Raw genomic sequence first — 113,236 nt, forward strand, 5'->3', positions numbered from 1 at the left:
GAGCAATGAGCTGCGCTTCGTGTTGATCACTTCCACTGCGAGCCTGGCACCGTTTGCCCAGGCACCGGCGGATGCCGTAGCCACCGAAGTGCCGGGCCTCAAGCTCAAGGTGGTCAAGTCGGCCTTCCCTAAGTGCGCCCGTTGCTGGCACTGCCGTGAAGACGTCGGGGTGAACCCTGAGCATCCGGAAATCTGCGGTCGTTGCGTCGACAACATCTCGGGTGAAGGCGAGGTTCGCCACTATGCCTAATGCAGCCAGTCGTTTCGGACGCCTGGGCTGGCTCGTACTGAGCGTGCTGGTCCTGGTCATTGACCAGGTCAGCAAGGCTCATTTCGAGGGCTCCCTGGAAATGTTCCAGCAAATCGTGGTGATCCCGGATTACTTCAGCTGGACCCTGGCCTACAACACCGGCGCCGCCTTCAGCTTCCTGGCTGACGGCGGCGGCTGGCAGCGCTGGCTGTTCGCCCTGATCGCAGTGGTGGTCAGTGCGGTGCTCGTGGTCTGGCTCAAGCGCCTGGGCCGCGATGACACCTGGCTGGCCATCGCCTTGGCCCTGGTGTTGGGCGGTGCCCTGGGCAACCTGTACGACCGTATTGCCCTGGGCCATGTGATCGACTTTATCCTGGTGCATTGGCAGAACCGCCATTACTTCCCGGCGTTCAATTTTGCCGACAGCGCCATCACCGTCGGTGCAATCATGCTGGCGCTGGACATGTTCAAAAGTAAGAAAACCGGAGAGACCGTCAATGACTGATCAGGTATTGGCTGAGCAACGCATCGGCCAGAACACGGAGGTCACCTTGCATTTCGCACTGCGCCTGGAGAATGGCGACACGGTCGACAGCACGTTCGACAAAGCCCCGGCGACTTTCAAGGTCGGCGACGGCAACCTGTTGCCAGGTTTTGAAGCGGCCCTGTTCGGTTTCAAGGCCGGCGACAAGCGCACCCTGCAGATCCTGCCGGAAAACGCCTTTGGCCAGCCCAACCCGCAAAACGTGCAGATCATCCCGCGTTCGCAGTTCCAGGACATGGACCTGTCGGAAGGCCTGCTGGTGATCTTCAATGATGCGGCGAATACCGAACTGCCCGGTGTGGTCAAAGCCTTCGATGACGCGCAGGTAACCATCGACTTCAACCACCCGTTGGCCGGTAAAACCTTGACGTTCGACGTTGAAATCATCGACGTTAAAGCTCTTTGATCAACGCCCCGATCTAAAGTGTGGGAGGGGGCAAGCTCGCTCCCGCCCTTGGTCGCCATTGTCAGTTCAGCAGCATCAACTCTGGCCCAAGCGCCAGACACGAGGCACAGCATGCAAATCAAACTCGCCAACCCCCGTGGCTTCTGCGCCGGCGTGGACCGGGCGATCGAAATCGTCAACCGCGCCCTGGAAGTCTTCGGGCCGCCGATCTATGTGCGCCATGAGGTCGTCCATAACAAGTTCGTGGTCGAAGACCTGCGCGCACGTGGCGCCATCTTTGTCGAAGAACTGGAGCAGGTGCCGGACGACGTTATTGTTATCTTCAGCGCCCACGGTGTTTCCCAGGCCGTACGTACCGAAGCGGCTGGCCGTGGCCTGAAAGTATTCGACGCCACCTGTCCGCTGGTCACCAAGGTACATATCGAAGTCGCGCGCTACAGCCGTGATGGTCGCGAATGCATCCTGATTGGCCATGCCGGTCACCCGGAAGTCGAAGGCACCATGGGCCAATACGACGGCAGCAATGGTGGCGCCATCTACCTTGTGGAAGACGAAAAAGACGTCGCCAGCTTGCAGGTTCACAACCCGGAGCGGTTGGCGTTCGTGACCCAGACCACCTTGTCCATGGACGACACCAGCCGCGTCATCGACGCGCTGCGCAGCCGCTTCCCGGCCATTGGTGGGCCACGCAAGGACGACATCTGCTACGCCACCCAAAACCGCCAGGATGCAGTCAAACAGTTGGCCGATGAATGCGATGTAGTGCTGGTGGTCGGCAGCCCTAACAGCTCCAATTCCAACCGCCTGCGCGAATTGGCCGAACGCATGGCGACACCGGCGTACCTGATCGACGGTGCTGAAGATATGCAGCGCAGCTGGTTCGATGGTGTCGAGCGTATTGGCATCACGGCTGGCGCTTCGGCCCCGGAAGTCCTGGTGCGCGGCGTCATCCAGCAGTTGCATGCCTGGGGGGCTACGGGCGCCGATGAGTTGGCCGGTCGTGAAGAGAACATCACTTTCTCCATGCCCAAGGAGCTGCGGGTTCGCTCCCTCCTCTGAATGCCAGGGTGCCGGAGTAACTTCGGCACAACGCCTGTTCGGCTCTATCGCTGCGCAGGCTGATGCGCCCACTGGGCGCCAGCACCACCTGGTACAGGCTCTGTACCGAGTCCGTGGCGCATATATGTACAGTGCCGGCACGAAAACCTCCCCCAGCAAATACCGGCTCGCCCAATCCGCTGAAGCGTACCTGGCTTTTGACCGGTCCATTCCCGACGATCGGCACCCGTCCGCTGCCCTGGCGCTCCAGTAACACCGGGTTGTCGTCGTCCAGATGGCCACGCCCGCTTACATCCAGCACGACCCGCCAACCCCGGCTCCAGTCATCATCCAGTGCGTGGATGACCACCGCGCGGTTACGCGTGATGGCTTCAGTGCGTGCGAAGCGAAATCCGTTTGTCAGTGATTGCGCCGCGCTTTGTCGCTGCTGTGATTCCAGCAGGCCGGTGAAACTGGGCGTAGCCAGATGCGCCAGGATGCCGCTCACGATCAGTCCGAGCAGCAGTTCGATCAGGGTGAAACCTCGTTGCTCCATAGGCCGTCCCTCCGTGGGCGTGTGTACATACAGGGTTGAAACATAGGTATAGCGTCCGGCTCGGAGTGTCGAATGATGGCCTTTATGTCCAAAGTATTTCCCTTTGTTCCGTAACCGGCGCCGGCGAAAAACCGACGCTAGTCTTGGGTCTCACAGCAGGGTTTTCCTGCTTTTTTCGGCCCTCGACACGGATGACGACGGTAATGCCTGCCTGCCTGAAAACCTGTTTCTTCCCGACTTTTCCTCGGTACCAAATCGGCATGACATTGATTGAAGTGCTGGTGGCGGTGCTGATTCTCGCCGTCGGGCTGTTAGGTGCAGTGATGCTCCAGCTCAACGCCCTCAAGTACACCGACAGTTCGAGGATGACCAGCCAGGCCAGTTTCATCGCCTACGATATGCTCGACCGAATCCGTGCCAATTCCGGTGCCGACTACTCGTTGCGTCGTGGCGCTCGAGCGCCGGCCAGTACCGTGACCACCAGCGTGCGTGACGTGGACCTGCATGATTTTGAAGCCAATATTCGCGGTTTTGCCGGGGAGAGCGGCAAAGGCTCTGTGGCGGTCAGTGCAGATGAAGTGACTGTCAGTATCAGTTGGGATGACAGCCGGGGTGCAAACACGCCTGGCGCGCGGGAAACCTTCACCCTGACCAGTCGCATCGATAATGAGCCGGGGGTGATGCAATGAGGCATCGGGTTAGAGGTTTCAGCCTGGTGGAATTGTTGCTGGCCCTGGCCGTCGGTTTGGTGCTGGTGCTTGGCGGGAGCCAGGTGCTGATCAATTCCCGAGCGACCCACGCCAGCCAGCAGGCAGCCATGTTGCTGCAGGATGATGCGCGGTTTGTGCTGGGCAAGATGATCCGGGATATTCGCCAGGCGGGTATGTTTGGCTGTTTGGCCCCGGCCTTTATCGAGAATGCCCCGCCAGCCTTTGAAAGGCCGGTCAGCTGGAATGCCGGGGGCAGTTCAAAGTCGCTGACGCTGGTCACTGCCGATGTCGGCGGCGGCAGGCCTGACTGGACGGTGCTCTCCGACTGCACTGCTGGCGCCCAAGCCTATTCAGGCAGCTCACCTGCACCTGCTCCCGGGCAGATTCGATTTGCGATTCGGCAACTGACCTACATCTTCGAGGCGGGCCAGTTGAAGGTCAGCACGCTTGCGTCGCCGGCCAGGGCTGTGTTGGTGGATAACGTACGGGCTTTCGATGTCAGTTTCGGCGTGGCTGCCAGCCCGGTATCCGTTCGGGTTGTGCGTTATGACGCTATCCCGACCGATGAGTCCTTGATCCGCAGTGTGCGCATCCGCATGACGTTGCAAGACCCGACGGGGCGGGTAAAAGATCAAACCTACAGCGTCGTGGCGGCGCTGCGAAACCGCTTGGGCTAGGGCGACCATGGTGCTTGCTGGGGGTGTTTCTTCGCGGCAGGGGGGATGGTCCTGCTGATAAGCCTGGTGTTTTTGCTGCTGTTGTCGTTGATCGGCCTGTCTTCGATACAGGGGGCGGTCACCCAGCAAAAGATCACCGGTAGCCTGTGGCACCGCAACCAGTCGCTGCAAGCCGCAGAAAGTGGCTTGAGGCTGGGAGAGCAAGGTGTGAGGCGAAAGGGCGCGGCCTTGCCGCAGTGCCAGTCGATCGCTGCCTGCGGGCCACCGGATGAAGCGTTTTCGGTGGTGGGTGCCGGGCCCCATCCTGTGTCATCGGTTAACTGGGTTGCCATCAAGGGTGGTCTCTACGGTATTCAGTCCCTGGGGCCTGGCGCAGGGCTGCCGCATGTGCCGCCGCAAGCCCTGGCGACGTTGTACCGGGTAACAGCGGTCGGGCTCAGTGGTCAATCGCGCACGGTATTGGAGAGCGTATATGCGCGGGTGGAGGAGGAGAGTGGCTCGCGGTTTCGGCGGGTTTCGTGGCGGCAACTTCAATAAGGAGCAATGGAATGGGCATGGACAGCCAGGGTTTTACCCTGATCGAGCTATTGATCACCGTGGCGATCATCGCGTTTCTGGCCGGAATCGCTTACCCCGGGTACACCGGCCATGTGAAAAAGGTCTATCGCACGGAAATCGTCGCGCTGTTGACCGAGCAGGCTCAGCGCCTGGAGCGGTTTCATATGAGGAACGGCACTTTTATTGACGCAAGCGGCGTCAGTACGGGCAATGATCGCTATAGAATCACCGCAGCGTTGAACCCTCAGGATTTCTACCTGGTTGCTACACCGGGCGCCGATTCGTTGATGGCCGGCGACCCTTGCGGTGACTTCAGCCTGGACAGCAGCGGTGCGCGTGGCAATCCAGGTGCGGCACCTGAAATGTCGCGCCAGACATGCTGGGGGCAATGATGAGGGTGCTGGATGATTGGGCGCCGGGGGCGTTTATTCCTATTTATCGACTGGATCAAATGATGGCTAAGCAACAGCAAGTGGTGATTGTCGGTGGCGGAGTCATCGGCTTGTTGACGGCGTTCAATCTGGCAACCCAGGGGCAGGCTGTGATCCTGCTGGAGCGTGCCGGTGTGGGGCAGGAGTCGTCATGGGCGGGCGGAGGCATTGTTTCGCCACTGTATCCGTGGCGCTATAGCCCGGCGGTCACAGCGTTGGCCCATTGGTCCCAGGATTTTTATCCGCAACTGGCTGAGCGGCTGTTTGCCGCTACCGGTGTCGACCCGGAGGTCCATACCACGGGGTTGTACTGGCTGGACCTGGACGATGAAACCGAGGCGCTGGACTGGGCTGCTCGTGAAGGTCGGCCTCTGAGCAAGGTCGATGTGTCTGCCGCCCATGACGCGGTTCCTGTCTTGGGTGGCGGGTATGCCCAGGCGATCTATATGGCCAACGTGGCCAACGTGCGCAACCCGCGCCTGGTCAAATCCCTGAAGGCCGCGCTATTGGCCCTGCCTGCCGTGACCGTTCACGAACAGTGCACAGTGACCGGTTTTGTTCTGGATGGCGGCAACGTAGTGGGCGTGGATACGGCAGAGGGGCCGATTCTAGGGGATCAGGTGGTGCTTGCAGCGGGGGCGTGGAGCGGCGAGTTGCTCGGCACACTGGGCTTGGCGCTGCCGGTAGAGCCGGTCAAGGGGCAGATGATTTTGTACAAATGCGCGTCGGACTTCCTGTCGAGCATGGTCCTGGCCAAAGGGCGTTATGCGATCCCTCGGCGTGATGGGCACATCCTCATCGGCAGCACTCTGGAATATGAGGGGTTCGACAAGACGCCAACCGACACCGCGCTGGAAAGCCTCAAGGCTTCGGCTGTGGAACTGATTCCCGCCCTGGCCGACGCCGAAGTGGTGGGGCATTGGGCCGGCTTGCGGCCCGGCTCGCCGGAGGGCATCCCCTATATCGGTCGGGTACCCGGCTTCAGCGGGCTGTGGCTCAACTGCGGGCATTACCGCAACGGGTTGGTTCTGGCGCCGGCATCGTGCCAGTTATTTGTCGATTTGCTGCTGGAGCGTGCGCCGATCATCGATCCGGCACCCTATGCCCCCGAAGGTCGGATCAACGCTGGATAGACTTCGGTCCTTGCTCCAGATGCGCCTGGGTGCAATACCACTCCTGGCGCGAACTCAGGGCGCGATCCTGCGGCAAGTGCACACCGCAATGTGCGCAGCGCACCATCAACGCAGCGCCGGGCTCGCTGGTGCGTTGCTGCCTGGCGGTCGGGCTTTTGAATTTGCGCCAGAACCATACCGCGGCAGCAATAACGGCAATCCAGAACAGAAGACGAAGCATGATGGGCGGTTTCTCGATAAGGAATGCGCCAGTTTAGCCAAGGACGTGGCAGGCGCACAGCGCAATAATCCTTGCCCATAAAAAAGGAGCCCCGAAAGGCTCCTTTTTGCGTTGCGTCGACGGGCTCAGTCGAACACACCGAAGGTCATGTAGCTGAACCACGAGCGGTCCTGGTTGTTGCCCAGGGCCTGCGGCTCTTCTTCTTCGATCACGTCGCCGTTCTCGTCGTGCGGCTTGAGGTCCGAAGGAATGGCTTCCTTGGCATCCTGGAACTGCTTGATCACGTCCTGGTTGGCGCGAGTTTCGCCCGGCGGCAACGGCGGCCGCGACTCGATCAAGCCCAGGGTGTACTTGCTCAGCCACGAGCGGTTGTCTGCTTCGGCAACCTGAGGCACGAACTGGCCGTCTTTCAGGCTCGGGTGATCAGGGTAGTTGAGCTTCAGGGTTTCCAGGCTGGTGCTGGCCAAGTCGTCCAGGTGCAGACGTTGGTAAGCCTCGGTCATCACCGCCAGGCCGTCACCCACGGAAGGGGTTTCCTGGAAGTTTTCCACCACATAACGACCACGGTTGGCGGCAGCTACATACGCCTGGCGGGTCAGGTAGTAGTGGGCCACGTGGATTTCGTAGGAAGCCAGCAGGTTACGCAGGTAGATCATGCGCTGCTTGGCGTCCGGCGCGTAGCGGCTGTTTGGGTAGCGGCTGGTCAACTGGGCGAACTCGTTGTAGGAGTCGCGAGCGGCGCCTGGGTCTCGCTTGGTCATGTCCAGCGGCAGGAAGCGCGCCAGCAGGCCAACATCCTGGTCGAACGAGGTCAGGCCCTTCATGTAGTAGGCGTAGTCCACGTTCGGGTGTTGCGGGTGCAGGCGGATGAAGCGCTCGGCGGCGGACTTGGCAGCCTCCGGCTCGGCGTTCTTGTAGTTGGCGTAGATCAGCTCAAGCTGGGCCTGGTCGGCGTAGCGCCCGAACGGATAGCGCGACTCCAGGGCCTTCAGCTTCGCTGTGGCGCTGGTGTAGCTATTATTGTCCAAGTCTTTCTGTGCCAGTTGGTACAGCTCGACTTCGCTCAGGTTTTCGTCGACGACTTCCTTTGTTGACGAGCAAGCAGCAGTCATGGCGAGGATGGCGATCAGCAGCAGGTGTTTCACTTGCATGGCGGCTTGCGTCCCTATGACGGCCGCTGTCTTGGGCGGGGCCGTCCTGTTATGATGAGCGCCCCGTTGAAAGCCTCGGGGCAAAAGACGCCGTATTTAACCACAAGCGCGCAGCCGAAACCAAAGGCTGTGCCACGCCTAGTCTGAGCATGTCCGATAAAATTGAACTTCGCGCAGAGGTGCCGTCCGAATTGGGCGGCCAACGCCTCGATCAAGTCGCCGCACAATTATTCGCTGAGCACTCGCGCTCGCGCCTTTCCGCCTGGATCAAAGACGGCCGCCTGACTGTGGATGGAGCGGTTATCCGCCCGCGAGACATAGTCCATGGCGGTGCGATTCTTGAGCTGACTGCCGAGCAGGAAGCCCAGGGAGAATGGGTCGCCCAGGACATCGAGCTGGACATCGTCTATGAAGACGACGACATCCTGGTCATCAACAAACCCGCAGGCCTGGTGGTTCACCCGGCGGCCGGGCACGCTGATGGCACCTTGCTCAATGCCCTGTTGCACCACATCCCCGACATCGTCAACGTGCCGCGTTGCGGCATCGTGCACCGTCTGGACAAGGACACCACCGGCTTGATGGTGGTGGCCAAGACCATTCAGGCGCAGACGCAACTGGTTACGCAATTGCAGAGCCGTAGCGTCAGCCGTATCTACGAGTGCATCGTGATCGGTGTGGTCGTGGCTGGCGGCAAGATCAATGCCCCAATCGGTCGCCACGGCCAGCAGCGCCAGCGTATGGCGGTGATGGAAGGCGGCAAGCAGGCGGTGAGCCACTACCGCGTGCTCGAGCGTTTCCGTTCCCACACCCATGTGCGGGTCAAGCTGGAAACCGGTCGTACCCACCAGATTCGCGTGCATATGGCCCACATCAACTTCCCGTTGGTGGGCGATCCGGCCTATGGCGGCCGCTTCCGCATTCCGCCTGCGGCGAGCCAGACCATGGTCGAATCGCTCAAGACGTTCCCGCGCCAGGCCTTGCATGCACGTTTCCTGGAGCTGGACCATCCGACGAGCGGTAAGCGCATGAGCTGGGAATCGCCACTTCCAGACGATTTTGTCTGGTTGCTGTCGCTGCTCAAGCAGGATCGCGAGGCGTTTGTCGGATGAATGACTGGCTGATTCCTGACTGGCCCGCGCCTGTCGGGGTGAAAGCCTGTGTGACTACCCGTACGGGCGGCGTCAGCCAGGCGCCGTTCGACAGCCTTAACCTGGGCGATCACGTTGAGGACAGCCTTGAGGCCGTCCTTGAGAATCGTCGTCGCCTTACCGAAGCCTTTGATATTCAGCCGGCCTGGCTGCGCCAGGTTCATGGCGTGGATGTGGTCGAGGCCGACCCTGGCCGCACCGCCGAAGCCGACGGTAGCTGGAGCAGCACCCCCGGCATCGCCTGCACCGCGATGACCGCCGATTGCCTGCCTGCGTTGTTCTGCAACCGTGCCGGCACTCGTGTGGCTGCGGCCCATGCCGGTTGGCGTGGGCTGGCGGCGGGCGTGCTGGAGGCGGCCTTCGAAAGCCTCGACGCAGAGCCTTCGGACGTCTTGGTATGGCTGGGCCCGGCGATTGGCCCACAAGCTTTTGAGGTTGGCCCTGAAGTGCGTGAAGCCTTCATGCAGCACCTGCCGACAACTGCCGAAGCCTTTGTACCAAGCCTCAATCCCGGCAAATTCATGGCCGACATCTATCAGTTGGCCCGCCTGCGCCTTGCTGCGCGGGGCATCACCGCTGTTTATGGTGGTGGCTTCTGCACCGTGACCGACCCGCGCTTCTTTTCGTACCGGCGCAGCCCCCGCACCGGACGTTTTGCCTCCCTTATCTGGCTTGAACGCTAGACTCTGCTGATCTGGGTCAACGCTGATCCATATCAACCGCCGCTCGCTTGAATCTTCCAGAATCCACCCCATCTATAAGGGTATCTGGCAGGTTTCTTCATTCAGGATGTTTTATAGCTCCGGCCTGCTCAAAAGGAAGGTGACTAATGCGTATTGATCGTTTAACCAGCAAATTGCAGTTGGCCTTATCGGACTCCCAATCCTTGGCGGTGGGGCTTGACCACCCGGCCATTGAGCCTGCGCACTTGATGCAGGCACTCCTGGAACAGCAAGGTGGTTCTATCAAGCCCTTGCTGATGCAGGTGGGCTTTGATGTCAATAGCCTGCGCAAGGAGTTGAGCAAAGAGCTCGACCAACTGCCGAAAATCCAAAACCCTACCGGCGACGTGAATATGTCGCAGGATCTGGCGCGCCTGCTTAACCAGGCCGACCGCCTGGCCCAGCAGAAGGGGGACCAGTTCATCTCCAGCGAACTGGTGCTGCTCGCCGCCATGGACGAGAACAGCAAGCTTGGCAAGTTGTTGCTCGGCCAAGGCGTGAGCAAGAAGGCCCTGGAAAACGCCATCAACAACCTGCGGGGCGGTGATGCGGTTAACGACCCTAACCACGAGGAGTCGCGCCAGGCCCTGGACAAGTACACCGTCGACCTGACCAAGCGTGCCGAAGAGGGCAAGCTTGACCCGGTGATCGGCCGTGACGATGAAATTCGTCGCACCATCCAGGTTCTGCAGCGTCGCACCAAGAACAACCCGGTGTTGATCGGTGAACCTGGCGTGGGTAAAACCGCGATTGCCGAAGGCCTGGCCCAGCGCATCATCAATGGTGAAGTACCGGACGGCCTTAAAGGCAAACGCCTGCTGTCCCTGGATATGGGGTCGTTGATCGCCGGTGCAAAGTTCCGCGGTGAATTCGAAGAGCGCCTGAAATCCCTGCTTAATGAACTGTCGAAGCAGGAAGGGCAGATCATTCTGTTTATCGACGAGCTGCACACCATGGTCGGCGCCGGCAAAGGCGAGGGCTCAATGGATGCTGGCAACATGCTTAAGCCCGCCTTGGCGCGAGGTGAGCTGCATTGTGTCGGTGCTACCACGCTTAACGAATATCGCCAGTACATTGAGAAAGATGCGGCCCTTGAGCGTCGTTTCCAGAAAGTCCTGGTGGAAGAACCGAGCGAAGAGGACACCATCGCGATCCTGCGGGGCCTGAAAGAGCGCTACGAGGTCCACCATAAAGTGGCGATCACCGACGGCGCGATCATTGCGGCGGCCAAATTGAGCCATCGCTACATTACCGACCGTCAATTGCCGGACAAGGCCATCGACTTGATCGACGAAGCGGCCAGCCGCATTCGCATGGAGATCGACTCCAAGCCGGAAGTGCTCGACCGCCTGGATCGTCGCCTGATTCAGCTGAAAGTCGAATCCCAGGCCCTCAAGAAAGAAGAGGACGACGCGGCCAAGAAACGCCTGGAAAAACTCCAGGAGGAAATCGTCCGCCTGGAGCGCGAGTATTCGGATCTCGAAGAAATCTGGACCTCGGAAAAAGCCGAAGTACAGGGCTCTGCGCAGATCCAGCAAAAGATCGAGCAGTCGCGCCAGGAGCTGGAAGCCGCACGTCGTAAAGGTGACCTGAACCGCATGGCCGAGTTGCAGTACGGGGTGATCCCGGACCTGGAACGCAGCCTGCAAATGGTCGACCAGCACGGTAAGGCTGAAAATCAGCTGTTGCGCAGCAAGGTGACCGAGGAAGAAATCGCCGAAGTCGTTTCCAAGTGGACCGGCATCCCGGTGTCGAAAATGCTCGAAGGCGAGCGTGACAAGCTGCTGAAGATGGAGCACCTGTTGCACCAGCGCGTGATCGGCCAGGAAGAGGCGGTCGTGGCGGTGTCCAACGCGGTACGGCGTTCCCGCGCCGGCTTGTCCGACCCGAACCGTCCGAGCGGCTCGTTCATGTTCCTCGGCCCGACCGGTGTGGGTAAGACTGAGCTGTGCAAGGCCCTGGCCGAGTTCCTCTTTGATACTGAAGAGGCCATGGTACGGATCGACATGTCCGAGTTCATGGAGAAACATTCGGTGGCTCGCCTGATCGGGGCTCCACCAGGCTATGTGGGCTACGAGGAGGGCGGTTACCTGACCGAGGCCGTGCGGCGTAAGCCTTACTCGGTGATCCTGCTGGATGAGGTCGAGAAGGCTCACCCGGACGTGTTCAACATCTTGCTGCAAGTGCTGGAAGATGGACGACTCACGGACAGCCACGGGCGCACTGTGGACTTCCGCAACACGGTGATCGTCATGACCTCCAACCTGGGCTCGGCGCAGATCCAGGAACTGGTAGGTGATCGTGAGGCCCAGCGCGCTGCTGTAATGGATGCATTGACCACGCACTTCCGTCCGGAATTCATCAACCGGGTCGACGAAGTGGTGATCTTCGAGCCATTGGCGCGGGATCAGATCGCGGGCATCACCGAGATCCAGCTGGGGCGTCTGCGCGGTCGCCTGGCGGAACGCGAGTTGTCGCTGGAGCTGAGCCGCGAGGCGTTGGACAAGCTGATCGCGGTCGGTTACGACCCGGTGTATGGCGCACGGCCTTTGAAACGAGCGATCCAGCGCTGGATCGAGAACCCGCTGGCGCAGTTGATCCTGTCGGGCAGTTTTATGCCGGGCACCAGCGTCGAGGCGACTGTGGAGAACGACGAAATCGTCTTCCACTGAGCTCGGATTGCACTGCAATAAGAGAAGGCCCTGCATCCCAGGGCCTTTTTTTTCGATAGGGCGTTGAACTGTAAGGCAAAGGCTTGTAAAGTGCGCCCCGCAGCAACGTCAGCCCACGGGTTTCTTCTCCCCAAGAAGAAATCAGAAAGAAGCGCAAATCATTGTCTTAAAAGCAATTTAAAGGGTTGACAGGGGTTTTTAAGATTGTAGAATAGCGCGCCTCAGAGACGCTAACGTAGCGATACGGACAGGGTCGAAGAGAAAGTTACACAGCAGTAAAAGTTGTACTTTGAAATATGTAGTTCCGTGATAGCTCAGTCGGTAGAGCAAATGACTGTTAATCATTGGGTCCCAGGTTCGAGTCCTGGTCACGGAGCCAATTTCAAACCGGGGTATAGCGCAGTCCGGTAGCGCGCCTGCTTTGGGAGCAGGATGTCGGGAGTTCGAATCCCCCTACCCCGACCATATTTGGGTCGTTAGCTCAGTTGGTAGAGCAGTTGGCTTTTAACCAATTGGTCGTAGGTTCGAATCCCACACGACCCACCATTTTTGAGACCAGTTAACGCTGGAATCAAATCTTAGAATCAGAGGTTCTAGCTCTGATTAGAGGCGGTTTTACGGTTTTGGAAAGTGTTAGCGCACTTAGAAATTGCCGTAGACATGCAGCCGTCTGAGGCGAACAGTAGTTTCGGTTCGTCATGATGTCAATGTGCATCGTTTTTGCGATGCGCATTCCGGGGTATAGCGCAGTCCGGTAGCGCGCCTGCTTTGGGAGCAGGATGTCAGGAGTTCGAATCCCCTTACCCCGACCATTATTCAAGAAAAAAGGCGCCTTTATGGCGCCTTTTTTCGTTTGTGGATCAGATAGATACCTCGAATCTGCTATCCCGGTTGATTTTGTCCGATAATTATTTGACAGGCACGCGAAAGCCTCTGGTTATCCAGAGCTCGCTACTGCAGTGCGGTTTGACCTAGGAGTCTTGCTATGGAGACGCCCGGGAGAACGATGTGCTTCCCATCGATCGCTCAGATTGGGTGCGTTTCCGGAATGTGCCGACGCCTAGCCCGCTTGCCATTAGCGTTAACAACAGATTCTGATCTATCTGATCTGATGGTGAATCTTTGGCAGATTCCATTGAGCCGCTATGTAGTTGTGCTGATGCGAACTCAAGAGCCTTCCTAAGCGCACTTGGGCCATTCGATCTGCTAGGTCTATCAATTATGACCTCTTCGATAGCTGCCTGTTGATGTGGAGGCTGCAACGTTGTGGGCTTTGGATGGGCATTTTTTTGCGAAGGCAATCTTATTTGAGCGTAAGGGGCTGTAATGGCTGAAGTCGGTGGTGTACCGCTTGAATCAACCCTTCTAACTCGGCTTAAAGCACCCTGAGCCAGACTTCTCTCGTGCAGAACAGCACGCATGTGGCCGTAGTCGACTTCGATGTAGTTCATCGTCGTTGCAATATTTGAGTGGTTCAGCAGACTTTTGGTGAGATGAATGTTCCGCTCTGGTTGTTTCATCAAGTCCGTGGCGAGGGTGTGCCTAAAGCGGTGAGGGGTCATCCGCACGCCGATTTTATCGGTGAGCTTGCGGTAGATCGACTCAACCTGATCGATGTTCATTTCCTTACCGTGATAGTGCCTCGAAAATCGGTTGACGTTAAACAGCTGATCGTCCGGTGAAAAACCTATCTTCTCCGCTTCTCCCAGGATTCTGCAAAGGTGTGGAGCAAGTCCCTCCATGATGGGTAGGAAAAACTCGCGGTGGGTTTTCTCTGTTTCACCGCGAACTAGGATCATCTTGTTGTCCCAGTCGATATCCTTGTAGCGAAGGCATAGCAGGGCATTTAATCGAATACCGGTGTAATAAAACATCTCGAAAACGGCGAGCCAGAACCAAGCTGGTGTTATCTGGGTACGCTCTTGAGTACAGCGCTCTTGGCCAACAAGGGATGTGAGCCAGTTGCGAGCTCTTTGTATGGCTTCTCCATTGATTGTCTTACTGGCTCGCTTGGGTGGAATAACGCTTGTTTTTCTGAATGGATTGATCGTGGTGTGGGTCATCAGGCCGTGCTCAATTGCATAGCCCCAAACAGTACGCAGATGATTCGAATAGGTGTTCCAGCTTCGTTTGGATAATCCATTCTCAAGAATCTTCTTTCTCCATGCCAGTATCGCGCGATGATCAATCTCCTCAATCGGAGTTGTTCGGAAATGTTTAAGTAATGCTTTGGTCGATGCACGATAGATCTTCGCGCTAGCATCGCGAAGGTCGTGAGCAAATATGTACTCCTCCGTTAACTTTATAGGCGTGGTCATTCTGGCGATTCCAGCATTTCTGATTTCAGAGACAGGCTTAAGTTGTCGAAGGGGACTTCAGAGAAAATCGTAAGCGGGTCAATAAGTAAGTACCCCTTGAGCTGCTTAGATTTTCGAGGCCCAACAACATTGCATGTCCAGATATTCAGGTGTTTTTCAGTTTTTTTATGGAGCTTCAGCTTCTCGAAACTCCGCTGAACCATCTGCCAAGCATTTACCTGCTGTGCTTTCGCCTGCAGTTCAATTTGAGGGAACTCCAGGACATAGCGCTTGAATATTCCAGGCGTTACCAGCATGGCAGTCCCCGCCACCGTATGAACCTGTGCTTTGGCGTCATTTATGATGATGCTTCGGGATGCGATGCCTTTTTTAAGCCATTCAACAAATCCCTTACCGAAATCGGTGTTATTCCTTGGCATCGATGTTACTTCTATTGGAGTTGCGAGTGGCGAGACCCCTTCATTGGCGCGCATGCAAGGCTGAGAATCATCCAATTGAAGGGGGGCGGTTTGTGCCGCTGAGACATTATGGTTATCATTGCTTGCTAGTGGCTCTTTGATATTACCAAGGAGGGCCAGTAGTTCGTCAAATTCAGCAGGATCGCTGGAAGAAGGCTGCGGGAGGTCAAATGGTATTGTTTCTGCCGGTGCTAAATCTGTTTGCGCCCCGTTAGATTTAACGTCCAGGGGCAAGGTCTCTGGTCGCTTGGAGATGCTGCTTTCCGCCGAAGACTCTTCTGCCGAATTGCCCGCTTCTACCTCAAGGGTGCCAGCGTATGCAGTTGGTCGATCGGTGGGATCAATCCAGATCAGTGCCGGCGAAAGCTTCAACAGAGTGAAGGTGTTTCGCCAGCCGCGACCATTGTCGATCGTGGCCTTCCAGATTGCCTTGTCCTGGGCATTGGTCTGGATAACCCCCTGATCCTGCAGCATGTTGAAGAAGGGCGCATTCGAGCTGGGCACGCCCTCAACGCCCTGAGTCAGCAAGTAGGCCCGCAATTGATCTGCAATAGGTTTGCTAACCAGCCAAAGAGCATCCTGTGTCAGCCATCCATCTGACGGTCCATCGGGTTGATTCAATTTGAATGTATCCCGGACCAAGTAGCGCAACCCTTCTGCCAATTGCCGCTGCAAAGACTGCTTGGGCGCGGACAATGCGCGGGCTGGGTTTCCGCCCAGTTCCTGGGCTACGGACGCCTGGTCGGCCTTGACTACTATCTCTCCCAGAATTCCTGCGTGTTCGTATTGACCGGCCAAGACAAAGATTAACTGCGACCACACTTCTGGGAAGCCACTGAGCCAGTCCAAAATCTCCGGGGAGAGGATCTGGGCGTAGATCAGTGCAGCTGCGGCCCCATGTAGTTGGTAGCTGCGTCCTTTCACGTAACGAAAGCGGTAAGGACGGTTGATTGGGCCATGCCAGGGGTGCCAGGTTTTACCTCCCTCGAGTTCGATGTGCACGTCGACGGCGATCTTGCCGAGGTCGTGAATCAAAGCGCCATAAGCTGCTGCGGCAGTCCAGGCTTCAGCCTGTGCTGATTGAGATTCCGGTGGTGCGCCTATAGGGAGTAGGTAGGTCTGTCGAATCTTCAGGGCATAGGCGACGATTTCAAGCCCGTGATCCAGCATGCCGCCAGGGTGTGCATGGTGGTGGTTTTGCGAAGCAGGGAGCTGCTGGACCAACTCCGCGTAGCGCTCAAGTGGAAGTCGATAGAGTTCTGCAAACTGAGAGCGGGATAACGATGCGCGTTGCCAAATGTTCTCCAATAGTTTCTGACGGCGTGGCGATGCCAGTAGTACTTGGCTGGAGGCCGGCTGTATAAAACCGTTAGGGGAGGGGCCTTGGGCGGGTAGCGCTTTTTTGCGACGGAAAATAGAGAACATCGCTTGCTCCATAAATGACTTATGGGGCGGGCTTTTCGCCTATCCGAGGTGCACTGAACAAGGTAAAAGTAACATTAGTGGTCTGAGGTATTTCTTTGGCTAATTGCCACCTTTTGCCGTTGCGTTGATATATGTTCTCCAGGAGTGCCGTATTCGTGCCGTGCAGCCTTTTGCTTTTCCCCGCTGACGGCGGCCCTTTCGGGTAGGGCTTTTACCCTTGTGAACCATTCCGTTAGCTTTAACAGAACCCTTTACCTTTTGGGCCATTTTTGGGTTGAAAAGCTGGGCGTATGGGCGGCTAGCCGAGGCAGTTGTGCATCAGAAAGGCTTGCGGCAGAGAAAAATCAGTACTATAAATAGTGTCAAAGCGCCTCTAGTTATTGAGGCATTCGAGGATGAGCATCATGACCACACAAACCACTCAGGGAGTCGCAAGCCGCTTGGGCTATGCCTTGGGTGTGATCGTGCGCGCCGTTTGGTACAGCCAGAACCGCACACTGCGTTGGGTGAAGCGTCTGGCTTTGATTGCAGTGGCGGTTTATTCCTGGGTTTGGTTGGCACATGCGTTCATGGCCGTCCTGACTGTTGGTCTTATCCTGCTCGCCTTGGCTGTAGGAGACTTTACCAGACTAAGTGGCCTTGGCAGTTCTGATGATCGAGATGCGCCATATGGGCGAAACGTATTTGGCCAAGAGTTGGACTTCTGGGGCAATGTCGAAGGCCAAATGGCGGATGATGATTGATTTTTAAAGCCCGCCCCAAAAGTCTATGGTGAACGCACAAGGGTTTTAAAAATTACTTGCTGGTTTTTCAGTCAGATAATTTTTTTGGTAACTGTCTGACCTCCTTTCTCTCCTGCTTTCGCTACTTCTTTTGTGCCAGTCGCAAGCCCCTCTAATGCCTTGCCTGCACTGATTCCCGCCCATCCCAGTGCACCTACCCAAAACACTGGCAGGATAATAAACATTGAACCCATGACGAAGTTTAAGATTGCATCCTGAGCTGTAGCGTTCAGTCCCATCACCGGGTCAAATGATAAGTGTGGAGAGCCTGAGCCATATAAGGCGTCCAAGATCGTGGTATCGATCCATCTTGCTAGCTGGAACCAGAAGTCCACAAAGATCAGTGCAAAAAACACGACCGTCAGTGTCATGGCCACCTGCAGTTGATATGCCCCAACAATCAGGACCAGCGGGATGCAAATCACCATGGCCATCTTCAAGAACGCCATGACCATTGGTAACGCCTGACGAACCATGTCCATGGCTGGAAAATACGCGAGTGAGCCCAGTGCTACCCCAAGGGTGCCGGTGACTCGGGCCGCACCATTCCAGACGGTTCCGTTGATTTGCCCACCGTAGTCCGTATACACGTCTCCTTTCACTTGATTAGACGGTGAGACCAGTTGCCGAACAAGCGAGTCGGTTACGTCTTCAGGTGACAACCACTTGGCCCAGCCGAGCATCCTGGTCATCAGGTCTGGCGACACTTGAGCCTTGATACGATCTCGCAGCCCCACTCCGCTATCGGACCACCATTGCTTGCAGGTTGGGTATCCGCCGCCGCCGCTCACTTGCGGTAAGGCCACATCGCGTGTTGAGTTGTACGGCCAAGAGGCTCTTGGTGTCTTAGAGTAGTCGGTGTCGTAGTAACCCGAGGTGTTAAGCAAGAAGTGCGAGCCGATCCAACTTAGATCTTCCAAGAACTTTGGATCATCGGCTTTCGAGCCCAGATCAGGTTGACGCATGAAGAGTCGTGCGCGGGAGGGGCCATAGCAGTCATGGGTAAAGTCACCGATTTCCTGAGCCAGTAATGGGTTATTGATTTTGGTGTTGTTCACATCCATACGAACTTGCCGCAAATCGGTTCCGCAAGGAATTGCGGCTACCGCGCCGCTGGTTAATCCTTTCGATAACGCATGCATAAAGGCCCACCACATGGGCATTTGTGCGCTCTTTCCTGCCAATGAACTGAATGTTGTGTTCCAGCCTGTATCGGATGGTTTAGGTAAGCTGTATTGACACTGCTGAGCTCTGCTTTGATCAAATGCCAGGGTATCAAAGCTCACATTGACGGCTGGTACAGCGAAGAATGCGACGACGATGTAACCCACATAAATCTGAGTCTCGATCCGGGCCAGTGAGAGCACACCCTTGTTGCCCTCATCAGCCCCTTCTCCACGCACCTTCAGCCATTCTCGAATAACGATGATGCAGAAGGGCAGTGCGAACAAGCCGGTGTCAGAAATCATGTCCCAGATGCCGTTGTTGATGATCCAGCCCACCAGCGTGAGGTAGTACTCCAGATAGTCGTTGGTGTAGAGCGTCATTGGATGCCTCCAATGGGGAGAAACACTTTGCTCAGTTCGATCATGACAAACAGCAGCACAATCATGAGCTCTAACCTCCTGAACTCCTTTCTGGCCTCAGTCCGATTAGATTTGGATAATCGCGCTTTGAGCTTGAGCCAGCTCGCGACAAGGAATGCGTAGACCACCAGGCGCCAGGTGGCGAGGGTCCAGTAATGGTCGGTACGCCAGGCTTGCCATTGCTCTGCACTTTCGAACACGCTCATCAAGATGGCACTGAGTAGAACCATGAGAGCGGTAGCTGAGAGCAATGTGCCCAGAACCAACATAATGCACCGCACGACTCGTCGAGTCTGTGAACGGCCGTGTATGGCGACAGGATCCTGAGAATCGGTCATGGCCTATTTCTCACTGATTGTTCTTCGCGGGTGACTGCAACTGGTTCAGGCGATCCGTTTCAGGGGCCCCCGGAGACACACCACGCGAGTCTTCTGCCCGCGCTTTACCGCGCTCGATGATGGTGAGAGGCGAGTTCTTAGCGAGCTGCTGACGCATATCCAGCTCCATCTTTAGGTTGCCTATTTCCTGCTGCAGTGAGGAGCTCTGCTGACCGACTGCCTGGACGGCGAGATCATTAGCCGCGACGTTCGGCTCGCGACTGCCCGCCATCAGCGTGCGCTGCAGGGTCAAGGCTTTCTCCAAGACATCAGAAAGCGCGACTTCGGAGGCAAGCCTGCGAGCAAGCACGTCCTGATCACGCTCGTCCTTGAGCGCCGCCACCACCCCTCGGGTAATGGGCAGGGAGTTACTGCTTGCCGCTTCCAGGTTGTCGACCGACAAGGTTTTGCTTCCGCTCAGCAGCTCCTGCAGAGCCTTCAGCTTGGTGTCGTACGTTTCCTGAATCAGCGGCGTGAGACCGACGCCTGCGGCTGTAACCGTTTTAGGGCAACTGTCACAGGTCTGCTGTTGCTGTTCCCCCAGCACACGAGTGGCGAAGGTCGTGGCCTCTTGTGGTGATGACCAAACGTTGCACACCATGCCATTGTTGCAGTTGTCCTTGCTGATCGAGGATGTGTCGCCGGCGGCACGCTTGTTCAGCAGGTTGTAGCCCGCCTTGGTGACGTCCCCCACGATCCGAATAGGCTTCTGACCGGAACCTCCAGCTCGATCCCCCCCAACCCAAGTGACGCCATCGTTGCCACCTTTCTTTTCGACTTGCTCCACAGCAGATACCGCGTCCGTATTGGATGTTAGCGCCTGGCTCATGGCCTGACCCTCAGCGAGCTTGCCCCAACCCATTTGGTTGCCGGCGATATCGGCCATTTTTTCTCCAATCGCGCGGCAAGTACCTTTGGAACGGTCAAAGTCCAATCGAGCCTGTAAGATGCCGTTGGTGATGAGGTTGTACAGAGCCGGGTTTGCACGTTGAAGAATTAAAGCCGGCAGGGAAGCTACGGCGCTTGTTGCGTTCTGTACCACCGAACTCATGATGTTCTGGAATCCAGAGGTGGCTCCATTCAACTGGTTCTGCAGGGTGTTGCTCATACTCATATTTCCGCAGACCAGATTGTTGTTCCAACCGCCTCCAACTGAGATGCTGTCCATGTTTCCGGCGCTACCCATTGTTACGGCGTTACCCCCGCCGATGTTGTAAAGCACGTCATCTCCAAGGACGCTTCCAGAAGAGGAGACGTTGATTGGATCAGCAGAAAGCGCTAACGCACTGCTGAAGCAGCAGATCAGTCCGATCGCCAAGGTGGTGAGTTTCATGTTGTGCTCCGATAACTGAAATTCATTGGAAGTCCGTACTGCCGAGGAAGGTCTGGCCACGACGCTGGCAGCACGAATACGGGCGCCAGAGCGCCCAGGCGTAACCACCATCCTGCGCATCGATGTTCGGGCCGATGGTGGGAAAGGTTGCGCAAGTCGGGTTGAGGACTGGGGTCAGCTCTTGCCACTTGCCAGTGGAGGCGTCACCTTCGCGTAGCGGTCCTGCAGGCCAGTAGCCGGGGTAGGGAAGGGCGAGCATCGGCAAGTAGACATGTACCTGGCCTGGGCGGGTGACCACGTCGCCGGCACGCTGCGCAATCACTGCGCCGGTCTTGTAATCATCAGTCTGGTTGAGAAAACCGCTGCGTGGATAAACATTCCCCCAGCTATTTGCGGTGAGCAGGCTACCGACCTCGCGCATCCCTGGAATGAGTGCCTCTGGATATACGGACTCGGGTACACCGTACCGCCAGGCAATGGGGTCAAGCGTACTTAGGAAGTAGGGCACAAGCGGCAATGTTGCACCCTTGCAAACGTAGCCCGAGGCGCTTGCGAACTGACTCAACGTCGCGCCCCCTGGATGGCCAATAACATCGGCTTCTTTGAACTTGATGATGTTGTTTTCTGCGACGTGGTTGGTGGTGCCGTCGTTGCCTGCCTGAGCCATCGCGTTCGGTGTGCCAAGGGGTGACATCTCTATCCACGGATTAGCCCCCGTATTTGAGTATGCAGACACCACCGCGTCTGGCACGTAGTGACGAACCTTGGTCGAGGTTCTGACTTTGCAGCCGAAAGGCGTACAGAGCAGCCAATAGCAAATGCCGACCACCTTGTACTCCAGGCACGTGGGCGAGAGGGTTGATGCAATGATCGCTGCCGAGTTGATTGCGGCTGATGCGCTGAAGGACAAACTGAAAGTGATAGCCAGCGACAATGGTCTGATGCGGAAGAGTGAGTGCCTCATCGCGACAGGCTCCTTGCTCGATCAATCAGAGTTACAGCCTTAGCCACGTCGGGCTCGCCATAGACGACGTAGCGACGGTCAACGACCACGGCCGGGAGCTTTTCGATCCCTAGACTCCACGCGTCAGTGACCCCTTGTTGCGCCTGGGCCAGGTCGCGCTGCAGACGTTGGCCTTTAGGGCTGGCCAAATAGCGTTGGATCGTTGCTTCAGCCTGGCGAGGATCAGCAGGGAGAACCTGGGACAGTTGCTCTTCAAGACGTTGCTGACCATCCAGGAGAATGATGCGAGTGCCGGAGGGCGCCGAAACCGGATGTGCCTGATTGGTAATTACCCAGGTTTCTGCTTGGGCAGCAGCGGGCAAGAGCAGTAGCAGTGGGATCAGCCAGTGCCGCGGTTTGCTTATGTGGGTAAGGATCTGGAGCATGGCACCGTACCTGATATGAGTTCAGGTACAGAAAACCGGATGGAGGTCTTGAGCGCAGTAAGAAATAGAAACTTGGTGGGAGTGGGTATTTGGGAATGCAGAATGTTGAAGATTAATGTTCGGGGAGCGCAGGCCTTAGGTAGGTCGCGCACCGTCAGGAAGGTAAGCGGGTGGTGAATACGCCTTGACGAGGCCCTAAACGCGTCTGTTTGGTTGTCGGTTAACATCGCGCTACGAAATCCATTAATACTTGCAGCGCGCTAGCTCCCAGACAAGCTTTCACGTGACAGCGCCCCAGAGCTAATGTAAGCATAAAGTCACGAAATAGTCGCAAGGACTCCAAAGGCGATGCTTGAAATTCTACAAGGTACCCCACTTTGGGTTTTCGGCGTTTTTCTACTGATCTGTTATTACGGATTCAAAGCTCTACGGCCTACCCGAGAGAGCCCGAGCTTTCTGCTTATTACACCCTGTATCTTTGTATTTTGGTCTCTTTTTTCACTTAACTACAGCGGTCACCTCACGATGACGTTAAGCGCGTGGTTAACAGGCATAGCTGTAGGGAGCGCCACTGCATTATTGTTGTTCCCTACGCGTTGCCTAACTCTTGACGATGCCGGAAGGCGAATTGTCGTGCCTGGGACTTGGAAAATTCTCGCGATATATCTGCTTTTCTTTGCTGTGAGATATTTTATTGGCTATCAAGCAGCCGTGCATCCCGAGCGCTCGAATGATGTCCAAATCGTCTTAATCACCTGCACTGTATCGGGATTTACCGTGGGTCTTTTTTGCGGTCGTGCTACAAGCTTTTACCGTAAATGGTTAAAGCTTCGTGTTACCTAATAGTAACCAGCATTCACCGGCCATCACGTCTTATAGATCTAAGCGAGTTGCCACTTATGCGGCAGCAGTCACTCGATCTCGCTGGCCCGCTGCGTTGGCAGTCGCATCAGCACATCTTTGAGATAAGCATACGGATCATGCCCGTTGATGCGCGCCGACTGGATCAGACTCATGATCGCCGCCGCCCGCTTGCCGTTGCGCAGCGACCCGGCAAATAACCAGTTCGACCTCCCAAGTGCCCACGGCCGGATTAGGTTCTCGATTTGGTTGTTGGTAAGCGTCTGCCGAAGGTAAGCGTCCCGCTAATACACGTTGATTTTAGATATGGCACGCGAAGCAATGCCCGCGTCTTGATAGATGCTTAGTTGAAGGGATTAGTAATTATCGTGCCGGCAAAGCCGGCTCGGCGGGACGTGTCGCATTCCGCACTACTGATCTCTCCATCTCTTTGTTTTCCAGCATGATCCCGAATCGGCCAGACAGCTCCTTTCGTCCCTTGGATGTCAATGCGAGTGCCCGACTATCAAGGTCTTGGATAACCCACTTGCGGCTTATGACCGTCTGTAGAAAAGCCGCTCCGAGTGCTCCGGCAAGATGAGGGCGCCGCATGCTCCAGTCCAGGCAGGAGCACGCGAAACGACGCCGTTGTGCCCTTACTTTTTCTATCTCGATACCGAGATCGGTCATGGCTTTTTCGCCGCTCATCGTGAGCTGATACATAGGCTCCCCAGAAACCGGCACGGTTAACCAGCCTGACTCCATGAAATGGTCATGCAGTTGTACAGCCAGTGTTCCTGCCATGTGGTCATAACAGGTACGCGCGAACTGCAATCGGGTTGGAGTCGTGGACACATATCGTGTATCTGCGTTTTGGCTGATCACCATGAGGGCCTCAATAGCCTGGGCCACTTGCGCGTCAGCCAGACTGTAGTAGCGATGCCTGCCCTGCGTGTGCAACCTTACCAATCCGTCCTCGTCTAGTCTTGCCAAATGCGCGCTCGCCGTGGATGCACTCACGTCGGCGATGACGGCCATTTCGGTACTGGTACGGGCGTGGCCGTCCATCAGCGAACAAAGCATTTTCGTCCTCGCAGGTTCGGCAATAGCGCCGGCTACCCGAGAAATCGCGGTGTCATTGCTTCCAGCATCCATATTTCGTTCCTGAGCGAATCGTCACCATGGAGGATGTTCGATAGTAGCCGTTCTTTGTGAACAGGACTTCCGGAATGACGCCTTTTGAAGCAGCTACCCATACTGATCCCTACGTTTATTACTCAGGTCTCAGGCGACAAAACGGCCTGCTATTCGATGCAGATCTTCGTTTATGGATTGCAAGTAGTGCCATAGCTGTCGAAGCCATTCTGGGGCATCCCGACTGTCGGGTGCGTCCGCTAAACGAGCCGATACCTCCTGCCATTGCGCAAGGCGTGGCAGGAATGATTTTCGGTCGTTTGATGCGCATGAACGAGGGCCCGCAGCACCTGTGCCCCAGGATGGCTATCGAACCTGCCTTGGCCTCTGTCGAGACAGATAGCATCGCGGACATCGTGTCTCGCGTGGTCGAGACTCGATAACCCGGTCGAAAACCTAGATGAGTTGATGTTCACGTTACCGGTTTCCGTCATTGCCGCCTTGATAGGCCTTCCATCCAGCCGGCTACAGGACGTAGCGAGGCTGACACGGAATTTTGTCGCCTGCCTGTCGCCGTTAAGCGACGAAACTCAACTCGATGAAGCTCATTCCGGGGCTACTCGGCTTAGTCAATTATTCTGCGCGCTGCTGAGTAACGACGATGAAAGTAGCCGCTTCTTGAGCCATATCTGGAGCGGATGCGAAGCCACCGGCTGGACAGATCATGATGCATTGATCGCTAACCTGATCGGCCTTTTGTCACAGACCTGCGAAGCCACCGCAGGCCTGATCGGCAATACCCTTGTAGCGTTGCATCGTAACCCTGATCTGATTAAAAACATGCAACCTACGCCGATGCTCGTTGCAGACTTGGTGGAAGAGGTAGCGCGCTACGACTCGCCCGTGCAAAACACCCGGCGATTCGTTGCGAAGCGATGCACTATCGGGAGCAGCGTCTTGGAGGCGGGTGATACCGTTCTAGTGTTGCTCGCTTCAGCCAATAGGGATCCCTACGCGAACCCAGACCCCGATAGCCTCTTGGTCAAACGAACGCAACGACGAATCTTTAGCTTCGGCTCAGGAAGACATGAATGTCCAGGCCAGCGACTTGCATTGACTATCGCCTCTGAGGCGATTTTGGCATGGCTGCAACGACAACCAGCATCATCTGCTCATCCTTATCGTTGGAGTTATTTGCCCTCCCTTAATGGTCGCATCCCTCAGTTTTATCGTGATCAGGAAACTCAGCAATGATCGCAGTTATCTTTGAAGCATGGCCTCATGAGGGGGCAATACCAGCGGTATCTTGAACTTGCCGCTGAACTGAAACCATTGCTAGCAGAGCTGGATGGTTTCATCTCAGTTGAGCGCTTCCAAAGTCTAAGTGAACCAGGAAAAGTTCTCTCACTGTCATTTTGGCGTGACGAGGAAGCTATTAAGCGGTGGCGCGGCCTTGAGCTACATCGTGCGGCCCAATTAGCTGGCCGGAGGCAGGTTTTCGATGACTATCACCTGCGTATAGCCCAAGTAGTTCGAGATTATAGTCTTGAGGATCGTGATCAAGCGCCGAGCGATAGCAAACAAGCTCAAGGCGTCATCTCGATTGCGCAGTGTTCCAGACCCTTCATCAAGCTCGAGATGCTGTAGGGCTGCCAGACTACGACTCAATCCGCTCTCCCTTCTTGGAGGGCCCAGAACTATACCCAGGCACTTTCTTCCGCAAGCAGACACATGTGCAACTCTGCATACGCCGTATGTCCTGCATCAAGGGCTATTTCCTTCCCAGAAACGCTGATGGCTCGCTTTTCCAGCTTTAGGCTTATATTCAGCGCCCATTTGTGAATCGGGCAATGAAGCAAAGGCTGCTTTATTCAAAGGTTGACTTTTCAGGAGAGCTATTGCTCCTTTTTTTGAGCTAACCAATCAATGGCCGAGAGCAAGGTCACACTATCAGCGGGACCTTCAAGTTTTATTGTTCTACCCGTCATGTTGTCTTTGATTATCAAAGTGGGGGTTGCGGTGATCCCAGTTCTGCTTGCTTCATTTGCTTGTTTGATAATGTCTGTGGCGATCTGTTTGTTATTTACCGCACAGGCCACCAGGTCTTGGTGATCAATTCCGTCGACATCCAGATGACCAGTGAAACCCTGACCGTTGCTGCGGGTGCGTTCAAAGGTCTGGTCGATGGCTTGCCAGAATGCCTGAGTGCCGCCCAACTTCCCTGCGCATTCAGCTAGCTGAGCTTCGTGTACTGCAACCGGGCCGTGAAGATCCAGAGGCAGGTGGTGCCACTTCAGGTTTATATCTTTATGCTGCTGAATCCAACTCTTCAGTGCCGGCGTATACGTCTTGCAGTAGGGGCACTCCAGATCCGCAAACTCTGTCACAGTCCAACGAGCATCGGGCGAGCCATACACCCAGGGACCTGTGTAATTTGGTGTTTTCATCTCATCTCGAATGATGGCAATGCAGGCCAACGTAAGGCCTAACAACAGGCACCCCAGAATTACTCCTCTCAAGCGAGGGCGAGTCATGCCCCAGCCTCAACTAACTTCGATGAAAGAAGTGCCTGTTTACGCAGGGCTTCAAGAAGCTCGGTTTCGGCACCCTCGGGTTGTGGATGCTGCCTGAGCCAGTTGGCCAACACCGTTTGAAGCTGGGACTCGACGTCGCGACGATCCACCGCCCGTACTACGACCTGCTGCAGTTGCTCTATCAATACTGGGGCGCACACTTCCAGGGTGTGAAGGGCATCCTCTCCGGGCTGTTCAAGTAGGTGAATCAGACTTTCAATCAGGTTCTGGGTCAGGGAATTTAATGCTCTCATGCTTGGCGCTCCAAGGCCGTAACTTGCTCTGGGAAAGTGATGATGTGTGGTTCGATACCGCGATGACGATCCAGGGTCGCAGCCACTTCAATGGCGGCATCGAGCTCGTTGCAGCCTCTGGCTTGCATGATATCGAAGCGTTGTTTTTTCTCCTCTGGCTCTGTCATGGCCAGGGCGAGGTACAAACTGGGGGGCACCGCCCGGAACAACATCTCCATGCTTTTGGACAGCACCACGCCTTCGGTGAATTTGCCGCTTTCTTTGCGCGCTGACAGCATCATCGACTTCTGCGCCGGGGTCAGTTCACGAAAACGTGCGATTTTCTCCACCTCGTCCGGGGGCATGTTCAAGCACATCCACCATTCGATCATGTTCAACAGAGCCGAGGCTTCCGGTGGAACGTCGTCGACGTTTTGGGTAGCCATCCAGAACCAGGCCCCTAGTTTTCGCCACATTTTCGTGATCTTGACGGAGTAGGGGGATAGCAGTGGCACCTTCAACTGGATATGGCCTTCATCGGTGAAGAAGACCAGGGGGCGACCTTTGAATTGGTCTCGTTCTGCGATGTTATTCACTGTGTTGAGCAGGGAAATATAGGAGATGGCCATCTGGGCGCTGTAGCCTTCTCGCGCATAAGTGGCCAGGTCAACAATGGTGATGTCTGCTTCTGGCCAGGGAGTACCAGGGCGGTTAAACATATCGCCCTCGGTGCCCATGCAGAACATGGATAAGGCTTCCGCCATCTCCAAGAAGCGTGCGCTTCGAGCGGCCGGGATACCCGGTTCTAGTCCCGTTTCTCGCAGGGCTTCACGAATGTCTTCGGGAAGAACGATTCGTTGTTCGACAACACACTTTTTCGCGGCGTTGAGAATGCATTGGCGGATAGCACTTCGATCGGCCCGTGTTAGACGTGCATCTTCTTTGTCTTCGCCGCCCGTGATCATGAGCCTGGCCGTGATTTCCATCTCGCCCAAAATATCCCGTTGTTCATCCTCGGTCTGGCTGGCCAGATGTAGATCGGAAGCTTCAAGATCATCAGCCTGAAGAACCTTCACGTTTTGGTCCGGCTCGATGAGTTTCACGGCATCAGCGAACGGCGCCAGGCTGACTCCAGATCCAGGGGCCAGACGAACTCGGTTAACTGTCAGTCCCAGCTTCTTGGCGAATTCACCGAGCAAGCCAAAGCTATTACCGGCCTCTACGATGAACAGGCGCGGTCGATAGATGGCAATGACTTGGGTGAGGATGTTCGTCGCGGTGGCGGACTTTCCTGACCCTGTGGGCCCGAAGATGAATAGGTGCGCATTCATCTGGCGGTCCAGCTTGTTCAGCGGATCGAAGGTGATGGGCGCTCCCCCCCGGTTAAACAGGGTGATCCCCGGATGCCCGGTTCCGGTCGACCTTCCCCAGACGGGGGCCAGATTCGCAATATGTTGAGCGAACATCAGTTGCGCATACCACTCCAGTGCCTTGCGTGCGTTGGGGTCGAAGTTGCCAGGCAGCCATCTGAGGTATGAATTGAGCGGTGCAACTTCATCCCGGGGTTCCACGGGTTCCATTCCAGCACCCAGTAATGCACTGCTGAGTTGCAAACTGCGTTCCTGTAATTGCGCGTCGTCTTTCCCGCGCAAGTAAAACGCTACGCTACCTCGGTACAGCTTGTGCTTACGGCCGAGCAAATGGCGGGCTGTGGCGACATCCTCGCGGGTCAAGGTCGACGCTTGGGTGTCGCCAACGGCCTTGCGAGAGAGCTGTTCCAGGTGCCCTTCGAGGATGTCCTGCGGTGTGATGACGAGGGTGATACAGAGAATGGTGTCCTCTGGCATTTTGTCGAACAGCGCGTTTAGCGCATCACCGCCCTTGCGGGTTTCGCCGGTGAGGTGGCCCGTCTTTGGGGCTTCGCGCAGACGATCGAGCATCACCACGCGGTGGGGGATACCGTCGAAGTACCACAGGCCTTTCTCGATGTCCGACAGAGGTTCGCGGTAACACAGGTTTTGCGAAAAGTCCGTACCGCTGGCCAGCGGTAAATCACCTTCCTCCGAGGAAGGGGCCTGTTTGCAAACCAGTTCATAGAAGCGCCGAATGTCAGCATCGGCAGGGCCAAGATGATCTGGGCGTGGGTTGAACCAATGAATTAACCAGTGCCGGATGGCGTGGCCATCCATACGATGGGTTTTTATGCCGGCGTTGGCCAATCCCCCGACCAAGCGGTCGCAGATGATTTTCAGGTAAGGGCCAGGGGCTTGACCGCGAACGTCCGCTTGCGCGCCCTGGGTGCGTCGGTACACCACCAGACGGACGCGCCGTTGCTGGCCCCTCCAAGGCAATTGGCTGACCTTAGTGTCTTCAAACAGCCCGCCAGGCTTGGAAATAGCTTCCAGGTGCTGCTTCATCAACTGCAAATAAAGCTCGGTGAAGGCGCTTCCTTGTGCGCGAGGCTGGATGTAGTCGTGCAATTGCTGCAGGTAGTCATCCCAGCTGGTTTCGTCCTGGGCGTACAACTGAATGACCCACGGGGAGGTTTCCAGCTCGTCAAACGAATCCTGCAGCGCGTTTTCCAGAGCATCCCGGGCTTTGCGCAACCATTCGGGATCTCGACCTTCAGTGCCAATTGGAATCAGCTCGAAAAAAGCAGCGCGAGAGACGCCGTCTTCCAGCAGCATCGCTTTTTCCCCCGGCAGGTAGTCTACCCAGGGCAGCAGGTCCACGAACGACGGGTTGACGTCATATAAACGATCGACGTCAGCAGTGGTGGCTGGCTTTTTCTTGGGGTTACGCCAATCACTCGGTGATGGGATGCCCATGGCTGCGAGGCGCTCGTAATAGCGCTCAGTCGCAGTCTCGTAAGTCTCGGCCGCTGATGATTGCGCGTCGATAGAATCGGTCCCACTGGATGAGAGGTCAGGCTCGACACGGTCGGATGCACTGCGTGCTTTGAAGAAACGTTCAAAGAGCCCCATCAATAGGCCTCCGTGCGTTCGCCAGGCATGGCGTATTGCACGCGCTGATACAGGGGGAACACCGTGGTGTAGCCTGGGATCGGTGCTGGATCAGAGCCCGCCAGGTGAGGAAACACATACATCACCAGATCCGGATTGGGCAGGCGTTTGAACTGGCTGTAGATCTCGTTTTGAGCAGTGCGCGTAAACCTTGCATTTTCGTCCACTTCCGAATGATTTGTTAGCAAGGGTCTACGCAGGTCTTGGCGGGCATCGAGCAATTGGCGGCTACTCGCGCTGCTTGAACCACTGGATCCCTGATTCCACACGTCCATCATAGTGTTGTCGCCGTGGGGGAGCAGTTCGTCTTTGCTGGTGGAGCAGCCAGCCCCGAGCAGTGTGATCACCAGGTAGGTGCCAATTTTCAAGGCATGGTTAGTCAAGCGCAGTCGAGGCATGACGGGCTCCTGAGCGATAGTCGACCTTGCGGCCATTGAGTTCGTAGTCGATGGTCAGCTGTTGGTCCAGGTGTACGGCGATCTTGGCGCCTGGCTGCACGTACACCGCAGCGAAGGCTTGCCCGTAGAGTTTGTTTACCCAACTGGAGACATCATTGACGCCCTGACCAATGATTTTGCCCATTGCCTCACTGCCTGAACCGCCAACAGAACCGATGGTTCCGGACTGCGGATTTATAAACGAGCTGCTGTTGCCATCCGATTTGATCAGGGAGGCCGCACCGGCGCCGGCCGCAGTTATGAGTACCTGGGAACCGATATATTGTGAGGCGTTACTTTTACGATCACCGCTGATGCAGGGAATGCCATAGGCATCGCTGATCCAGCCCAGGCCACCCTGAATAGTTGTCTGGTTGCCACTGTTCTGGTTATTGCTGTTTTGACTGCCATTTGTTTCTTCTGGCGGCTGTGGAAGCGTGCGAACAGTGCCGTCATTGAAGACAAAGGTCAGGCTTTTGATCTGCCCGCGCACGCAGGACAAAGTCCAATCTCCGGAGGCCGTACCACTGGCCACCGCGCCGGCGACGTCGGGCAGGTCGATACCGTTAGCCGTGAGATTGTCTGGGCCGATTAATACCTTGAACGGGTAGGGGTCGTTGACGGTGCCGTCGATGGGCACTCGGCCAATCAGCGCGGACATCGCGACAGAACCCATCAGTGTGGAGTTCTGTGGCAGGGTATAGACCTTGCGAACCTGTTTGCGGGCCTCCTGCGGCGAGATCTCATTCGCAACATTCTGGGCGCCCGTACGCAGAGCATTTTGCCCACGGTCTACTGACTCGCCGAAGGAAGTTGGGAAGTTGAATCCCGAGGCGGTTTGATTGGAACCGGCCGCAATGGGCTTCCCATTGATATCGACAGGGGTCGCGTCCTGCGGCTCGATCCATACAACATCCGGTCCAGGCGCTCCTTTGAAGTCTTGCCCATCACCTGGCTGTACGCCGAATCCGATCGGCAAATCCGATCCAGAGGGATTGCTGCTAGCTGATTTGCTGCTCAGGGTGTTGTACTGCTGCTGCAGCGTATCCAGGATGGTCTGGCTTTGTTGTTGTGACTCCTGTTTCATTGTTTGCTGGACGTTCTGAAGCTTGCTGTCGACGTTGTCATTGATCGACTGCAAACGTCTTTGCAGCTCAAGGTTTTGTTGCTTCAACTCATCATTGTTCTTGAGCGCATTGGAAACCTGGTCTTTGAGCTGTCTGCTTTCCACAACAATGGTGCGCAGGGTGTCGCCGGGCGTATCGCCGTCAACGCCAAGTTTTTTAGCTTCACCCGTACTGAGCACGAGCGTTTCTGGAGCCTGAGCCTGTTTCTCAGAACTACCCTTACTGAATAGTTTGACCACCACGAACAAAGCCAGGATGGCGAAAGGGATGACCAGGAATTTAACCAGGGGATTACTCTTCACGGCGACCTCCCTTTGGGTCGACTTGGCTGACGGCCGCGGGCAGCACCGATTCGGCCAAACCATGGCCACGTGTCACCAGATATACCGTTGTGGTGTCACTTGCATCACCCTTGGTGCCGAGGTAAGGGTGCTGAAACGTCGCCGTGATGAAGTCCCCCATCAGATCCCGAGGATCCAGTGCAAGGTGCTGAGTGCTCGTGTTGCGCAGCTTCACGGCCGTCACCCAGTAGTCGTCTAACCGCCATGCTCCTAAAGCAGAGGCATCGACCGGCAACGTTGGCAGCAAAGTGGTGAGGTTCAGGCCCCGCTTAAGATTGACCTGGGCGATACCGTCCACAGGCTCAACGGTGCGCAGAGGGGCATAGAGCATCTGTGCGGCATAGCGTGTAATGACCACAGGGAGAGGCGTCTCACGGCGCGGCGTCGGCGGATCCTCGTCTTGAACGGTGGGCTGCGATGTTGGGGCCGGAGCTCGACTGGTCGTCGGCTTAGAGCTGGCCTGCCCGTAACGAGGCGAGGGACCTTCACCGGCAACAATTTTTGCAGGCTCGGGGCGGCCTGATTTGGTTTGCCTTCTGTTGCAATGATGTCCACCAGCATGATTTCGCCACTGCTCATATTTTGGAGCTGCAGGCGAGTCGGAGGTATGGGTTCTTTGGCCAGCAGGTACAGTGCGCCACCAGTGCTCTGTACGCGCAGCTTATCGACCAAATTCCGGGGCAGACCCACTCGAACATTTTGGTCGACAAAAACAATGCGTTCCTGGCCGACGATCAAGGGCAGTGCCAGTGGAATTCGGTCCCAGCGTAAAATCTCAACGGCTTTGGCCATCCCGCAGAAGTTCAGCATGAGCAGTCCGATAATCAGCAGCCGGCGCATCATCATTTACCTCCTGACCGGACAGGTTCAGCTGAGACTTCGATGCGCTGAGGGTTACCGCTGTAGCAGTCCCAAGCCAAGCCAAAGGGGTTCTTTTCGGGGTCAACATCGGAACGAATGATGTGCAGGGGATAACGAGCCAGTGCCCGCTTCACGCGTTCCCCGCCGTAGTGCTCGTCAGCTGTGATATCCAGGTTGACGGTCCAGTCGTTGATGCTGTGCTGCTCAATATGTTGTTCTGACTTATCGTCAATGCCCCTGCCTGGAATCTCAAAGACACCTCGCTCGCGTTTGCGTAACTCACCGCTGTTGCGACGTAGCTCGAAATCTTTCTGCAAATAGGCTTTGCAACTGGGCGTCAGGTAGCCCCCCAGACGGGTGATGTTGTCCTCGTAGTCGGTTTCACCGTCAACGGGCCAGCGATTCATCTGCTGAAAAATGTACAGCCCGAAGGCATATACCGACTCGGGGGGAATATCCCACCACTGTCGTGTGCTACCTGAGCGCAGGTCTGGCGGTACATGAATTGTCAGATCACGCGGTGCGCTCTGCCAGCCATACGCCATGTACAGGCCCAGGGCAATCAGCAGGCCAATGACCAGGCGCAGGCTGTTGATATGTGCGAGCTGTGCATCTACTTTTTTACGGTACGTCATTGAGCCTCCGTTCTACGGCAGGTCCACGCACCCGTACGTGTGATCAGGTGGGCCTTGTTCCAGGTCGGAAGATATCGTGCGACGTTCAGTTGCATTTGCCGGTATAGCCAGGTATCAGGTCGACCACGTTTCCAACGCCTTAAAAAGCGGCTCGCAAGAGTCAGTCCGAGGACCGCGAAGAGCATGGCAGCGGCAATAATAAGCGCCCAGATATGGGTCAGGATCGCTGCCAGAACACCAACAACCAGCCCGGCGCCGGCACTGAGCGCTAAGGTGGCCCACATCTCATCGGCGGTGAGACCGCCCATGATGACTGGCTGATTGTTCAGCCGCACCGGTAGAAACATAAGCGTTCCGTCGTCAGAGAGTTCTGTCATGGCCAAGGCTCTTTAAAGAATGTTTGTTGCCTTAGTGACCAGGAAGATGGCGACGCCCAAGATGGCCACACCGACAGCGGCGGTAGCGCCTAAGTCCATCCATTTCTTTTTGCCGAGTTGGATCTCGTGGTAGACGCCGAAGGCGTGCCATGCAACTCCACTGAAAACAACGGCGCAGATGACGAGGCCAAGCAGAGAAAAACCGTCAAAGGCATAGTTCTGCATGGTTTGCATCAGATTGGAGCCTTCGCCGCGTGTGGGGGGCTGAGACTGGGGTAGCGCAGCCATGGTCAGTTGAGGGAGCGCAAGAATGCTGATCAGCAAGCTGCGTTTTTTTGAGAGCAAAGGCATGGTGAATCTCCGATAGAGTTAACTGAGAACAAACGTGGTGAGGATCATGCAAAGGAGCAGGATGCGAACAACCGACGTCGAAGCAATCGTCCGGTCAAGATTGCCGGTGGCCCACCCTCGGTAGCAGCTCCAGACGGCCCAGGCCCCCCACAGGAAAACGATGGCCACGGCCACGCCGACGAAAAATAGGTAGCTCGACGAGGCAGGGAATCCTCCCGCAGCCTGAAAGGCGGACGCCTGAGCACCACTCATGCTCATGGCTTGTGTCCTTCAGCCGTGTATTGGCCGGAAAGCTCCACAGGATCACGTGGCTGAGCTCGGCTAGGGGTCAGGTAACCCTCAAGACCGTGGCGAATTTGAGCGATATCGCCGGCCAGGCGCTGGTAATCGAAGAAGTAACGCTTGCCTGGCTCGTCGGCCACCTGAGCGCTACGACGTGCGGTGTCCTCCAAGGCATTTAACTGGCGGATCATCACTTCCAGGTTGGCCTGTTCGGAGGCCGAGGCAGCCGCTGCATAGGGGATAGGCAAACCCCATCCAAAAAGCGCAATGAGGCCTGTTAAGGCAAGTCGGCAAGTGAGTGCAGTGAGGCGTGGATACTGGATCACGGCTGGGCTCTGGTAATTCCTGATGCCGTCAGCTTGCCGTTTTCATCCCAGCCCACGCCGCAAGAAAAACATATTCAGGTCCTGATTGATTTCTTCAGATTGCCATCTGCCGGCTATACGCTTTGGATCTGTCGCTTGAAGAACAGTAAGTAACCGGTGGGCAATGCGAAGCCGTAGGCCCAGCTTTGGGCGTTGTGATTGCCAACCTTGATTTCGCCTCTGACCACGGGTTGGACGCTGACCAGGTCCCAGCCTTCGTGGCCTAACTGAGCGAGACGTTGCTTGCGGTCTGGATTTTGCAGGAAACCCTGAGTGTCGGGCTCAGCGGTGGGCTCTTCGGACTTGAACATCAAGAGTTTTTTGGTTTGAACGATGTACTCAAGCGGGGAAAACTCGGTGTGATACTCAAATGTCTGACGAATCATGGTGACCTCCTCAATGACGAAGGTGTCAGCTTTTCAACAACGAGAGCGTGACTTCAATTGGAAATAGTCGGCAGCTAGCTGATGGTTTTTAGTTTCCTGCCAGCTGACGATCTATTTTCATTGTTGTAGCATCGGATTGGCGTTGACCTCATTTCGAGGCTTTTATGACTGTATTTCAAAGAGACTTTCGACGTTTTCAGTTTCCCGGATTTGGAGAGACAGGCACGTGCTTCTTAAGGGGGCGGGTGAACCCGGATGGAACGTATATCTTTCTATGCTCTCAACTCAAAAACTACACAAGCACGCCCGTTACGAGCGTTGTTGAGGAAATTTTCGCTAAGGCAGTGAGAGAGTTTAAAATGGCCGGTCTTATAAATCGTGAACTGAGCTTCTCGCAAATCGTGGCTTGCAGCCGGTGGGTGGAGCATTACCCTAAAGGAACGGGCAGATCCTCCGATGACACTTACGCCCTGGTGAGTTTTGCTAGTGGGGCGAATCCTGCTTGGGACTACGTCTCACTCGAACAGGCCATCAAGGAATGTGGTGTTGAAGAGAGTTTTTTCTTCATTTCGCCTGAAGATCTCCGGTTTGATCAGTAATCGCACTTGCGAAGCTCGCATCAGCGGTCCGATCTACAAAAGTTTTGTAATGCTGTGTGCTGGGCGTATTTGTTCTAGTGTGATTGCCCTGTTAGAGATGACCTCGCATCAACATAGCGCTGCATTATGGACAACACCATCGAGTTCAGCGCCAAAATCTTCATGGCTCGTGTCACAGCTACGTAGAGCAAGTTCAATTCGTCATCTCGACGTCCCTGATCAATATCGGGCGACAGCGGATCAGCGCTAAAGTCGTCATACAGACTGACAAAGTCCCATTCCAGCCCTTTTGCTTTATGCCCCGTCGTCAGCGTGATTGTGGCATCCAATTCATTGGCCACAGAACGAACTCGCAGTGTATGTATCCGCTGAGGCAGATCTGGATAGGCTGCGATGATTTTGATCGAGCGCAGCATCTCGGTGTCTTGGCTGACCTCGGCAATTTCTACGTACTGTGCAAAGTCTCGATAATCCCGCAAAAGCTTGCGGTTCTGGACTTCTTGATTGCGGTTGTGGCTGAACATGTACAGGTCTTCCAGGTCGCGCAGCGAGTAGCTGTCGATACCACCAACCCAGAAGATCTTGGGGTTGATCGCGACCAAGAGCAAAGCGTTCTCGATAACGCCAGTAACGGTGCGATGGATAAACGTGCGATGCGGTAGATCTTCAGGCAACGTCCTTTTAACCAGGGTGTTGGAGCCTAACCCCTGCAGCTTTCGTGTCTCCCCCTTGTAGAAGAGGATGATGTTGGCCACGTGAGCGACCGCAGGGCCGAAACGAAAACTCTGGGTCAAGTAATGACGTTCGGCACCGGCCATCCAATCGCTATTGAGCGCATCCTCGGCACCGCGGAAGCGATAGATCTGCTGATGGGGATCGCCGACTGTCACCTTGCGGATCCGTTGTGTTTTTACCAAGTCGGCAATAACCGGGTTCACGTCTTGTCCCTCATCCAGAAGGATGGCGTGAAACCTTTTGCTCAGGTCGGGCTTACTCAGTTGATACAGCTTCAGGTAGCCGTCGTGTGTAATCGAAATGCCGGTGTCTTGCAGATCGATCATCCGTTTCCAGATGAACCTTGCCACGCTCAGAGCATTGTTCAGAAACCGCTCCTGTGCGCTGGTGAGCATTCGTTGTTCCTGGAACCTGGGGAAATGCCCACGGCATAGCTCGTCGTCGGCGCTGGCCATGAAGTTGTTCAGCGTACTGAGGACGTCCCGCACGAGCTCCCAGTCCTGAGTATTGATGGCCCTGGCAATATCAGTGAGCCGCATATTGTTGGTCTGTTTAGCGGCGTACTGACTGCCGTAGACCGCGTAGGCAAGCCCATGCGCTGTCTTGCAAACCACATTGCGAGGGAAGCGGCCCTTGGCCGCGAGCTCGACGGATTTGTTGTAGCAGAGGTACAGCATTTTCACCGAGGTGTGATGGGTGGCGTAACCAACCAGTGTTGTGGTTTTGCCTGTGCCGGCGAAGGCCTGGACCAGCAGCTTGTCAGCTGTTGAATGGATAATGGGCTGCTGTTCTTGAGTCCATTGCATGGACGGCTCCTAAAGGTATTTTTTGAAGCTGGATACAGTGATGTAGACGGACACGCCCAATAACACTGCGCATGGCAATAGAATCAAAAGAGGGCTGACGCTGATGGGAATGGCCAGGTAGACCGTCCAGGGCACTATGGTCAGGGGAATGATCGTCCCTCGGGCTTTGTGATACAGGTAGCTGGACTCACGGCCGGAGCCGAATTTGCGTAGATCCCGCCGCACCAGGCCGTCGATGAGTCCGGTGAACGCGGCCAGTGCAAACAGTGGGAGTGTCAGTGTCAGGATGACCATCCGTACACAGAAGGTCAGAACGGTGTACAGCGCAGCCAAGCCGTAGTCCTGAAATTTGATCATGAGGCGGCCGAGTTCGTAGCGGAGATTGAAGGTGCCTGCTTGTTGTTGCGATATGGATCGGGCGTACTGGGTCAGTGCATTGACGTTGTCCTGCAGGCCGGTTTTTACCATCAGCCAGTCATGCACGGTTTCTGCCAGCCAGGTGGCTGTGCGTCCCGGTTCTTTGATCACAACGCTCTGTAGCAGGTCCTGGGATAGCCAGCTCAATTCATGCTGGAACATCTGCTGGGCATGTTTCCAGCCAGCATCAGGCCAGAACACGTACATGCATAGCCATTCAACGATGACGGCGCCCAGCAGGGAGCCGAACATCACCCCCAGGAAGTGAAAGGGAGCCGAGAACAGCATGCCCAGGAAAGTTTTTTGACCTTCCTGCTGTTGCTGGGCTTTTTCCGCGATATCGGCCATGGCCTTGCTCCTTCAGGCTTATACGACTTTCTCGTCGGTGGCCAACTTGCGGAAATCATTGACCAGATCATCTGGAAGCGATTCGCCTAATGCTTCATAACCCGGCGCTTGCCACCAATCGCTGCTCGTTCCGGATCCTTTGCGCATACCTTCAACCAATGCCTGAAGATCCTTGGGCATGACTTCATCGGGATCGTTTGCCGGCAACGGCATACGAATCTTCCACAGGTTTCCGCCCTCGATCAGGGCAAAGCATTGCCCCTTGGGCAGCGCAACGACGTGCGCCGGTTCGATCATCGGCACGCTGACGCTTTGGATCTGGTCGTGGGTGTTGGATGTGAAAGCGGTCTTGCCATTGATCGCATCATTGGCACTGCTGGCCGGTGTACTGGTGAACACCTGGACCTTGGGCAACTGGTTGGTCAACAGCTCGGCGGTGGCGGTTTCACGAACACGCAACATGAACAGGTTGTTGAAGTTACCGATGACTTGGCCAGCTTTTGCGCGGTTACCGATTCTGGCCTCGATGTCGCTCATGGTCTGGGTGTAGGCCGTAACCTGCATGCCGGCGCCACCGCCTTTGTTGATCATCGGAATGAACTCATCGCCCATCAGTTCATTGAATTCGTCGGCGTGCACGTTAATCGCCACCTTGCCGCCGCTTGCCCCGGGCAAACCGTCATCGATGCCGAATTTGTAGATGTGGCCCGCGACTGACACCAGATCGCTGAACATGGAGTTGCCCACCGCCGCAGCCACCTCTGTATCGGACAAGGCATCCAGACCGACATATACCACCGCCCGTTTGCGGATGACCTGCATCCAGTCAAAGATTGGTCGTGGGTCCTCAAGGTCCATGTAGTCTGGAGACAGCAGCTCTGCAATGCGCCCCGTGGTCAGTTTTTCCAGCAGTGGTAGCAGGCTGGCCACAATCTTGTCGAAATAGGTTTTGTCATAACGTACCGCTGATCGCAGGCCCTCCATCACAGGATCGGAGATGCGTTGCTGAGTGAGGTACATGTCCAGGGCCACCACGCGCAGCGGTCGGTCCTTCATAGCAAAACTGAGGTTTTTACGATCGATCTTGCCTTCCAATTCAACGATGGTTTGCCAGGCCTTGGGATCATGCTCAGCAAAGTACTTCTGTGCGTACTCGATGAAGAGCGCATCGATGTTGGTCACATGCTTGAGGATCTGCTCATAGTCTGGCCTGCGTCCGAGGGCGACCAAGGCGCGTGCGATAATGTTGACGAAACGCCAGGCGAACTCACGGAATGCGGCCGAGTTGCCTTCTCCTGATAGTTGACCGGCAATCCGGGTCGCCACCTCTGAGATCCGACCAAATCGTCCAACGGCGTTGTAACGAGCGGAGTGGTCGGGCCAGCCCAAATGGAACACGTAAAACTCATCCAGTCGGCCGGCACGCTTGCACTCTATGTACATGCGTTTCAGGAGGTCGGCATCGCCTTTGGGGTCGAAGACAATCACCACCTCGCGATCAAGATTCATCTCATCAGTTTTATCGACGCTGCGCTGGCTCCGATGAACAGGCTGAACACGGCGACCCATCTGAACGCGCCGGCGGGGCCGTCTGCGGGTGCGCCTGATGTCTTGGGTGATAAACAGTTCGGCCAGGCGGGTTTTGCCCACTCGTGTAGTACCCAACACCAGGGAGTGCCCAACCCGTTCACCCAATGGCAAGCTGACGTCAGCCTCGTTCGGTTCTATGCCGTGTAAGCGCGGTAGGCCACCTACGGGTGGCAGCGGACGTGCTGGATTAAGCGCGACATCCCAAGAGGTGGCCTTGGCCAGAAGCTTGAGTGGGAAGGGGGCGAATTCCAATCGTTCCTCAAGCCGCCTTGCCCAGTTGTAGGTCGAGGTCGGCTCGACGTACTCGGCATATTTGGGGAGGTAAGTGTCCATCAAGCGCTGGGTATGTTTTTGAGTCCAGCGAAAGCCTTTGCCTATAAAAAGCCGCTCGTTGCTGACCGGAATTTCTTTGCTGGTCATGGTGTAGTGGGGGAGGCGCCGGATATTGCGTCGGTAGCGCAATACCATCAGGGCCTGCTTCAGGCGAACAAACCCAAGACCTAAAAAGCCAGTAGCGGCAACCACTCCAAATAAAGGCGTCAGTGCAAATGCCCAGGGCGCGAAAATACAAAGCAGCGCTGCAGCAGCACAAACCCAGACCGTGTAAAGCTCGACGGCAGGACGAAGCAATGACTCGATAGTAAAGGGGCTGGCCATGGTTGCGTGCCTTTAAAGCTTATTGAGTTTTAAGGGGAACTGCTCGTCCAGCTCCTGTTTCACCAGTGCTAGCTCATGTTCCGGTATTCGGTCGGCTAGCTTCTCGCGCATAGCGATGGCGTCACCCTGTTCTGTGGACGTCACGCGGCCGCCATAAAGCCAAACCACGTAGGTCACTTGCTCCAAAATCAGCTGGCAAGTTCGCGGATCTTCCGGTTGTCTGATCACCACGGTGAGTGACTGAGGCGGTGGCATCCCTGTCTCCTACTGCTGAAGGGCTGTTGCAGTAATGAGCAGTGGGTAGTGTTTGATTCCAAGGCGCTGCGCCAGGTCATTTGACGGCGCTGGGACCATCTGCAGGTCGCCTGCCCATCGTTGTACCTCTGCAAATCGCTCGGCACTGGCCACGTTCACTACCAGGCCTACCGCTTGCAACTGCTGCAGTTGCTCACGGCGTTGAGTCAGCCAGGCTCTGGACATTTCATCGTCACCCACCAGGAAAAGAGGTTGTAGGCCTGGCGCGTTTATAACCCGGCCCTGCTCTTGGCCGGGGACAAGCTGGTCTGAGTGCACGGGAAAAGACCCATGGCCACGTACCCCCATCGTTTCGATTGGTGCGGATTGCGCGGTAGGTTCAGGCGCTAAGTCTTGGTAGTAGGGCAGGGCTGAAACGCCGCCCCGGTCTTCAACTACAATCAACGAGCTTGCGTTCACCATAATTGGGGTGGCCAAGCACAGCAAAAGCACGAAACTCAACAGTCCATTCATGGGTTGTTCGCCATTAGGTTGATGCCGGTGACCCGGCTAAGATGTTTGGCAAATGCGCGGCGGTAGCGGGCAGCGGGTTCGCCGCCGGCCGGGCGGTGGTATCGGCCAGCGGCCGTGATCCAATCTCCGCCTTTGGCTTTTTGCTCGGCCAGGATCTGAGCCGTAACCGAAAGGTTTTTGTAAGGATCCAGTCCTTCGCAGGGGTAGCTGTAACGATGGCCATTGGCACCGATATTGGTTTGCCCTAGACCGACGTCGACCCGATTGGGGCCAGCGGTCTGAATCGCAAGCATCAGTGCCCTGCATGCATCGCTACGGGTCGCAAAGCGGTAGCCGGCACCGGCGACATTTAATGTCCATGGCCAGGGCACGATCTGGCCACGCAGTCGCGTACCGCTCTCCTGCAGTGCGACCGAATAGAGCACCTCGGATGGAACGCCGGCAGGCAACGCAATCAATTGATAGGCCGGTGGTGGGACCTCGGCACTGTTAGCCATTGCCGCGCCAATTAGAAGAAAGCCAGCCAGCGCTGCGCGTACTACTGACGCTGCCATTGCCCATTCACCTCGCGCACCACAGCTGGTAGCTCGCCGCCGAGTCCAAGGCCGAGCCAGCGGCCGGCGTCGTGATTCAGTGTGATTTGGCGGTTGCGCACGCTGGTTGGCTCGATGCCAGCCAGGATGGCCCAACGGCGAATGGTCTCGTCGTCACCTTGGCTACCCACGAAGTACAGATCAAAGGGTTGTTTCTGAGTCTGAAGGTCTTTCACTCGAGCGATACAGGCGGTGCAACTGTCTTGAACAAAAACAGCTAATCGCCCTGTGCCTTTCAGAGCAGTGGCGGGGCGAGAGCCCGCCGCAGATGTTGGGTCAGATGATATTTGAATGACTTTTTCATTGGGATAGAGGCGAGCAAAGGCTTGGTCATAAGCTCTTTGGTAGGCAAGCTCTTTATCGATACGCTGTCGCTCGGCCTGCACCTGCAGTTCTGCGTAGCGTCTACGCTCTTCAGCCGATTTGGCTTCGATGCCAAGTGCGGTCAACGGATCCAGTCCTGGTGAATAGATGCCGCGTGGTCCCTCCATAACCGTTCGATAACGGGTCCACTCTTGGGGGGTTAACCCCCACTCGCGGGCGATTTCTGTCTGGCTGGCACCTTGGGAAGGATTCTGGATGCCGAGCTCGTTGATTTGAGTGTTTGTAGTTGACGTAGCGTGTTCCGGAGCAGCATGGCAGCCATAGGCAAAGGCAAGGATAGCCAAGCCTGTAGTGAGCCGCGAGGTGCCCGTGGATCTCTGCTTTTTTGAGATGGCCGTTGGGAAATACATAAAAGAGGTCCTATTGCGCGACGGTTACAGTTTGCGGTGTTCCAGCCACGTCAAAGCGTGCTGACCTGCCGTCCAGTGTGTTGAGGCGCCACTCAGTACCCGCCACGGCGTCACCAGGACGAATTAGATAGATCTGGTTTAACTGTGTGCTGCCTGGCGGTGCTACGGACAAAAAGCGTTCCCCACCCCGGTACTCGATGCCGATAACGGTGAAGGGGGGCTTTTGCGATGTGACGATGCCGATAGCAACAGGTGTGGGCCGTTTTGGTTTGCGGGCAGTAGGCTTGGGCTTGGGGGGAACGGTAGTGACTTGTTTATCACGTGATTGGCTGAGTTCTTTAATACGGCTATCGAGTGTTTCGACGCTGGCTTTGAGAACCACCAGTTCACCCGTAGACGCAGCATTTAGGGAGGTTTCTTGCGCTGACTCCGTCGCTTGCTTTGCATACGCTTGTACGGCATCAATCCGATTCGACAATGCCTGCTGCCCCGCTCGGAAGTCATCATTGGTCACCAGATGTTTGCCGGCTACCGTATCCAGTCGCTCGTCGACGTTGCTCAATCGCGTCAGCAATGCATCGAGCGAATCTTTGTCGGCTGTCGCAGCCAAGCTGGTGCTGAGTAGGGAGAGTTGATGATGCTCATAGCCCAGCATGCCCGCCAGAACGACTAGGCAGGCACCGAGTATTGAAGTGGTTCGAGATGGGCGTGATAGGTTCATGGGTATCCTCGCGCGAAAACGAGAACACCCTCCCAGACCTTTCGGTTAAGCGCTGTAGGAAATACATTTTCCAATGTGCATGGTTTTTTGGACACTGCCAGCCCACACCGCCTCCTAGAGTAGACGCTGAACTGATCTAATTGATGCGCTGAAGAATTTCTCTGGAGCCACTGCGGAGATTACCAGTACATCTCCTTTTAGCGTGTCGGGCCGAACTTGACCAGGTTGGTGTTTTGGAGTTGCAGTACTAAGCAGGCCTAGGGAAATGACCTGCATTTGCGATTATTAATGGTTCGATGGTTTCTAAAGCGCGTTCAGACTTAACTATAAAGTATCATCAGGTGACAACTGAAATGACTGTCGCATGCGTTTGTTGGAGTCATGTGGGTGTTCAGAAAATCTTAATTTGTAATATTTACAAAATAGGTAATAGTTTGAGAAGCCACAAGCATAAGCAATTTGTTTGATTGAGAGAAGTAGATTGGCATCGAAAATCATTTTTCTAGCATTAAGAAGCCGGACCTCACGAATGTAACTATTAATTGTAGTTCCTTTGTATTTTTTAAACCCCTCCTGCAGACTTCGTATACTAATATTGGCCTGCGTGGAAAGATCAATACTTGTTAGCGCTTCTGAGTAGTGTGAATTTATATATTCAATAGTGCTCTTGATACTGTGTGGCGTAGGAGTCAGTACGGTATCAGGTGAACGCACTAACTGAGAGTAGTTGTTTTCTATGTTATATATAACAAAGCTAATCATGCTTTCTTTGAGATGGCGAAGGAATGGACCTTCCGCTATGGAATGATTTCCTGAGAGTGATAGTGCCGTATCAGCAAGATTAGCTAAAAAACGTCCAACCCAGGCATCAGTATTAGAATTCTTAAAGTGTATTTTTGCCTTAGGGGGTTGGTCAAGAAAAGTTCTCAAATATTGAAACATATCTTCGTGCTGTATGAAGATGCTAATGTAATTAGATAACGGGGAGAACTTCGATAGGATAAGTTGGCTTTGATCTATTACGAAAACAGAGCCTGAGATTGACTCGTATTTATTTTTTGATGTCCCCCAAGTTAGGAGGCCGGCCTCAGGAATAGTGATTAATAATCCGTCAAACTCCGGCTTTTGTTCAAAAGCCCAACCCGTCAGGCTTGTTGAACGACTCACGCTAGTGTTACCCATCTTGCACATTTTCGTTGAGTAATCAAATTTGTTCGAATTTCCTATTACATCAATGTTGCAGCGAAATCTGCTGAAAAATTCACTAGCAGAATCTTCTGTAGATAATCTACATGCAGAGAAAATCGCATCATTCATTTTATTAAGCTCAAAGTCCTAGTGAAAATCCAGATAATAGCCAAGAAAATTGAATGTCAACTAAATTCTGCTTAGGTATTGAAAAAAATGTTTCATATTGTTGAAAGGCCAATGGGAGGAATTTGGCATGAGTTTGGATACGGCTCTATCATAAATTTATGAAGAAAATATGTTGGTTAAATTTTTAGCAAGCAGAGCTGTAAGCAGTAAGGTCTCACTATTACGCAAACTGATTCATGCTACTTACCCTACGCCGTGATTGTTTTACAAATGTCAATGTGATCGCGAAGCCTAAACCGTAGTGCCCCACGAGCTCGCGCCGACACCGCATTGGAAATAAGGAGCATGGCGAAACGCTCTAGACCTGTTAGTTAATTTAACGGAAACGCAAAATTTAAAAAAACGCAAAAATATTTCTCAGTCGTCGGATTGACCTTCGTTGAGGTGAGCTAATCTAATTACATAGCTAATGATCGCGAATGGGGATGCATAAAGGTTGATGCAATAATTTTTGCGCCCTCCTAGGGTTTGTCTATTAGCGGATGCGTACCAGTCATCACGTATCACCTGTGCGCAAAAAATGATTTGAATATATAAGTTGGTTTGAAGAGACTTTTATTGTGAATGTACCGCGTTATCAGGATACGGTTCGGCAGTTTATTGATTTGTCTGGAGAGTTCTCTGCGCAGGTCAATGGGGCATTGATTACTGTAAAACGTCTAGAGATGGCGTATCACGAAATTGAGTCGGCGGTTTCGAAAACTGATGATGATATTGAAGTCGACAACGTAGTTAGGCGTGGGTTAATGCAAAAAATTGCACGCAGAGATATGAGCCTAGTGCTGGAACAGACTTTGCGAATGGAAAAGCTTCTAGCGGAAAGCATTAGGCTTTTGATTCAGAACGGTGAGGCCGCTGTAAGGCTTATAAGTGGCATTGAGGATTTTAAAGGCTATACAGCTGCTACAGCTGCTGAGGTCAACATTGCGAGAGCTGAGCTTGTTGCAAAACTTAATGTTTTGAAAGATGTGGAGCGAGACATGCTTAAATCCGATCGATTCAAACCATAGATTTCTATGATGCATGCTAATGCATTACGAACTGAAAAATAGCCTATAGAAAAGAGTGGCACGTATATGTCAGTGATAAAAAATATGAAATTAAAGTCGAAGTTACTATTCGCATTCGGCATGTGCGCAGTTATTACGATTGTAGTGGCTGTTATAGGTCAGTCAGGACTTAATAAGCTAAATGCTCAGGTAGACAATATCGTTGGGAATCTTGTGTTATCGGTGGGGCTCGTGCGGCAAACCAACATAAAGACTGTTGCTACCAATCGTGATTTTTACAGAGCTATTGCTTTAGTATCTACGAGCTCGGGTGCTGATGAGCTTGAGTCACTTCTTCAATCTTATAAAACTAATAAGGCGCAAGCTGAAGAGTCATTTAATAAATATCTGGCTACTTCTATGGAGCAAGATGAGCGGGCAGCCGCAGCGGATTACGCTAGCGACTGGCCCGCTTATACCGCAGCTGTTGAGCGTGGTTTTGCAGCCCTGAGCAAGGGTGATATTGAGCAAGCAAAAAAATCGCTTTATCTGAAGTCACGGGACAATATGTAAAAGTAAATAAAGAAATTGCTATCATTCTCGAATCCAACGCCCGTCAGATGGCCCAATCCAGGGAAGCGATCAGCGATGTCTATTCGGATCTAACTTGGACTTTAGCTATAGGCTGCTTGATTGCAGTTTTTCTTGCCGTCGGATTAGGGATGGTAATCACGAATTTAATTACAGGTCCAATATATAAATCTGTAGCGGGAGCTAGTCGAGTAGCTATGGGGGATTTGACGCAGGTTATCGAGTATAGTGGTACAGATGAAACTGGCCAACTTTTGCAGTCACTTTCAAATATGCAAGATAACCTTGTTGGAACTGTTCGTCAGATTTCAGATGCCGCCGCTCAGTTGGCTTCCGCGGCTGAGGAGTTAACAGCGGTTACAGACGATAGTACTCGAGGCTTGGCGACTCAGAACGGTGAGATCCAGCAGGCAGCAACCGCTGTGACAGAGATGACTGCAGCAGTCGAAGAGGTAGCTCGCAATGCTGTAAGTACATCTATGATTTCAAGTCAGACAGCCGATGAAGCTCATAAGGGCCGGAAACAGGTCCAACAAGCAGTTGCGGGGATCGATAGTGTTACTGTCGTAATTACTGACTCCACTACACTTGTAGAAGCCTTAGCGTCCCAGATACATGAGATAACAAAAGTGTTAGATGTTATCCGAGGAATAGCTGAGCAAACCAATCTCCTCGCCTTGAATGCTGCTATCGAAGCAGCTCGTGCTGGTGAGCAAGGCAGAGGGTTTGCAGTAGTTGCAGATGAGGTGCGCGCACTCGCCCATCGGACTCAGGTATCAACTGGAGAAGTTGAGATTATGATTAGTCGGGTGCGTGATGGTGCCGATGAGGCTGTAAGCGCTATGGGTAAAAGTCGCAGTCTTGTATTGAGTACTCAGTCCTTAGCGAATGAAGCTGGATTGGCACTGGAGAGAATCAGCGAGGGTGTGAATAAAATCAATGAACAGAACTTAGTAATTGCAAGCGCGGCCGAAGAGCAAGCACAAGTTGCTAGAGAGATTGACCGGAATCTTGTTAACATACAGGACTTATCTTCGCAGACTGCAGCGGGCGCGAATCAAACCAGCGCTTCGAGTCAAGAACTATCGAAACTGGCAATATCATTCAATAAACTTGTCGGGCATTTTAAATTATAAAGCGGCGATAGAGTTTTACTTGCAGGTTGATGCGGAGCATAATCTATCGCGACAAGCTGTTTTGCCGCGATGATGAATATTTTTTGGTTATTTACTCCTGTTTTAAAGCTGGTCGTGATTATTTTGGAGTGTTGTTTCTTATTGGGTTGAGTAATAATGCATTCTCTTGTTAGTGTGTCGTGGCCTAGCGTCAATATATGAAGGGTTTAATTGCTCATCCCATGAGGTTGTACCTGGTTTTCAAAAAATTTTAATGTGTAAGATAAAATACGTCATCATTGATTATCGGGAGAATAGAACTTATGTCGCCTTTTGAGCTTGTTCGCGATTTTCTCCGCAGACGCGCGGCTAAATTGTTAGATGATCTGGCGATGAATTTACACTTGGTAAATCGTCGGCAAGAATCGCTGCTGGGCCATTTTGTATTTCCAGGTACTGATTATCTGGACGACATCCAAATCGGTGAGCATTATGCCGGTTACGTGAATTACTGCATCAACCCACTTGGCGATTGCCTTTATATCAATATGATCGAAATCATTCCATCGCTGCAGGGTAAAGGTTTAGGCTTGGGCGCTCTTTGGCATCTGTGGTGTCAGCACCGTTTACCGATTGTGCCGCTATATCAGTCCAATTCTTCCGAAAGATTTTGGCTCAGAGCTCGCCCGCGCTTTGCAGCGGCCGGCGCCGTAATCAAGGAAGATCTACGCAGTACTCTGGATCTGGAACTGGAAAAACAGCGATGGCAACACGTGGTTCTCGAACCTGGTCACGAACGCCTTATCCGGGAGCTCAAAGCATCGCCGGATTGGCCCAAAATTCAAGAGCGTTTCGAAAGCTGGAAAGACTTATGAGCTCGTTCACTGTCCGAATGCTGGTTTTTTATAGTCACACTTGTGGATAGCCTCTCTAACACGTTTGCATTAGCGTGGTGGTCGGGAAGTCCAGTAGATCGGTTTTTTACCAGATTATGTGTATCCTCGCGCGATAAAAACCACCCTCTCAAACTGGTTCATCGATCACATTAGGAAATAGCTTTTCCGTAAATTTGCTTTTTCTGAACGTGCTCTCGGGGAGTTGCAAAAAATACTTATGAAAAAGTAGTGATAAAATTTGTTATCACCCTAAAGGCCCTGCAAGGCTTACCATGACGTTTTACATCGCCCGGTCCTACGACTCGTACTACTCCTGACCAAATGCTCATAACAACGGCACCGGAGCGACCGATGTTGATAGACGGACCTGGACATGCACTCAATGTAATCATTCGCTCGATATTGACATGACAGATAGTTCTGGGTTCACGTTGACCGTTGAGCGTCACCCCGCGAACACAATTCGCAAGGGTGACCATATCGTGTGGGACAAAGGCCATTCGCACCTGGCCTTGGGTAAAGTCCACGGCTCCTTTGCACCGGACAGCAAGCAACAGGCCACACACTGGACATTGGTCGTCGGAGCCGAAGAACACCGTCGAAGCCGCCGTCGCCCCTGGTGCCAGCCCCTGACAGACGCTGATCAACGTCGAACTGCCGCTGGCCTCGGGGGTTCGCTGCTGCTGGGTGTATCGTATGCGATCCATAAACTCCACCTACCGGATGGCCGTGGTATGAAGTCAGGTATCCAACTCGGATACATGCTCCCCTTGGGTTCCTACCCCAAACAACCGGTCGGCTATCTGCCGACCTTGCTCCAACCCTTCAGCCGTCAACCAAATCGATTTGTTCTTGTTTACCGGATTACTGATGAAACCATGTTCATGTAATCGGCTCATGGTCTCGAAGTCGAACCCTTTCCAAGCATTACCGTTATCAAAACTGAAGGTTGCCAACAGAGCCAGCACGGCTTCTTCAATCAGTTTATCGTCATATTCCATGATCGTTGCTCCGCTCGTATTCTTTAAGCTCACCGTAAACCCTACCAGCCAGCAAGATGGATAGCGCGTTTAACTACGCGATACCGGCGAGCAGTTCCAGGGCATTAAAGCTTCGTAATCCTCAACCGAAGAAGCAGTCGGCAGGCGCTCTAATGCGTGGCGCAGCCACGCATAGGGTTCTTGGCCATTGACTTTGGCAGTCTCGATCAAGCTATAAAGCTGAGCGCTGGCCGTTGCACCTTTGGGGGTGTCGCTAAACAGCCAGTTCTTTCTTCCGATCACGAAGGGCCTGATGGCGCGTTCGGCAGCGTTGTTGTGTACGCCCTGACAAGGCGTATGAGTTCAGTGGGTGCGAATCCCACCCGGCTACTGTCGCTCCGGCCGGAAGCACTTTGGAGCAGTTCAGGAGGCAACGAATGGGCTGAAGTATCTGAAGAAAAGGCTTCTTTAGGAAGTCAGTGACTGTGCAGGCCGTAGCGCGCAGCGAACACCGAGCAGGCCCCGAAAATGCCTTGCGGTAGCCGACCCGCCATAATAACGGGGAAGGTTGATAGTGCTGAGGGATCGAGCGTCAAGCGAACTTGGCACTGCCGCCGGGGTAGTGGTGACAGCATGTACAGAAGAGAACTCATACGAAACAGGGGAAGCCTGCCAGGGTGAAGTGGCCGTTAGACACGGCCATACAAACAGAGCGCCCGTGAGGGATGGCTCTGGCTCGGACAGGTGGCGGATGGGCTCGTAGTACCGTTGAGGCCGGGTAATGCCGGAGTAGGAAAGGAGCCCTGGTTCAAGAGAGGAGTACAAAGTGGTAAGAACGATGGGATTGGCTCCAAGCCTACTAACCCAGGTGAGAAATCGCGTTCGGAAACTACAGCGTGCCCTGTATGTGAAAGCTAAGACAGAGCCAGACTTTCGCTTCTACAGCCTGTGGGACAAAGTCTATCGAATCGATGTTTTGGTCATCGCCTACCAGCGTTGCCGCGCAAACCGAGGCAGCCATGGTGTGGATGGTCAGCGATTCGAAGACATTGAAAGCATAGGGCCTATGGAGTGGCTGGCTCAGCTACGCGAGGAGCTGAAGTCGGGTGGATATCGACCTCAACCCCTGCGGCGGGTTTGGATTCCCAAAAAGAACGGCAAACTTCGTTCCTTGGGAATTCCTTGTATTCGAGACCGCGTTGTTCAAATGGCTGTCAATCTCACCCTCCAAGCGATTTTCGAAGCGGATATGCAGCCATCGCAGTATGGTTTCAGGCCTCGTCGAGATGCCAAGGAAGCGGTGAGGCAAGTGCACCATTACACCGCAAGGGTTGGGTTGAGAGACGTTGTCGACACGGATCTTCGTGACTATTTTAATACCATTCCACACGGGCCTTTGATGAAGTGTCTGGCCCGTCGTATCTCGGATGGCAAGGTGTTGCGGCTGATCAAGCAGTGGCTTGAAGTAGTCGTTATCGAACGCATTGACGGAAAGCCTCGACGTACCAACGAAGCCAAGCACACGCACCGTGGCAGCGCTCAAGGATCGGTGATTTCGCCGCTGCTAGCCAATGTGTATTTCAGGCGCTTCATTCTGGCCTGGGAAAAGTTTGGCTACGCCAGACGTCTGCATGCAAGGATTGTGAATTACGCGGACGACATGGTGATCTGCTGCCGCCCCGGCAGTGGAGAGCAGGCAATGGTGCTGATGAGTGGTTTGATGGCGCGGCTGGGGCTGACGGTCAACGAAGAGAAAACGGCGCTGGTGAAACTCTCGGAACAGTCATTCGACTTTCTGGGGTACAACCTGGGCAGGCAATACGATCGTCATGGGAAAACCTATATCGGCACTCAACCTTCGAAAGGAGCGATGAAGTCAATTATTGGGAAAATCCATGACGAAACAGCGATCAGCATGACGTGGGATACGGTAGAGCACCGGATAGTTGAGCTCAACTCGACCCTTCGAGGCTGGGCTGGCTACTTCGATCAAGGGCCTGTGCTCAAGCACTATCGAATCCTGCAACGTTACACTGAGCGCCGTATCCGACGCTGGTTGGTCAAGAAGCATAAGCGACGAGGCCGCTCTGGGTACCGTCTATACCCGGATGCATTTCTATATGGAAAGCTAGGCTTGCATCAGTTGCCCGTGCGAATGGCCGATGTGTCGAGTGCGAAGGCATATCGATCTCGGACGAAAGCCGGATGCGTTAGTAGCGCACGTCCGGTTTGACGAGCGGGGTGTGGAAACGGAGCGCAAGCCACCGCGCCACATCCCGACTCTACCGATCGGCAAGTAACCTTCCTCGACGTACCGTTCAAGTTTGTTCCAGTTGCTCGCCAGGTAGCTGATGGCTTTGCCCAGGGCGTTTTGAGCGGTGACCTGGGGTTGGGTCTTTTCCATCCAGCTTTTCAACCGAGCCAGCACCGGCAGGCTGTGCACGTGACGACCGGTTTTTCGCTCGCCGTCGTTGCCGGCCTGTAGGTCGCGCTCGATGCCATAAAGCTTGTTGATCAGGTTCAGCGCGATGTCCGCACGACCCGTCTTGCCTTTGGGCTGCACTTTTTGCGCTTCGACGAATTTGCGCCGTGCATGCGCCCAGCAGCCTAAACGCTCCACTCCTTCCTGCGCGCCCAGCGCGTTGTAACCGGCGTAATCATCGGTCATCACGTAGCCGCGATAGCCATCAAGCAGGCGCGTCGGCACCTCCTGAGCCCGGCTGGTGGAGTCGTCGAAAAGGATCACTGGTTTGTCGGGTGGGCCGCCGGTTTGCACCCACATCCAGGACTGGCTGCTGGGCTCCGATCCTGCTCTTTCAACACCTGCACGCGGGTTTCATCGCAGTGGATGACGCGGCTTTCCAATAACTGGTCGCGCATTAAATTCAGCAGTGGTTGCAAGTGTTCACCGCACTGGATAACCCAGCGGGCCAAGGTCTGACGCGGGATATCGATGCCATGGCGGCCCAGCACTTTTTCAAAACGGTGAAGCGGTGAACCGTCCACGTATTTGGTGGTCGGCAGCATCGCCAGCACGCTTGGGCTGGCCATACTTTTTTCAATCAACTGAGCCGGCTTGTCCGCAGTGACCGGAGCCGTTTCACAGGCACGGCAACCGTAGACCTTACGGACGTGTTTGATCACGCGGATTTGCATCGGCACGATTTCAAGCTGCTCGCTGAGCTCCTCGCCGATGGCGTGTTTGCGGCAGCCGCAGACACAGGTCAGTTCATGTTCGGGTAGTTCGTGGATGATTTCGATGCGGGGGAGGTCGGCCGGCAACGGTTTGCGTTTGCCACGCCGCTGGGTAGGCGCAACAGCCTCTTCTTCTGCGGCTTCATCAATGGGTTCGATGACGCTTTCCGCCTCATTGAGCAGGGCCAACTGCGGCGTTGCCGGATCAGCCGTTTGCTCGGACTTGCGTCCGAACAGGCGCTGACGCAGCAGTGCGTTTTCTTCTTCGAGGAAACCGACTCTGGACTGCATCTTCGCAAGCATCTGCTTGAGCAATTCAGGATCATCGGGGAGGTTTTCGGGCATGGAAATCATGCCCTGGATTATACCGAATCAGGCCACGTATTGAGGCGTCAAAACCTGATGAGGACGGTTGTGCCACAGATCAAAACCATCAAGTAGCCAGTTCAATTCCTGGACGGTCAGGATGATCGCTTCATCGTTGGCATTGGGCGATGTTTTAAATCGTTCGGATTCGAGGCGCTTGAGCCAGAGGCAGAAGCCGTTGCGTTCCCAATACAAAATCTTCACGCGGTTGCGTGGCTTGTTGAGGAAGACGAAAAGCACAGGGTCGAATACCGCGACTTTGATATCCAGTTCGACCAGCGCCGCCAGGCCATCAATGGATTTTCGAAAGTCGACGGGCTTGGGGTAGAGATAGACTTTTTCGACTTTAGCATCGGGTCGCATCATGGCGGGCTGGCTCCTGAGGGAATCGGGAGCACAGCATCCGGGATCAGCTAAGCGCTTTGAATGTGGGGTTCATGGAGCGCTTAGTGCGCCAGCCAAGCTGGCAGTTGATAAAGGGTGAAAGTCCCTACGAGAGAAGTTATGGCGAAACACCTCGACCCCGAGTCATGCGTTGTGCACCGTGAGGTGTACGGCGAAGCGTTGGCAGGGGAAACCAGCAGGCCAGCCATTGAGCCGCGAAATCATGAATCCAGGGCGCCGACGCTGTTATGCGAAGCGGAAGGCCACAGTGTGCATGACGATAATCGCAAGCCATGTTTCACGCCCTGCGCGGTCGTAGACCCTGAGCATGCTGGGAAGTCAACTGTACGGAAGCTGGGAGATCTCGTCCGTGTCTGGTCGTGACAAGCCAGACGGGGCAGGAAAGGTCACAAGCCAAAAGCCTGCTGTCTACGCGGATGAGAAGTCGGATAACTCCGTAGTACCTGAGAAGTTGCCGAACAACGGGCTTGCCTCGGCGGAGGTGATGGAGGAAAGGGAGTTAGCCAAGGGGAACAGTGAACAGCCTTCCGCATCCCGGACGCAGAGCCGGACAAGTGCGTTGTCAGGGTTGCTCTCTGTACGTCAAGCAGCTCGGCGAGATCGCCGGGTAAAGTTCACGAGCTTGCTGCACCACGTGACGGTCGAGCTATTGCACGAGAGTTTCTACAATCTCAAACGAGACGCGGTCAGTGGTGTGGATGGTCTATCGTGGCGAGACTACGAGCAAGGTCTGCTCACAAGGCTGACAGCCTTACACGACAAAGTGCATAGTGGCCGCTATCGCGCCCAGCCTGTCCGGCGGGTGTTTATTCCAAAGGCAGATGGTAGCGAACGCCCGCTGGGCGTAACCGCACTGGAAGACAAGATCGTCCAGACCGCAGTCGTGCAAGTGCTCAACGCAATTTATAAGCAGAACTTTCTCGGACTCTCGTATGGTTTTCGCCCAGGTCGAGGGCAACACGATGCATTGGATGCGTTATCGGTAGGAATACAGAATTCGCGTGTTCGTTGGATATTGGACGTGGATATTCGAGCGTTCTTTGACACCATCGATCACGAATGGATGATGTGCTTCCTGCAACACCGAATTGCGGATAGGCGAATGTTAGCGCTGATAGTTCGATGGCTGCGCACAGGTGTTCTCGAAAATGGAAAGCGCATTCCTGCGAAGCAGGGTACGCCGCAAGGCGCGCCCATTTCACCGTTGCTTGCCAACATCTACCTGCACTACGTGACGGACTTGTGGATCAGGCAATGGCGCGAGCGTACTGCACGAGGTCAGATGATTGCTGTGCGATACGCAGACGACAGTGTGCTTGGATTTGAAAAGCATGAAGATGCATGGAGTTTTCGCCAGGCGTTGGAGGCTCGACTAGCCCAGTTCAACCTGACACTGCATCCAGAGAAAACACGTTTGCTACGGTTTGGCTGGTTCGCGATCGAAGATCACAAGAAGCGCGGGGAAGGAAAACCGGAAACTTTCGATTTTCTCGGGTTCACGCATATCTGTGACAAAACCAAGAACGGGATGTTTGTGGTTAGACGCGTGACCATCGCCAAGCGCATGAGAACGACAATCAGGGAGATACGGGCGCAGTTACACAAGCGCAGGCATGAGCCCGTCCCGGTAATCTGACAATGGTTGAGCCGTCTGTTTAAAGGTTACTGCAACTACTATCACGTACCCGGTAACACACGGCGACTGGATGCCTTTCGCCGTGAAGTAATCGGTGCGTGGAGGCATGCTCTTAAACGGCGAAGTCAGCGGCACCGTCTGAACTGGGAGCGCATGGCTACATTGGCCCGGCTATTCATACCCTATCCAAGAGAGCTACCAATGCATCCGCATCCCATAACCCGCTTCGGCGACAAAACCCAAGGCAGGAGCCGTATGCGGTAATTCCGCACGTACGGATCTGTGCGGGGGGTGGCAGGTGACTGCCATTCCTACCGCGACCGGTGTATCAACCAGACCATCGTCATGCACAACCTAGTGCAGAGATAAAGTAGTCAGACGCCTGGCTGTCGCTGCCACGACTAATAAAGCACAGATAGGTGGAATCAACTTCGTCTGCTGTCTCATCTTCGATCATCTCAGGTGTTGAAGCTGGCTACAACGTACAAACAGCTATCGACGACAAACACCATCTGACCGTGCACATGGGCGCTCTGGCGCCCGCATTCATGCTGCCAACCTCGTGGCCAGACCTTCTTCGGCAGTACAGACCTCCAATGAAAAAGTGATCGGAGCACAACATGAAACTTACCATTTTAGCGACTGGACCAAGTGCAGATTGAACAGTGCGTTAGCGTTTTCATCTAATCTCATCAATATTGCTTCCTCCGGCAACGTCATTGGTGACCATGAGTAGCTCCGGCAACATGTATAGCACTCCCGTCGGTGGCGGTTGTAATAACAACCTAATGCGGAAGCATGAACCTGAGCAACATTCTAGAAAACTAACTGAATGAGGCTACTTCCATATTCGGTAAAATTGTGAGCTCGGTAGCATGAAAGGCCATTGGAACTGTGGCATCAGGAACCATAGTTACTTGGAGGATGAACTGACATGAATAATTTTATCAGCTATCGCGTAGCAGAAGATGTGGCTCAGCGAAGTTGGCCATTTTTCGGCCAGCAACAGCATGACTAATGGGGGAATGATATCCAGAGGTACTTCTAAACTCTACGCAATGCTAATGATAAGAAAGCCGCTAATTAAAGCGGCTTTATGGCATCAATTGGCGTTGTAGAGAGGCCGCTCATGTATGGCTGCCCTTGACCGACTGTCCCGGAACCGCCGAGGCTTGGAGAGCTTTAAGGCTATCCTGCTTAGCGTTCTCGTAAGCCAGTTGCTGCTGTTCCACCTGTTTTTCATGGGCTATCGCTCGGGCAACAAAGGCCGGTGACTCTTCGGCCATGGCCAAAGGCGCAAAGATAAAAGAAGATAGTACCAATGCGCCAGCAATGCGGATGGTGTGTGACATTGTAATAACTCCTTCTTGCATGTGCAAGTTTTGTGTGTGCAGGTTCAATATACAAATCCCGCACACATGAACCAAGTGAAAAGAAAGTTATAGATGTTTATCATTTTTTAAAATGAGAGAGAACATCGGCGAACGCAGCATGGCGTTTAAAAGCGCTTGATGGATTCACAAGCGAGATCCTATAAGGAGCAGAGACTTTCTGAGGCACTTTAGACGAGGCTTTATTCTGATTTTACAGAGCGAACACCATCCGTCATAGGTTCGTCAGGCTGCGATGTCCTAGGCTCTGTACGAAATCATCCGAAACTCATTTGAACCCAGCAAGCGTCGGGAGGCAGTAAAGTCCGAGTCCATCAACGGCAGGAGCCCACGATGGCCAAATGGTACGAACTCCCCGACGCAGCCTGGGATTTGGTTGCAGACATCTTCAATGAACCCCACCGTAACGGACGCCCACGGGCAGATGATCGGCTGATGCTCAACGGCGTGCTCTGGGTGCTCTGCTCGGGTGCTGCCTGGCGCGACATGCCCGAACGCTTCGGCCCATGGTCAACGGTTTATCAACGCTTTCGTGACTGGCGCAATCTCGGGACGTTCGACCAGATGCTCAAGCGGCTTCACATCAAGTTGAACGAGCAAGGGTTAATTGATCTGGAGACATGGATGATTGACTCCACGGCGGTACGCGCAACCCGGGCCTCTGCTGGTGCTGGGAAAAAAGGGGGCCTGAAGAACCGCAAGACCACGCCCTCGGTCGAAGCCGGGGCGGCGTGACGACGAAGATCCATATGCTGTGCGATGCCAATGGCGTACCGCTAAACTTTCTACTGTCAGGTGGGCAAGCCAGCGACATCAGCTATGCGCAACCGCTGCTGGATAACGCTTATATCCCGAGTTTGCGCGGTCGCCCCCGCAAGCGCTGTCGCTGGTTGCTGGCTGATAAGGGCTATGACGCCGAAGCGTTGCGTCGCTACTGCGACCGTTACCGGATGCAGCCGGTATCCCGCTACGCACGATGAAGCGCAAACCTAAACCGGCAGCGCAACATCATCGAGCGCATGTTCGGCTGGTTGAAGGAGAACCGTCGCATCGTTACGCGCTTCGACAAACTCGCAAAAAGTTATGCGGCAATGGTCTCACTGGCTTGTGCCATGCGGTGTTTGAGACAGTATTTTCGTATAGAGCCTAGCTTCTGTCATGGTTTGGATACCACCAGACGTAACCCATGACAAGTGCCGTACATTTTGTTGCTCACCCCGAGCTTCCCCTCGATACTTAGCCCGTGCTCGCGCCAGACCAAAGGCCAATACACTCGACTTTCATATCACATTGCCTTCATTTTTCAGGTACCGATATAGGTTGTATGAAACCATTTGAAATATCGATTTCGGTAGAGGTTGCCGCCCTTGCAAACCAGGGAGCGACGATACAGATGTCCGCCTACCACCAAAAGCAACTCTTAGTCCCTCGATGGTATAAATATAGGAAATAGATCAAGCCTGATAAATGTGATTATCATCTAACTTCATGCATAGTACAGGGGGAATAAGATCTCCCAGATATCGGTATCTGAATGCCGAGTTAGATCGAATGCTTGGGTGATCACGTCAGCATAAATGTATAAAGTTTTATTTAGTCAACACTCAGCGTTTTCTTGGCAAAATGTCTTCACTTTTAGTGATTCTCTTACCAGGTGAACATATGACCCGTATTTTGACCATTGAGGATGACACGGTAACAGCTCAAGAAATAGTCACCGAACTCAGCAACCATGGACTGGACGTGGATTGGGTGGACAATGGCCGTGAAGGCTTAGGTCGGGCCGTGAGTGGTGATTACGACCTTATCACACTCGACCGTACGCTACCAGAAATCGACGGCCTAGTCATCTTGACCACAATGCGCACCATTGGCGTGCTGACGCCGGTCCTGATGATCAGCGCCCTTTGCGATGTGGACGAACGTGTACGCGGCCTGCGTGCTGGTGGTGATGACTACCTCACCAAGCCTTTCGCGTCTGATGAAATGGCCGCCCGCGTCGAAGTGCTGCTGCGCCGCGAGAGAATGGCTCATAGATTCGAAACCACCCTCCGCATCGCCGACCTGGAACTTGACCTGATCAGCCGCGAAGCCCGCAGAGGCGACCAATCGATAAGCTTACTGCCCACTGAATATAAACTGTTGGAGTTTTTGATGCGCAACTCCGGGCAGGTCCTCACGCGCATGATGATTTTCGAGGAAGTATGGGGATATCACTTCGACCCGGGCACCAATCTGATAGATGTACACATCGATCGTCTGCGCAAAAAAATCGACCCGCCGGGTCTCACATCGCTGATACGCACGGTACGAGGCTTCGGCTATGTAATTTAAAGGCTAGCGCTCCTGCTGCGGCCGCCTGCTGGCTGGCCCTATACAGTTCGTTATTCATGGCGTGGAGCTGCATCTTGAGAGGATTCTGTATTACGACGTATCGGTTTATCTGATCTACCTATCGAGGAATTCCCTGTTGCAACGCCAGCGTATATTCCAACCCAGAATACCTGCCCGAATGCACGATTACTCTGGTTCTAGGTTTACTACGCCATACCCTCATGAGCAATGCCTCCAGTGAAAGCTCCTTCTCTGCTGACCACCGGACGGCCTTGCGAGCTTGGAAATCCAGCAACACGGCCAAATATGACCAACCTGCCGCGTCAGGATGTAAACGATACCTTATAGTGGAATCGACAATGAACTTCCGGTTGAATCGATTTGAGGGGGCTAGCCCTACTTAGATAGCGCGCGGCACTTGGTAGACTCCGAGGGCCTTGATTTTACAAATCAAATAGCTGCCAAGGTGAACTGGCGTAATGATTTTGGACGCTTCAATCGGGCGCTATGATAGCGCCCAAATCTAAGGCGTTTTGCTATGCGTAAATCTTATTTGAGTGAGTTCAAGCTCAAGGCTGCCAGCATGGTGCTGGATGAAGATCAGCCGGTTACCGAAGTCTGTGCCAGCCTGGATATCGGCCCCACTGCTCTGCGCTGCTGGGTCGATCAAGTGCAAAAAGAACGCTTGGGATCGACTCCGGCGGGGGGCGAAGGCGATTACCGCTGATCAGCGAGAAGTCCAGAGGCTCAAAGCTCTGCTCAGAGAGAAAGACTTGGATATCGATAGCCAAAAAAAAGGCTAGTGCTCTCCTGCTTTTGGACGCCAACGATCATTCACGCTGATCGATGATCTGGACGAGCAGTACGGCGTTAAAAGGTGTTGCCGGGCGTTTGGGGTCAACCGCAGCAGTTTCTACGCCTGACGTCAGCGCCAGGGCAAAGCAAATCCTGAGCGGGAAACGCTCAAAGCCGCGCTGGTCAGGCACCACAAGACCTCAAGAGAGTCGGCGGGTGCGCGTACTTTGTCCAGGAAGCAAGGCATCGTATAGGACGTTATATGGCTCGCAGTTTGATGCGCGAAGCTGGCATCTCCAGTCGTCAGCGCAGGCGCCATAAGTACAAGTCGCCGGGCGTGGAGGCCTTGGTGGTGCCGCACGTGCTCAAGCGGAAATTTGATGTGACGGCGGTTAATCAGGTTTGGTGCGGCGACGTGACTTACATCAAAGTCGGCAAGCGGTTGAGCTACGCGGCCATCCCCAGGATGTGTTGTTTCATTCTGACAGGGTTGTCAGTACACCAGTCATAGACTCCGTAACGAGCTGCTGAAGCAGGGGGTTAGGCAGAGTATGAGCCGTAAAGGCGAGTGCTGGGACAATGCCCCGATGGAGCGTTTCTTTGGCAATTTTAAATCAAAGTGGGTGCCTGAAACCGGCTACAAATTGTAACATGAGGCCCGAGCAGACGTGCAGTGCTATGTCTCGCGCTACAACAGCAGGCCTCATAGCTACAAAGACTACCGGTCGCCGGTCGTGAAGGAAAGGTTGGCGGCGTGAATCTTAATCGGTGTCCAAGATTACTTAACCAGTTCAAGGTCGCGCCCTTCAGCTTCACTAAAGTCAGCAAACACCCTGCCTGCATCTCGCACATCCTGGCTGCCCCAGGCTGACGTAGCGCTCGCGCACGTGACGGTTGGCCGTATTAGTCTTTCTCCAGAGCGCTGCTCACTGCGTCGAGCAAATTCCACAAATCGATCAGCTAGGAAATCTACTAAATCAAGGTCTTGGCGACCCCGGCGCTTCATGAACAAGTAGATTGCCCAGAAATCTGGCGTGAGGGATATCATCGCGAAAGAACCACTGCGACCATTCAACAATTAAGATGTTCCTTGGTCCGTTTCTGAACGGGTATGCATGCACCCACTGTTTTGTCTTATGGCAGATAGCCTAAGAAGACTTCGACCAACTTGCCGCAACCGTGCGGCAAGTTGAAACTCCCGCTGAGTTCGGCACCATTGACCGCGAAATATCCCGTACGCGCCGCCTTGGCGAACTTGTCATCCTATTTCTCCGTGTTACATGCGTACTAACCCATATCCATCAGCTTTTTCGAGCCATCCCCAGGTTAGACAAAGCAAACAGCGTGGTCAATTGAGCGGTGTTTTTCATCAGTCCAGGAAAGCGTACTTCACATAACCAAACTGACGTTTGATCACCCCAAATGGGTGTTCGACTTTGGCCTGTGTCTGGGCTTTGAGGTACTCGACTTTTTACGCTTGGCTTTGTACGGCAAGCTGCGCTTGCTCAGCTTGGAATAGGTGCTGTGCCGGGCAGCGGTCTGCCAGATCACCTCACGATTTTTATGCTCTTCCCGCCTCTCGATATCTGTGTATCCGCGTCTACATACCCGGCGTTTTCCTCTCCATGCAGCAGTTCTGCAATCTGGGTGACGTCGGCTACATTGGCGGCGGCGCCATGGGCATGGAGAACCAGATCCGACTTAACAACGGTACCGACATGAGCCTTCATCCCGAAAAAGCATTCGTTACCTTTCTTGGTTTGATGCATCTAGGGATCTCGCTTTGCTTCTTCGTTCTTGGTCGAACTGGGAGCATGAATAATCGTCGCATCGACGATGATGCCTTGGCGAGAGAGAAACCCTTTACTTGCAATAACTGTTGATGACCGCCAGGATCACCCGCGCCAACTCATGTTTCTCAAAGAGGTGACGGAAGTTCATTATCGTGGCGTTTTCGGGGATTGGCGCGCTCAGGGTCAAGCGCGCAAACTGGCGCATGGGGGTGATTTCGTAAGTTTCTTCCATGGTGGAATCGCTCAGGAAGGATCAGTTCTGCAACAGATGAATATGTAGTATGGTTTTCAGCGGATAAGGTTTTCGGCCGCCACCGGCCTTCGGGTAGAACGGCTCAATGAGCCCCAGCAAGCCACTCCAAGGCACGACCTGATCCATTTCGGCCAAGAAGCGTTCGCGGCGTGTCTGCTTGCTCGTGCCTGTGTACTCGAAGTCGAAAACGCTCATCTGGCTCATGGGTGACTCGAATAACGAAGTCAGGCGTATTTCAGCACATCTGCCGACTTGTTCGGAGTTTCCTTAGATATAGACGACGAGGGCGAACCGAGCCAAAACACGGTCTTGATCGAAAGCGCTGTCCTCAGCAGGTACATGCAAGATGCACTCAATGCCCTATTAATAAACCACCCTCCGACGTGCAATATGCCCTCCTACCGTTACCCTGCATGACCTACAACTACATACCACTCCGCCGCTAAGACCCACGCGAAATTATCGGTGGCGTCAAAGTCAGGGTTACACCCGCAGGTTCTATGCGCGGCTCATCATTAATTTTTCAGTGAGCGAGCGGGTTTCTCCTCGGTGACCGCTCTTGAACCAAAGACAGTGGTCGGATTTCTCACGTCTGATTGCTGAATTGTCAGCGACTGACGATGACTAGTCAGGCCAGTTCCCATGCTTAACGCGGTGGCTTAGGCGCCGGGTTGCCAGCCACCGCCCAATGCGGTCACGAGTCCTACACTGGCCTGCAACTGCCGCGTCTGCACCGCCTGCAATGTCCGCTGCGCCTGCAACGCCGCGGTCTGCGCGGTCACCACATCCAGGTAACTCACCGCCCCCGCCTGATAGCTGTTCATCGCCAGCGATTGCGTGTGTTGCGCCGCATCCGCCGCCGCCTGTTCATCCTGCGCTTCCTGCTGCAAATCCCGTAGTTGCGCCAAGTTATCTTCCACCTCGCGCACGGCCTTCAGCACCTGGCTACGGTACTGCGCCGACGCCTCTTCAAACTCGGCCTTGGCCTGGCGTTCATTGGCGCTCAAGCGGCCACCGTCGAAAATCGGCAGGTTCACCAACGGGCCCAGTGCCCAATACCGATTACCCGCCGACAGCAGATTGCCGACGCCCTGTGTCTGCCCGCCAATCAACCCGGTCAAGCTGAAGTCCGGATACCACGCCGCCTTGGCCACGCCGATATTTGCGTTGGCCGCAAACACCCGTCGCTCTGCCGCTGCAATATCCGGGCGACGTTGCAACAGGTGGCTTGGCAACTGCGACGGAATTCCCGGCAGGGCGATCAGTTGCTGGCCGGGCGGCAAGGTAAAGTCGCTGGCTGCCACACCCACCAACTCGCCGATGGCGTGCTCGGTGAGGTTGCGTTGCCCACGCACTTCATCCAATTGCGCCCTGGCCTGCGCCAGTTGATTTTGCGCACGGGTCAGGTCCAGCTCCGAGGCTATCTGGCCCTCGTAGCGGCTGCGGGTCAATTGCAATGCCTGGCTGAAATCATCCAGCGAGCGAGTGAGAATCCGGCTCTGTGCATCCAGCCCATTGAGCTGCACGTACAAGGTCGCCAACTGACGCTGCAAACTCAGGCGTGCCACCGCCAGGTCATCCCCGGACGCTTGCGCCTGGGCATCGCCGGCCGCGACCTGGTTGCGGATTTTGCCCCACAGGTCCAGGTCATAGCTCAACGAAAAGCCCGCGATGTTGCTGTTGTACACCGACGGTTGCGTATCCCCCCGCAACGGTCGCGAATCCGATTGCCGCTGGCGCAGCGGTTGCGCGCTGGCGCTGATCTGCGGGAACAGGCCTGCGTGCAGTTGGCTGGCATACGCCTGGGAAGCGTCGAAGTGCGCCAGCGCCGCCGCCAGGTCCGGGTTGGCCTTGAGCAGCTGCTGTTGCAGGTCATTCAGGCGCGAATCGTTGTAGAGCTTCCACCATTCGGGCGCCAGTTGGTCGGAGGGCTGGGCGCTGTGCCAGGGCCCATCGCTGGTCTGTTCGCGGTAGTTGGCCGGCAGGTCGATCGCCGGCACCTTGTAGGTCGGCGCCATCGAGCAACCCTGCAAGACCAGCAGCGTCAATGCGGCGAGCGGTTTAAGCCTTATGCGCATGCGCACCTCCGGAGGCATCGGCGAGTTGCACGGGATCACCTTCGCGCAGGGCATCGGGCGGGTTGTCGACGATGCGGTCGGTGGGTTTCAAGCCCTGGTCGATCACCAGGCGTTCGCCCAGGTCGAGGCCGATATGGATGGCCTGCAGGTGCACATGGTTCTGCCCGTCCAACACCGCCACCTGGGTGCCCTGGGCGCGGAAGATCAGCGCGCTGGCCGGGATACTCACACCATGGGTATCGGCCGGAATCGGCAAGGTGGCTTCGGCATAATCACCGGGCAGCAGTTCGCCGTCGGGGTTGTCGGCGACGAACTGGGCGAGCAGGGTGCCGGAGCGGCGGTCGATGGCGGTGGAGTCACCGATCAGGCGCGCCTTGAAATGCTTGCCGGGGTGCTCGGGCACGGTCAGCTCGGCTTCAAGGCCGGGATGGATGACCGCTGCGTAGTTCTGCGGCACCGGTACATAGAGGCGCAATTGATGGGTGTCGGCAATGTTGAACAGTTCCGGATCGCTGTCGGTGTCGGCCTTGATCAGCTGGCCGATATCGGTGTTGCGCGCGGTGATGGTGCCGGCGAACGGGGCGCGAAGGGTCTTGTAGCTTTCCAGCGCCGACAGCCGGGCGTAGTCGGCAGCGGCGGCCTCGGCGTTGGCCTTGGCGGCAGCGGCATTGGAGGTTTTTTCATCCGCCTCCTGGCGCGATACCGAATGGCTGGCCAGCAGGTTTTGCCAGCGCGTGGCGGTGGTTTCGGCCAGGCGTGCGTTGGCCTGTTCCTGCACCAGGCGTGCATGGGTCTGCGCCAACTGTTGATCAAGGTCGGGGCTGTCGATTTCCGCGAGGACTTGCCCGGCGTTGACGTGGCTGCCGATATCGACTTTCCAATCCTTCAGGTAACCGCTGACCCTGGCGTGGATCGGCGCCTTGCTCCAGGCTTCCAGGTGCGCCGGCAGGCGCAAGGTATCGCCGGCCACATTCTGCCTGGGCTGGAACACCATCACGTGCGGGATGGCGGCGGTCTCGGTCCAGGCCGTGACCGATTGTTCGTGCAGCGTACGGGCATGCAGGCCGTTGGCGACCAACAGGGCGGCCAGGGTCAGGCCGCCGACACCCATGAGCATCAGACGCTTGCGCGAGGGTTTGTGATCAGACGACATGTGGGGTTTCTCCTGCAACTGCGCGAGTAGGGTGACGACCGTGGACCAGGCTGAAGACCACGGGAACAAACAACAATGTGGCGAGGGTGGCGAAGATCAAACCGCCGATGACGGCGCGCCCGAGCGGGGCGTTCTGCTCCTCGGAAATCGCCAGGGGCAACATACCGATGATCATCGCCAGGGCGGTCATGCACACCGGGCGGAAGCGCGTGTAACCGGCCTCCATGGCGGCTTTCAACGCATCACCATGTTCGGCCAGGCGCTCACGGCAGAAGCTCACCACCAGGATCGAGTTGGCCGTGGCGACGCCCATGCACAGGATGGCGCCGGTGAGTGCCGGCACCGACAAGGAGGTGCCGCTGAGGAACAGCATCCACACGATGCCTGCGAGCGCCGCCGGCAACGCGGTGATGATGACGAATGGGTCGGCCCACGACTGGAAGTTGACCACGATCAGCAGGTAGATCAGCACCACCGCACCCAGCAGGCCAAGGCTCAGGCCGCTGAAGGCTTCATGCAGCGCATCGATCTGCCCGTGCAGGCTGATCGTCGCGCCTTTGGGGCGCAGATGCGCGGTGTCATCCAGCACCTTTTGCACGTCGCGGGCTACGCCGCCGAGGTCGCGGCCCTGCACGTTGGCGTACAGGTCCAGGGTCGGTTCGATGTTGTAGTGGGTCACCACCGCCGGGCTTTGCACGCGGGAGATGGTTGCCACGCCGCCGAGGATCTGCGACTGCCCATCGGCACCGGTGACGGGCAGCGCTTCCAGTGACGGCAGGCTGTCGAGGCGGTATTGCGGGGTGGCGGCGACAATGGAATAGGACACGCCGTTGGCCGGGTTGAGCCAGAAGGTCGGCGCGGTCTGCGAACTGCCGGCCAGCGACGCCACCATGCTGTTGGTCACGTCCCGCTCGGTGATGCCCAGGCCGTTGGCGCGCATGCGGTCGACATTCACCTGCAGCGACGGGTAGCCGGTGGACTGCTGGATGCGCAGGTCGGCGATACCGGGCACGTGTTGCAGGCGACGTTCCAACTCGACGGCATAGGCGCGGTTTTCTGCATCGCTGCGCCCGGAGATTTTTACGTCCAGCGGCGCCGGCGCACCGAAGTTGAGGATCTGGCTGCTGATGTCCGCCGGCAGGAACGCAAAGTGGCTGCCAGGGAAGCTCTGCGGCAGCGCTTCACGCAGTTTCTTCACGTAGTCGGCGGTGGGCGCATGGCCCTTTTTCAGGCTGACCTGGATGTCGCCATCCTGCGGGCCGATGGTGCCGCTGCTGCTGTAGGCCATGTCGATGCCGCTGAGCGGAATGCCAATGTTATCGACGATGGTGTCCAGCTCTTCGGCGGGGATCACTTCACGGATCCGCGCTTCGATGCGGTCGAAGGCGGCGGCGCTTTCTTCGATGCGCGTGCCCAGCGGCAGGCGCACATGCAGGGCCAGCGCGCCGGCATCCGTCGCCGGGAAGAAGTCCTGGCCCAGGCTGGGCAACAGCAGGAATGAGGCGAGCACACAGGCCAGGAAACCGACGATAAAACCCTTGCGATTGCCCAGGGCCAAGGTCAGCAGGCCGTGGTAGGTGTCGCGGATATTCGAGAAGTGACGCTCGAAACCCTGCTGGAAATTCAGCACCGCTTGCAGTGCGGCATTGCGCGGTTTCGGGTGCTGCTCGCCCTCATGGTGGTTGATGAATGCATCTTCGGGATGGTGCCCCACGCCTGGCTCCGGCGTGTGCGGCTTGAGCAGGAACATCGCCAGCGTCGGCACCAGGGTGCGCGAAAGAATGAATGAGCTGGCCATGGCGAAGATCACCGCCAGCGCCATCGGCCGGAACAGATAACCGGCGATGCCTTGCAGCAGGAACATCGGCACGAACACGATGCAGATGCACAGCAGCGAGACGAACGCCGGGCCGACAATTTGCGCGGCGCCGTCGAGGATCGCGGTCTTCACCGCCTTGCCTTGTTCCAGGTGCCAGTTGATGTTTTCGATGGTCACCGTGGCGTCGTCCACCAGGATCCCCACCGCCAACGCCAGCCCGCCGAGGGTCATGACGTTGAGGGTCTGCCCGCTGACCGCCAGCAACGCAATGGCCGACAGCACCGCCAGGGGAATTGACGCCGCGATAATGATCGTGGAGCGCCAGCTGCCGAGGAACAGCAGGATCATCGCACTGGTCAGCAGCGCGGCGATGATGCCTTCCTGGGCCACGCTGCCCACCGATTGCTTGACGAATACCGAGGCGTCGCCCAGCAACGAGGTCTTCAATGACGGCGGCAGGGTTTCGTTGATGCGCGGCAGCATCTGGCGGATACCGTCGATGATCGACAGGGTGGAAATGCTGCCGTTTTTCAACGCTGGCATCAGCACCGCGCGATGGCCGTCGACGCGCACGATGTTGGTCTGCGGCGGTGAACCGTCGCGCACGTGGGCGACCTGGCCGATGGTGATCAGCGCGCCGTCGACGGTCTTGATCGGCAGGTCGTTGAGCTCATCGATGGCCTTGGGGCTGTTGTTGAGCAGGATCGTGTATTCATTGGGGCCGAGTTTGGCGGTGCCCACCGGGATGATCTGGTTCTGCAGCGCCAGGGCATTGCCCACATCCTGGGCCGACAAGCCTTTGGCCGCCAACGCCTGGGGGTCGAGGTCGAGGGTGATCTGCCGCTGCTTGCCACCCATCGGCGTGGGCATGGCCAGGCCGGGCAGGGCGCTGAGGGGCAGGCGGATATTGTTCTGCACCAGGTCGCGAATTTTGGCTTCCGACAGCGTGGGGCTGGAGAACGCCATTTGCAGGATCGGCACCGTGGAGGCGCTGTAGTTGAGGATCAGCGGCGGCGTGATGCCCGGTGGCATCTGCTTGAGCACGGTTTGTGACACGGCGGTCACTTGGGCGTTGGCGGTGCGGATGTCGACGCCGGGCTGGAAGAAAATCTTCACGATGCCCATGCCGGGCAGGGATTGCGATTCAATATGTTCGATGTCGTTGACGGTGGTACTCAGGGAGCGTTCATAGGTGTAGATCACCCGGCCGGCCATGGCGTCCGGTGACAGGCCGTTGTACTGCCAGACCACAGCGACCACAGGGATGCCGATATCGGGAAACACGTCGGTGGGGGTTCGCAGGGCCGCCATCGGCCCGATGATGCAGATGAATATGGCCAACACGATAAACGTGTACGGCTTTTGCAGTGCGGTCTTTACCAGCCCGAGCATGCGTGAACCTCCGAGGGAGCAGGATTGCAAACACCGACAGATTACCCACTCCAACTAACAAGAAACTTTCATTGGCGTGAACGAATATTTAACTTAAAAATTAAAGCCATTTCATATGCATTCATTTGTCTTGCAGAGGATGGCTCTTCAATATCTCTCCCGTCGGACTCTTTGTCTAAATTGACTCTGGAGACTTATCATGAAACCACAGTTTTTTATCCCTGTGTTAGGTGCTGTTTTGCTGTTATCGGCTTGCGCTAGCCCGATTCCGAAGGCTGACCCGAGTGAAGCGTGGATAGGGTTAAAAGAAGAAGCGCCTAATAGCCTGATGGCAGAGCGCGTGGACGGCAGGCGTATAGATGATGGTCGCTTCTTTGAAGTACCGCCTGGTAATCATCGTTTGGATGTGACATTGTTCGAGCAAGAGCCAGGTGACGACAACAACCAGGAGTGCCAGGCTCATATCGATTACAAGCATTTTAACGCTGGTGAGCATTATACCCTTTTGGAGTCGAGCCTTGGTACTGCACTGCGTGCTACGTTGCAGGATGGGCACGGTAAGGAAGTCGCGGCGACGCAAGACTTTGACTGCATGCCTGGCTAGGGGTTGCGTGTCTCCGAGTTCGTCTTAGTTACTTGTGGCGGGGGGGGCTGACTAACTGCCCTCCCCCCCACACACATGCAAGCAAATTCTGTCGAGTAATAACTTTTTAGCTGCTTCGGCAGAGGAAAGAGAGTGCATTTAAAATCGGCTTAATTGGCCGTGACTATTGGGTGCATAAAACAGCATCGAACTTATGAGTATTGATGCGCTATAAGCTTGGTGACTAAAGTATCGTTAACCCTTTATACGGAGGAAGAATACGAACGCAGAAAAATGTCTAATGCTACGAGTGAGGCGGGAAGGATCTGGCCCGTTTCTTTTTTAAGGAAGGTCAAAAATACCCACCGTTTTTTGATACCCTCACTACTTGAGGTTCAAAAAATCATGAGTCGGTCGAAAAACAGACCTTCTTGTCGTTAATTCACGGCTCCTTTTCCTGAACGCGCTGTTTCAGGGAGATTGAACCGCATTACAGGCACACCTCGCCCATACCCATCAACTGTTTTCGAGCCATCCAGAGGTTTGATAGAGCGAACAGCGTGGTCAACTGATCTGTGTTTTTCATCAGTCCGGAGCTTTATCACGCGAAACGGGTGCTCAACTTTAGCCCGCACCTGCGCTTTCGCGTATTCGATCTTGCGGCGCATGCACCCGATCAGACTCTTTCTTCCGTTCTTTTTATAGCTGCTTGGTCGGGCGGCAATCGACCATATCATCTTACGATCCTGATGCTGGGGACTTTTGTCTACGTTGGTGTAACCGGCGCCGCCAAACACGTAAGTTTCCTCACCGTGCAGCAACTGATGAACCTGTGTCACGTCAGCCACATTGGCCACCGTGCCCACCAGGCTATGCACCAAGCCCAGTTCGGCGTCGACGCCGATGGCGCATTCATAGCAAAAAAAGTACTGATTCCCTTTCTTGGTTTGGTGCATTTCGGGGTCTTGTTTGCCGTCCTTGTTCTTAGGCTCTGTACGAAAAATACTGTCTCAAACACCGCATGGCACAAGCCAGTGAGACCATTGCCGCATAACTTTTTGCGAGTTTGTCGAAGCGCGTAACGATGCGACGGTTCTCCTTCAACCAGCCGAACATGCGCTCGATGATGTTGCGCTGCCGGTTTAGGTTTGCGCTTCATCGTGCGTAGCGGGATACCGGCTGCATCCGGTAACGGTCGCAGTAGCGACGCAACGCTTCGGCGTCATAGCCCTTATCAGCCAGCAACCAGCGACAGCGCTTGCGGGGGCGACCGCGCAAACTCGGGATATAAGCGTTATCCAGCAGCGGTTGCGCATAGCTGATGTCGCTGGCTTGCCCACCTGACAGTAGAAAGTTTAGCGGTACGCCATTGGCATCGCACAGCATATGGATCTTCGTCGTCACGCCGCCCCGGCTTCGACCGAGGGCGTGGTCTTGCGGTTCTTCAGGCCCCCTTTTTTCCCAGCACCAGCAGAGGCCCGGGTTGCGCGTACCGCCGTGGAGTCAATCATCCATGTCTCCAGATCAATTAACCCTTGCTCGTTCAACTTGATGTGAAGCCGCTTGAGCATCTGGTCGAACGTCCCGAGATTGCGCCAGTCACGAAAGCGTTGATAAACCGTTGACCATGGGCCGAAGCGTTCGGGCATGTCGCGCCAGGCAGCACCCGAGCAGAGCACCCAGAGCACGCCGTTGAGCATCAGCCGATCATCTGCCCGTGGGCGTCCGTTACGGTGGGGTTCATTGAAGATGTCTGCAACCAAATCCCAGGCTGCGTCGGGGAGTTCGTACCATTTGGCCATCGTGGGCTCCTGCCGTTGATGGACTCGGACTTTACTGCCTCCCGACGCTTGCTGGGTTCAAATGAGTTTCGGATGATTTCGTACAGAGCCTAACAGTCGGACGGCGTCTGAATTTGATAGCTACGGCACAGGTCTCGACCAAGATAGGCGGTTTCGTGACCGTTACATTGGCACTGCTATGTTTTTCACACTTCTACTAAATTCAATTGAGAGCTGTTTCGTAACGGAGCAATAAAGTCACCCAGTGGTCTATTCGCGAAATAACCTACTCTACTTGTACGATTTCAAGCGCCTTATGGGTTCGTTGGGTTTTGCTCAAAATCTCCGCCGCCGCTATAGGGCGACGCTGATCACGTCCTGCTCAGCCGCCCAAGGCCACTATTAGCTAACGCTTGGAGGGTAAGAGCTAGGTTAAGATGCTTTCAGACCACCCACTCTAGGGATTGTTTCGCCGAACGTGTTCACCATCCGCTTATACTGAAAGGCCAACTGATGGCTTTGCACCCGCGCGTGACGAGCCCGCCCGATCAACTACTCCGAATTTATTTCTGTTGCGTTATTCAGGCACCTGCTGACGACAATCTAGGACCAATTTGGCGCCGCCAAGCGAACTGCTACCCACATCCAGCTTGAACCCATGCAGGTTGATGATCGCTGCCACGATTGATAGACCCAATCCGAACCCGCCTTTCTGATCACTTTCATCCAGACGATAAAAACGCTGGAACACTGCAGCGCGCTCAGACTCAGGTATGCCTGGGCCGGAATCGTGTACTTCGATACGGGTGCTGCCGGCATTATTGAGTCCGCGCACCATCACTTCGCCGCCCGGCGGGCTGAACTTGATCGAGTTACTCAGCAGGTTAGCTAACGCCTCGAATAACAACGCGCGATCACTGGTGATCCACGGCAGTGATTCGTCTACCTCCAGTACCAGATCCAGTTCGTGTTCCTCAGCCAAGGGTTGGTAGAAGTCGTGCAGCTCGCGAAGCAATGGCAATGGATCCATAGTTTGAAAGCCGGACCGGCGCTGGTGATCTTCTAGTTCCGATATGCGCAACAGACCGCGAAAGCGCGCCATAAGGGCGTCGGTTTCGGCGATCGCATTGTCCAGTTGAACCCTGTAGGCTGAGTCCTCCTCAGCCTCCTGCCTGATGCGATAAAGGTGGGCGCGCAGGCGTGTGAGAGGTGTGCGCAGGTCATGGGCGATGCTATCGCATACTCCCTTGACTTCGGTCATTAATTTTTCGATGCGGTCGAGCATGGCATTGACGATTGCCGCTAGCATGTCCAATTCATCGCGTCGATGGGATAAGGGCAGTCGGTGGGTGAGGTCTCCCGCTACGATGGTTTCGGCGCTGGCTTGGATTTCGCGAATCCGACGCAATGGGCGTCTACGTAATAAATGCCATCCTAGAGCACCAGGGATGATCGTTAGTGATAGTGCCCATAACAGTGCTTGCCAGATGATTCGTGTTACGGCAAACAACGAACCGTTTACACGCACCAGAACCAGCCAACGGCCGTCATCGTTGCGAGTGGCCACTGCGTCGCAGCGTTTCTTCGGTAGTTGAGGATCGAAGGAGTAAATGCAGTTGCTCAAAGTGTGAATTTTGCCATCCAACGGCAGGTCAGGCGGAATTGAATGGATTGGCCCGCTCAATGGATGTAATTGCGCGTCGAACAGGCCAAAGGCATCTACACCCACGCCCTTCATATCGAGCGTCATGCTGGTCGTTAAAGCCTCTACCAACTCATCACCGCCAAAACGTTGGAACATATGCTGGCGTTGTAACAGAGAATTGCGTGAAAGATCGCTCAGATAAACCGATACTTCGTAATATAGGACCCCCATCAATATGCAACTCCAGGCCACGAATAACGAACTGTATAGTGCTAGCAGGCGGCTGCTGGAGGAGCGCCAGCCTTTAGAGGGGTTCAGCAATGACATAGCCGGAGCCTCGTACGGTACGTATCAGTGGTGTGAGACCTGGTGGGTCGATTTTTTTGCGCAGGCGACCAATGTGCACATCTATCAAATTGGTGCCCGGGTCGAAGTGATATCCCCATACTTCCTCGAAAATCATCATGCGCGTGAGGACCTGTCCGGAGTTGCGCATTAAAAACTCCAGCAGTTTATATTCAGCGGGCAGTAAGCTTATCGATTTGCCGCCTCGGCGGCCTTCGCGTCTGATTAGGTCGAGCTCCAGGTCGGCGATGCGGAGGGAGGTTTCGAATCTCTGGGCCGTAATTTTACGCCGCAGTAGAACTTCGACACGGGCGGCCATTTCATCGGACGCGAAAGGCTTGGTGAGGTAGTCATCACCACCAGCACGCAAGCCGAGTACGCGTTCGTCCACATCGGAAAGAGCACTGATCATAAGAACCGGCGTCGATACGCCAATAGTGCGCAATGTGGTCACGATGGCCAGGCCATCAAGTTCCGGTAGCATCCGGTCGAGGGTGATCAGGTCGTAATCACCGGTTAGGGCACGGACTAAGCCTTCACGGCCGTTGTCCACCCAATCTACATCCAGCCCATGGCTGCACAGCTCGGCGACAATCTCGCGAGCTGTTACCGCGTCATCCTCAATGGTCAAAATACGGGTCATAAGTTTACCTCATTGATCTTGGAATATCGTTCATGCGTAAAAGTTTTTGCTAGGCTTTTGTAATCGCTTCTGTGGCACATCGTTCTAATGCCATCACCTGCGCGAGCCTGTGTGGTCTTATTGAATGTTCTTCTGTTTACACACGATTGACTATTTTTGTGGTGAAGGAGATGCTTAAATTCGCCGAATAAAATCCACTTTGTGTACAAGGCGGTGGTCGAAATGGAGGTGCGCCTTCACTATTCCGGTACCATTGCCAAAGGCCAATAGCTTTGAGCGTAATGTGCACACCCAATCCTCGTACGATTTGGTTGAGTCGCATGCTAGTTTCCTCCACGTGCTTCTGCTAGGTTCCAATTAAATTACGGTGATAAATTTGTCAAGATGGCTGATGTCATAATAGCTCTACTGACTTGCGACATCGCGCTACGTCGGAGATTTTCAGAGGTGACGCGGTAACGGAAAAAAGTCAAGAAAATAATGTGCCGGGATTGTTTTTTTTGAATTTGAGTGTTGCCGCTTGCTCGTAATCCGTCATTAATTTTTTTATAGGTGCTAGTTGGTTTTTAATAGTCTGAAGTTTACTTTTTGCTCTAATTTACTTGTCACCCTTTTTTGGGTGTTGGGATAAGGCTACTGTTTCGACAGGAAGAAGCAAGATTTTTAATATGACTATTTGAACGGGGGTAGTCGATTCGACAGCATCTGAAAGTAGATGCCTATAAGAATGCATAAGTGTCTTGTATATTATGTATGTGGGACGGCTCTCAATCTTCATTTTCAATGACAGCCTCTACAAACTCATCTAGGATCCATCCGCGTCCGCTTGCAACTTCAGGAGGGAGTAATATAGATATTTTCTCAATTTCAAGATTCTTACGATTTAAATTTTTTGCCGAGAAATCTCGCATCCTAAAATAGCTATCCATGATCGAGACGCTATGATTTATACCCATTGAGTTCAGGTGCCAATGAAAGATCATGAATCGCGGGTGCGTCTCCGTATGCTCGAATCGATCTAATGTAAGCGCTCCATGAACCCCACATTCCAAGCGCTTATCTGATGCTCGATGCTGTGCTCCCGATTCTCTCAGGAGCCCGTTTGCCATGATGCGCCCCGACGCCAAAGTCGAAAAAGTGTACCTCTATCCCCAACCTGTGGACTTTCGAAAACCCATCGATGGTCTGGCTGCCTTGGTCGAACTGGATATCAAAGTTGCCGTGTTCGACCCGGTACTTTTCGTTTTCCTCAACAAGCCACGCAACCGGGTGAAGATTTTGTACTGGGAGCGTAACGGCTTCTGCCTTTGGCTTAAGCGCCTGGAGGGCGAACTCTTTCGTAAGTGCATGCCGGGAGCGTCGATGAAGGCGAAGCGCAGGATGGTAGACACGATCAAACACTGGCGCATCCATCGATCCACTACGGATGACCTGAGGGATTTTTCTCGTAGGTACAACGCTGTGATTCGAGGATGGATCGAATACTACGGTAAATTCTGGTACAGAAACTTCAACTATCCATTGTGGAGCGCGTTGCAATCGCGCCTGCTCAAATGGATGAAGAGCAAGTATCGAATCTCTATACGTCAAGCGGAGCATCGGCTGCGTCTTGTTCGAAGAGAGAATCCGGAGCTGTTCGCGCATTGGTACCAATAATATTCATCATCCCCACCTACATCAACTTGATCGATACTAACTCCACGAACCTAAATTTCTTTTTGGCCAGCTTAGTAGCTTCTTGCTCCGCAAGTAGAGAGCTCAGCGTATTAGCCTCATGTACTATCGTGTGCATCTTGCCTTCAAATTCATTTCCGACGCGCAGCGTAACTATCAGCTTGGGAGTAAAGCCTTTCGAGACGTACTTTTTTTTCGCTGCTTTTTTTGGTTCCATCACCACGACATCCATGACGGCTTGCGTGTGTGCGTTAGTCGCTAGCGCAGGTGACTCAGATATACCGAATAGCGCCCGCCGCATTTCTTCTTCCGTCAATTCCATATTCATATCCTTTCTCATAAAGAATCTGTATAAACTTAAGCAAATCTATTCGGACCCCAGTTACAACTAGGTATTTGAATTGCTATCGAGTTAACTTCAAGCCGGTATCGGGATTGAACTTTAAGCAGCTACAAAAGCATAGAGCTATAGCTATCTATTAAAGCACCAAGCTAGCACGACACCACCTTTTCCAATAACGCAGTCATAGCCGCTCTGCCTTGCAACGCACCAAAGTTAGCTTTTATATACTCCGCCCCGTTGAGTCCCATTTTGCTTCGCATAGCCTCACTGCCCATCAACTCTGTAATGATGAGAGATAGCTGCTCACTGCTGTTCGGTTGGAACACAAACCCGGCTTGAGCATCATCAACGATCTCCGCAGCTTCACCCCCTATACCGCACAAGACAGGTCTACCACAGGCCATGTAATCCAGTAGTTTCGTAGGAATAGCACCCTTGAACAGGGGAATATCCTGCAACGTCACCAGGCATATGTCCGCTGCGTTAATGAACCTGCGAGCTTGGCTCTTGGACACGGGAGCCAGCAGTTGTACATTATTGATCTTCAACTCAGCGACTCGTTGCTCGAGAGAAGCCCGTTTCATGCCATCGCCTATCAACAAAAACAGGGTATTTTCATCTTGGCAATGCATAGCTGCATCAATGACAACATCCAGATTGTTGGCTTCGCCCATGGCACCGAAGTACAAGATAGTATTGCGTCCTTCCCAACCAAAGTCACGGCGAATCTCAACGCTAGCCTCAGCGTCTGAATATAGCATCTGCGTGTCAATACCGCAGGTAATGACCTCTAACTTGTCCGCAGGCCAACCGCGTCCGTGGATGTCATCCCGAATACCCCGAGTCAACGTGACGATGCGTACTGCCTTGTCATAGAGCAACCGCTCCATCCACGACATCACACGAATCAGCGCACGGTTGCGCAGGATGCCCATCTGCACGGCAGACTCCGGCCAGAGGTCTCGTACCTCGAATACCAAAGGAATACCGCGCAGCTTGCAGATTATCCATACTGGGAGCATTGGGAAGATAGGCGGAGACGACGCTAATACGACATCCGGCTTTTCGGCGCACAAAAGGCCGACAGGAGCGGTAATGGAAAACGACAGAAAGCTGATTAATCGCCCCAGGTAACTGCGATGCAGCTCGCTGTAAGTTAGGTACGAATGACATTAACTGCGCCCTCCTTTTCCCGGAGAATCAGCCGCCGGTACCAAGGAAGTACAGGGTGATCGCGCTGCATGTAGCCGGTCTGGCCGGAAACCACGGTCACCCTGTGGCCCTCGGCAGCCAAGTGCTGGGTAAGCTCGTATACCAGTGAATGTCCTGGAGATGAGTGGCCCTGATAGTACTGATAAACAACTGCAACTTTCATTTGAACGCCCTGTAAAGTTGCTTGAGCCGCTCGCCTTCCTGTTGCCAGCTGAGTTCCAGGCGAACTACCGCGAGTCGCTCACGCCAGCTCTGAAGCCGTTGCTCGTCGGCAAAAAAAGCTTCGATCATGTCAGCCATTGCCCTCGGCGTCGCAAGATCACCAACGCTACCAATCTGATTCCCCGCTACCAGGCGTCGCAGCTCAGGCAAGTCACTGGCAAGCACTGGCAGTCCGGCAGCGATGAACTCAAACAATTTGTTGGGCGTGCAGTAGCAGTTGTTCAAACAGATTGCCTGGTAGGGGATGATCCCCGCGTCCGCAGCGACGGTCACCTCAAGCAGGCGTGACTGGGCAACTGCTGGATGAATATGCACTCGAGATGTCACTCCCTTGCGCTCAATCAGACGTTGCATTGCCCCGGCAAGTTGACCATCCCCAAGGAACACCAGATGAACCCCGTTTTGAGGCAGTAACGCCATCGCTTCAACCAGTTCAAGCAAGTTGCGCCCGGCGGAAAAACCTCCCTGAAACAGCAGCACGCGATGCTCGCGAGGGATGCCAAAGTGTTGGTGCAAATACCAGGAGCGACCGCCTTGTACCGTGATGCGCTCAGCGTTGTGGATGACCGCCACATCAGCCAACCTATAACGCGTTTCAAGCTCACGGGCAATTGAAGGGTTGACGGTAATTACGCGTTTGCACGCATGAATATGTCGACGTTCAACCTGCGCCCAACTGACGCGTTGCCCACGGGAAAACTCCTGCTCGCTGTAGAGCTCATGGCTGTCATAAACAAGGTGAGCATCTAGCTCCTCGGCCAACATGCGCCCAACGGCAAGCATGGGTAGATCGTGGGCGTCCACCACTTGCGCCGTGTGCCGACGTCCGTCAGCAAGAAAAAGATTCAGGTAGAAACGCTCATGATCGACCAGGAACCGCCACGCCAGTGACTTCAGGGCACGCATCAGGCTGCCGTTCATTGGCAGATAACGACGCATGATGCGGTAGGCCCCAAGCACGCGATTTTCCTGGCGGGCATGGGACTCGGTCTGAACACCTATACGCAGCACACGCCGGTCATCGGCGTCGGTATGCCCATCCGGCGGCATGGCCAGAATCGTGACGTGCCATCCGTCCTCCTCCAGGCTGTCGGCCTGCAGAAGTATCCTCCGGTCGATCTGCCTGTCGTTACAGAGCATCAGAACCCGTGGAGCCTGCCCCATGATTTCAGATACCACTGGGTTACATATCTCCATCAATGAAGTTTCGATGCCAAAGCTCCAGGCACAACAGACCCCAGACAACCCTTCCAAACTCGCTATCGTTATTCAGCGCCTTCTCGACGGACTGTGAGTTGTACCGCCCACGCTGCCGAGCGCGGTCGGAGAGTAGCGTTTCACGCACGAAATCGCGGGCAACGCCTTTGGTCCACTGTGTCAGCGGTGTAGGGAAGCCCATTTTGTCCTTGCGATCAAAAATGCTCTGTGGCACCGCGCTACGCACAGACTCCTTGAACAAGTGCTTCATGCGCCCACCGCTAAACTTGATTTTAGGTGGAATGGTCGCCATTAACTCAACGATACGGTGATCTAGCAGCGGCACGCGCGACTCGATGGATGCCGCCATGCTGGTGCGGTCTTCCACGTGCAGCAACGCTGGCAAGGAGCCTTTAAGGTCGAAGTAAGTCATCTGGTTGACCAGGGAGTGCAAGCCTTCGCGATTGAAAATTTTCTGATACGACTCAAACGGCGAGTAGCCCTTGTCGAATGAGTCTGGATTAAACAAGTGGGACATGCCTTCGCTACGATCTATCAGCCGGAAATAACGCTGGTCAGCAGGCGCAAACAAGCCTTCGCGCCATAACCCCTGCAGCATCGGTTGGTAGGTCTTGAGCAGTGACAGATTGGGAATGATCGACTCCAGCGAAACCGCGTAGCGATGCTGGTCGGCCGTTTCGTTGATTGCCCCGGAAAGGCACTTTTCCAAGTAGGCAGCCATGTAGCGGGCATACTCCACGAACAGTTCGTCACCACCTTGCCCACCCAGTACAACCTTCACATGCTCCCCCGCCAAGCGTGAAACGTAATACTGCGGAATCAACCCTGGTAATGCTGGGCTCTTAGCTTTTCCGACGCACGCTGCGTGTATGTGGCCACCGCCTCTTTGATCGGCTCGATCTTCTCCAGACGCACGCCGAACATTTTGCTGCAGCAGATCTCCAGCTTAGCCGGCGCCGCTTCTTCCAGGGCCAGGCACGATGTGCCGGCCAGCTCGCGCACGGTTTTCTCCAGGACAACGCTGAATTTGCGGCCGAGCAAGAAGGGATCTGCCTTGGCCAGGTCCATGGCCGTGTGTATGCCCAGGGCCTGCCTGTGCGCCACCATGCGTCGACCTATGCCCCATACCTCTTCGACAGCCGTGTTGCGCAGCACCCGATCGCGCTTAAAAGGATCGGACAGATCCACGACTCCATCCGTCTGTGCCTGAAGGCGTTTTGCGGTGTGGTTAGCCAGTTTGGCCAGGGTTTTGGTGTGGGCAATGCCCACACCAACCGGGATACCGGTGTGTTTTAAGACTTTGGCACGGATCTTTCGCCCAAATTCCGTGAGGTTGTCGGGCATGCTGGTGAGGTCACAGAAAATTTCGTCAATGAATACACTTCACTGTCACAAACCATTGATTCTATTAGGGTCATTACGCGTTCTGATAGCTGACAACGCGTAATTGCTGCTGAAGGCGACAATTCCGTGGCGCCTCAGCGTGTCCTTGATTTGAAAATAGAGCGCACCCATTTTAACGAAGGGCTTGGCGTCGTAGCTGCGCGCAATGACGTAACCATCGTTGTTGCTCAACACCACGATGGGCGTTCTGGCAAGATCTGGCCGAAAAACACGTTCGCAGCTGGCATAGAAACTGTTGCAGTCCGCGAGCGCGAAAACCGGCAAGGCTGGATTGGGGGGCGCTCATGATGAATGCTCATGGTCGCGCACGCTGTAACTGACCACACCCCATATCACCAGCTCGTCCCCTTCCATCACGTACCTGGGTTGGAATTTTGGATTTTCGGCCATCAACACCACCAGGTCATCACGCATGTAAAGGCGCTTGCAAACGGACTCGGTATTAAGTGCTGCAATAACGATATCGCCATGACGCGCCGTTTTACCTCGATCAACGATTACCAAGTCACCGCTGAAAATGCCGGCACCTTGCATACTGTCGCCCAGGATCTTGGCCAAGTAGACATGCGGTGCGCGGATTTCAAAAAGCTCGTTCAGCGATATTAGCTTTTCAAGGTGGTCCCCTGCCGGCGATGGGAGGCCTGCAGAAACTTGGCAGGAGTACAGCGGCAATAATTCACCACCGCTGGCAATGGGACCAATGAGGGTTGCGCTCATAAAACTGGCCTGATGAATAACTGTATGGATAGACAGTTAACTGCTTGCGCAATGCCACGTCAATTTGATCCGACCGAATGCTGGTTCACTACCAATGATCACCTTGAGAAAAAAAGGCCACCCGGAGGTGGCCTTGAGGTCATACAGCAATCAATTGTCTAGCAAGCGCCATCTCTACCGAATCCCCATCCTGGTTTAACGAATCGAGACCAGACTCTGGAACGTCTCCCGACGTACTCTGTGACACAGCGATCTTCTTGGCCATAAGTTGCAGGCAGGTAACCTGGGAGCTACCGGCGTAGCCAAAAAAAACCACCCGCACCGGCATTTTTTGCCCGATTCGCCACGAGCGTCGAGCTGCCTGTTGCAGGGTGTAGACGTTGTATCCTGTCTGTAGAAACGCAATGGTTGGGAAGTCGAGCAGGTCTAGGCCGGTCTTTACCAGCTCCGGATTAGTGATCAGCACGTCGACGCCGCGATCAACTTGGTCGAGGATCCAGTCCTCGCGCCTGGCCGTTTCGACCGAGGCGCGAAGAACTGCAACCTTTAATCCAGCCTGTTCCAACAAACTCTTCAGCCTGCTAGTGGTGTCCCGCGTTCCGGTGTACACAGAGTAAGCCAAAACTTTACGGTTTTTGGATTTCTCCGAAAGGCACAGATCTAGCAGTGCCCGTTCTTTTGGCATGAGTTCCTCAGCTCCAAAGATCGAAGAAACAAATGCCAATGTATCTTTGGAACGAGGGTGTTTTACAACTTCCGGTCGGAAACAGCAGTCAGGCCAAGCCAGCAGCACGTTGAGCACGACTCCCAGAAGGGTAGTGTCTCGGCGAGCCAATGCCTGGCGAAGTTCTTGGGTCAGTTTTCCAGCCAACTGCTGATAGGCCTCAGCCTGTTCTGCAGACATGGTTATGTCGATAAACTCCTCTTGGTAGTCGGGCAGGATGTTCCCGCCTATGTCTTTGAGCTTCAGAAAGACTGTGAACGGCAGCACGAAACGATGAATACCTTTAGGTCCAAACCCTGGGGCTTTTACCGAACGTACCGAGAGCTTTTTTCCCTTGGCTGTTTTGTGAGACACGTTGTCTCGCTCGGTGTAAATATCCTTCAATACACCATGGTCGCGCATGAAAGACATGGCCGCGGGTGCCATGCTGCCGCGTGCGTTTGGTCGGTAACCATCCTCGATCATCCGACGAGTGAGGATGCGGAATAGTAGATAGAACAAGTCGTCGGCATAGCCGCCCATAAGGGTGCCTGTCAGCAGCACGGTCTTACGTGTCTTCGCTGCCAGTACCCCCATGGCTTGGCCCTGGGCTGAACCGCTGTTCTTGTACTCATGCCCTTCGTCTACAACCAGCAGGTCAAAATATCCATCAGGTAGGTAGTCGGGTAGGGACAGGCCATTGCTGGCCCATCCCCCCCTAAGAACCGTACGTGAGAGTTTCCCCTCATACGGCTCAAGCCTTTCAAAGCCCGCTTGCGCGAACCGGCTTCACCACCTTGAGACCCTTGACGTGAATCTGGTTATGGCAGTTCGGATGCACCATCACAAGGTTGGTGCTCCCGTCCTTTCCGCCATCGACCCGCCGAGTGATGTGGTGGACATGCCACCCCGTCTCCTGCGTGATCAATTGCTGGCAGATCGGACAACGACGATCCTGTTCCAACCAGAGGTCAGTGAGCTTCTTCCTGCCCCTCAGCGAGTTCTGCATCTTGAGGCTTACACGCTCCTCAAAGTACGTCTCCCACATCGGGTCGAATGGATTGGCTTCCAACTTGATTGGCCGATGTCGCCGAATGGGTGTATCCGTTGCCTTCCGCAATGACGACAGGATGGGACTCCCATCAGGGAACCTTTCACCCGTCTCCGCCGCAAACACCCAGTTACGGGAGCCTACAGAGTGGAAGTAGCGCTGCTTGACCCAGACGCTACTTTTCTGCGGATGCCGACGAACTGCCCACTGCCACAACACACGCCAAATCTCATGATCGACACGAGCGAACGTCTCTTTCGAGACGACGTGCTGATGATAATTCGCCCAGCCTTGGATCATTGGGTTGAGCATCCGAATCAGCCGAGGCTGATCCAGTGCCTTATTACCTTTGACCGCAGAGCGTACTTTATCCAAGAAGGTCGCCACGTTCGCTTTCGACGGCTTGATCAACAACTTGCCGTTGTACTTGCGCACGTTTTGTCCGAGGAAGTCGAAGCCCTCATCGATGTGCGTGATCTTGGTCTTCTCGGGTGAGAGCGTGAGCCCCCGTTCCTGCATGAAGTCCTCGATGATCGGCATGACCTCCTGCTCCAGTAGCTCTTTCGAGCGTCCCGTCACAATGAAGTCGTCCGCATACCGCACATAGTTGACCATCAAACGGGTCTGTACACCGTTGGCGTACCGCTTTCTTCCGAACGCAGCATCCAGTTTGGCTTCCAGTCCGTCGAGGACGAGATTCGCCAGGGTTGGCGAGATGATGCCCCCTGGCGGGGTACCGGCTTCGGTTGGAAAAAGTTGCCGATCTTCCATGTATCCAGCCTTGAGCCACTTCTTCAGGATCTCGCGATCCGTCGGTACATGACCCATGAGCCAGTCATGGCTGATGTTGTCGAAGCAGCCCTTGATGTCGCCTTCGAGAACCCACCGCGGTGCCACCTTCTTGGACAGCGCCGTGAAGCACTGTTCGATGGCGTCCGCCGTGGACCTTTCCGGTCGGAACCCAAACGAGCGTCCGTCCGCTGTGGTCTCGGCCACGGGTTCGAGAGCCAGCAGGTATAACGCCTGCATCGCCCTGTCCTTCATGGTCGGAATACCCAGCGGCCGCATCTTCCCATTGGCTTTGGGAATATAGACACGCTTCAGCGGTTGGGGACGATACCCGCGCCGCTTGATTGACAACATGGCTTGAGACTTGGCTTCCGGGGTGGACCACGTGATGCCATCCACATCCGGCGTCTTCTTGCCTTGGTTCTCGGTGACTCGTCTGACGGCCAATGCTTTGCCGCTGAACGAGTGGGTCAGAATCCACTGCAAGGCTTTCACCTTGCCGTGTTTCCCTTCCCGAGTCGCCTTTACGATACGCGCTTGGAGCCTTCGCACTTCACGGTGACACCTGGCCCAGTCGATGCTGTGCCAGTTGACCGATTCGTGTGAGGGCGCACCCGCGCAAGAAATTTCTTGCGTAGTCATCTGCAATTCCCTCTTAAAGAAGGTTAGACAAACTCTCTCGTAGAGAAAGACCAAGTGGAAGTCTGCCCGCTTTCGCGTGGGGTGATGTCGCCTTGCGGCTCAACCCCTATCCGCCCGATTACAGGACAGCATTCGCTTTCTCCACATTCCTCTACCCGCACCTCCAACAGCATTCCTTACGGTCTGCCTGCCCCGAAGGGCAGAGATACGGGCTTACCGTGTTTCGCTTGAGTAACGAGATGGGTTAGACCCTGCCTTTCCACCGGCGGTCATGATGTCCGTGTGCCCCCAAAACGAATAAAGGGCAGCCGACCGCATACCTTTTGGTTCAAGCCTGTCAGCATCTTTGGCTTGTTGTTCATAACGGTGTTTATCAGCAGTTCACTTGCGTTGGTCATACCACCCAGCCTAGCGCCGTACCCGCATTGATGCTCGCAGGTAACGCTTTGCCTCGCGGCATTGGCGCGGCCCGAAGGCCCAGCTACATTGTCCCGGCAGCTTCACACAGATCTGTTACCAGTCCTGCATGTGCCGGTAGGCTACTGATGACGGAACATCAGGTTCCTCGTCGGGGTTGCCCCCGTTGGAACAATTACTCAGGCGACTTCACGTCGCACGCGTTTGATGAACTCCGTGGGTTGGTAACCGCCTTCGCCAAAGCCGAACTCAATGTTGGCCATAGCTCGCTCCATGCGCTTGGCCTGGCGGTCGCTGAAGATAAAGTTGCCCTGTGCGTCCATTAGGTTGATGAATTCGCTGACGTTGTCGACCAGCATCGAGGCGAGGAAGTCTTCCCCGAAGTCATTCAGCAATCTTTCCGCACGTACTGGTCCGATGGTCGGAATCCGACACATCGATTTTAGGATGGTCGCGTGACGAGTTCCGTTCTCAGCTTTTCCTGGGCGCGTTAACGTCCAGAGCGGGCCTTGGCAATGAGGGCAGCTTCGACGGCGTTCCTCTCGGTAAAACTCTTCTATGGTACTCAGGTTGCCTTCTGGATCCTCCAAAAGACGTCCGCAGTCTGGGCATCCTGCAAGGTTGTGTCCGCCGCGGGCGCGACGTGGCCAACATACCGACCGCCAGTGAAACCCCATGCGCATACGCACGCGTCCGAGAATGAAGAACTCTTGCCGCCCATCGTATGGATCTCCCTGTTGCTCACGCAGCTTGAGCAGCTTGGCCAGGGTATCGGGTCCGTTGAGTACCCAAACGCGTGCGTCTGGGATGGTTTCGAGGATCTCTCGCCGCCATTTGTAGACTAGGTGAGGAGGCGAAACGACCATGGTGCGGCGGTAGCCGGCGCCGTGCATGACGGCCGCTACAGCAATGGCCATCATGGTTTTACCAGTGCCCATTTCTGCATTGATAACGGCTGCCTCTTCATTGCGGTCCAGCAGTAGAGCGGCAACGGCCTGAACTACCTCAGCTTGCGCTGGGAAAGGTTGGCGTTTCAGTGCGTTCATCACCCGATGACGAGCTTCGTTGGCGTTGCCGGCATAAACCGGTGGGTTAGAGCGGTTTAGAGATTCCAGCAACTCATCACCGAACTCGTAGATGAATTCGGTCAGGCCGATGGCCAAGGCTGCTACAGGGACTTGGGACATGTCGTTCATGATTGTTTCTCCAATAGGAATGAAACAGGGCATGCACGACACCCCGACGGGTATGGTGAATACCCTGCGGGTTGGTTGATGAGTGGTCAGCTTGACGTGATAGGTCAGTAGTCCGATGGCAGCAACACGGTAGTAGCACTCCGGTCAGCTTCGGTGATGATCCACAACCGTGTTTCATCGCCGACGTCTACGTTGTAGCTGGAGAACAACCGCTCCCTGGTGGTCAGGGCGCGTTGGTTGCTGTTCCTGTCTTCGTCGGGCAGTTCACCCCAGTCGCCGGAGAAATGTCGCCGGAGGTAAAGGGTAGGGTCGAGGTATCCGTGCTCCATGAGGTGTTGCACTGATTGGGTAAGTAACACGCGGCCAGGATCAAATATGACCTTTGGTTGGTTATTAGGGGCAGGCGCTGCTACTGGTTCGTCAGGCTCAGGCTGTGGATCCGCCGATGAGCTGATGGTGATGACCTTTCCGAGGTTTGTAGAGTCTGGCGTCATATCCCATGCCCGAATAATGGGCACGAAACGATCTGTCAGGATCCTCACCTCTGAGACGTTGCCGTCCTGGTCTTCAGTGAACTCGGTCTTGCGGACCTTATCTTTGTAGGTGTCGCCCTTGAGTGCCAATACGCGACCGGTTTTGGATGTCACCACGCCGGAAATCGCGCCGGCAGCCAAGGCCAAAGCTAAGTGCCAACGCGAAAGTTTCCTTACGGGCGGTCTTGGCTGTGCGCCGCTTTGCCCAAAGTGCAGTGTGAAGTCCGGCCACATGCCACGAAGTCTTTTGACCTCTTCGCTGAGCTGTTCGGGTTCAAGGCTGATACGGTAGAAGTGTTCCAGGTCAGTGGATGCTGGGAGGACCCTGTAGGGCTCCCACGTCCAACTGATTGGTAACGCTTCCGCACTCAATGTGCCGGCGCCGATCGCCTGAAGGCGTGCGCGTACGTATTTGACCTCTTGTGGTCGAGCTAGATCCTGGCGTCGAATACGAATACCGAAGATCACCACCTGCTTGAATGTTGGATCAGCGGCGTTATAGATCCGCAGTTCAGTGAAGTGATTGCAAAGCCAACTGCACAGCTCGTCGTCTAGCACGTAGTGCGGAACAATGAGCACCAGGACCCCACCGTACTGCAGCAAAGGAAGTGTTCGTTGATAGAACATCTTCTCCAGGCGTCGACGGCCTTTACCTTGGTATTGTGAGGCACCTGCATGGTCAGCGACCAGGTCACCGTAGGGCGGGTTGAGCCACAGCAAGCCAAAGGCCTGGCGGCTGATCATAGTGTCCATTAGATCGCTATGCAGCACGCGATCCAGCAGTGTCTTGCAGTGGTTGGCACGTTCCTGGTCGTACTCGACTGCGTAGGTTTCGACGCGGTCACGGCCGAGGACGTGAGCAGTTTCAGCAAGGGCAACACCTTCGCCTGCACAAGGATCGAAGATCCGCATCTTGCCAGTTGAAGATGGTGCCAACGCTTGAAGGGTGAGTTCCAGCGTGGTTTCGTCTGTAGGGTAGTAGCCATTGCGAGCGAAGTTGCGCGCCAAGCGTGGGAACATCAAGGCCATAGTGAGGCTCCTGGATCAACGCTCAAAACTGAGCATAGGTTGAGAGTTGCCCTTGGCGAATGAGATCGCCCAAGGCAGGTTCGAGTACGTCGAGTTGCAACGACAAACGCCATGCCGCAACTCCGCCTGACGATCCGGGCAGGAGCTGCAACATGTCGTGTTGAGTGAGTAAGTCCATCACCGGCTTTTGCCAATGCGGCAGCAGTGGTAATGGACAGGTTTCCTGGATCAGCGGCCAAAGCCTTTGAACAGGTGACTGCCCGTTCTCAAGAAGGGCGTAGGCGAAGTGGTTCGCCCGATCCGGCTGCACGCAGCGTCGGTCGAACAACCAGAGGTGAATCAAGCTGCCGAATAACGTCCCGCGCAGTTGTCGCGTGGTGCGTTTTTCCAACAGATCGATGTTGGGAAAGACCGGAAGACTTCGATCATCTACGACAATGTGAAACTGGGTCAGACCATCCTCGGCAGCGCCGAGGGTCAGCCTGGCCAGGAACTCCTGCAGCGCCGTGTCGCGGCCCCATGCAGAGAGAAACACTAGGTTGCGTTGTTCATCGCACGCGCAAGCATCGACAAATAGGTCATTGCACTCCTCTATTGGGAAGAGCGGGGTAGGGCTGGGCATGTGAACCTCCATCGTGGAGGGGAACCCGCCCCGAGGGGCGGTGAGCCCCTCTGGGGTGTTAGCAGTTAGTGTTGTTACTCAGGAAGCAGCGGGTCGTCTGATTTGAGCTTTTTGTCGTTTGGATCAAACGAAACCGTATCGTTTCGAAACAGAGGGCTATGGCCTGTTAGGAAAATTTGCCCCAGGTATTTGGGGCGAAGTGCCACGGCGGCATCGGCTTGTTCGGCCGTCATGTCGAGCTCTTCTATGAAAAAATCCCACAGTTCCTCATCCTTCGATACTTCGTTGTTGGCAAGTTGATCGTCGATATTGTTCAGAACTGCAGCGGTCAGGTTGCTGAAAATTGGGTTCATGTAATGCTCCGTAAATGCGAAGGAGCGCCCATGAGGGAGCCCCTCAAGGGTGGGTGTTGGAACAATCAGAAATTGGAGATCGTCCAGACTTGTAGTTTGAAATCCAGCACGTAGCCGAGCTCGCCCAAGCGAGTGCATTGCTGACGTAAGCGGTGACGATCAACGGTGGTGTCAAGCTTGACGGTATCGCCCAGAGGCCAGATTGTGCCGAACAGGTCGGCATCTTGTTCTGCGCTGCTGGTCATGTTCGGCAGAGGCATCCCAAAGGGGGCATTCTCTGCTGCAGATGGTTCGGCAGCGCCGTTTGCTCCCTTGGGCGACGCCAGCTTTTTACGTTGTTGGAGAGGCCTTGGCGGCGCTGAAGAGGTCTCTTCATCAATGGGGTCGGGCTCACTCGCAGAGAGCGTGGCAGCGTCTTCCGCTGTCAACTTATCCACATCGTCCAAGCTCATGCTTTCGAGTTTTGCACGAATCTCGACGACTAGCCGACCCGATGTCGAGTAGTACGAAGGGCGAATTTCTGTGATCAGGAAATCGCCTCGGTATTTACCCTCATTGTACTGATCGAGGAGCGCGTCTTTGATGACGAACTCACCGATTGAAGTTGAAAGTCGTCCTACGTTGAAGTCGCCGTTACGGCCGCTGATGGTACGGATGGCCAGTTGGCCTGGGATGTTGATCATGTGCAGCTCCACACTGCTATGAATGAAAAAAGCCCGACAAATGTCGGGCTTGGGGGAGTGCTGTGAATGCCGAAGCGGTTATGGGCAAGAAGTGTGCATTTCTTCTTTGAGTGAGATATAGAGGTAGAAAACGCCAGGTGGCGATTCAATTCGGTCAAGTTTCAAGTCCAACCAGACTCGATCTGAGCTGTTGCCGTCAGGCAGCAGGCGATAGAGGCCGAAATGGATCAGGTCGCTGTCAGGTTGCAAATGCAGCTCTCGGTAGGCCTCCAGCACAACATCGCCCAGTCGCTGACTGATAACAGAGGCATCCTGTTGGTTTTCAATATGTACCGCTTCTTGCCAGGCCCTAGGGGTCAACACGACCGGTAGCTTGAGCAAATCAGGCGATACTAGGTGAGAAAGTTTTTTCATGGTCGACTCCAGGTGTGAAAACCACCTGGCCCATACGGGAGGTGGTTTCCCGTTGGATGTGTATAGGGTATTAAGACGGTGATTTAGGCTTTGTATCCTGTCAGTACTCGTCGTCACATGGGCAAGAAATGTGTATCTCTTGGACTCGGAAGTCGAGGGAGAAAACGCCGGGTGACGATTCATTTCGGTCAAGTCTCACGTCCAACAAGACTTGATCTGAACTGCCGTCAGGCAGCATTCGACACTCCTCGTCAGGCCCAAGCGCGAGTAGCTGCGCTTCTTCTGCTATCAGGAACCCTTCTTCTTCAGTCAAGCGTGAACAAACTCTGCCATTAATGGCCGCGTGTACTCCCTTATCCCAAGCTCGATTGAGCGAGGGAACGGTCTTGAACAACTCGGGTACGTTGGGCAGGCCGGCGCGGTATGCGTCGGCGCCTAGGATATGAGCCTCGATCACATAGATAATCTGATCAATCTTATTTTCAAAGATCACTGCTTTTGCATAAGCAACGCGTATGTCAAGAGCTTGTGTAAATAACGTGTTCATCATGGTGAGTCTCCAATGTATGAGAATCACCGTACCCAGAAGGGCGGTGTTCCCTTCGGATGATGAAAGGCACCCGAAGGGTGCCTTGCAACAGAGTGAATCAAGATGCCTTACGCTGCCGTTTAGCAGGCGTTGGCTCCGGTTGTTCCTCCGCAACTGGCTCGATTGCTTCTTCGCTTTCGAGTGGTGCTTCAGATTGCGCTTCGCCTTGTTCAGCAACTGTTTCAACTTCACGAGGCTTGGCTTCATAAACGGTTTGCCCGTCTACCTTGATCCAGCCGATAAACAAAAGTCGTCCTTTGAGGCTTGCTCCAGGTTGACCCTTTTTATCGCCTTTCTCATAGGTAAAAGCATCGGTCCAGATATCGCCGATACGGAAGCTCACAAGGACCTTCTTTCCTGCTTCAACGGCCGCTTGGCTGCGACGAATCAGCTTTTCAGCTTCGGCGCCGACAATGTTGCAGTCGATGTAGGAGTACTCGGCTTCATCTGTAGAACCGCGCAGCGCCGCAACGGTGACAGCCATGAATGGCTTACCTTTGCCGCGAGGTTTCACTTCACGGATACGGTTGAGGTAACCGATACCAGTGGTGTGAAGGTCGAAGAATTTGGCTTCGTTGGTTTGAGTAGTGCTCATGATGATTCTCCAATTTCGAAATAACAGAAAGCGGAGAAACACTTCGCCCTTGGGGGAAAGTATTCCCCGCGAGGGTGGTAGAGCTAAGGAGTTTGCTTAGTGCAAGAGTTTCATGGCAGCAATCAGCACACCAGTGGTGGCTGACAACATGACACCCATGCGAATGGTGAGTCTTACTTCGAGCTGAGCGATTTCAGCACGAATAGCAGTGATATCAGCTTTAGTGGCGAGTAGCGTGAGCATGTCGGTCTCCAAAGCCTCAATGACAGCATTAGCTTTCTGTTCCGATACGTTGATCGAGATCAGCGCTTGGTAGAGAGCCAGTTCGGTTTTCATCAGACCTCCAAAAAATTGAGAGGCCTGCCCTGACGGGGTAGGCCCGTCATGGGTGGGGGAAGGTGCTTCCATCGACTTAGTCGACTGACCGCGCTGCCGGAAGCTATGGCGATCTTGGGAATGGATCAATGCGGTAAACCGCATCGTAGTCTCTCGGATCCAGACTACTTGGGCATGTTGCTGACAACGTCAGCGATACATGTGCAGATCATGGAAATACGAATGCCGCTTGTCAAGCCCCTCCCGTAAAAACTCCAATGAAGCCTTCCCAACGGGAAGGCTTCCTACAGGGAGAGGATAAGCGGCTTAGCAAGTTGCAGATGTCAGTGATCGCGCAATGGGTTTCTTACGAGACCGGCGAGCGGGTTTTTCGACCACTCGTGTATTTGCCGCGTACCAATGGTTCAGATCAACACCTTTACGAGCTAATGCTGGCAGGTGATCCATTTCACGCACCAGGCGATCGGGTACGCAGGGTGGTGGCAGCAGCGGAACTGCTTTGGGGTGGATAGCTGTAGGCGCAGAGCTGGTTTTCTTCACCGCATACAGAAACTGTCGAGTGAGGGTGCCAAGCGCAAAACCGAAGCCATAAGCAAGTTTGGACATAGTGATTCTCCTGCAGGTTGAATGCGGAGAAAGCACTGACCCTGTCGGGGAAGTGATTCCCCGCGAGGTGAGTTGCATAAGGTGCTTCTATCGACGGTTGTCGACCGACCGCGCTTCCAGAAGCTCAGCGGTCTTGGGCGGATCAGACACATGTATCGTGTCGCAGTCTTCAAGATCCTAACTGCCTGGGCATGATGCTGACGACGTCAGCAAAGCACGTTTGTATCATCGAAGGGAGATAGTGATGTGTCAAGCGGGAGGGGAATTACGGGGAGGGCAAAAACAGGTTTAACTCAGCGGGAGAAGCTACCGAGAGCAGCTGGGTCAACAGTCACCCTCGGTTGTAGTAAGAAACGTCTTTCAGAAAAAAATACCACCTGTGAGAGATTAAGGCGTCATCGATCCCTGGGCTGTGATCTGAACGTCTCACTTTCTACACCTGGCCGATTATCGTGGTTGAGGCCAGCAAACATAAGGCACGCATCCGCGCACAAAAGGAGCCCTGCGTTTCGCCGGCGGGCCACCGGCAGGGAAAAGCAGCTACCAATGGGTAGCCTGATCATCCTTTGCAAGATGATCAGGCTACCCATTGTGTGAGCTTTAAAAAGAATGGGCCACAACACCAGTGTGGCCCTTAGACTACGGTGCTTCGAACCTCGACAAAGCTCTATGTGCCTATGAACTCGCAATTCACGAGTTAGACGGCTGCGTGTCTGGCTTGAACAGGGAGACACAGGGAGAGCCTTGAACCAGGTCCGCACGCCCTTCCCGGAGCTATGCGTGCTTTGGGGTTGGTAATGAGGCAAGCCGCATCACCGGGCGCTACTGATGACCGCCAGTAGCCAGCGGGGTGGAAACTTTGTCGCGTTCATTATGTTGAGAGCCCGAGGTATATGCAACCTCGCACCGGATACAAAGACGCTAATCAAGTCAGTTGACTGCCACGGCTGCGCCTTCAGGAATGACGTTGGGGAGAATGATGTCTGTTTGTCCCGACCTGGGCGAAATCAACACTCCTGCTCGGTTCACTCCTACTGTGATCGACTGGGTCCGCTCCACCAAAGCTGCAGGTAATCCTGGAGGTGCCGTACCCGCAAAGTAGGTATAGCTTTGTCCCGCAGATATGTAGGTCATAACCCCTGGAGGTTTTGAAAACCATGCTGGCAGGTTGAGTGCTTCATCAGCCGGCGTCCCTGTATACCCGGCGTTTGCCTTCGCATACTCAGCTGCTGCGGATCTATAGACGAGCAAATTGCGACTCAGAGAGTCGATGGTCGCATAGTCTGTAATTTGTTCGGATTGCTTTTGCTGTTGATTGAACAAACCCACAGCGATCAGCAGGATTGTGAGAACTGCCCAATTTAGCGACATGACTGAGCCTCAAGAGTGTCAGACGTAATTGTCACCGAAGCTCAACCAGATCGTCTTGGGAAAATACGAGGTCGGGCTACAACAAATTTTGCTGCTTCGAACTATAGTCGGTTGACGACAGTAGTCAGGCCCTTAGAGTTCGAAAGCTAAGCTCGTATTTGCCGAGCTAAAAGTAAAGAGTAATATAATATAATGCAGGTAGTTACAATTATTGCCGTAAGTGTCAAAGGGCGTCGACCTGCAAAGGTAGTGGTCTTTCTTACTTTGTGGGCTGCTGAAATAATATCAGAAGTTTTTACGCATATAACTCTATATCGTCCTGATCCTAATGGGGTAAGGCGATAGGTGTGATCTCCTACCTCGAAAGCTTCTAAGCCCTTAAGGGCCGGAGCCCATAATGCGCTTGAGCAAATCCGGCTTCTAGAATTTAGCCATGCTTGCAGATGATGATCATTATATTCAGTGCCATTCTCAAGGTGGTCCATCAAGCAAGTACCTGTCAGCAGCATAGGAAAATTGGTTTTACGACCAGATCTCACCGTATATAAATGAATGTCAACAAACAAAACGCAAAGGTATTTGTGCAAACACTATTTTAGGCACTGCCAATAAAATACCCCAGCCCAATCGGCTCTCACCGCGTATAGAAACCAGTTCCCAGCTCCGTCCCGATACACTTGACCGGACTCGTCTTGACCAACGGCCGCAGCACCAGAGAGAGTACATATAGTCCAAGTTGAGTCAGCAATAGCACAAACGTTTGGATTCCATCCGCCGTAACCTTGGCAGGAGCCGGAGATGTAGTTTTTGAATTTTGCCCCGGTGATAGTCCACACCCCGGATTGGCACGAAAGTGGGATTCCCGCCGCATTTTTTGCGATGAGCCTGCTGTCATTGCACGCTTCTCCCTCTGTCGCCTGGCCACCGATCGATAGAAATTCATTGGTCGAGAGACGGCCGTTGGCACTAACGGTGCCGGTAGAGGTGACCTGTCCAGCAGCAACTGTCCCACCTGTAGAGAGCCCTTTGTTGTTATAGACACGCACCCAGTCAGAATCGGACTGGTAGATGCCTCCACCCCATTTCTCGCTGTACCAGCCAGTATCACCTCGAGTTCTGAACCAGCCCCCTGTGTAGGTCTCGCCAGTGACGTTCGCAGTTGCTGCGGATACAGTGTTCGTCGCTGTCACATTTCGAGCATTGACGTCAGCGCCTGTGGTCACATTGCCGGTGGCCGTAATTGCAGCCGCATTGTTGATATTGTGGCCGCCTAAACTGATGTCGGTGTTCATGGTGTTGAGCTCGGGATGTCCCGGCACCGCGTTGCGATATAGGTAGTCATTGGCGAGTTGGCCATCCATCAGGAACAATGCGCTGGCGGTATGACCTGGACCAGGGTTGATCGAGTAATTACTTAGCGCTACCTGCCATCCCCCGCGTACACCCTGAACGATGTTAGGGTTGGTTGAAGAAATGAAACCACCAGGTCCGCCTAGATTTTCAGCGATGACACGAATGCCCATTTCTGGGATTGTTTGCCCACCTGTGGTGACGACGATCACCTCCAGTTGGTTGGGATTAGGCTTCCGGGCCAGGCCGAGAATGGTCTGTCCGAAGGTATTGGTGGAGCTAAAACCTGCAGGAAGATAGCTGGTGTTGATCAGCATCGGAACGGTAATTTGCGCTGGTACGGTCGCTGTAGCGTTGTTCAATAAGGCATTGAAATTGTCCTTCATGTATTTTGCCACTGCTTCAGAGATGGTTCTCTGTTGATCTGCGGCAATGCGGTAATCCTGACCGTCCATTTGCCTGATTTGCCATATTGTCGCCAAGGTGACGACGACGGAAAACACGATCAATCCGATTGCCATATCCAGGCTCAAGAAACCCCGCTGTTTGTTTTTACTGGTCATTCCAGAGGCTCCTAGATGATTGGTGAGCGATGTCTTGTTCGAGTAAGGAGATCTTCCCTGCATGGACTTTTTCTCGAATGCCCGGTCCGTCAGGGTCAGTGAAAAGCAGACTCTGCAACGTAAGTCGACGGCTCCCATCAGTCCCCATAGACAGAGACTGGTGAATGACCGCTACTAGTCCTTTGGAAAGCAACTCTCGGGCGTTATTCAGCAAGGGCTGGGCCAAGGCCGAGATTCTTTCAATGCCTTGAGTGACGCTGCCAGCATGGCCTGTACAAATAATGAGATGACCATTTATTGATGCCTGGATGACTTGAGCCGCAGTCGAGCTGTCGCGAATTTCCCCGACAAACAGCAAGTCAGCTCTTGTGCGCAGCGCCAAGATCAACGCCTCTTCGTAGCCTCCCATACGGCGAGAAACTGGAACTTGAATACAGCGCCCTTCACCGTGTCGACCATTCAGATAGGGTTCTGGGGGATCCTCTACAGCCACGCAAATTCCACCCCAGGCCTCAAGGCGAGCTTTTACAAGGGAGGCCGCGCTTGAAGTCTTTCCTGTGCCCATTTCTCCGCAGATGAAGATCAGGCCGCGTACAGAGTCGCTCATCAGTGCATCCTGCAGATAATCTGGCAGGCCTAGCATGTCCAATGGTCGGATCTGAACCGATGACTTGCTCAGGACAAATACTGGTTTACCGTTCAAATCCAGTAGTTGGGTTACGCGGAGGACTACGCCATCTTCAATCAAAGCGAATTCAGGATCCTGGGTAGCAGCGTGCTTTTCCTGACACTGCAGCCGCAAGCGCTCGAGGTCCGCAAGCCATTCGACTGGTGCTTCAACTCTTCGCGCGTGCCCAGGAAGACCTTTGGCATCGGCAAACCCCTCGCCTAGGTACAGGTCGACGAATTCAGCATCGGAGATCACGCTCACACAGGGCTCCTTAATACGAAGTCCAGGCAATGGTACTGGCGTCCGATGAGCAACTTGTCGCCGCTGCCACTGCAGTGATTTCTCCAGCAATGGCAGTACCACCGTTGATTGCCGTCGTCGTCTGTTTGTCCTTGGCCATATTTGAGGCGAGGGTGATACAGGCATTTTTCGGGAGGTTGGATTCGGTGATCGTAAAGGTCATGCCGTTGCTCACTACGGTCACGGCACCGTTCCAGCGGTTGGACAGGGCATTGCCGTTGATGCTCATGCCGCCGGTAGCTTCGAGGTTGATTAAGGAGGGCGCCAGGTTGGTGCCGGCAGTGGCGTAACCCGTAGTACTTTTCAGTCTTTTGGTATTGCTAAGCAACGTACCGAGGTTGCTCTGTTCGATGGTGACGTCCGAGCTGCCGAACGTTCTGTACCCCATAAAGACGATGAAGCCGAGCGCCACCGCAATCAGCATCAGCCAGAACATTCCGTCCAGGGAAAGGAAACCTCTTTGGTTTTGGCGAATATTTTTTGGCATTTTCAGTACCTCATTTGAGTTTGGGTTAAAGCGTTTCAGTCACAGTGCCGGCCAGCTGGAAGATCCCGATCACCACCAGAATCATCATGACCCCCATGGCCATGGAGGACACTCCGATGAGAGACTTGGCGATTGCCTCGACTCGCTGGAGGGTTTGCTCCAGCCAGCGGTTGGAAAACCGTTCCATCGACTCGGCGAAACCTTTGCGTATGGCAAGTACTTCCAGAAAGTGCATGGCCATGGGGTCTGGAAATTGATGACCCGCAAGCTTCAGCGCAGTACCGAAGTTTTTGCCGGCGCTGACGCCGTAATGAATGGCCGTCAGCCGCTCCTTCAGCCAGGGAGAAGCATTGCGCTGAAGAGAGGTGAGTGCGTCGAGCTGGTTGATGCCGGAGCGCAACATCACGGCCATGTTGAGCAAAAAGATGGAACCGTGAAGTGCCTTGTAGACCGACCAAGGGGGAAGGCGCTCTGCTCGGACTCTCAAGACCTGGAGCAACTTGTTCAACTGCAGCTTCCATGACGGGCTGGCGGCCGTGATCTGAAGCCCGCAAAACACCGGCAGGGTGATGATCGATACGAAGATGAAGACGACGACCGCGATCAAGGTCACCAGACCGTAGTGGGTCACGAAATTCGATAGGGCGTAGAGAAACGCCGGTACACCCGTCCAAGCTTCGGGGTTAGACCGACGTGTCATGGAGGGCACCATCCACGCGGCGATCACATACAGCAGCGCCGCCATGACGCTCCACACAACGGATGGGAACACGGTGGCCGAGGCTACGAGTTTGCTGATCCGTTGGCGTACTTCAATGATCCTCACGCAGTCACGACAAGCCTGCACCAGGTTGCCCGTGTCTTCACCGGAGGCGATCAGTGAGTTCTCGTCGTACGGAACCCAGCCTTCGCAGGATATGCTAAGGGATTTCCCATCTTTTACAGATTGCGCGATGTCTCTGCAGGCTAGAGATACGGGGTGCAATTTCTGACCGTTATCGCTGAAAGCTCTGGCGACCGTGTGCAGCGCGTCCTCAAGTGACACACCATCCTCAAGGATGCCCATCAGGCTCTCGTAGAATTGGATTCGCTCGTTTTTGCCGAACTGCTTGGCATAGAAGACTTCTGCCCAACGATTCAGCATCCCCCTGACGTCACTCATCATGAGAGAGCTCCAAGGTTTGTCGATCAAAGTCCAGTGGGCCTACCATCATTTCCGCGTGGCGCGGATCTACCAGGCCTTGCTTGAGTTTCATGATGGTGTGGGCGGTTTTGGTGATGCCGCCCATTTCCTTGACCCAGTGGCGACGTGCTGCACTTGCACCTTGCTTATTGAAAACCTGCATAAATTTGAGGTCGGTAAGGAGTGTTTCAGCAACTGCGGTGCGGCTAACGACGCCTAAACCTTTGCAGTGTGGGCACCCGGGGCCTTTCAGGTAAATCAGCTCGATCGCCTGCAGGTCGTGCAAGCGCCGCGTCAGCGCAGCGCTGAGCTGGTCCAGATGTGCAGATGCAGGTATGCGGCAGTGGTGGCATAGCTCAGGCAGCAAAGACTGATTCACGACGCTGGTCATCAAGGCCGGGTCAGTGACCAGGTAGCGATCCACCCCCATGTCGATCAGACGCTGCAGGCCGGCTACGGCATTGTTGGTGTGCAGCGTCGAAAGTACCAAGTGACCGGTCATTCCGCCACGGAACGCCGCTTGGGCTGATTCAAGATCCCGGATTTCCCCGTACATCAGAATGTCGGGGTCCAGCCGCATGGTGTTGGTGATACCTGCGTTCCAGGTTTCACCAGGGCCCAGTGGCGACTGGTTGGCCATGATTGGATATTCAGGCGGATCTTCCATGGTCAAAATGTGTTTGGTGCCACCACATTCTTCATGCAGTAGGTTGAGGTTGACTTGTTGGGACTTGGACTTCCCGGAACCTGTGGGGCCAGTAATCAGGTTCACCCCATAAGGCAAACTTCGGATGCGGCTGAATGCCTCGATCTGCTGGGGAAGAAAACCGAGCTCCTCAAATGTCATTTTGGTTTTGTCGTCGTACAGCAGACGCAGAACCATCAGGGGGCCGTCAACCAGCGGCCGGGTGGCAACCCGGGCGCCGAACAGACCAAGCTGTTCGACATAGGCTCGTTTCACCCTGGCGTCCTGGCTCACCTGCGGCTGATAGTGGTCCTTAGCTACATCGCACATGCTGTTGTAGAGGGATGAGCAGAGCTCCATGCCCACCTGGCTCTGATGCTGCTCTGCCTCCCACAAAAGTCCGTGTATGCGAAAAAAAACTCGAGTGATGTCGTGGCCAACGACAAAATGAACGTCGCTCGCATTGCGCCGGTGGGCCTCTCCCAGCAGTTGTACTACCTGGGCTTGGCGTTTTGTATCGGTGGACAGGGTTTTACCATTTACATCCTCATTCGCTTGGTACAGAGCCTTGATCGTGCTCATGGAGCAGACCTTGACTTTGAAAGGATGATTTTCGTGTTCCAACTGATCCTCGAATGCCATGACATAGGCATCCGTTTGATGTTGGGCAGACACATACAGAATCCCATCGCTGGTCAGCGCACACAGTTGACGCAACTCGGGTTTCAGTTCAAACGGTCCTCCAGTAGCGGTCAGCAACTTTTTGTGCGAAATCAGAATTTCCACAGCAGGCTCGTCGGAGCCTACTTCCGTTGCCTGGGGATTTTCGGTCGGGATCGTCATAGCATTGGTCTCTCAGCGTTGGCCAGGGATTAAGCCAGGCAGCACAGGGGCCGACGCGGTGTTGCTGACTGCGGGGTTATTGGCGTTGCCTGGGACGACTGGAGGAGTATTGGAAAAACCGAGGGGATAGCGCTTGCCGCTTCGCTCAAGCGTCACGTTGTCGAAGGTGAGGATTGCCACTCGATACCCCCCAGGCAATTCCCTGGAGGAGGTATCAGCGTCAATCTCAACCCCACCGCTGTAGAGAAGGGTGGCGCGTAGACGCTTTGCTGAGCCGAAGACGGCTTTTACAACAGGCAACTCGGGCTGTGAGTCAGCGCTGCGGGCCGAGGCAGAAGTCGGAGGCGTGAGGTAGCCTTGAGAAAAAATCATTGGCGAAGGCTGCGCCGTCGCAGTTTGGTCTTCGCCGTTGATGGATCTTTCGGCTTTGGCCTTCTCGGCCTTTGCGTTCAACAGAATCGTCTGGCTTTGAATGATGGCCAACTCGCCGACGTTTACCCCGGATGGCGTGTTTTCGCTCGCCCAACAAATGGGGGCTCCGAAGGCAAGGATTGAACACCACAAGCGCAACGTCTTATTTCGCATAGAGGTCACCTATTACTGACCAGACAAGGTGGCCAGCCTGATATTGGGTTTTGATTTCACGCAGGCGTAGGCCTTGACTGGGCGCACCGGATAAAGAGTCCAGTGGGGTAAGCCCGGAGGTGTAACGCAGTTCGAATAGCTTCCATTGAGGAGGTGGCGGCGGCGGTGGAGCAGGCTGACCAGGAATGGCTGGTTGAACGGGCACAACAACCGGCATCTCTTTCAGGGTGGGGGTCTGCATGAAGCTATGCAGCCAAGACGATAGGTTTGCCAGCATCACGATCGCTCCTTCAAGCGGTTCATCACCAGCGGCAGGTAAGGAAATGTCGGACTTCAACGTCGCCGAGTTACCCTCGTCAAAAAAGGCCGGCCGATCAGAAAAGTGGCCTTGAGTTGCCTGTATCAGCTTGTCGGCAGTGCTATTGCCAGAACGTGTGTAAGAGGACAGGACCTGAGTGCCGTCGCACATGGCACTCGTGAACTGCCATCCCTGAATGGATAGGGGCAACTGATAAATGACGTTGCTGCAACCTTCCAAGAAGTCTTCAACAGAGGGACGTTTGGCCCAGGGATGTTCAAGTGCTTGGGGAGGTTGCTCCACACCCGATTCTTTTTGCAGCCTGGCCAACTCAGCTAGACGTTGTTGTTCAGCCTGGAACGCTGCCTCCTTAGCTATTTGCTCCTGATGGCTCTGCCATTGCGCCCAGCCAATGACGCCGACTGCGATCAGCGCTGCAAGAATCGAGATCTGCACCAGCTCGGTCTTGGAGAGTCCAAATACGAGCGGTCGAAGTCGATATTCACGTTTGAGTTTCTCGGGCTGGAGCAGATCCTCGACGTCCAGAGGATGCCCGCCCATTTCAAACTCTGGAGGGAGGTACTCATGGCTGAATTGAATGCCGCGACTGCGTTGTTGCACGACCCTGCGCCGCACCTCGGCGCCTGTACCGATCATGTCACAGCCTGAAATCACACCACCTTGGTACACCGCAACCAAGGCGTACTGGTCAAGATCCGGGGCCGTCTGCCAGGCCGCAATCCACGAATCACCCAACTGTCCAGCCAGGGTCGCTGCAAGCGAATACATGCCCTTGGTGACGCTGTCACTGTGCGCTACAAAACCTGCCTGAATGATCGCCGGCGTTCTACGAATAGCTACAATGTCTAGCTGGTGTTCACGCCCATATTGACGCGCTTCTTTCATGTGACCGGTGACGCTGCCCAACGGATGCCAGCGCAGACCAGTGACAAACGATTTTCCTCTGTGCTGCAGTACCTGGACGCGAGGAGAGCGCGGGCTTTTAGACACTTCCGAAACCATGGCTTACCCCTTAAAACCTGCGCAATGCAGTACTGGGCTAGGGCAAGAACCCCATGGATCATTGGCAGCCGGTAAATTCAGGGTGCTAGGGCTTGCGGAGTCGTTATCGACAACAGGTGTAATCAGCACGACCAGCACGTTATGGTCTGTGCTGCGAATTCGACTGCCACCTAAACCGAAGAACCCTGGGTCACCTACACCTGACTTGGTTGCGTTTTCGCTGTTCTCCTCGAAACCGGTCAACACCAGTGTTTGACCGCTGCGTAGTCGAACTTTGGGAGAGAGGTTCCTGGTGTCGTAATCGACTGTCTGAACGCTGGAGCCGTTGCTGGTGAAGGGGGTGAAGGTGGGTCTGCTGCTCATGCTCAAAGTGATCATCAGCAGCAGGTTGTCCTGGTCGATAATTCGAGGTAGCAACATCATGTTGAACCCGCTGGTGATAGTCGCGGGAGTCAGTGATGTGGACGATCCGACGGAGGCCGTTGTGGTTGTGGAACTCGATGCAATATAGCTTTGCACGTTCCCGACCTGGATAGGGGCAGGCTGTAAATTCAAAGTTGTGACCGAGGGCGACCGGACATTTGAGACGCGGTACTGTTCGGAAAGGGCTTTAATAATCAGATTGGAACCAGCCCAGGGAGAGTTTGAAGTATCTAAAACATTGAACGAGCTCGAGACCGCATTGGTGCTAACTCCCGTGGTGGCATTTTTTAGGGAAAAGCCCCACTTGCTGCTCAGATTGGTGTAAACCGCCGACCAATCCAGGCCTGTTTGATCCTTGTCAGAGAGGGTCACCTCAAAGACTTTGACATTGAACAGAACCTGGCGCGTGATGCTGCGGTTGATCGAGTTCAAGTATCTCGAAACGTTGGAAAGAACCTCTGGACGATCACTCACCGTCAAGGTGCCAGTGGATCGAGAAAGGAACATCCGACCTGGTGGTTGCTGGCTCAGCATTGCCTTGACGTTCTTTTCGATATCCCCGATCAGTGATGTTTTGATTGAGACAGTGGTGCTTTGGTTACTGCCGGACTCACCCGACGCACCTGATGACGAAGATCCTCCACCACCACCTGAGCTCCCACTGCCAGATGAGGTCAGCAAGCCCGACTTCACCGTGCTTTCAATGACCTGGTCATCGCCAAACGCCCAAACATCGAACGTCTTGGTGTCGAAGTAAGTGATATGCACGCTGCGGTCGTCGGAAGAATAGCTCCACGCTAAGCCTAACTGAGCGGTCGATTGATTAAGCAGTCCTGACAGCTTGCCGCTGTACTTGATAGGGAATGTGCTGGGAGCAATTTGTCCGACCATATTCATGGAGCGTGCATTGCCCGGCACGTTGCCAATAACACCAGCAGGCATGAAGTTGGACAGGTTGTCGGGTTGATTCATACTCGGGGGAGCGGTTGGGCCTTGGTTCCCTTGTGTTGCACTGGTAAGGACGCTTGGATCGATGGCATCAGGCGCTACGATGACGGGAACGCCGCACTCGCTGGTGATGTAACGCGCAATCTCTGCGATTCCAACGTTATAAGCAGGGCGATAGGTGATGTCGCAATCCATGGTCAGCGGTAACCCACGCTTGGTAACCATCGGTTGTTTTGAGACCCAGGGTTTGTCGCTGAACACCACCGTAGCGCGCGCGGGCTCTTGCTGCTGATTTCTCAGAAACCGGCTGTATTGCGAGGCGGTCGCCGCATCATTTTCTGCGCGACTGGCGGACTCATTCACTCGCTGAACAGAGCAGGAACACACTAGAGCCACAATGAGCGATATTGCTGTGCCTCGGATCCAGAGACGCGCAGTCATCATTTTTTCCTCTCTGCAATGTAAATCAGCATCTGTGATGAACTGCCGTCGACCACAAAGGACCGTGGGGCCGAGTCATAAAGCGGGAAAATTTCTCTTATGGCCTCTTCGAAGCTGCCCTCGAATCGAAGTGGTGCGTCAATTGGGTAATCAAGATCATCGGTCTGCCAGATCAGTCGCCAGTGCGCTTTTTCAGCCCAGCCTTCTACGGTTTGACGAAGTGATGATCCAGTTGAAGCCGTCCATATCTGGGCCAGCGGCTTGGCCGCGGCGGTGGCTGCAATAGCTGGAGTAACCGTAATGGGTGCAGCGATGGCTGGAGTCGCGGGAGTCGACGCTGCAGCGGACTTGGTACTCGAACTACTGGACTTGCTCGAGGCAGAACTGGGCGCCGGCAAGGCAGGCGTTTGTTTCGTTGCGCCCTCCTTGGGGATCACAGCAGGAGAGGGCATCGGTTTGGAGGAGGATGTATTGGTTACAGATGCAGAGACCGTCGTGTTCTTTGTGAATGGCGTTGTTTGCGGTACAGCGGCGATTACTACTTGGCCGGCTGAATCATTGCTGACTGTGGTTGCGGCAACGGTTTGAGCTGTGGAGTGCGCATTGAGTTGAGCAACCTGCGTCGATGCAGGCCGTGAAGAGTCAGGGAGCTGATAACCAGGGCGTAGCACGTAGCAAACCTGACGGTTGACCTCGTCGACCTTCACCTGCCAGGCCGGACCCGCGAGCACTTGTAGGGTGTTGCGTAGTGTCATTGGGCCGAGTTTGTACTGAGCTGCTGGCAGTGGCCGGGTGTAAAGGATGTTGACGTGCCCAGTGTCTGCCGAGCAAAGCGTATAACCTGATCGATCCACTACGTATTGCATTGCATCGTGCACATTTGGGTGCATGTTGGCAGGGATGCTGATGTCGATAATCTGGGCCATCAGGTCACGTTGGCCAGAATCTGGCAAGGTACTGACCAGGGTGTAGCGGCCATAGCGCACTACCGGTTCTTTTTCAGGTACGGCGCCGCTAGGGTAGAGGTCTGGCGCCAACATGTCCGGATTGCGACTGCTGTCGAAAGCGGGCTTGGGTGTCTGTGCCGTTTGGGTCGTGCAACTTGCGATTAACGCGAGCAGCGAGAGCGTGGTGACGTGCCTGATCATGTGCCGAGAGGCCCCCTTTGATGATGGAGGGCACGGTGGCAGGCAGCTAGCTAGGATGCAGCAGTAAATAGATTATTCGGCTTGGGAGGATTTATTGATGTTGATTCTGATAGCACATCAGTAATTTTTGCCAGCGATCTAAAGTAACAAAAAGCCCACTCATTTGAGTGGGCTTGATAAGGAGGAAACTCACTTCTGTCGTGATTTAGGCTGAGTCTTTTCAGCCTCGACACGCGAGACTTTAACGATTAAGCCGCCTCTCAAGCGAGCTGATGCAAATGTATAATCTTTTAATACCTGCATAGCAACGCGCTCAAAAACAGAGGCGTCAAGAAACTCGAGTGAACGAAATTTAAAGTCTTTCGAATCCAGCTTGAGCGCACCCTTGGTTTTCTGTTTTTCTCCACCGCCACCCTGAATTACGCTTAAAGATGCCTTCACCTTCTGGCGATGCTGTTCTGATTGGTACGTTTTCATCTCATCAGCATCTTCAAAGCTGATACTTTCGCAAGCGTCTACTGACTCGCCACGGTCAAGCTGGTGAGCAAGCGAATTCATACGGGCGAAAAAATCCGTTTGGGATTCGTGCCTGATGATTTTCTTCATTTGCTTTTCCTCTTGGCCAGATGTTGGTGCCATTGGTCTTCGAACAGCTTCATGGTTTTTGCAAAAGACTCAAACTCGACGGGGATATATTGGCCCATGACATGTTTATGATGCTCGCCATGTGCATTGTCAAATCCGATGACTCGGCCATTATCCACGGAGCAGATTGAGTCATTGATGTAGGCCATGCTGTAAGTGACAACCTCACCAGTGGCCTCATTGATCAGGTATTCGATTCGCAGCTGACCATTACCTTTTTTTTGAGGAATGATATCCGTATGCGAAATTTTCTTGAGGATAGGTTCCTTCCTCTTGACGCCTTTCTTAGCTGCCATTATAGACCTAATAGCCTCTTCAATGAAGTCAGGACTGCGATTCGGTAGGTGTGCCATCATATAGCAATTACAGATGTGCCGAAAGCTCCGCCCTGTTAGCTGTAGCAAGGTCCGGTTCAATCAAATCCTGAGTTAACTGACGCTTATCGAGCAGCATTTGCCAGAGCATCTGGTCGATGGTGTTTTCCACAAGCGGGATTTTCACCACGACCATGCGCAACTGACCGTTTCGATAGGCTCTGTCCTCTGCCTGGTCTTGCAATCCTGGTGTCCATGGCAGCCCCAAAAACATGACGTAGTTGGCGGCTGTGAGGTTGTTGCCGGTGCCAGCAGCAGATGTCGTAGCGGCAAATACACGGGTGTCAGGATCGCTTTGGAATTTGTCGATCGCTTTCTGCCGCTTGCCTACCGAGTCACTGCCGACAACCGTAACGCACCCGTACTCTGCTTGCTCACACCGAGAGCGCAATGTTCCTACCGTGTCCTTGAACTCACAGAACAAGATAACTTTGTCCTCCGCGTCCAGTTCGCACAGCAGATCCATAACGACGCGAACCTTCACCTGCTCAAGTAATTGACGCAGTGATCCCAGCCTGGCGAGGCTAGGTCTATCTTCTAGGCGAATCTGATCGTATTGCTTGCGTTCTTCAATGGTGAGTTCAACGGGTAACGTTTGCCGCTGTTTGCCTTTAAGTCCTGGTAAAACATCCTTGCGTCGACGCAGCATCCAATCGCCAATCGCATCGCGAAGATTCTTGCGAAAATCCGGACTGCCAGCGAACTGTTCGCAGAACTCTTTAAGGGGCAGCTTTCCGACAGGATGACCGGACAGGCGCAGCAGCGTATGAAGTTCTGATTCTCGATTGAGTACCGGGGTACCCGTCAGCAGGTATCGATTCGGCACCTTGGCAGCAATATCGAAGCCATGACGTGTCCACGCAGCGGTAGGCTCTTTCAGGCGGTGAGCTTCATCGATGATCATTACCTCAAATTGGCCTGCATGCAGGACAAAATCGCCCAGGCGTTCGTAGTTGGTGATAATCCACTGAGAAGATGGATCATAGACCTGCTGACCGATTGTGGCGTTGGGATACACCATCTGGATCTCGCGTTGCCAGTTGATGATCAACGTCGACAAGGTGATGACCAAGATAGGTCTATCAGAGGCTCTGACAGCAGCTGCAATGATTGCCTGGCGTGTTTTGCCAAGCCCCATATCATCCGCGAGTAAGGCGCTGGTTCGCTGTAACAGGTGCCGAATGCCCGCCGGTTGATGGTCCAGTAAAGAATATCCAGCCAAGGCCTGATTGATTTGCTCGGTGGTGAACTCGGTGCGCTCGATGGAGGGCACGGCCGCGAGATACACATCGGTTGAGGTGCTGTCATCAGTCGCTTGTACTGAACGTTCTTGGGGAGGTCCTCCAAGACTGATACGCGTGATTTCATCAGCAGGAACAATGGATCCATCAGTCAGCAGTTCCTGCATGGTGTCCAGGATCTCGAACTGATCCTCTGACACACCAAGTTCAAGAATCAGGTTGCTTCGCACCAACTCCGCACCGGCATCGATGCGCCATGATTTGGAGTGCCCGAGGAACACGCCGTGCATACGCCGAGCAACTGCCACTAAGCCTGGGTGGTAGTCACCCGATAGTAGGATCCCCCCATGAACCAGCGGAGCGATTCGAAAGGTCAGCCCCCAAGTGAATGCCTGCCGATCTGGGACTTTCTGTGCGGCTGTGATTTTATGTGAAAACGTCTCCCAGCTTTCGTTGAAGCGGTTCTCGCACAACTCGATTAAACGGTGAAAGAGCACATCCAGGTCATCCAGCAACTTGCCTTTAGGCAAGCGCCAATAGCGATGCTGGGGATGCTCGGCACGTCGGATGTAGAAACCATCACGTTCGAGAAACAGCCGATTGGCTCCGTCGACGTACTGCAACAAAATGCCGAAGTCATAGCCGTCAAAAATGACCTTTTCGACTAGGTCCTGCCGGCGATTCATGAGGCGCGGACGGCTCATGTTTTGCTCAGGCGCAGGTTGATCCATTTCGCGCACGCTTGAGCATGCATTTTTTTCCGGTTTCGATTTGTATAGCGAGACATGGATAGCGTCTGGTCTGGCCATTCCAGGTTGATGGCGAGTTCACCCGATTTGATCTTTGCCCAAAACCATTGATAGGCCCGGTCAACCCTGGATCCAGACTTAGGTGTACGATTTTTATGGCCTCTCAGTTGTATCGTCACCAGGTGTTTGGGAGTCAATTTTGCTAGCGTTTCGCCCCATGCGCTCTCATCCATTTGGATTTCGGCAGAGGCCAACGATTTCCCGTTTTCGCGAACCGACATAAGACGGCAGTTGCCCCGATAAGCGCTGTAGTCGTAACCATCAATGCAATGCCCCAGCGCTCGATGTTCCTCATAAAGATCGGCTGGGCATTTCAGCTCGACAATTTGCAGCCCATTCGGGCTTACGAGAAGTGTGTCGTTTGAATTAAGCAGCGTCCTCCAGGGTGTTAAAGAGTCTGTTTTGGTTTGGGGATCTGCGGCATCAAGAGCTTCACGTATGTCTATCATTGCGAGGTGAAAGCCATCCACCAAGCTGGCGATCTGGTGATAGGTGGCAGTACCAATGAAGCTTTTGAGTTTTTGCAGTGCTTCACAGGCATTAGGTCCGTAGCTCTCATCTATGTTGTTGAAGAGCTCGTTCAGGTCTCGCAAGTCGTCGGCGATTTTGGACCAACTGGGATCCGACCAATCAGTTGGACACCCCGACAGCAGCCTGTTCCAGTCCTGCGTTTGCTCCCGCAGTTGATACGGAATTTTATCCAACAAGGCGAAGAATGTGATCCAGTGCGCTTTTTTAAGGGGACGTCGATTGCCCAGTGAAGCTCCTAGCAGCAGTCGATGCCAGGGCCGTTCAGGCCCCTCACGATTGATACGGGTCAATGCACTGCCGGTATCGAATACCCGTTGTTGCCCTAAGTAGCGCACTGCAGTACGCGGCGTCTGTAGCAGCCACGCCAGCGTGTCGGTAAGCGGAAGGCCTACATCTGCAATGCGACCGATTAGGCACTCATGCGCGATGATCAAAGAGCCATCTCCGCTCCAGTTTGGGCGGCATTCTTGAAGGTCGTCCCATGGGCAGGTCATGTATACCTGCTGCTGCTCATCCCACGGCCACGGCCATTGATCAACCAGTACCAGAAGTGGAATCAGTACCGGTTGGGCTTTCAGGGCCTGCATGCGGCGTTTGCGGTCGCCTTGAGCCAGCCAGTTATAGAGCTTGGGGGAGGGGCATTGCGCTGAACGGATGGCGAACAGTAATTCCTGTTCCAGGCACCGGCAAAACTGCTTCAGCGTGCTGCCAATCTGCTTCAGGTAAAAACGGTTTCGAGGAGAGAAGTACCGATTGTTGCTCACCGTCGAATCGTAGCCTCTGCGATTAAAGCCTCCTAGATCTTCAATCGATAGGGCTTGCGCCCTTTCTCCAGCCGACTTGCAGAAGGAGGTCAGCAGAACGTCTGCATACCAACGTTTTTCAAACCTGAGCAGCAGCTGCTGGGCCACCAATACGGTGGTTTTTTTCTTGTGGACGCGGTCCTTGCTGGTGATTTTGCAGGCCTTCACCTGATAACCATCGAAGTACTGGAGGTGGTCGCCGATTCTGGCCAAAACTGGTCGTGTTTGATCACTTGTTGAAGGCAGGGTGATGCACCAGCACCGCGTGTGTGCGGTTGAACCCAGATAGGTATCGATGAATGAGGTCAGTTGGTAGGGCGGTACGTTAAAATGCAAAGCCCAGGTCTGGGCAACTTCAATTTGCCGGTCTGAGAACTTCTGGAGCTTCGGCGCTAAGATGCGCAGTCCCAACACCGATTGTCTCTTCTGTACGCTCACCCATGACCTCCTCTGCGATTTCGCAGAGGAATGTCAGGTATAGGGCGGGCGGGCTTCCAGGGTTAATGCGTAACGGCGTTGACGGTGATTTATATGTAAGCGGATGGCGAACACACCTACCGAACTCCAGTATTTAGGGCGATGGTGTCCGCGTATTTTAAGCGGACGCGATCACCCTTATCGCCAGGATTTCCATGCGCCAACGCAGCTCTTACCCCAAACCATTTAAAGCCCAGGTCGTCCAGGAATGCTTGCAACCTGGAGCGACGATTTCCAGCGTAGCCATCCATCACGGCATCAACGCCAACGTGATCCGCAAGTGGCTACCGATTTACCGGGATCAATCACCCGCAACTCTGCCGGCCTTCATCCCCGTACAAGCTGCACCCAAGCGCGCAACAGAAGAGACGGTGATCATCTCACTGGTTCTGGGCGATAAATCCGTCACCGTAAAATGGCCAGCCTCAGATCCGGACGGCTGCGCGTGTTTTATCCGTGGCCTGGCCCAATGATTCGTATCGACTCCATCTGGCTCGCCACCCAGCCCATGGACATGCGAGCCGGCACTGACACTGCACTGGCCCGGGTGGTTGCCGTGTTCGGTGCGGCGAAGCCGCACTGCGCCTACCTCTTTGCCAACCGCCGGGCCAACCGCATAAAGGTGCTGGTGCATGACGGCGTTGGTATTTGGCTAGCGGCGCGACGCTTGAATCAGGGCAAGTTTCATTGGCCGGGCATCCATCTTGGCGCGGAGGTCGAACTCGACCCCGAACAACTCCAGGCGCTGGTACTTGGATTGCCTTGGCAGCGAGTAGGTGCAGGCGGCGCAATTACATTGCTCTAATACCTGGCTTATAGCTGTGACCGGAGGACTGCTTTGGTAAAATCCACGGCATGACTTCCTCGCCCGATCTCGATCAAATGCCCCCTGAACAACTGCGCGCGCTGGCTGCGCAGCTGATGTCCAAGGTCGACACCATGGGCAGAAAGATCCATCGTGATGAGACGATCATCGAGCAGCTCACCCACGAAATCGCCATTCTCAAGCGACACAAGTTTGCTAAGCGCAGCGAGCAGATCAGCCCGGCGCAAGGCAGCTTGCTCGATGACCTGCTTAATACAGACCTCGAAGCCATCGAGGCCGACTTAAAAGCACTTCATCCCGCACCCGCGCAGATAGAACCACGCCAGCAACCCAAGCGTGCGCCGTTGCCGCCGCAGTTCCCGCGCACTGTGATCCATCACGAGCCGGACAACACTCAGTGCGCTTGCGGCTGTCAGCTTCAGCGCATCGGTGAAGACGTCAGCGAGAAGCTGGACTACACGCCGGGCGTGTTCACCGTCGAACAGCACGTTCGTGGGAAATGGGCCTGCCGGCAGTGCGAAACACTGACCCAGGCCCCGGTGCCGCCGCAGGTGATCGACAAGGGCATCCCCACTGCCGGCCTGCTGGCGCAAGTGATGGTGGCCAAATTCGCCGACCACCTGCCGCTCTATCGACAGGAAAAGATCTTCGGCCGTGCCGGCCTTGCCATCCCGCGCTCGACACTAGCGCAGTGGATGGGTCAAACCGGCGTGCAGCTTCAGCCGCTGGTCGATGCGCTGCGCGAAGCAGTGCTGGCCCAGCGCGTAGTCCACGCCGATGAAACACCGGTACAAATGCTGGCTCCAGGAGAGAAGAAAACCCACCGCGCTTACGTCTGGGCCTATAGCAGCACGCCATTCTCGGCACTCAAGGCCGTGGTCTACGACTTCAGCCCCAGCCGTGCCGGCGAACATGCGCGTAACTTCCTGGGCACGTGGAGCGGCAAGCTGGTCTGTGACGACTTTGCCGGCTACAAGGCAAGCTTCGAGCTGGGCATCACCGAAATCGGCTGCATGGCCCACGCGCGCCGCAAGTTCTTCGACCTGCACGTCGCGAATAAAAGCCAGTTGGCTGAGCAGGCGCTTCACTCGATTGGCGGGCTGTACGAAGTCGAGCGACACGCTAAGGAAATGAGCGACGAAGACCGTTGGCGATTACGCCAGGAAACGGCGGTGCCCATCGCTGAAAAACTGCATGAGTGGATGCTGGCCCAACGCGAACTTGTGCCCGAGGGCTCTGCTACGGCCAAGGCCCTGGATTACAGCCTTAAACGCTGGGTAGCGCTGACGCGCTACCTGGACGATGGTGCTGTGCCCATCGACAACAACCAGATCGAGAACTTGATCCGGCCGTGGGCGCTTGGGCGGTCGAACTGGTTGTTTGCTGGGTCGCTGCGCAGCGGCAAACGGGCGGCGGCGATCATGAGCCTGATCCAGTCGGCACGTATGAACGGGCATGATCCGTATGCTTATCTCAAGGATGTGCTGACGCAGCTGCCGACGCAGCGGGCCAGCGAGATCGAGCGACTGCTACCACATAGCTGGGCGCCTGCTTAGCTACCCGACAGCAAGGTAGCTAAGAGCAGTCTCTATTCAACACGCTATACCGTGGAGGGGCATTGTGTGTCTTTGCCTATTACTTGTAGATCACTAATCTGCGCTTCAAGGTCGCTAGACTTCGTCCAATAAATAGCGTTCCACCCTGACTCACGTGCGGCTTGAACATTAGCTTGAGTATCATCTATCAAGAGTAACTCTTCCGGTAGAAATCCGGACAGTTCGGTAATTTTTTTATAAAAATCAAGGCTTGGCTTTCGGCAAGACAGCGCCGCCGAGTAAAAGATGCCATCGCAGTAGTGCTCCAGACCAAGCGATTTCATTAAAAAATTTGCGCGTAGGTGTTCTTGATTGGACGCGAGAAATACTTTCACACCACGACGACGATGACGGGCCAGATCCGACAGCAACCCAAGGTTGAGCCGAGCATCGTTTTCAAACCAATAACTCAATAATCTATGCCGAGAAAGTTTCGGAGCAATGTCTGCCAGCACTGACTCAAGCCTCTCCTCTAGGCATAACTTGCCTGTAACTATGGCATCCCAGTAAGGCTCGAAGAGCGCCTTATGGAGATCTGAGCTTGCTAGCCCGAGATCTTCCTCAAGAGATGAAGCCCAGCCCTCACCGTCGGAGGGGCGACCATCAACGACGACACCATCCACATCAACCATAAAAGCTTGAATCAACGTAGCCTCCGTCTGGCATCCCGTACTTCGCATTGCGAACAGATCCCAGCGTTTTCAGTTGGCATATTTCCCGAGTCGCAAGCATATGAGAACGGCTTGGATAGGTATAAGACTTGTTATGCATAACCTTAGGGCGCACTCAGTTGCCAGGTGAGTTCGCCGAACGCTTACAATTTCGCAAACTCGAACAAGATCTGGCTGCTCAACTGGCTGCGCTTGAGTCGATGAAATCCGATTCTGGCTTGCAGGCCGAGATGCAGTTTGAGAGCAAACTACGCGGTCTGCTGGCTGAGTACGGCTACAGCCTGCGTGACGTAATCAATCTGCTTGATCCTACGGCTGCTAAGCGTGGCAAATCGGCTCCGTTGTCTGCGCCTGCAGAGAAGGGTACTCGGAAGGCACGTTCGTTGAAAGTTTACAAAAACCCGCATTCGGGCGAGATCGTTGAGACCAAAGGTGGTAATCACAAGCTGCTTAAAGCCTGGAAAAATGAGCATGGTTCGGATGTCGTAGAGTCTTGGCTTTCGAAGTGAATTACAGTTAGCAGACGCAAAGGCCCTCAATGAGGGCCTTTTTTTTCGCAGTCCGCTTTGCCATGTCAACGCTTCGTACTAGCTAAAGATCCCACCTACTCGGTACCTAGGCCCCTATCGATACACGGGTACAGGTAAAGCTTTGCTGGTTTCAGCCGAAACATTCCGAACGGAGAAAAAACTGGCTACGGCAGGCTACTACTGAACCATCCTGGGCTCTATCAGACGTCGACTTCATAGAACGTTCGCCTTGGATAGCTTTAAACAACATCTTCAAGCCCTGAGGCCTGCCATGCTTAGAAATGCTCCTTTGAGTACAAAGCTACTGCTTATTTTGATGTTTCCCCTGTTGGGCTTTCTGGTCTTCGCCGGGATTTTTGTAGCTGACAAACGAGAGACACTGAGCGAGATGAACCGAGCGGTCACCGCTACCGGCACCGCGCAGAAACTCAGTGACGTAGTAACCACTATCCAGCGTGAGCGCGGCGCAAGCGGCGTGTTTCTGGGCAGCGGTGGTAAGACGATGCAGGACAAGTTGAAAGTCTTACGCCAAGAAACCGACCGTGCGGTGAGCGCGATGCATGCGCAATCGACCGAGGGTCTTATCGCGCCTGACAAGATGCTGCGCGCAATTGATGGTTTGGCCGGACTGCGTCAGCAGGTGGACACGCTCGCAATCAATAACGGCGAGTCCGGCACCCGATTCACCGATCTTATCAAAAATTTGATCGGCTTCTCTTACTCACTGGAAACCAGCATTGAGGATCCGGAAATCCTGCGTGGGCTGAGTTCACTCAATCAGTTCGTAGACATGAAAGAGCGCTCTGGTCGAGAGCGTGTACTGCTTGGCCTGGCATTCAACCAAAACCGTTTTGATGCGCCGCTGTTGTCACGTTTCAGCCGCAACATGGGCGAGTTCTCCGGCTATTTCGAGGCCTTTCAACGCTGGGCTCCTGCCGTGTTCAAAAATAAGCTGGATGCGGTTCTACAACAGCCCGCATCCGTCGATGTAGCTCGCCTGCAAAAACTCGGATTTGATACGCCTCTAGGCGATCCGCTTAATATCAAACCCGAAGACTGGTTCAACCTTTCCACCAGCCGTATCGACATGATGGCTCAGGTCGAGGCTGAACTGGGCCAGACGGTCGTGAGCCTAGCCAATGTCGCGCGTACCGATGCCCAGCGCAGTCTGTATGTCGCAATAGCCACCGTCATTCTGATGTTGATTGCGGTGCTGTGGCTCGCTTCGGTGATTATTCGCAATATCAAAATCGCTGTGGTCGACGTGAACCGCACCCTTATTTCGCTATCCACGCGTGACCTAACTGCCAGAACCCGTTACACCGGCAGAGACGAGTTTGGCGAGATCTCGCGTAACCTGGATAACATGGCCATACAGATCGGTGAAGTGATCCGTGAGATCGGGAGTGCCACGGCGCAGGTCGCGACCGCCGCCGAGCAGTCTTCGGCTGTGGCCCTGCAAACTAGCAATAACGTCGTCCAGCAGCGTCAAGGCACCGATCAGGTGGTCACTGCCATCAGCGAGATGAGCGCCACGGTCAAAGACGTGGCGCGCAGCACTACCGACGCCGCAGAGATGTCGCAGCGCGTTAATGCCAGCACTATGCAGGGCAAGGCTGAAATCGAGAACACCATCAGCTTGATCAAAGGGCTTGAGGTTCAGGCCGAACAAACATCCCGAATCATTGAGGAGCTCAAGGGTGAAAGCTATTCCATCTCCTCGGTTTTGGATGTGATTCGTGGTGTAGCAGAGCAAACCAATCTGCTAGCTTTGAACGCTGCCATTGAGGCTGCCCGTGCCGGTGAGCAGGGTCGTGGATTTGCCGTGGTCGCCGATGAGGTGCGGAATCTGGCCAAAAAGACTCAGGATTCCACCGTCAGTATCCAGAAGATGATCGCCAATCTGCAATCCGGCTCCGACCGTGCCGCCACTTCCATGCAGGAAACTCTAGGGAAGGCTCAAGAAGGCGCGAGCAACGTAGTGCGCGCAGGGGAGTTGCTAGAAGAAATAGCCGAGGGCATCGCGACCATCAGCGACAGCAACATACAGGTCGCCTCGGCGGCAGAACAACAGAGTCAGGTTGCCGAGGAGATCCACCGCAACGTAAACGACATCAACACTCTGGTTATCCAGGTCAGCGCCGGTGCTGAACAAACCGCCGTCACCAGCCGCGAGTTAGCCCGCTTGGCCGAGCAACAGCAGGGGCTGGTGGGACGGTTCAAGGTGAACTGAGTTACAAGTTTTTTTACCGGATGCTCAAATGCCCGAGAGAATGACTTTCGGGTATTTGAGGATTGGTAGGTGAGAGGGTGACGCGCCTATAAGGGCTACTTTGCTCAACGCGATAAACGAGGCTTTTCATGACGCCGGATGAGGTCAGGCCATGGATTATCAGCCGTCCTACGGCTTTCTGAAGGACTGCTTATACCGTTCTGAGTCATACAAGGTGACTTTGGCAGACGCTTACATTTATATCGGGAATGGCTGAAGTCACACCCCTCTGGGTTTACTGAGATCTGGTTTGCCATTCAAGTTTGGATAACTCACCCTGCATCCATTCGATTTGAAGCCTGTACACCCCCAAAAGTCATATCCACCGTCCCCTTTCTTCTGTCGCCTTGCGAGGGGTTGTTTGCATTTGGGACAGTTGAAAGCGCCACCTGCAGCGTCTGGGCGTGGAGCGGACGCCATG

The 113,236-nt window shown here is 54.6% G+C and carries 105 protein-coding genes, 4 tRNA genes and 14 pseudogenes (2 of these 123 running past the window's edge); 39 read left to right on the top strand and 84 right to left on the bottom strand.

What is annotated here, in order from left to right; translation table 11 throughout:
- The 4 genes from ileS to ispH all read left to right on the top strand — a co-directional run.
- On the top strand, positions 1-250 hold the final stretch of the coding sequence (gene ileS, locus BLW22_RS00560) for an isoleucine--tRNA ligase (RefSeq protein ID WP_065924073.1). It extends 2,582 nt beyond the left edge of the window; only the last 250 of its 2,832 coding nucleotides appear in the window; the start codon falls outside the window, past its left edge; the stop codon is at positions 248-250.
- The gene (gene lspA, locus BLW22_RS00565; protein WP_027606854.1) at positions 243-755 is read left to right on the top strand and encodes a signal peptidase II; all 513 of its coding nucleotides are present in this window, start codon (positions 243-245) and stop codon (positions 753-755) included. Before ileS ends, lspA begins: the two co-directional genes overlap by 8 nt.
- 7 nt (positions 756-762) lie before the next feature.
- Positions 763-1,200 carry an FKBP-type peptidyl-prolyl cis-trans isomerase gene (fkpB, locus tag BLW22_RS00570; RefSeq protein ID WP_174562729.1) on the top strand — a complete coding sequence of 146 codons (438 nt, stop codon included), beginning with the start codon at positions 763-765 and terminating at the stop codon, positions 1,198-1,200.
- A 111-nt stretch (positions 1,201-1,311) separates the two neighbouring features.
- Complete coding sequence (ispH, locus tag BLW22_RS00575) at positions 1,312-2,259, top strand: 4-hydroxy-3-methylbut-2-enyl diphosphate reductase (protein WP_027606852.1); 948 nt, start codon at positions 1,312-1,314, stop codon at positions 2,257-2,259.
- Here the strand turns inward: ispH and BLW22_RS00580 are convergent.
- Positions 2,213-2,794, bottom strand: a complete 582-nt coding sequence (locus tag BLW22_RS00580; protein ID WP_065924074.1) for a GspH/FimT family pseudopilin — start codon at positions 2,792-2,794, stop codon at positions 2,213-2,215. The genes ispH and BLW22_RS00580 overlap by 47 nt on opposite strands.
- Before the next feature lie 203 nt (positions 2,795-2,997).
- Here BLW22_RS00580 and pilV (BLW22_RS00585) point away from each other — a divergent pair, with 203 nt between their 5' ends.
- The 5 genes from pilV (BLW22_RS00585) (at position 2,998) to thiO (ending at position 6,303) form a co-directional block, all read left to right on the top strand.
- Entirely contained in the window at positions 2,998-3,483 is a 486-nt protein-coding gene (gene pilV, locus BLW22_RS00585) for a type IV pilus modification protein PilV (protein WP_065924075.1), read from the top strand.
- Positions 3,480-4,181, top strand: coding sequence for a prepilin-type N-terminal cleavage/methylation domain-containing protein (locus BLW22_RS00590; protein ID WP_074843677.1), 702 nt, complete (start codon positions 3,480-3,482; stop codon positions 4,179-4,181). Before pilV (BLW22_RS00585) ends, BLW22_RS00590 begins: the two co-directional genes overlap by 4 nt.
- A 45-nt stretch (positions 4,182-4,226) precedes the next feature.
- Positions 4,227-4,718: a pilus assembly PilX family protein gene (locus BLW22_RS00595; RefSeq protein ID WP_074843679.1), complete on the top strand. Its 492-nt coding sequence runs from the start codon at positions 4,227-4,229 to the stop codon at positions 4,716-4,718.
- A gap of 11 nt (positions 4,719-4,729) precedes the next feature.
- A complete protein-coding gene (locus tag BLW22_RS00600; RefSeq protein WP_065948457.1) occupies positions 4,730-5,131 on the top strand; it encodes a type IV pilin protein in 402 nt (133 codons plus the stop codon).
- A 62-nt stretch (positions 5,132-5,193) separates the two neighbouring features.
- Complete coding sequence (gene thiO, locus BLW22_RS00605; protein ID WP_065948456.1) at positions 5,194-6,303, top strand: glycine oxidase ThiO; 1,110 nt, start codon at positions 5,194-5,196, stop codon at positions 6,301-6,303.
- Here thiO and BLW22_RS00610 read toward each other — a convergent pair.
- A complete protein-coding gene (locus tag BLW22_RS00610) occupies positions 6,290-6,523 on the bottom strand; it encodes a PP0621 family protein (protein WP_027606845.1) in 234 nt (77 codons plus the stop codon). The genes thiO and BLW22_RS00610 overlap by 14 nt on opposite strands.
- 125 nt (positions 6,524-6,648) lie before the next feature.
- Positions 6,649-7,674: an outer membrane protein assembly factor BamD gene (locus tag BLW22_RS00615; protein ID WP_027606844.1), complete on the bottom strand. Its 1,026-nt coding sequence runs from the start codon at positions 7,672-7,674 to the stop codon at positions 6,649-6,651.
- 149 nt (positions 7,675-7,823) lie between these two features.
- Between BLW22_RS00615 and rluD the strand changes: the two genes are divergently transcribed.
- The 7 genes from rluD (at position 7,824) to BLW22_RS00650 (ending at position 13,031) form a co-directional block, all read left to right on the top strand.
- Positions 7,824-8,786 (top strand): 23S rRNA pseudouridine(1911/1915/1917) synthase RluD, encoded by a 963-nt coding sequence (gene rluD, locus BLW22_RS00620; protein ID WP_027606843.1) that lies wholly within the window; start codon positions 7,824-7,826, stop codon positions 8,784-8,786.
- Positions 8,783-9,508 carry a peptidoglycan editing factor PgeF gene (gene pgeF, locus BLW22_RS00625; protein ID WP_065924078.1) on the top strand — a complete coding sequence of 242 codons (726 nt, stop codon included), beginning with the start codon at positions 8,783-8,785 and terminating at the stop codon, positions 9,506-9,508. The genes rluD and pgeF overlap by 4 nt, the downstream gene beginning before the upstream one ends.
- 146 nt (positions 9,509-9,654) lie before the next feature.
- Positions 9,655-12,219: an ATP-dependent chaperone ClpB gene (clpB, locus tag BLW22_RS00630; RefSeq protein WP_027606841.1), complete on the top strand. Its 2,565-nt coding sequence runs from the start codon at positions 9,655-9,657 to the stop codon at positions 12,217-12,219.
- 303 nt (positions 12,220-12,522) lie between these two features.
- Positions 12,523-12,598, top strand: a tRNA-Asn gene (locus BLW22_RS00635).
- A 9-nt stretch (positions 12,599-12,607) separates the two neighbouring features.
- Positions 12,608-12,684: transfer RNA gene (locus tag BLW22_RS00640), tRNA-Pro, on the top strand.
- Positions 12,685-12,689: 5 nt separating this feature from the next.
- Positions 12,690-12,765, top strand: a tRNA-Lys gene (locus BLW22_RS00645).
- A gap of 189 nt (positions 12,766-12,954) precedes the next feature.
- Positions 12,955-13,031, top strand: a tRNA-Pro gene (locus BLW22_RS00650).
- Positions 13,032-13,202: 171 nt separating this feature from the next.
- Here BLW22_RS00650 and BLW22_RS00655 read toward each other — a convergent pair.
- Both BLW22_RS00655 and mobH read right to left on the bottom strand, forming a co-directional pair.
- Positions 13,203-14,537, bottom strand: a complete 1,335-nt coding sequence (locus tag BLW22_RS00655) for a site-specific integrase (protein WP_074843681.1) — start codon at positions 14,535-14,537, stop codon at positions 13,203-13,205.
- Entirely contained in the window at positions 14,534-16,432 is a 1,899-nt protein-coding gene (gene mobH / locus BLW22_RS00660) for a MobH family relaxase (RefSeq protein ID WP_074843683.1), read from the bottom strand. Before mobH ends, BLW22_RS00655 begins: the two co-directional genes overlap by 4 nt.
- A 392-nt stretch (positions 16,433-16,824) precedes the next feature.
- Between mobH and BLW22_RS00665 the strand changes: the two genes are divergently transcribed.
- Positions 16,825-17,163, top strand: coding sequence for a hypothetical protein (locus BLW22_RS00665; RefSeq protein WP_074845115.1), 339 nt, complete (start codon positions 16,825-16,827; stop codon positions 17,161-17,163).
- A gap of 71 nt (positions 17,164-17,234) precedes the next feature.
- Here BLW22_RS00665 and BLW22_RS00670 read toward each other — a convergent pair whose 3' ends face one another.
- From BLW22_RS00670 to BLW22_RS00690, 5 genes are read right to left on the bottom strand one after another with little or no spacing between them, the layout of a single operon-like run.
- Positions 17,235-18,749, bottom strand: coding sequence for a conjugal transfer protein TraG N-terminal domain-containing protein (locus BLW22_RS00670; protein ID WP_074843685.1), 1,515 nt, complete (start codon positions 18,747-18,749; stop codon positions 17,235-17,237).
- A complete protein-coding gene (locus BLW22_RS00675; protein ID WP_074843687.1) occupies positions 18,746-19,126 on the bottom strand; it encodes a hypothetical protein in 381 nt (126 codons plus the stop codon). The genes BLW22_RS00670 and BLW22_RS00675 overlap by 4 nt, the downstream gene beginning before the upstream one ends.
- Before the next feature lie 10 nt (positions 19,127-19,136).
- A complete protein-coding gene (locus tag BLW22_RS00680) occupies positions 19,137-20,498 on the bottom strand; it encodes an integrating conjugative element protein (protein ID WP_074843689.1) in 1,362 nt (453 codons plus the stop codon).
- 22 nt (positions 20,499-20,520) lie between these two features.
- On the bottom strand, positions 20,521-21,462 hold the full coding sequence (locus BLW22_RS00685; RefSeq protein ID WP_074843692.1) for a TIGR03756 family integrating conjugative element protein: 942 nt from the start codon (positions 21,460-21,462) through the stop codon (positions 20,521-20,523).
- Positions 21,459-21,887, bottom strand: a complete 429-nt coding sequence (locus tag BLW22_RS00690) for a TIGR03757 family integrating conjugative element protein (RefSeq protein ID WP_083381306.1) — start codon at positions 21,885-21,887, stop codon at positions 21,459-21,461. Before BLW22_RS00690 ends, BLW22_RS00685 begins: the two co-directional genes overlap by 4 nt.
- A gap of 324 nt (positions 21,888-22,211) precedes the next feature.
- On the opposite strand from BLW22_RS00690, the gene BLW22_RS35640 reads away from it, so the two are divergent.
- Positions 22,212-22,730: a DUF6622 family protein gene (locus BLW22_RS35640; protein WP_328586398.1), complete on the top strand. Its 519-nt coding sequence runs from the start codon at positions 22,212-22,214 to the stop codon at positions 22,728-22,730.
- Positions 22,731-22,798: 68 nt separating this feature from the next.
- On the opposite strand, the pseudogene BLW22_RS00700 reads toward BLW22_RS35640, so the two are convergent.
- Together BLW22_RS00700 and BLW22_RS00705 are read right to left on the bottom strand one after the other, a co-directional pair.
- Positions 22,799-23,008 (bottom strand): annotated as a pseudogene (locus tag BLW22_RS00700) (transposase domain-containing protein); the annotation flags it as partial.
- Between the two features lie 103 nt (positions 23,009-23,111).
- Positions 23,112-23,882 carry an ArsR/SmtB family transcription factor gene (locus tag BLW22_RS00705; RefSeq protein ID WP_074843696.1) on the bottom strand — a complete coding sequence of 257 codons (771 nt, stop codon included), beginning with the start codon at positions 23,880-23,882 and terminating at the stop codon, positions 23,112-23,114.
- A gap of 74 nt (positions 23,883-23,956) precedes the next feature.
- Between BLW22_RS00705 and BLW22_RS00710 the strand changes: the two are divergent.
- Positions 23,957-25,115, top strand: a pseudogene (locus BLW22_RS00710) (cytochrome P450).
- Positions 25,112-25,508 (top strand): annotated as a pseudogene (locus tag BLW22_RS00715) (antibiotic biosynthesis monooxygenase family protein). The pseudogenes BLW22_RS00710 and BLW22_RS00715 overlap by 4 nt, the downstream one beginning before the upstream one ends.
- A gap of 248 nt (positions 25,509-25,756) precedes the next feature.
- Here BLW22_RS00715 and BLW22_RS00725 read toward each other — a convergent pair.
- The 12 genes and pseudogenes from BLW22_RS00725 to BLW22_RS00780 all read right to left on the bottom strand — a co-directional run bounded on the left by BLW22_RS00725 (position 25,757) and on the right by BLW22_RS00780 (position 34,852).
- Entirely contained in the window at positions 25,757-26,395 is a 639-nt protein-coding gene (locus BLW22_RS00725; RefSeq protein ID WP_074843698.1) for a DsbA family protein, read from the bottom strand.
- On the bottom strand, positions 26,392-26,688 hold the full coding sequence (locus BLW22_RS35140; protein WP_074843700.1) for a hypothetical protein: 297 nt from the start codon (positions 26,686-26,688) through the stop codon (positions 26,392-26,394). The genes BLW22_RS00725 and BLW22_RS35140 overlap by 4 nt, the downstream gene beginning before the upstream one ends.
- Entirely contained in the window at positions 26,685-29,651 is a 2,967-nt protein-coding gene (locus BLW22_RS00735) for a conjugative transfer ATPase (RefSeq protein WP_074843702.1), read from the bottom strand. Before BLW22_RS00735 ends, BLW22_RS35140 begins: the two co-directional genes overlap by 4 nt.
- The gene (locus BLW22_RS00740) at positions 29,651-30,088 is read right to left on the bottom strand and encodes a TIGR03751 family conjugal transfer lipoprotein (RefSeq protein WP_074843704.1); all 438 of its coding nucleotides are present in this window, start codon (positions 30,086-30,088) and stop codon (positions 29,651-29,653) included. Before BLW22_RS00740 ends, BLW22_RS00735 begins: the two co-directional genes overlap by 1 nt.
- Complete coding sequence (locus BLW22_RS00745; protein ID WP_074843706.1) at positions 30,066-31,556, bottom strand: TIGR03752 family integrating conjugative element protein; 1,491 nt, start codon at positions 31,554-31,556, stop codon at positions 30,066-30,068. The genes BLW22_RS00740 and BLW22_RS00745 overlap by 23 nt, the downstream gene beginning before the upstream one ends.
- Positions 31,546-32,438, bottom strand: a pseudogene (locus BLW22_RS00750) (TIGR03749 family integrating conjugative element protein). Before BLW22_RS00750 ends, BLW22_RS00745 begins: the two are co-directional and overlap by 11 nt.
- Entirely contained in the window at positions 32,438-33,091 is a 654-nt protein-coding gene (locus BLW22_RS00755; RefSeq protein ID WP_074843708.1) for a PFL_4703 family integrating conjugative element protein, read from the bottom strand. The pseudogene BLW22_RS00750 and the gene BLW22_RS00755 overlap by 1 nt, the downstream one beginning before the upstream one ends.
- Positions 33,088-33,468 carry a TIGR03750 family conjugal transfer protein gene (locus tag BLW22_RS00760; protein WP_074843710.1) on the bottom strand — a complete coding sequence of 127 codons (381 nt, stop codon included), beginning with the start codon at positions 33,466-33,468 and terminating at the stop codon, positions 33,088-33,090. Before BLW22_RS00760 ends, BLW22_RS00755 begins: the two co-directional genes overlap by 4 nt.
- Positions 33,469-33,480: 12 nt before the next feature.
- Positions 33,481-33,819 (bottom strand): TIGR03745 family integrating conjugative element membrane protein, encoded by a 339-nt coding sequence (locus tag BLW22_RS00765; RefSeq protein WP_074843712.1) that lies wholly within the window; start codon positions 33,817-33,819, stop codon positions 33,481-33,483.
- A gap of 18 nt (positions 33,820-33,837) precedes the next feature.
- The gene (locus BLW22_RS00770; RefSeq protein WP_074843714.1) at positions 33,838-34,077 is read right to left on the bottom strand and encodes a TIGR03758 family integrating conjugative element protein; all 240 of its coding nucleotides are present in this window, start codon (positions 34,075-34,077) and stop codon (positions 33,838-33,840) included.
- Positions 34,074-34,370: an integrative conjugative element protein, RAQPRD family gene (locus tag BLW22_RS00775; RefSeq protein ID WP_235865564.1), complete on the bottom strand. Its 297-nt coding sequence runs from the start codon at positions 34,368-34,370 to the stop codon at positions 34,074-34,076. The genes BLW22_RS00770 and BLW22_RS00775 overlap by 4 nt, the downstream gene beginning before the upstream one ends.
- Positions 34,371-34,540: 170 nt before the next feature.
- A complete protein-coding gene (locus BLW22_RS00780) occupies positions 34,541-34,852 on the bottom strand; it encodes a hypothetical protein (protein WP_074843718.1) in 312 nt (103 codons plus the stop codon).
- A 164-nt stretch (positions 34,853-35,016) separates the two neighbouring features.
- On the opposite strand from BLW22_RS00780, the gene BLW22_RS00785 reads away from it, so the two are divergent.
- Positions 35,017-35,451, top strand: coding sequence for a hypothetical protein (locus BLW22_RS00785; protein WP_074843720.1), 435 nt, complete (start codon positions 35,017-35,019; stop codon positions 35,449-35,451).
- Positions 35,452-35,525: 74 nt separating this feature from the next.
- On the opposite strand, the gene BLW22_RS00790 is transcribed toward BLW22_RS00785, so the two are convergent.
- From BLW22_RS00790 to BLW22_RS33990, 9 genes are all read right to left on the bottom strand, one after another.
- The gene (locus BLW22_RS00790) at positions 35,526-36,992 is read right to left on the bottom strand and encodes a UvrD-helicase domain-containing protein (protein WP_074843722.1); all 1,467 of its coding nucleotides are present in this window, start codon (positions 36,990-36,992) and stop codon (positions 35,526-35,528) included.
- 9 nt (positions 36,993-37,001) lie between these two features.
- Positions 37,002-37,757: a TIGR03747 family integrating conjugative element membrane protein gene (locus BLW22_RS00795; protein WP_074843724.1), complete on the bottom strand. Its 756-nt coding sequence runs from the start codon at positions 37,755-37,757 to the stop codon at positions 37,002-37,004.
- An 18-nt stretch (positions 37,758-37,775) separates the two neighbouring features.
- A complete protein-coding gene (traD, locus tag BLW22_RS00800) occupies positions 37,776-40,004 on the bottom strand; it encodes a type IV conjugative transfer system coupling protein TraD (RefSeq protein WP_074843726.1) in 2,229 nt (742 codons plus the stop codon).
- A 12-nt stretch (positions 40,005-40,016) separates the two neighbouring features.
- Positions 40,017-40,259, bottom strand: a complete 243-nt coding sequence (locus BLW22_RS00805; protein ID WP_033899017.1) for a hypothetical protein — start codon at positions 40,257-40,259, stop codon at positions 40,017-40,019.
- A gap of 9 nt (positions 40,260-40,268) precedes the next feature.
- Positions 40,269-40,772, bottom strand: a complete 504-nt coding sequence (locus BLW22_RS00810) for an integrating conjugative element protein (protein ID WP_074843728.1) — start codon at positions 40,770-40,772, stop codon at positions 40,269-40,271.
- A complete protein-coding gene (locus tag BLW22_RS00815) occupies positions 40,769-41,326 on the bottom strand; it encodes a lysozyme family protein (RefSeq protein ID WP_033899010.1) in 558 nt (185 codons plus the stop codon). Before BLW22_RS00815 ends, BLW22_RS00810 begins: the two co-directional genes overlap by 4 nt.
- Positions 41,311-42,099: a TIGR03759 family integrating conjugative element protein gene (locus tag BLW22_RS00820; RefSeq protein ID WP_074843730.1), complete on the bottom strand. Its 789-nt coding sequence runs from the start codon at positions 42,097-42,099 to the stop codon at positions 41,311-41,313. The genes BLW22_RS00815 and BLW22_RS00820 overlap by 16 nt, the downstream gene beginning before the upstream one ends.
- Positions 42,100-42,109: 10 nt before the next feature.
- Positions 42,110-42,820: a methyl-accepting chemotaxis protein gene (locus tag BLW22_RS00825; RefSeq protein WP_074843731.1), complete on the bottom strand. Its 711-nt coding sequence runs from the start codon at positions 42,818-42,820 to the stop codon at positions 42,110-42,112.
- Between the two features lie 324 nt (positions 42,821-43,144).
- Complete coding sequence (locus tag BLW22_RS33990) at positions 43,145-44,137, bottom strand: helix-turn-helix transcriptional regulator (protein WP_083381307.1); 993 nt, start codon at positions 44,135-44,137, stop codon at positions 43,145-43,147.
- 620 nt (positions 44,138-44,757) lie between these two features.
- On the opposite strand from BLW22_RS33990, the gene BLW22_RS00835 reads away from it, so the two are divergent.
- From BLW22_RS00835 to BLW22_RS00845, 4 genes are all read left to right on the top strand, one after another.
- The gene (locus tag BLW22_RS00835) at positions 44,758-45,207 is read left to right on the top strand and encodes a hypothetical protein (protein WP_074843735.1); all 450 of its coding nucleotides are present in this window, start codon (positions 44,758-44,760) and stop codon (positions 45,205-45,207) included.
- Positions 45,208-45,273: 66 nt separating this feature from the next.
- Complete coding sequence (locus tag BLW22_RS35750; RefSeq protein ID WP_143045084.1) at positions 45,274-45,759, top strand: MCP four helix bundle domain-containing protein; 486 nt, start codon at positions 45,274-45,276, stop codon at positions 45,757-45,759.
- 215 nt (positions 45,760-45,974) lie between these two features.
- Positions 45,975-46,913, top strand: a complete 939-nt coding sequence (locus BLW22_RS35755) for a methyl-accepting chemotaxis protein (RefSeq protein WP_413038055.1) — start codon at positions 45,975-45,977, stop codon at positions 46,911-46,913.
- Between the two features lie 302 nt (positions 46,914-47,215).
- Positions 47,216-47,767: a GNAT family N-acetyltransferase gene (locus BLW22_RS00845; RefSeq protein ID WP_074843736.1), complete on the top strand. Its 552-nt coding sequence runs from the start codon at positions 47,216-47,218 to the stop codon at positions 47,765-47,767.
- A gap of 761 nt (positions 47,768-48,528) precedes the next feature.
- On the opposite strand, the gene BLW22_RS00850 is transcribed toward BLW22_RS00845, so the two are convergent.
- Positions 48,529-48,789 carry a DUF6429 family protein gene (locus tag BLW22_RS00850; protein ID WP_074843738.1) on the bottom strand — a complete coding sequence of 87 codons (261 nt, stop codon included), beginning with the start codon at positions 48,787-48,789 and terminating at the stop codon, positions 48,529-48,531.
- A 69-nt stretch (positions 48,790-48,858) separates the two neighbouring features.
- A pseudogene (locus BLW22_RS00855) lies at positions 48,859-49,110 on the bottom strand (transposase domain-containing protein); the annotation flags it as partial.
- A gap of 565 nt (positions 49,111-49,675) precedes the next feature.
- Between BLW22_RS00855 and ltrA (BLW22_RS00860) the strand changes: the two are divergent.
- Positions 49,676-51,001: a group II intron reverse transcriptase/maturase gene (gene ltrA, locus BLW22_RS00860; RefSeq protein ID WP_218023872.1), complete on the top strand. Its 1,326-nt coding sequence runs from the start codon at positions 49,676-49,678 to the stop codon at positions 50,999-51,001.
- 54 nt (positions 51,002-51,055) lie between these two features.
- On the opposite strand, the pseudogene tnpC (BLW22_RS00865) reads toward ltrA (BLW22_RS00860), so the two are convergent.
- Positions 51,056-52,317 (bottom strand): annotated as a pseudogene (gene tnpC, locus BLW22_RS00865) (IS66 family transposase); the annotation flags it as partial.
- A gap of 18 nt (positions 52,318-52,335) precedes the next feature.
- Positions 52,336-52,695: an IS66 family insertion sequence element accessory protein TnpB gene (gene tnpB, locus BLW22_RS00870; RefSeq protein ID WP_074843742.1), complete on the bottom strand. Its 360-nt coding sequence runs from the start codon at positions 52,693-52,695 to the stop codon at positions 52,336-52,338.
- Between the two features lie 388 nt (positions 52,696-53,083).
- Between tnpB (BLW22_RS00870) and ltrA (BLW22_RS00875) the strand changes: the two genes are divergently transcribed.
- Positions 53,084-54,370 (top strand): group II intron reverse transcriptase/maturase, encoded by a 1,287-nt coding sequence (gene ltrA / locus BLW22_RS00875; protein ID WP_346428858.1) that lies wholly within the window; start codon positions 53,084-53,086, stop codon positions 54,368-54,370.
- Between the two features lie 1,127 nt (positions 54,371-55,497).
- Here ltrA (BLW22_RS00875) and BLW22_RS00880 read toward each other — a convergent pair.
- Positions 55,498-55,722, bottom strand: a complete 225-nt coding sequence (locus tag BLW22_RS00880) for a hypothetical protein (protein WP_074843743.1) — start codon at positions 55,720-55,722, stop codon at positions 55,498-55,500.
- A gap of 372 nt (positions 55,723-56,094) precedes the next feature.
- On the opposite strand from BLW22_RS00880, the pseudogene BLW22_RS33995 reads away from it, so the two are divergent.
- Together BLW22_RS33995 and BLW22_RS00895 are read left to right on the top strand one after the other, a co-directional pair.
- Positions 56,095-56,951, top strand: a pseudogene (locus tag BLW22_RS33995) (IS5 family transposase).
- A gap of 472 nt (positions 56,952-57,423) precedes the next feature.
- Positions 57,424-58,095: a response regulator transcription factor gene (locus BLW22_RS00895; RefSeq protein WP_074843747.1), complete on the top strand. Its 672-nt coding sequence runs from the start codon at positions 57,424-57,426 to the stop codon at positions 58,093-58,095.
- A gap of 163 nt (positions 58,096-58,258) precedes the next feature.
- Here BLW22_RS00895 and BLW22_RS35760 read toward each other — a convergent pair.
- Positions 58,259-58,411 (bottom strand): annotated as a pseudogene (locus BLW22_RS35760) (IS3 family transposase); the annotation flags it as partial.
- 222 nt (positions 58,412-58,633) lie between these two features.
- Between BLW22_RS35760 and BLW22_RS35145 the strand changes: the two are divergent.
- Entirely contained in the window at positions 58,634-58,822 is a 189-nt protein-coding gene (locus BLW22_RS35145) for an IS3 family transposase (RefSeq protein WP_074843749.1), read from the top strand.
- A 103-nt stretch (positions 58,823-58,925) separates the two neighbouring features.
- On the opposite strand, the gene BLW22_RS35150 is transcribed toward BLW22_RS35145, so the two are convergent.
- A complete protein-coding gene (locus BLW22_RS35150; RefSeq protein WP_235865545.1) occupies positions 58,926-59,081 on the bottom strand; it encodes a hypothetical protein in 156 nt (51 codons plus the stop codon).
- A gap of 71 nt (positions 59,082-59,152) precedes the next feature.
- On the opposite strand from BLW22_RS35150, the gene BLW22_RS35155 reads away from it, so the two are divergent.
- Complete coding sequence (locus BLW22_RS35155; RefSeq protein WP_235865546.1) at positions 59,153-59,401, top strand: hypothetical protein; 249 nt, start codon at positions 59,153-59,155, stop codon at positions 59,399-59,401.
- Positions 59,402-60,191: 790 nt separating this feature from the next.
- On the opposite strand, the pseudogene BLW22_RS00910 reads toward BLW22_RS35155, so the two are convergent.
- Positions 60,192-61,140, bottom strand: a pseudogene (locus BLW22_RS00910) (IS5 family transposase).
- Positions 61,141-61,188: 48 nt separating this feature from the next.
- On the opposite strand from BLW22_RS00910, the gene BLW22_RS35765 reads away from it, so the two are divergent.
- Positions 61,189-61,353 carry a metallopeptidase TldD-related protein gene (locus BLW22_RS35765; RefSeq protein ID WP_413038038.1) on the top strand — a complete coding sequence of 55 codons (165 nt, stop codon included), beginning with the start codon at positions 61,189-61,191 and terminating at the stop codon, positions 61,351-61,353.
- Between the two features lie 242 nt (positions 61,354-61,595).
- Here BLW22_RS35765 and BLW22_RS00915 read toward each other — a convergent pair whose 3' ends face one another.
- The 3 genes from BLW22_RS00915 to BLW22_RS00925 are packed head-to-tail and all read right to left on the bottom strand — an operon-like array spanning position 61,596 to position 67,378.
- Positions 61,596-63,014: an efflux transporter outer membrane subunit gene (locus BLW22_RS00915; protein ID WP_074843751.1), complete on the bottom strand. Its 1,419-nt coding sequence runs from the start codon at positions 63,012-63,014 to the stop codon at positions 61,596-61,598.
- The gene (locus tag BLW22_RS00920; protein WP_074843753.1) at positions 62,998-64,167 is read right to left on the bottom strand and encodes an efflux RND transporter periplasmic adaptor subunit; all 1,170 of its coding nucleotides are present in this window, start codon (positions 64,165-64,167) and stop codon (positions 62,998-63,000) included. Before BLW22_RS00920 ends, BLW22_RS00915 begins: the two co-directional genes overlap by 17 nt.
- Entirely contained in the window at positions 64,157-67,378 is a 3,222-nt protein-coding gene (locus BLW22_RS00925; RefSeq protein ID WP_065927020.1) for an efflux RND transporter permease subunit, read from the bottom strand. Before BLW22_RS00925 ends, BLW22_RS00920 begins: the two co-directional genes overlap by 11 nt.
- A 199-nt stretch (positions 67,379-67,577) precedes the next feature.
- Here BLW22_RS00925 and BLW22_RS00930 point away from each other — a divergent pair, with 199 nt between their 5' ends.
- Positions 67,578-67,982 carry a PA0061/PA0062 family lipoprotein gene (locus BLW22_RS00930; RefSeq protein ID WP_074843755.1) on the top strand — a complete coding sequence of 135 codons (405 nt, stop codon included), beginning with the start codon at positions 67,578-67,580 and terminating at the stop codon, positions 67,980-67,982.
- Between the two features lie 469 nt (positions 67,983-68,451).
- Here BLW22_RS00930 and BLW22_RS00935 read toward each other — a convergent pair.
- From BLW22_RS00935 to BLW22_RS34805, 5 genes and pseudogenes are all read right to left on the bottom strand, one after another.
- Positions 68,452-68,947 (bottom strand): annotated as a pseudogene (locus BLW22_RS00935) (transposase); the annotation flags it as partial.
- Positions 68,946-69,763, bottom strand: a pseudogene (locus BLW22_RS34000) (IS5 family transposase). The pseudogenes BLW22_RS00935 and BLW22_RS34000, both read right to left, overlap by 2 nt.
- Before the next feature lie 556 nt (positions 69,764-70,319).
- The gene (locus BLW22_RS00950) at positions 70,320-71,714 is read right to left on the bottom strand and encodes a sensor histidine kinase (protein ID WP_074843757.1); all 1,395 of its coding nucleotides are present in this window, start codon (positions 71,712-71,714) and stop codon (positions 70,320-70,322) included.
- Positions 71,692-72,375 (bottom strand): response regulator transcription factor, encoded by a 684-nt coding sequence (locus tag BLW22_RS00955; RefSeq protein ID WP_074843760.1) that lies wholly within the window; start codon positions 72,373-72,375, stop codon positions 71,692-71,694. Before BLW22_RS00955 ends, BLW22_RS00950 begins: the two co-directional genes overlap by 23 nt.
- A gap of 767 nt (positions 72,376-73,142) precedes the next feature.
- Positions 73,143-73,304, bottom strand: a complete 162-nt coding sequence (locus BLW22_RS34805) for a hypothetical protein (protein WP_159440228.1) — start codon at positions 73,302-73,304, stop codon at positions 73,143-73,145.
- A 178-nt stretch (positions 73,305-73,482) separates the two neighbouring features.
- Between BLW22_RS34805 and tnpB (BLW22_RS35165) the strand changes: the two genes are divergently transcribed.
- Positions 73,483-74,031: an IS66 family insertion sequence element accessory protein TnpB gene (tnpB, locus tag BLW22_RS35165; protein ID WP_074843762.1), complete on the top strand. Its 549-nt coding sequence runs from the start codon at positions 73,483-73,485 to the stop codon at positions 74,029-74,031.
- Positions 74,032-74,047: 16 nt separating this feature from the next.
- Here the strand turns inward: tnpB (BLW22_RS35165) and BLW22_RS00965 are convergent, their stop codons facing one another.
- The 33 genes and pseudogenes from BLW22_RS00965 to BLW22_RS01125 form a co-directional block, all read right to left on the bottom strand.
- The gene (locus tag BLW22_RS00965; RefSeq protein ID WP_074843764.1) at positions 74,048-74,377 is read right to left on the bottom strand and encodes a hypothetical protein; all 330 of its coding nucleotides are present in this window, start codon (positions 74,375-74,377) and stop codon (positions 74,048-74,050) included.
- 164 nt (positions 74,378-74,541) lie between these two features.
- Entirely contained in the window at positions 74,542-75,468 is a 927-nt protein-coding gene (locus BLW22_RS00970) for a glycosyltransferase family 4 protein (RefSeq protein WP_074843765.1), read from the bottom strand.
- Positions 75,469-75,548: 80 nt separating this feature from the next.
- Positions 75,549-75,767 carry a glycosyltransferase family 4 protein gene (locus BLW22_RS34205; RefSeq protein ID WP_143045087.1) on the bottom strand — a complete coding sequence of 73 codons (219 nt, stop codon included), beginning with the start codon at positions 75,765-75,767 and terminating at the stop codon, positions 75,549-75,551.
- Positions 75,764-77,005, bottom strand: a complete 1,242-nt coding sequence (locus BLW22_RS00975; protein WP_159440229.1) for a glycosyltransferase family 4 protein — start codon at positions 77,003-77,005, stop codon at positions 75,764-75,766. Before BLW22_RS00975 ends, BLW22_RS34205 begins: the two co-directional genes overlap by 4 nt.
- Before the next feature lie 4 nt (positions 77,006-77,009).
- Positions 77,010-77,825: an asparagine synthase-related protein gene (locus BLW22_RS00980; protein WP_235865549.1), complete on the bottom strand. Its 816-nt coding sequence runs from the start codon at positions 77,823-77,825 to the stop codon at positions 77,010-77,012.
- A 38-nt stretch (positions 77,826-77,863) separates the two neighbouring features.
- A pseudogene (locus BLW22_RS35170) lies at positions 77,864-78,712 on the bottom strand (Y-family DNA polymerase).
- 18 nt (positions 78,713-78,730) lie between these two features.
- Complete coding sequence (locus BLW22_RS00995; RefSeq protein WP_074843774.1) at positions 78,731-79,165, bottom strand: LexA family protein; 435 nt, start codon at positions 79,163-79,165, stop codon at positions 78,731-78,733.
- Between the two features lie 139 nt (positions 79,166-79,304).
- Positions 79,305-80,549: pseudogene (locus BLW22_RS01000) on the bottom strand (helicase-related protein); the annotation flags it as partial.
- An 82-nt stretch (positions 80,550-80,631) separates the two neighbouring features.
- On the bottom strand, positions 80,632-82,350 hold the full coding sequence (gene ltrA / locus BLW22_RS01005; RefSeq protein WP_074843776.1) for a group II intron reverse transcriptase/maturase: 1,719 nt from the start codon (positions 82,348-82,350) through the stop codon (positions 80,632-80,634).
- A gap of 617 nt (positions 82,351-82,967) precedes the next feature.
- Positions 82,968-83,963 (bottom strand): annotated as a pseudogene (locus BLW22_RS01010) (DEAD/DEAH box helicase family protein); the annotation flags it as partial.
- 104 nt (positions 83,964-84,067) lie between these two features.
- On the bottom strand, positions 84,068-85,525 hold the full coding sequence (locus BLW22_RS01015; protein ID WP_074843780.1) for a DUF6094 domain-containing protein: 1,458 nt from the start codon (positions 85,523-85,525) through the stop codon (positions 84,068-84,070).
- 22 nt (positions 85,526-85,547) lie between these two features.
- Entirely contained in the window at positions 85,548-86,147 is a 600-nt protein-coding gene (locus tag BLW22_RS01020) for a hypothetical protein (protein WP_074843782.1), read from the bottom strand.
- Positions 86,148-86,221: 74 nt separating this feature from the next.
- Positions 86,222-86,500, bottom strand: a complete 279-nt coding sequence (locus BLW22_RS01025; RefSeq protein ID WP_074843784.1) for a hypothetical protein — start codon at positions 86,498-86,500, stop codon at positions 86,222-86,224.
- A 65-nt stretch (positions 86,501-86,565) separates the two neighbouring features.
- The gene (locus BLW22_RS01030; protein ID WP_074843786.1) at positions 86,566-87,183 is read right to left on the bottom strand and encodes a DUF3275 family protein; all 618 of its coding nucleotides are present in this window, start codon (positions 87,181-87,183) and stop codon (positions 86,566-86,568) included.
- A gap of 78 nt (positions 87,184-87,261) precedes the next feature.
- Entirely contained in the window at positions 87,262-87,597 is a 336-nt protein-coding gene (locus BLW22_RS01035) for a hypothetical protein (RefSeq protein ID WP_033902860.1), read from the bottom strand.
- A gap of 100 nt (positions 87,598-87,697) precedes the next feature.
- Complete coding sequence (locus BLW22_RS01040) at positions 87,698-88,147, bottom strand: hypothetical protein (protein ID WP_074843788.1); 450 nt, start codon at positions 88,145-88,147, stop codon at positions 87,698-87,700.
- Positions 88,148-88,244: 97 nt separating this feature from the next.
- On the bottom strand, positions 88,245-88,781 hold the full coding sequence (locus BLW22_RS01045) for an STY4534 family ICE replication protein (protein WP_074843790.1): 537 nt from the start codon (positions 88,779-88,781) through the stop codon (positions 88,245-88,247).
- Positions 88,782-88,877: 96 nt separating this feature from the next.
- The gene (locus BLW22_RS01050; protein ID WP_033897295.1) at positions 88,878-89,117 is read right to left on the bottom strand and encodes a hypothetical protein; all 240 of its coding nucleotides are present in this window, start codon (positions 89,115-89,117) and stop codon (positions 88,878-88,880) included.
- Between the two features lie 306 nt (positions 89,118-89,423).
- Positions 89,424-89,723, bottom strand: a complete 300-nt coding sequence (locus BLW22_RS01055) for a hypothetical protein (RefSeq protein ID WP_074843793.1) — start codon at positions 89,721-89,723, stop codon at positions 89,424-89,426.
- Positions 89,724-90,653: 930 nt separating this feature from the next.
- Complete coding sequence (gene pilM / locus BLW22_RS01060; protein ID WP_074843795.1) at positions 90,654-91,094, bottom strand: type IV pilus biogenesis protein PilM; 441 nt, start codon at positions 91,092-91,094, stop codon at positions 90,654-90,656.
- 590 nt (positions 91,095-91,684) lie between these two features.
- Complete coding sequence (gene pilV / locus BLW22_RS01065) at positions 91,685-93,007, bottom strand: shufflon system plasmid conjugative transfer pilus tip adhesin PilV (protein ID WP_074843797.1); 1,323 nt, start codon at positions 93,005-93,007, stop codon at positions 91,685-91,687.
- Entirely contained in the window at positions 92,997-93,938 is a 942-nt protein-coding gene (locus BLW22_RS01070) for an ATPase, T2SS/T4P/T4SS family (protein ID WP_074843799.1), read from the bottom strand. The genes pilV (BLW22_RS01065) and BLW22_RS01070 overlap by 11 nt, the downstream gene beginning before the upstream one ends.
- A gap of 10 nt (positions 93,939-93,948) precedes the next feature.
- The gene (locus BLW22_RS01075; protein ID WP_174562721.1) at positions 93,949-94,464 is read right to left on the bottom strand and encodes a type 4 pilus major pilin; all 516 of its coding nucleotides are present in this window, start codon (positions 94,462-94,464) and stop codon (positions 93,949-93,951) included.
- Between the two features lie 25 nt (positions 94,465-94,489).
- On the bottom strand, positions 94,490-95,629 hold the full coding sequence (locus BLW22_RS01080) for a type II secretion system F family protein (RefSeq protein ID WP_074843804.1): 1,140 nt from the start codon (positions 95,627-95,629) through the stop codon (positions 94,490-94,492).
- On the bottom strand, positions 95,619-97,175 hold the full coding sequence (locus tag BLW22_RS01085; RefSeq protein ID WP_074843806.1) for a GspE/PulE family protein: 1,557 nt from the start codon (positions 97,173-97,175) through the stop codon (positions 95,619-95,621). The genes BLW22_RS01080 and BLW22_RS01085 overlap by 11 nt, the downstream gene beginning before the upstream one ends.
- A gap of 12 nt (positions 97,176-97,187) precedes the next feature.
- On the bottom strand, positions 97,188-97,760 hold the full coding sequence (gene pilP, locus BLW22_RS01090) for a type IV pilus biogenesis protein PilP (RefSeq protein ID WP_033897289.1): 573 nt from the start codon (positions 97,758-97,760) through the stop codon (positions 97,188-97,190).
- Entirely contained in the window at positions 97,750-99,081 is a 1,332-nt protein-coding gene (gene pilO2, locus BLW22_RS01095; protein ID WP_074843807.1) for a type 4b pilus protein PilO2, read from the bottom strand. Before pilO2 ends, pilP begins: the two co-directional genes overlap by 11 nt.
- Before the next feature lie 3 nt (positions 99,082-99,084).
- Complete coding sequence (gene pilN, locus BLW22_RS01100) at positions 99,085-100,893, bottom strand: PilN family type IVB pilus formation outer membrane protein (protein WP_074843811.1); 1,809 nt, start codon at positions 100,891-100,893, stop codon at positions 99,085-99,087.
- Complete coding sequence (pilL2, locus tag BLW22_RS01105) at positions 100,893-102,041, bottom strand: PFGI-1 class ICE element type IV pilus protein PilL2 (protein ID WP_074843813.1); 1,149 nt, start codon at positions 102,039-102,041, stop codon at positions 100,893-100,895. Before pilL2 ends, pilN begins: the two co-directional genes overlap by 1 nt.
- A 189-nt stretch (positions 102,042-102,230) precedes the next feature.
- Positions 102,231-102,647: a hypothetical protein gene (locus BLW22_RS01110; protein WP_033897285.1), complete on the bottom strand. Its 417-nt coding sequence runs from the start codon at positions 102,645-102,647 to the stop codon at positions 102,231-102,233.
- Positions 102,644-102,982, bottom strand: coding sequence for a DUF6516 family protein (locus BLW22_RS01115; RefSeq protein ID WP_051421953.1), 339 nt, complete (start codon positions 102,980-102,982; stop codon positions 102,644-102,646). Before BLW22_RS01115 ends, BLW22_RS01110 begins: the two co-directional genes overlap by 4 nt.
- A 67-nt stretch (positions 102,983-103,049) precedes the next feature.
- The gene (locus tag BLW22_RS01120) at positions 103,050-105,005 is read right to left on the bottom strand and encodes a DEAD/DEAH box helicase (RefSeq protein WP_074843816.1); all 1,956 of its coding nucleotides are present in this window, start codon (positions 105,003-105,005) and stop codon (positions 103,050-103,052) included.
- On the bottom strand, positions 105,002-106,882 hold the full coding sequence (locus tag BLW22_RS01125; protein ID WP_074843818.1) for a PcfJ domain-containing protein: 1,881 nt from the start codon (positions 106,880-106,882) through the stop codon (positions 105,002-105,004). Before BLW22_RS01125 ends, BLW22_RS01120 begins: the two co-directional genes overlap by 4 nt.
- 194 nt (positions 106,883-107,076) lie before the next feature.
- Here BLW22_RS01125 and tnpA point away from each other — a divergent pair, with 194 nt between their 5' ends.
- Genes tnpA through tnpC (BLW22_RS01140) form a run of 3 tightly spaced genes read left to right on the top strand, consistent with a single transcriptional unit; the run spans position 107,077 to position 109,303 of the window.
- Positions 107,077-107,394: an IS66-like element accessory protein TnpA gene (gene tnpA, locus BLW22_RS01130; RefSeq protein WP_015885959.1), complete on the top strand. Its 318-nt coding sequence runs from the start codon at positions 107,077-107,079 to the stop codon at positions 107,392-107,394.
- The gene (tnpB, locus tag BLW22_RS35175; protein WP_015885960.1) at positions 107,391-107,726 is read left to right on the top strand and encodes an IS66 family insertion sequence element accessory protein TnpB; all 336 of its coding nucleotides are present in this window, start codon (positions 107,391-107,393) and stop codon (positions 107,724-107,726) included. The genes tnpA and tnpB (BLW22_RS35175) overlap by 4 nt, the downstream gene beginning before the upstream one ends.
- Positions 107,727-107,776: 50 nt before the next feature.
- Complete coding sequence (tnpC, locus tag BLW22_RS01140) at positions 107,777-109,303, top strand: IS66 family transposase (protein WP_074843820.1); 1,527 nt, start codon at positions 107,777-107,779, stop codon at positions 109,301-109,303.
- Positions 109,304-109,347: 44 nt separating this feature from the next.
- Here the strand turns inward: tnpC (BLW22_RS01140) and BLW22_RS01145 are convergent, their stop codons facing one another.
- The gene (locus BLW22_RS01145; protein ID WP_197676838.1) at positions 109,348-109,989 is read right to left on the bottom strand and encodes an HAD-IA family hydrolase; all 642 of its coding nucleotides are present in this window, start codon (positions 109,987-109,989) and stop codon (positions 109,348-109,350) included.
- Between the two features lie 143 nt (positions 109,990-110,132).
- Between BLW22_RS01145 and BLW22_RS01150 the strand changes: the two genes are divergently transcribed.
- Positions 110,133-110,522, top strand: coding sequence for a histone-like nucleoid-structuring protein, MvaT/MvaU family (locus BLW22_RS01150; RefSeq protein WP_034103374.1), 390 nt, complete (start codon positions 110,133-110,135; stop codon positions 110,520-110,522).
- 337 nt (positions 110,523-110,859) lie between these two features.
- The gene (locus BLW22_RS01155) at positions 110,860-112,776 is read left to right on the top strand and encodes a methyl-accepting chemotaxis protein (protein WP_043205934.1); all 1,917 of its coding nucleotides are present in this window, start codon (positions 110,860-110,862) and stop codon (positions 112,774-112,776) included.
- A gap of 258 nt (positions 112,777-113,034) precedes the next feature.
- Here the strand turns inward: BLW22_RS01155 and topA are convergent, their stop codons facing one another.
- Positions 113,035-113,236: the final stretch of a type I DNA topoisomerase gene (gene topA / locus BLW22_RS01160; protein ID WP_074843822.1), read on the bottom strand. 1,697 nt of this gene lie beyond the right edge of the window; the window shows 202 of its 1,899 coding nt (coding positions 1,698-1,899); the start codon falls outside the window, past its right edge; its stop codon occupies positions 113,035-113,037.

Source organism: Pseudomonas marginalis (assembly GCF_900105325.1).
Taxonomy (GTDB): Bacteria; Pseudomonadota; Gammaproteobacteria; order Pseudomonadales; family Pseudomonadaceae; genus Aquipseudomonas; species Aquipseudomonas marginalis.

Bases quoted from the DNA above. Each gene is read 5' to 3' on its own strand.
- lspA (WP_027606854.1), top strand. From the start codon at position 243: ATGCCTAATGCAGCCAGTCGTTTCGGACGCCTGGGCTGGCTCGTACTG.
- ispH (WP_027606852.1), top strand. From the start codon at position 1,312: ATGCAAATCAAACTCGCCAACCCCCGTGGCTTCTGCGCCGGCGTGGAC.
- BLW22_RS00580 (WP_065924074.1), bottom strand. From the start codon at position 2,794: ATGGAGCAACGAGGTTTCACCCTGATCGAACTGCTGCTCGGACTGATC.
- pilV (WP_065924075.1), top strand. From the start codon at position 2,998: ATGCCTGCCTGCCTGAAAACCTGTTTCTTCCCGACTTTTCCTCGGTAC.
- BLW22_RS00590 (WP_074843677.1), top strand. From the start codon at position 3,480: ATGAGGCATCGGGTTAGAGGTTTCAGCCTGGTGGAATTGTTGCTGGCC.
- BLW22_RS00595 (WP_074843679.1), top strand. From the start codon at position 4,227: ATGGTCCTGCTGATAAGCCTGGTGTTTTTGCTGCTGTTGTCGTTGATC.
- BLW22_RS00600 (WP_065948457.1), top strand. From the start codon at position 4,730: ATGGGCATGGACAGCCAGGGTTTTACCCTGATCGAGCTATTGATCACC.
- thiO (WP_065948456.1), top strand. From the start codon at position 5,194: ATGGCTAAGCAACAGCAAGTGGTGATTGTCGGTGGCGGAGTCATCGGC.
- BLW22_RS00610 (WP_027606845.1), bottom strand. From the start codon at position 6,523: ATGCTTCGTCTTCTGTTCTGGATTGCCGTTATTGCTGCCGCGGTATGG.
- BLW22_RS00615 (WP_027606844.1), bottom strand. From the start codon at position 7,674: ATGCAAGTGAAACACCTGCTGCTGATCGCCATCCTCGCCATGACTGCT.
- rluD (WP_027606843.1), top strand. From the start codon at position 7,824: ATGTCCGATAAAATTGAACTTCGCGCAGAGGTGCCGTCCGAATTGGGC.
- pgeF (WP_065924078.1), top strand. From the start codon at position 8,783: ATGAATGACTGGCTGATTCCTGACTGGCCCGCGCCTGTCGGGGTGAAA.
- clpB (WP_027606841.1), top strand. From the start codon at position 9,655: ATGCGTATTGATCGTTTAACCAGCAAATTGCAGTTGGCCTTATCGGAC.
- BLW22_RS00655 (WP_074843681.1), bottom strand. From the start codon at position 14,537: ATGACCACGCCTATAAAGTTAACGGAGGAGTACATATTTGCTCACGAC.
- mobH (WP_074843683.1), bottom strand. From the start codon at position 16,432: ATGGAGCAAGCGATGTTCTCTATTTTCCGTCGCAAAAAAGCGCTACCC.
- BLW22_RS00665 (WP_074845115.1), top strand. From the start codon at position 16,825: ATGACCACACAAACCACTCAGGGAGTCGCAAGCCGCTTGGGCTATGCC.
- BLW22_RS00670 (WP_074843685.1), bottom strand. From the start codon at position 18,749: ATGACGCTCTACACCAACGACTATCTGGAGTACTACCTCACGCTGGTG.
- BLW22_RS00675 (WP_074843687.1), bottom strand. From the start codon at position 19,126: ATGACCGATTCTCAGGATCCTGTCGCCATACACGGCCGTTCACAGACT.
- BLW22_RS00680 (WP_074843689.1), bottom strand. From the start codon at position 20,498: ATGAAACTCACCACCTTGGCGATCGGACTGATCTGCTGCTTCAGCAGT.
- BLW22_RS00685 (WP_074843692.1), bottom strand. From the start codon at position 21,462: ATGAGGCACTCACTCTTCCGCATCAGACCATTGTCGCTGGCTATCACT.
- BLW22_RS00690 (WP_083381306.1), bottom strand. From the start codon at position 21,887: ATGCTCCAGATCCTTACCCACATAAGCAAACCGCGGCACTGGCTGATC.
- BLW22_RS00705 (WP_074843696.1), bottom strand. From the start codon at position 23,882: ATGGATGCTGGAAGCAATGACACCGCGATTTCTCGGGTAGCCGGCGCT.
- BLW22_RS00725 (WP_074843698.1), bottom strand. From the start codon at position 26,395: ATGACTCGCCCTCGCTTGAGAGGAGTAATTCTGGGGTGCCTGTTGTTA.
- BLW22_RS35140 (WP_074843700.1), bottom strand. From the start codon at position 26,688: ATGAGAGCATTAAATTCCCTGACCCAGAACCTGATTGAAAGTCTGATT.
- BLW22_RS00735 (WP_074843702.1), bottom strand. From the start codon at position 29,651: ATGGGGCTCTTTGAACGTTTCTTCAAAGCACGCAGTGCATCCGACCGT.
- BLW22_RS00740 (WP_074843704.1), bottom strand. From the start codon at position 30,088: ATGCCTCGACTGCGCTTGACTAACCATGCCTTGAAAATTGGCACCTAC.
- BLW22_RS00755 (WP_074843708.1), bottom strand. From the start codon at position 33,091: ATGACGTACCGTAAAAAAGTAGATGCACAGCTCGCACATATCAACAGC.
- BLW22_RS00760 (WP_074843710.1), bottom strand. From the start codon at position 33,468: ATGACAGAACTCTCTGACGACGGAACGCTTATGTTTCTACCGGTGCGG.
- BLW22_RS00765 (WP_074843712.1), bottom strand. From the start codon at position 33,819: ATGCCTTTGCTCTCAAAAAAACGCAGCTTGCTGATCAGCATTCTTGCG.
- BLW22_RS00770 (WP_074843714.1), bottom strand. From the start codon at position 34,077: ATGAGCATGAGTGGTGCTCAGGCGTCCGCCTTTCAGGCTGCGGGAGGA.
- BLW22_RS00780 (WP_074843718.1), bottom strand. From the start codon at position 34,852: ATGATTCGTCAGACATTTGAGTATCACACCGAGTTTTCCCCGCTTGAG.
- BLW22_RS00785 (WP_074843720.1), top strand. From the start codon at position 35,017: ATGACTGTATTTCAAAGAGACTTTCGACGTTTTCAGTTTCCCGGATTT.
- BLW22_RS00790 (WP_074843722.1), bottom strand. From the start codon at position 36,992: ATGCAATGGACTCAAGAACAGCAGCCCATTATCCATTCAACAGCTGAC.
- BLW22_RS00795 (WP_074843724.1), bottom strand. From the start codon at position 37,757: ATGGCCGATATCGCGGAAAAAGCCCAGCAACAGCAGGAAGGTCAAAAA.
- traD (WP_074843726.1), bottom strand. From the start codon at position 40,004: ATGGCCAGCCCCTTTACTATCGAGTCATTGCTTCGTCCTGCCGTCGAG.
- BLW22_RS00805 (WP_033899017.1), bottom strand. From the start codon at position 40,259: ATGCCACCGCCTCAGTCACTCACCGTGGTGATCAGACAACCGGAAGAT.
- BLW22_RS00810 (WP_074843728.1), bottom strand. From the start codon at position 40,772: ATGAATGGACTGTTGAGTTTCGTGCTTTTGCTGTGCTTGGCCACCCCA.
- BLW22_RS00815 (WP_033899010.1), bottom strand. From the start codon at position 41,326: ATGGCAGCGTCAGTAGTACGCGCAGCGCTGGCTGGCTTTCTTCTAATT.
- BLW22_RS00820 (WP_074843730.1), bottom strand. From the start codon at position 42,099: ATGTATTTCCCAACGGCCATCTCAAAAAAGCAGAGATCCACGGGCACC.
- BLW22_RS00825 (WP_074843731.1), bottom strand. From the start codon at position 42,820: ATGAACCTATCACGCCCATCTCGAACCACTTCAATACTCGGTGCCTGC.
- BLW22_RS33990 (WP_083381307.1), bottom strand. From the start codon at position 44,137: ATGAATGATGCGATTTTCTCTGCATGTAGATTATCTACAGAAGATTCT.
- BLW22_RS35750 (WP_143045084.1), top strand. From the start codon at position 45,274: ATGTCAGTGATAAAAAATATGAAATTAAAGTCGAAGTTACTATTCGCA.
- BLW22_RS35755 (WP_413038055.1), top strand. From the start codon at position 45,975: ATGGGGGATTTGACGCAGGTTATCGAGTATAGTGGTACAGATGAAACT.
- BLW22_RS00845 (WP_074843736.1), top strand. From the start codon at position 47,216: ATGTCGCCTTTTGAGCTTGTTCGCGATTTTCTCCGCAGACGCGCGGCT.
- BLW22_RS00850 (WP_074843738.1), bottom strand. From the start codon at position 48,789: ATGGAATATGACGATAAACTGATTGAAGAAGCCGTGCTGGCTCTGTTG.
- tnpB (WP_074843742.1), bottom strand. From the start codon at position 52,695: ATGATGCGACCCGATGCTAAAGTCGAAAAAGTCTATCTCTACCCCAAG.
- BLW22_RS00880 (WP_074843743.1), bottom strand. From the start codon at position 55,722: ATGTCACACACCATCCGCATTGCTGGCGCATTGGTACTATCTTCTTTT.
- BLW22_RS00895 (WP_074843747.1), top strand. From the start codon at position 57,424: ATGACCCGTATTTTGACCATTGAGGATGACACGGTAACAGCTCAAGAA.
- BLW22_RS35145 (WP_074843749.1), top strand. From the start codon at position 58,634: ATGCGTAAATCTTATTTGAGTGAGTTCAAGCTCAAGGCTGCCAGCATG.
- BLW22_RS35155 (WP_235865546.1), top strand. From the start codon at position 59,153: ATGGCTCGCAGTTTGATGCGCGAAGCTGGCATCTCCAGTCGTCAGCGC.
- BLW22_RS00915 (WP_074843751.1), bottom strand. From the start codon at position 63,014: ATGCGCATAAGGCTTAAACCGCTCGCCGCATTGACGCTGCTGGTCTTG.
- BLW22_RS00920 (WP_074843753.1), bottom strand. From the start codon at position 64,167: ATGTCGTCTGATCACAAACCCTCGCGCAAGCGTCTGATGCTCATGGGT.
- BLW22_RS00925 (WP_065927020.1), bottom strand. From the start codon at position 67,378: ATGCTCGGGCTGGTAAAGACCGCACTGCAAAAGCCGTACACGTTTATC.
- BLW22_RS00930 (WP_074843755.1), top strand. From the start codon at position 67,578: ATGAAACCACAGTTTTTTATCCCTGTGTTAGGTGCTGTTTTGCTGTTA.
- BLW22_RS00950 (WP_074843757.1), bottom strand. From the start codon at position 71,714: ATGTCATTGCTGAACCCCTCTAAAGGCTGGCGCTCCTCCAGCAGCCGC.
- BLW22_RS00955 (WP_074843760.1), bottom strand. From the start codon at position 72,375: ATGACCCGTATTTTGACCATTGAGGATGACGCGGTAACAGCTCGCGAG.
- BLW22_RS34805 (WP_159440228.1), bottom strand. From the start codon at position 73,304: ATGGATAGCTATTTTAGGATGCGAGATTTCTCGGCAAAAAATTTAAAT.
- tnpB (WP_074843762.1), top strand. From the start codon at position 73,483: ATGATGCGCCCCGACGCCAAAGTCGAAAAAGTGTACCTCTATCCCCAA.
- BLW22_RS00965 (WP_074843764.1), bottom strand. From the start codon at position 74,377: ATGAATATGGAATTGACGGAAGAAGAAATGCGGCGGGCGCTATTCGGT.
- BLW22_RS34205 (WP_143045087.1), bottom strand. From the start codon at position 75,767: ATGAAAGTTGCAGTTGTTTATCAGTACTATCAGGGCCACTCATCTCCA.
- BLW22_RS00995 (WP_074843774.1), bottom strand. From the start codon at position 79,165: ATGAGCGCAACCCTCATTGGTCCCATTGCCAGCGGTGGTGAATTATTG.
- ltrA (WP_074843776.1), bottom strand. From the start codon at position 82,350: ATGACTACGCAAGAAATTTCTTGCGCGGGTGCGCCCTCACACGAATCG.
- BLW22_RS01015 (WP_074843780.1), bottom strand. From the start codon at position 85,525: ATGGCCTTGATGTTCCCACGCTTGGCGCGCAACTTCGCTCGCAATGGC.
- BLW22_RS01020 (WP_074843782.1), bottom strand. From the start codon at position 86,147: ATGCCCAGCCCTACCCCGCTCTTCCCAATAGAGGAGTGCAATGACCTA.
- BLW22_RS01025 (WP_074843784.1), bottom strand. From the start codon at position 86,500: ATGAACCCAATTTTCAGCAACCTGACCGCTGCAGTTCTGAACAATATC.
- BLW22_RS01030 (WP_074843786.1), bottom strand. From the start codon at position 87,183: ATGATCAACATCCCAGGCCAACTGGCCATCCGTACCATCAGCGGCCGT.
- BLW22_RS01035 (WP_033902860.1), bottom strand. From the start codon at position 87,597: ATGAAAAAACTTTCTCACCTAGTATCGCCTGATTTGCTCAAGCTACCG.
- BLW22_RS01040 (WP_074843788.1), bottom strand. From the start codon at position 88,147: ATGATGAACACGTTATTTACACAAGCTCTTGACATACGCGTTGCTTAT.
- BLW22_RS01045 (WP_074843790.1), bottom strand. From the start codon at position 88,781: ATGAGCACTACTCAAACCAACGAAGCCAAATTCTTCGACCTTCACACC.
- BLW22_RS01050 (WP_033897295.1), bottom strand. From the start codon at position 89,117: ATGAAAACCGAACTGGCTCTCTACCAAGCGCTGATCTCGATCAACGTA.
- BLW22_RS01055 (WP_074843793.1), bottom strand. From the start codon at position 89,723: ATGTCCAAACTTGCTTATGGCTTCGGTTTTGCGCTTGGCACCCTCACT.
- pilM (WP_074843795.1), bottom strand. From the start codon at position 91,094: ATGTCGCTAAATTGGGCAGTTCTCACAATCCTGCTGATCGCTGTGGGT.
- pilV (WP_074843797.1), bottom strand. From the start codon at position 93,007: ATGACCAGTAAAAACAAACAGCGGGGTTTCTTGAGCCTGGATATGGCA.
- BLW22_RS01075 (WP_174562721.1), bottom strand. From the start codon at position 94,464: ATGCCAAAAAATATTCGCCAAAACCAAAGAGGTTTCCTTTCCCTGGAC.
- BLW22_RS01080 (WP_074843804.1), bottom strand. From the start codon at position 95,629: ATGATGAGTGACGTCAGGGGGATGCTGAATCGTTGGGCAGAAGTCTTC.
- BLW22_RS01085 (WP_074843806.1), bottom strand. From the start codon at position 97,175: ATGACGATCCCGACCGAAAATCCCCAGGCAACGGAAGTAGGCTCCGAC.
- pilP (WP_033897289.1), bottom strand. From the start codon at position 97,760: ATGCGAAATAAGACGTTGCGCTTGTGGTGTTCAATCCTTGCCTTCGGA.
- pilO2 (WP_074843807.1), bottom strand. From the start codon at position 99,081: ATGGTTTCGGAAGTGTCTAAAAGCCCGCGCTCTCCTCGCGTCCAGGTA.
- pilN (WP_074843811.1), bottom strand. From the start codon at position 100,893: ATGACTGCGCGTCTCTGGATCCGAGGCACAGCAATATCGCTCATTGTG.
- pilL2 (WP_074843813.1), bottom strand. From the start codon at position 102,041: ATGATCAGGCACGTCACCACGCTCTCGCTGCTCGCGTTAATCGCAAGT.
- BLW22_RS01110 (WP_033897285.1), bottom strand. From the start codon at position 102,647: ATGAAGAAAATCATCAGGCACGAATCCCAAACGGATTTTTTCGCCCGT.
- BLW22_RS01115 (WP_051421953.1), bottom strand. From the start codon at position 102,982: ATGGCAGCTAAGAAAGGCGTCAAGAGGAAGGAACCTATCCTCAAGAAA.
- BLW22_RS01120 (WP_074843816.1), bottom strand. From the start codon at position 105,005: ATGAGCCGTCCGCGCCTCATGAATCGCCGGCAGGACCTAGTCGAAAAG.
- tnpA (WP_015885959.1), top strand. From the start codon at position 107,077: ATGCGCCAACGCAGCTCTTACCCCAAACCATTTAAAGCCCAGGTCGTC.
- tnpB (WP_015885960.1), top strand. From the start codon at position 107,391: ATGATTCGTATCGACTCCATCTGGCTCGCCACCCAGCCCATGGACATG.
- tnpC (WP_074843820.1), top strand. From the start codon at position 107,777: ATGACTTCCTCGCCCGATCTCGATCAAATGCCCCCTGAACAACTGCGC.
- BLW22_RS01155 (WP_043205934.1), top strand. From the start codon at position 110,860: ATGTTTCCCCTGTTGGGCTTTCTGGTCTTCGCCGGGATTTTTGTAGCT.